This is a genomic window from Nonomuraea sp. NPDC049400 (genome assembly GCF_044466425.1).
Taxonomy (GTDB): Bacteria; Actinomycetota; Actinomycetes; order Streptosporangiales; family Streptosporangiaceae; genus Nonomuraea.
Genome location: NZ_JBITMP010000005.1, coordinates 56,320 through 167,481, shown reverse-complemented (window position 1 = coordinate 167,481; position 111,162 = coordinate 56,320). Strand labels below are relative to the sequence as shown.

Here is a 111,162-nt window from a genome sequence, read left to right as displayed (position 1 = left end):
CGTTGGCAAGCGGGCCGTCGTCACGGTAGGCGAGCAGGCGGGCGGTCTGGATGCGGCGGCGCTCCTCGTCGGGGTCCGGCGTGGGGGTGGCCATGGCCTGCGGTTGGGTGATCATACGAGCGACCTCATGAGGCGTCCGGTGAGGGTGTAGGCGGCGGCGACGGAGCCCCAGATCACCAAGGTGAGGAAGGTGATCCGGGCGTCGAAGAGGGCGGCGGTGATCGCGATGGCCGCGAACCGCTCGCCGATGGGGAACACGATCATCTTGCGCGCCCAGTGGACGGCACGGAACTTGCCGGCCTTGGTCCACATCTTGAGCAGGCCACGCAGGCCCTGGCTCCGCTCGACCTTGCGGCGGGTGAGCGCCTGGCGCAGCTCGCGGTCGTCGGGGGCGTCAAGCGGCAGCGTGGGCAGCTTGGCGGGCGGCTTGCGGCGGTTGGCGACGCCGAAGGAGAAGTCGAGCAGGTGGCGGGTCGACTGCAGGCCGAGCGCGGCCAGCGCCAGGATCCAGATCTCCTCGCCGTTGCCCGAGACCACCCAGCCGATGGCCAGGCCGGCGAAGACGACGTACTCCTTGAACCGGTCGAACGTGGCGTCCAGCCACGCCCCCAGCACGCCGAACTTGCGCGCGTAGCGGGCGACCTGCCCGTCCACGCAGTCGAAGACGAACGCGAAGTAGATCAGCACGCCGCCCAGCACCATCCACGGCCGGTCGCCGGTGGCGAAGCAGGCGGCGGCCGCCACGCCCAGCACGATCGAGATCAGCGTCACCTGGTTGGGCGTCAGGCCGCGCCTGGCCGCCCAGCGGGCGATGAAGCGGGAGTAGGTGGAGACGAAGTACGTGGTGAAGAAGCCGTCGGCGCCCTTGACCGCGTTGTTGAGCCTGGCCCGGTCCTCGTCCATGCCGGCCATCTCGGCGCCGGCCTCGTTGACCTCTTCCTGGGTGGTGACCCGGCGGTAGAACAGGTCGCGCCGGCCCCTGATGCCGACCGACACGCCGTTGCGCACCAGGCCGAACACGATGAGCTGCACCAGGTCGTCGTCCTCGCCGAACGTGGCGGCCATCGCGGCCAGCTCGCGGCAGGTCTGCGCCAGCACCGGCGCGTTGCGCGCGCTCACGTGCAGCGGGCCGAGCAGGATCGCGTTGGGCCTGGTCACGGCGTGGCTCGCGGTGCCCACCGACACAACGCGAGACTTGCCGACGCGCGAGCGCACAGGCAGCCCTTCGAGGCGGGTGAGGCCGATCTCGGGGTCGGCCTCGTCGATCGGGACGTGGTCCTCAGGGCCGTTGTCCTCCTGCTCCTCATCTGTCACCTCCGGACGCGGCTCCTTGGCGACGAGCGCCAGCGCACCGCGCTTGGCCTTGGTGATCTGGTAGATCAGCTCGTCGTGGACGACTGAGTTCTCCGGGATGATGAAGAGGTTCTCCGTCGCGGACTCCGCGACGTCGGCCAGTGCGCGCAGGGCGGCGGCCACGTCGCCTGACTCGATCGTGGCAAGCCGTGGATCCAGGGAAGTGAGCTGGCTGCGTAGTCGCTCGGCCACGGAGGGATTGCCGGGTATCGCGGCCAGCCTCAGGCCGGTCGGAGAGGTGTCGGGGCCGGGCGAGGCGCCCAGCAGGACCACGCGGGTCATGACTCCCTTTCGAGGCGGTATCGGGGGGTTGAACAACGGGTTATGCGGGGACAGGCGTCAAAGTCTAATGATGGTGACGTAAAGTCGCGTCATCAGAGCATGCCCGTAACATGGCTTCGATCCGGCCGTAAGATGTTCGAGTGAGTCTCTACCGTGACGAAGGCGTAGTTCTACGCACACAGAAGCTCGGTGAGGCCGACCGCATCGTCACCATCCTGGCAAAGCGCACCGGCAAGATCCGGGCCGTGGCGAAGGGCGTGCGCCGCACGACGTCCCGCTTCGGGGCCAGGCTGGAGCCGTTCACCCACGTCGACCTGCAGCTGCACACCGGGCGGACGCTCGACGTCGTCACGCAGGCGGAGACCATCAGGCCCTACGGCGAGGTGCTGGCCGCCGACTATCCCCGCTACACCGCGGGCAGCGCGATGCTGGAGACCGCCGACCGGCTGACGCACGGGGAGAAGGAGCCGGCGCTGCGGCAGTTCCTGCTGCTGGTGGGCGGGCTGCGCACGCTCGCCGACCGCGGCCACGAGGCCCGGCTGGTGCTGGACGCGTACTTCCTGCGCTCGCTGGCCGTGGCCGGCTACGCCCCCGCGCTCGACGCGTGCGCCAAGTGCCGGACGCCGGCGATCAGGGCGTTCGCCATCGTCGCCGGGGGAGTGGTGTGCGGGGCGTGCCGGCCGGCCGGTGCGGCCGTGCCCGCGGGAGAGACGATTGGGCTCATGACGGCGCTGCTGCGCGGCGACTGGGCCACCGCCGACGCCTCGGAGCCGCGCCATCGCAGCGAGTGCAGCGGGCTCGTGGCCGCATATCTGCAATGGCACCTCGAACACGGAATACGCTCTCTCCGACACGTCGAAAGGGAGCCTGTGTGAACGTACGACCTCCGACCCCGCATCCGTCGGGCGCGACACCGCCGCCGATCCCGCGCGACCTGGTGCCCCGGCACGTCGCCATCATCATGGACGGCAACGGCCGCTGGGCCAAGGCCCGCGGGCTGCCCCGCATCGAGGGGCACAAGGCGGGCGAGTCCTCGCTGTTCGACGTCATCGAGGGAGCGCTCGAGCTGGGCATTCCCTATCTGAGCGCGTTCGCGTTCTCCACGGAGAACTGGAAGCGCTCGCCCGACGAGGTCCGCTTCCTCATGGGGTTCAACCGTGACGTGATCCGGCGGCGGCGCGACGAGCTCAACGCCATGGGCGTGCGCGTGCGCTGGGCGGGCAGGCCAGGGCGGCTGTGGAAGAGCGTCATCTCGGAGCTGCAGACCGCCGAGGAGATGACGGTCGCCAACCGCAAGCTGACGTTGCAGTTCTGCGTCAACTACGGCGGGCAGGCCGAGATCGTCGACGCGGCGGTCAAGCTGGCCGAGGACATCGCGGCAGGGCGGGTCAAGCCGTCGAAGGTCAACGAGAAGGTGTTCGCGCGTTACCTGGACGAGCCCGAGATCCCCGAGGTGGACCTGTTCGTGCGCTCGTCGGGGGAGCAGCGCTTCTCCAACTACCTGCTGTGGCAGTCGGCCTACGCCGAGATGGTGTTCCTCGACCGGCTGTGGCCCGACTTCGACCGCCGGGACCTGTGGGAGGCGTGCGAGATCTTCGCCAAGCGCGACAGGCGGTACGGCGGGGCGATCCCCAACCCGGTCTGACCGCTCCCCGGGTCTTCCGGCCACATCACCACCTGCGGCGTCAGCCTGCGGGCGTATCCGCCTGGCCGCGTAACTATACGTGGGTATAGCCTGCTGTTCGTCGGAACAGTCAGCTGTACCCATGAATAGGAGCTGGTAGCCGATGGCTTCCGCACGCCGAGACGGCCTGGGGCGCGCCCTCGCGGGCACCGGCCACCTCGTTCGCCTGGCACTGCGCCGCGAACGGGGCATCGCGCCCTGGTGGATCCTCCTGATCGTGACCCTGGCCCTGGTGATGGTGTCCTACGTCAACAGGAACATGGGCACGTACGAGCTGAAGGTCACCTACACCGAGCTCGCCACCAGCAACGTCTTCCTGCGGGCGCTCGGCGGTGGCCTGCCCGAGCCGCGGCTGGAGGTGCTCGCGACGTGGCGCAGCGGCGGGTTCCTGTACGTGGCGAACGCGCTGGCGGCCGTGATGTCGATCATCCGGCACACCCGCAGGGAGGAGGACGCGGGCAGGATCGAGCTGGTCCGGTCGGGCGTGGTGAGCCGCCACGCCCCCCTGACAGCCGCCCTGCTGGTCGCGGGCGGGGTCAGCCTGGCCGCCGGCGTGCTGACCGCGGTCGTGCTGATCGGGATCGGGTTCCCGGTCGCGGGGTCCGTCGCGTACCTGGCCGCGATCACGGTCGCGGGCTGGGTGTTCGCGGCCGTCGCCGCGGTGGCCGCCCAGCTCGCGCGCAGCGCCCGCACGGCCACCGCGATCGGCCTGTCCGTGCTCGGCGCCGCCTACGTGATGCGCTACGCCGGCGACGCGACCGGGCAGCACTGGCTGAAGGCGCTGTCCCCGATCGGCTGGAGTCATCTGGTGCGGCCGTACCAGGACGAGCGGTGGTGGATGCTCGGGGTGCCGGTCGTGGCCGGCGCGATCCTGTACGCGGTCGCGTACCGGCTGCTCGACCGCCGCGACCTCGGCGCGGGCCTGCTGCCCGAGCGCCTGGGCCGGGAGTCGGCGCCGGAGCTGCGCGGCCCGATCAGCCTGGCCTGGCGGCTGCACCGCGGCCTGCTGGCGAAGTGGGCGGCCGGGGTCGCGTGCTTCGCCGCGGCCGGGGCCGGGCTCAGCCCGCTCACCGAGGACCTGCTCTCGCGGCCGAGCATCGTGGTGGAGAACATCATGCACGGCCTCGGCATCTCCGACGAGGGCAAGACGCTGGCCGCCTACTCGTGGTACCTGATCCTCATCATCTCGTACGCCGTCGCGCTCCACCCGGTGCTCATGACGCTGCGGCTGCGTTCGGAGGAGACCTCGGGCCGCGCCGAGACCGTGCAGTCCACCCCGATGACCCGCCTGCGCTGGGCGGCCGGTCACCTGGTCGTGACGGGGCTCGGCACGGCGGCGCTGATGGCCGTCGCCGGGCTCGTGTTCGGCACGCTGTACTCGCTGCTGGTCGGCGACCTCGTCACCGACCTGCCCCGTTTCCTGGCAGGGGCGCTGAGCACCGTGCCGGCGGCCTGGTGCGTGGGGGCGGTCTGCATGCTCGCGTACGGGCTGCTGCCGCGGGCCAGTGTGGCGATCTCCTGGATCGTCTGGCTCCTGACCGCCGCGCTCGGCAAGGTCGCCGGTCCCCTGTACGGGGTGTTCGACGGTGTCCCGCTGGAGCCGTTCCACTACATCCCGAACGCGATGATCGGGACGTCCTTCGACGCGCGCCCCACCCTCGCGCTGGTGGCCCTCACGGCGCTGCTGCTGGGCGGCGCCCTCGCGGCTCTGCGCCGCCGCGACTTCGGCTGAGTGGTCTAGCATGTCGTGCCTCTCGACAAGATCGGAGGGCGCATGGGTGGCCATTCCATCGAGGTGCGGTCCGACGTCGTGGTCAAGCGGTACCGGTCGTCGGGCCACGACGAGCCCGGACGCGAGTGGCGGGCCCTGCAGCTGCTCGACGAACACGATCCCGGCCTGGCTCCGGCGCCGGTGACCGCCGAGCTGGCGGCTGATCCCCCGACCGTGGTGATGTCCCGCCTGGACGGCGCGGCCGTGAGCGGGGAGATCACCGGCAAGCTCGTCGACGCCCTGGCCGAGGCCGTCACCGGCGTCCAGCAGGCGATCCCGCGGCGGGTGCTCGAGCGGGTGCCGCCGCGTGCCGGGCACCCGGTCGAGCTCCTCCGGCTCGTCCGCGAACGGGCGGCGGCGGCCGAGCCTGATCCGGCGATCGCCGAGGCGTTCCGCGCGGCCTCGGCCTGGGTGGCGCGGCCGGCCCTGGAGGAGCTGCTCGCGCGGCCGGGCACCCCCGGTGTTCGGCACCGGCGACGGGAACATCGCCAACTACCTGTGGGACGGCACGAAGGTCCGGGTCATCGACTTCGAGTACTCCGGCCGCAGCGATCGCGCGTTCGAGCTGGCCGAGGTCACCGAGCACATCGCGGTCTGGGAGAACGACCCGGCCGGGATGACCGCCGTGCTCGAGCGGCTCGAGCTGACCGCCGGGGAGGCCGCCCGGCTCACGGAGTGCCGCCGGCTGATGGCGCTGTTCTGGCTGTTGCGAGTCCGCAAGGAGATCCGGTCCGCGCAGGCGGACCGGATGCTGGCCCTGCTACAACCGGGATGAGCGACGCTCAGAGGGCGTCGGCGAGGCGGTCGACCTGGTCGGGGTCGCTGCCGTAGCAGTACAGCATGACCTCGTCGGCGCCGAGGTCCGCGTACTGGGCGATGGCCTGGCGGATCTCGCCGGGCGTGGTGAGCATCCCGGAGACCATCCGGTCGGCCGTGCCGGTGAACTCGTAATAGGCGCTCATGGCCGCACGGGCCTGGGCGACCACGTCCTCGGAGCCGAGCGCGACGTTGACCTGGGTGACGATGCGGGGCGCGCCGGAACGCCCCGCGTCCTTCCAGAACCGGTGCACGGTTTCGATGAGCCCGCCGGCCCAGGACGGCGGGGCGGCGGCGAGGAAGCCGTCTCCCCAGCGGGCCACCCGGGCGAGCGCGGCCGGCTGGAAGCCGCCGAAGAGCACCTCGGGCCCTCCAGGGCGGGCGGGGAGTGGCCCGATCGGGCCGGCTCCGTCGCCGTAGGGCTCGCCGGACCACAACCGGCGCATGACGGCCATCTGCTCATCGAGCCGGCGTCCCCGGGTGCGGAGGTCGGTGCCCGCGACCTGGTGGTCGTCCTCGCGGCCGCCGATGCCGATCCCGAGGACCAGCCGGCCGCCGGAGATCCGGTCGAGGGTCGCGGCCTGCTTGGCGAGCAGGGCGGGCTCGCGCAGCGGCGCGAGCAGGACTTCGGTCTGTACGCGTACGCGGGTGGTGGCTCCGGCGATGACCGCCAGGGCGACCAGCGGCTCGGGGTTGTCGTAGACCAGCCGGTCGAGGAGACCGAGGGTGGTGAAGGGGCCGGCATCAGCGCGGCGGGCCCAGTCGAGCAGTGCCGCGGGGTCGCTGATGGGCAGGCCGAGACCGACGTTCATGAAGTTCCTCCGTGAAGGGGCATGCGAAATCGATGCCGCCCCTCCAGGACCTCCACGACGGGGGAGGCAGGGCTCCCGTTCTGCGGCGCACTTCTGGGGAGCTCCTGATCAAGTAAGGCCCACCTTAAGGGGACGCAGCCACGCTGGGCAACTCAGCTGGTGGCGCCGATGTTCGGCGGTGTGTCGCGCGGGATCGGAGTGCCGTGGATGTCGCGATCGCCGTCATCGTGGATGGCGAGACCGGCGCCGATGGCCGGGGAATCGCTTTTCAGCCGGAATCCGAGCAGGTTTTCCGGATTGACGAATTCCGGGTCCGCGACCACGGGGTTGGCGTGGTGTGGCGGCACGGCGACGTTGTGGTAGAGGTTGTGGTCGTAGACGCCCACCGCGTCATTGATGGCCGAACCTTCTGCCCGCCCGGAGAAGATGTTGTTGGTGAAGGCGATCGGCGTGTGGTCACCGCGGCTGCCGACGATGACGTCGGCGGCGGGGCTGTGGATCACGTTGTTGTAGAACTTCACGTTCCTGATCGCGTTGGCGCAGCCGTTGGCGACGACGGGGATCTCGAAATCCCCCAGGAGCAGGTCCTTGTCGTTCTGGCTGATGTTGTACCGGACCGTCGCGCCATCGGTGTGCGAGCCGGGGATCGCGCAGAACAAAATGAACGGGCCGTCGTTGTCGTGGCTGTAGTTGTGCTGGTAGACGAGGCCGGAATTGCCCGAGTCGACGCTGAGCGCGAAGGACGGCGGAGTGGCGCAACCGCCCGTGATCTCGTTGCACTGCACGATGGGGCGGATCGAGTTGGACGCGAGAATTCCGGCACGGGATTCCGCCGTGCGCAGGCCGAATCCGTCGACCTTGTTGTTCTCCGTCAGCGAGTCCATGCCGTTCTGCACGAGGATCCCGTCACCGCCGAGCCCGCTGAGCTCGTTGCGGAAGATCCGCACATTGGTGATGGGTACGAAATGATTGGTGCCGGCCGAAAACAGTTCATGGCGATTCCACTGCGACAGCGTGCCGATGCCGATGTTGTCGACGTCGGACACGGTGCAGTGCGAGACCTGGATCCCGTCGAATCCGGTGGCCACCTCGGAGCCGGCGGCCTTGAACACGATGCCGCCGCTGTTCTCGAGGTCGGCCTTCAGCGCATCGGGGCCGGCCACGTCGTGGACCACCACATCGTCGACCACGTAATGCCGGCCGATGCCGTAGTCCTCCAGCAGAACGTAGATGCCCGCGCGCGCGGTCGCATCCCTGGGGCCGGGATTGGAGACGTCGAGCTCGCGGATCTCCCAGCCTTCCACGTTGTGCAGGAACACGGCGGCGCGGGCCCCGCCGCCGCTGATGGCGGGGCGGTCGCCGGTGCCGTAGGCGCCGATGACGATGGGGTTTCCGGCGGTGCCGGACCCTCGCGGCTTCAGCACGCCCTGATAGGTGCTCCCGCGGCGGAACAGGAGCGAGTCGCCCGGTTTGAAGACGACCGAGTTGACCTGCTCCAGGGTCCGCCACGCCGCATGCGAGGACAGGCCGGTGGCGGAATCGTCGCCTGAACGGGAATCCACGTAGTAGCGCAGGCCGGTGGCGGCCGGAGCGCTGGCTCGATGAGGTGGGCTCTGCACCATGAAGCTCACTCCAGAAACGGGGACAGCCCCCTGCGGGAGGGGGCTGTCATGGGGACGGTCAGCTGACACAGGGCCCTTGGTAGGCGCCGATGTTCGGCCCGCTGGCAGGCACCTGGGAGCCGAAGATGTCGCGGCCGCCGTTGTCGGCGATGGCAAGCCCGGCGCCGATGGCGGGCGAACCGCAGGCCAGCCGGTATCCGAGGATGCTGTCCAGGCCGGTCCCGCTTCCCGGATTGACGAAGTTCGGGTCCGCGGTCACGGGGTTGGTGTGGTGGGACGGCACTTCGACGTTGTAGTAGAGGTTGTTGTCGTAGATTCCGACCGAGTCGTGGATGACCGAGTTTCCTGCGCGGCCGAAGAAGATGTTGTTGGTGAATTGGATGGGGGTGTGGTCGCCGCGGCTGCCGGAGATGACGTTGGCGTTCGGGCTGTAGATCACGTTGTTGTAGAACTTCACGTTCGGGATGCCGACGTCGCAGCCGTTGGCGACGACGGGGATCTCGAAGGTGCCGAGGAGCAGGTCCTTGTCGTTCTGGCTGATGTTGTAGCGGACGACCGCGCCGTCGGCGTGCGAGCCGGTGAACGCGCAGAACAGCATGAACGGACCGTCGTTGTCGTGGCTGAAGTTGTACTGGTAGACGGTGTTGGAGTTGCCGGCGTCCACGCTGAACGCGAACGACGGCGGTGTGGCGGCGCCGCCCGTGACCTCGTTGTACTGCATGACCGGCCGGTCGGAGTTGAACGCGACGACTCCGGCGTGCGAAGCGCTCGCCCGCAGGCCGAACCCGTCGACCTTGTTCCATTCCGTCAGCGAGTCGACGCCGTTCATCACCAGGATGCCGTCGCCGCCCTGGTCGGAGACCAGATTCCAGGTGACGCGCACCTTGGTGTTCGGCACGAAGGTGTTGGTGCCCGCGGGATACAGTGCCCGCTTCGACCACTGGGAGACGATGCCGATGCCGACGTTGTCCGTCCCCGAGACGATGTTGCGGGTGATCTCGATCCCGTCGAACCCGGTGGCCACCTTGGAGCCGGCGGCCTTGAACACGATGCCGCCGCTGTTCTCGAGCTCGGGCTGCAGGCAGTCACAGCCGGGCACGTCGTGGACCTTCACACCGCTGATCTTGTAGTACTTGCCGATGCCGAAGTCCTCGAGCAGGACGTAGATGCCCGCCCGCGCGCTGCTGTCCCGGGTGGCCGGGTTGGAGATGTCGAGATCGCGGATCTCCCAGCCCTGCACGTTGTACAGGAACACGGCGGCGCGGGCACCGCCGCCGACGATGGCGGGACGGGCTCCCGTGCCGTAGGCGCCGATGACGATGGGGCTGGTGGCCGTGCCGGACCCCTGCGGCTTCAGCACGCCCTGACAGGTGGTCCCGCGGCGGAACAGGATCGAGTCGCCCGGCTTGAAGACGACCGAGTTGACCTTCGCCAGGGTCCGCCACGCCGTGCTCGTGGACAGGCCCGATGCGGAGTCGTTCCCGGAAGCGCAGTCGACGTAGTACCGGGTGCCGGCGGTGGTCGTCGTCGACGCTGCCGCCTGCGCGGGGGCACCGGCCATGACGAACGCGCTCATGACGGCGATGAGTAAGAGAATGTGGGCAGCGGGGCCACGGCTCCTCCGCACGATTTCCGACGTGTTATCCATGTGCTTTGCTCCAAGAAGGTATTGCTTGGGTCCAGGAAGGGACGTGGGAGCGAGTCTGAACCGACCGGCTCGACGGCCGCTCGATTAGGGCTGAACGGCCCATTCCTGGTGCCGCCAGGCGGCATCCGCGAAGGCCCATTCAAAACGCGCGCCAATGAGAAACTGCTCGACGAGCCGCTTCCTGTCGGTCTCCGAGCACTGAGCGCCCACCTCGTCGACCATGGCGAGGTAGGCGTTCACGTAGCCCTCGTAGTCCCCGCCGGGCGGATACTGCGCGACCCACGAGGCGTAGCGGGATCCGGGTTCGCAGCGCTCCCGCAGATCGTCGGAGACGAAGAGATGAAACCAGCTCATCGGCAGCAGACCGGCGATGCCGGCGGCGAACGAGATGGTGGGCGCGGCGAGCATGAAGGACGTGTAGGCGTGGATCACCGGGCGGGCCGCGGGACTGTCCTGACCGGCCAGGCGAAGCCCGGCGGCCAGGTCGGACAGTCCCGCGGCCAGCTTGGGCAGCGAGCCGAACGTGGCACTCGCCGCTGAGCAGAGCAGAGTGCCGTGCTCGTCCCGCTCGGCGAGCGCCGCGCACCGGGCCAGCGCCCGCGCATAGGTGGGAACGACGTAGCGGGCGTCCTGCTCGGCGAAGTACCACAGTGATGACGGCGGCAGCGTGCCCGCACGCAGGCCCGTCCAGAACGGATGGTCCTTGACCTTGGCCACCAGCGGTCGCGCGATCGCCGACAGTTCCGCCCGCATGGACATCAGCGCGCCGCCGCCGTCACGCTGAGCCCGCCGGCGACCCGGCCGAGGACCTCGGCCAGCACCTGCTCCGCGTCGGCCGCGCCGTCGCCCCGCCAGGCCACGAACGCGTCCGGCCGGACCAGGACGGCGCCGTCACGGGCGATGCCGAAGGTGGCGGCCCAGTCGTCGTCCTGCGGGACATAGTCGCCCTCCGCGCCCAGCCGTACCGCACGCAGCGGCACGTCAGTGTGCTCGGCGAGCTTGGCCGCCGCCTCGTGCCAGGCACCGCCGTCAGGACCGGTGAGCAACACGTACGAGTCCCAGAACAGGTCGATGGTGGACAGCCGCTCGCCGTCGCGCTCCAGCCAGACGTGCGGCGCCCGGGTGCCCGGCTCGCCGGTCAGCTCCAGCGGCGCGGTCAGCGTCGGCCTCGGCGTCTCGGTGACCACCGCCTGGGAGCGGTAGCGGTAGCCGAGCGTGATGATGATGTCGTCGACCATCTCGTTCCGGACGTCTTCCGTGGCGTACCCGTGCCTGATCCGGTTCCTGACCATGGCCTGCTGGGCCATGGCGGCGCCCACCGCGTGGCGCTCGTCGTGATAGGTGTCGAGCAGCTCGGGGCCCGCCCAGCCGTGCAGCGTGGCCGCCAGTTTCCAGGCCAGGTTGTGCGCGTCGTGGATGCCCGTGTTGGCGCCGAACCCGCCCGCGGGCGGGTGCACGTGGGCGGCGTCCCCGGCCAGGAACACCCGCCCGACCCGGAAGCGCTCCGCCACCAGTTGCGCGCCCTCCCACGGCACCTTCGCCATGATCTCGACGTGCATGTCCGGCTTGCCGGACGCGGTGCGGACGATCTCCACGCAGCGCTCATCGGTGAAGTCGGCCGGGGACTCGCCCTTGTCCGGGTGGTAGATGGGGGCGGCCAGCCAGGGATCGCGCCCGTGCAGCCGGGACAGCCCGGTCATCGTCCCGCCGGCGGTCGCATAACACAGGATGAACGGCCGGTCGGCCAGGATCTCCTCCAGCTCGGGCGCGCGGAAGTAGATGCTGAGCGCGTTGAACACGGTGCCGAGGCCGGTCCGGGAGACGCCGAGGATGTTGCGGACCGAGCTGCTCGCGCCGTCCGCACCCACGAGGTACTGCGCACGGACCGTCGTGACCGTTCCGCTCGCCACGTCCTCCACCTGGGCGGTCACGCCGTCGTCGTCCTGCTCGATCGCGCGCAGCCTGGTCGCGAAGCGCACCTGGCCGCCGTACTCGCGGGCCTTGTCCGCCAGCACCACCTCGTAGCGGTCCTGGCCGCAGCCCATGACCCGCTCCGGGCTGATGGCCACGCCGTCCAGCGACGGAGCCTCGAGCACCTCGGCGTCGGCGATCTCGGAGAAGGTGTTGACCCGCAGGATCCCGCCCTCGAAGAACGGGTGCGAGTCACCGATCTCCAGCGCCCGGACCTCCTTGCCCAGCCCCGCCGCCCGGAAGATCTCCATGGTGCGGGCCTGCAGGCCGGGCGCGCGAGGCAGCATGGAGGTCTCGCCACGCTTCTCGACGACCAGGGTCCTGATCCCGTGACGGCCCAGGAAGACCGCCGTGGACAGGCCGACCGGGCCGGCGCCCACGATCAGCACCGGCACGTTCTCGTCGTACATCAGATTCCTCCATCGACGTTGATCGTCTCGCCGTTCACGAACCGCGACAGGTCACTGGACAGGAAGGCGACGACTCCGGCTATGTCCGCGACGTCCCCGAGCCGGCCGAGGGGGATCATCTTCTGGTAGCGCTCGAGCACCGCGGGCGGCGTCGGCTCCTCGGTCTGGATCGGCCCCGGCGCCACCACGTTCACGCGGATCTGCCGCGGGCCCAGCTCCTTGGCGAGGGAACGGGTGAGCCCGACCAGGCCGGCCTTGGTGGCCGTGTAGTGGGCGCGCAGCGGGATGCCCACGGTGGCGACCCTGGAGCCCACGAAGATGACGGAAGCACCCTCGCTGAGCAGCGGCAGCGCGCGCTGCGTGACCAGGTACGGCCCGCCCAGGTTGTTGGTCACGACGCGCTGCCACTCCTCGAGCGGGAGCTCGGCGAACGGCACGTGGCTGATGACCCCCGCGTTGTGCACGACCACGTCAAGGGACCCGTACGCGGCGCGGCACTGCTCGACGAGGTCTTCGACGTCCGCCGGGTTGCTCACGTCCGCTCTGACCAGGTGGTGGTCGCCACCGGTCTCCTTGAGTTCGCGGGCCAGGCTCGTGACGGCCTCGCCCTCCGTGCGGTAGCACGTCACCACGTCGGCACCCGCGCGGGCGAGGCCGAGCACGACGCCCCGCCCTATGCCGCGCGAACCGCCGGTCACGAGGATCTTCTTTGCGGTCAGATTGAGCTCCATCGTCCATGGCTCCTGTGACATCTAGAGGAGGAGCGCCGCCGCCACGAGGTTGGCGATCAGCGCGGCCAGCGAGAGCACCACTCGCGCGGTGTTCCAGTTCTTCCAACGGACCCGCGGATCGCGTTCCGGCCAGTCGTTCGGTTGGCTCGCCGGGTCCAGCGCGGTCACGTATTTGTTGATCGGGACGTTCTTCACCAGGGAAATCGCCATAAGCACGGCCAGCAGTGCGGCGGCCAGCCAGAACAGGCCCGCCGCGGCCGCCCGCTCGCCGGAGCTCATCACCGCCAGGGCGATGTCCAGCCCGAACGCCAGCGCGTTCATGATGGGCAGGAACGGGTCGTAACGCGGCCACAAGAACTTGATCAGGTCCACATACCCCGCGTACGGCAGGCGGAGGGCGAAGGCCGCCAGCCCGATCGCGTTGCCGAGCATGACGCCGGTCGCGACCCCGTTCGCGAACAGCGCCAGCGCGAGGAGCGCCCCGGTCATCCCGCGCCCTGCGGGGCCGCCGCTGCTGCCTTCTCCACCAGCCCCTTGATCCGGTTCATCTGGATCGCGGTGTTGTGGTTCAGGTACGCGGTCATCCCGTCGTCGTCCGCCGGGGCCTGCGGCTTCATGTGGAAGTCCTGCACCCAGCGCATCCGCACACCCTCAGGGACCTCGCGGTACTCCCAGAAGATGTTCATGTACTCGAACGGGCCGGTCTCGACCCGGTGCGCGCGCACCTCCCGCTTGACGGGGTCGGGGGTGCGCTGGGAGACCCAGCTCCACACCGTGCCGTCCTCGTCGGGGTGCATGGTGAGGCGGAAGGTGATCGTCTCGCCGTCGCGCTCCAGGATCTCCGCGGCGGCGTACTCGCTGAACAGCTGGGGCCACGAGGCGACGTCGTTGGTCATCTCCCAGACCAGGTCCATGGGGGCCTCGATGACGATGGCGTTGTCCGTGTGTCCGGCCATGGCAGGATTCCTCCGTTCAGCTCGCCAGACGAACGTTGACGTAGTCGGCCAGGGCGCGGGGCGTGGGAAGCTGCTCCACCACGTCGTCGGGGATCACGACGCCGAGGTGGTTCTGGAGCTTGGCCGTCACCTCCAGCACCGCGAGCGAGTCGTAGCCGAGGTCGACGAACGGCACCTCGGAGATGTCGTCGCCGAGGTTCACGTTCTCGGCGGCGCCGGCGCACTCGATCATCGTGGCTTTGAGGTCCTCGACGGTGAAGGGAGTGGGAGTGGTCTGGGTCATCTGGTGCTCCGTTCGTTCGTGACGATGACTGCCGCGTTGAATCCGCCGTGGCCGCGGGCGACGACCATGGCGGTGCCGAGGTCCGCCTCGCGTGGCGCCCCGCGGACCAGGTCGATGTCGCACTCGGGGACCAGCTCGGTCACCCCGGTCGTGGGCGGGATGACGCCGTCGCGAATGGCCAGCAGGGCGCTCGCGAGGTCGAGGGCCGCGCCGCCCGCGTAGAGCCGCCCGGTCATGGTCTTCGGCGCCGTGACCGGCGGGCGGCCCGGGCCGAACACCGCGCGGATCGCCGCGGCCTCCTGCAGGTCGAGCTCCGGCACGCCGGCCGCGTCCGCGAAGATCACGTCGACGTCGCCGCCGGTCAGCCCGGCGTCGGCGAGAGCCAGCTCCATGGCCCGGCGCAGGCCGGGCTCGCGGCCCGAGCCAGGACGCGGATCGAAGGTCGAGGCGTAACCGGCGATCTCCCCGTAGACCCGCGCGCCCCGGGCCCGCGCGTCCTCGGCGTTCTCGACGATCAGCATCGCGCCGCCCTCGCCCGGCACGTAGCCGGACGCGCCGACCCCGAAGGGCAGGTACGCCGTGCCGGGATCGGTCGACTCGCTGAGCCGCCCGTTGCTGTACTGGGCGGTCAGGCCGTAGGGGCACAGGGAGGCGTCGGTTCCGCCGGTGACCACCAGCCGGGTGCCGTTCCTGACCAGCTGGCGTGCCTGGCCGGCCGCGTCCAGCCCGCCCGCCTGCTCGGCGCAGATGACCCCGCAGGGTCCGCGCATCCCGTGGCGGATGGAGATCTGGCCGGTCGTGGCCGCGTAGAACCACGCGATCGACTGGTACGCGCCGACCCAGGAGGGCCCCTTGGACCACAGCAGCTCGATCTCCCGCTGGCCGAACTCGGTCCCGCCGGAGGAGCTGGCGGTCACCACGGCCATGTCGTACTCGGGGATGGCCGAGGGGTCGGCGCCCGCGTCCTGCAGCGCCCAGGCTGCCGCGGCCAGCCCGAGGTGGGTGCCGTGGTCCGTCTGCGGGATGAGCCGGCTCGGGATGTGCTCGCCGGCGGTGAAGCCGCTCACCTGCCCGGCCAGCCGGACCGGGTAGCCGGAGGCGTCGAAGCGGCTGATCTCCCTGATGCCGCTCTGCCCCGCCAGCGTGGCCGCCCAGTACTCCTCGATGCCGAGCCCGTTCGGCGCCGCGATCCCGAGTCCGGTGACGACAGCCTGCCTGGTGGTTGTCTCGCTCATGCCGACCTCACGATGGCCATGGCGGTCTGGAAACCGCCGAACCCGCTGCCGACGCTGAGCACTCCGTCGATCGCGTGCTCCCGCGCCGTGAGCGGCACGTAATCGAGATCGCACTCGGGGTCCCGCGTGTGCAGGTTCGCCGTCGGCGGCACCACCTGGTGCTCGATGGCCAGCGCGCAGGCGGCCACCTCGATGGATCCGATGGCGCCGAGGGAGTGGCCGACCATGGACTTGATGGAGCTGACCGGCACCTCGTACGCACGCCGGCCGAGCGCGCGCTTGAAGGCCGCGGTCTCGTGCCTGTCGTTCTGCTTGGTCCCCGAGCCGTGCGCGTTGATGTAGTCGATGTCCGAGGCGTCCAGCCGCCCCATGTCCAGGGCGTTGCGGATCGCCTCGGCCATCTCGCGGCCGTCCGGTTTGAGCCCCGTCATGTGGTACGCGTTGCTGCGACTGGCGAATCCCGCTATTTCGGCATAAATGTGTGCGCCGCGCGCCAGGGCCGCCTCCCGCTCCTCCAGGACGAACACGGCGGCCCCCTCCCCGAGGACGAACCCGTCCCGGTGCGCGTCGAACGGACGCGACGCGTGGGCCGGATCGTCGTTGTTGGGAGAGGTCGCCTTGATCGCGTCGAAGCAGGCCGCGGTGATGGGCGAGATGGGCGCGTCGGTGGCGCCGGCGATCACCACGTCGGCACGGCCGGTCCAGATCTGCTGGGCGCCGTTGCCCACCGAGTCCAGCCCCGCCGTGCAGCCCGTGGAGATCAGGGAGACCGGCCCCTCGGCGCCCGCCGCCCAGGCGACCTCGCACGCGATGGTGCTCGGCGCCATGTATCCGTACAGGTGCCGCACCACGTAGTCGGGATCCACCAGCCAGCGCCGGCCGCCGTCGCTCAGCACGACGTACTCCTCTTCGAGGCCCATCGTGCACCCCACGGCGCTGCCGATGCTGACCCCGATGCGCTCCGGCGGCACCCCCTCGAGGCCGCTGTCGGCCAGCGCCTCCCTGGCGCACACCACGCCGAACTGCGCGGCCCGGTCCATCCGGCGGATCTCCGCCGGGCTCAGCCCCTCCGCGGCCGGGTCGAAGTCGGCCTCGGCTGCGACGCGGGAGCGGAAGCCGGACGCGTCGAACAACGAGATCGCACGGGTGGCGGTGCGGCCCTCGGACAGCAGATCCCAGAACGCCTTCGTTCCGATGCCGCCCGGGGCCACCACGCCGATCCCGGTGATGACGACGCGCCTGTCAGTGCGCATCAGTTCGGCCCTCCAACATCAGGTACCGCGTGCTCCGCCCCGGGGTTCGGCAGCGGCTCGGTGTCGACGTGGCCGAGCTCGGGCCGCGGCGCCAGCGGGCTCAGGTGGAAGACCGCGTACACCTCTTCCGCGCCGTCGTTCCAGACCCGGTGCGGCACACCCTTGGGCACCATCAGCCCTTCGCCGGCCTCCAGATCCAGCACCTGAGTGCCGATCCTGGCGGTGAGCCGGCCGCGCACCACGAAGAGGAACTCCTCGGAGTACGGGTGATAGTGCTCGGCCACGAACTCGCCGGGGACGAGCGTCAGCGTGCCCATGAACCCGGAGGTGGAGGCGACCGTCTTCGGGCTGAGCACCACCCGGATGTCACCTCCGCGGCGCCGGTTGGCGGCCACGTCGTCCGCGCGCACCTTGGCCACCACGGCGAGCTTCTCCGCTGCGTCACTCACCGTTCGCCTCCCAGACGTAGAAGGGGTTGGCCATGGCGTCCTTCGGTTCGCGCCAGTTCGGGTCGTAGGGCCGGATGTGCTGCGCCAGCCGCTGGTTGATGTCGTCATAGAGCGGGTGGCTGCGCGCCTTGTAGAGATTCGGCGTGATGTCGTCATCCGCCTCCACCAGGTGGAAGTAGAGGTCGTGGAAGCGGAAAAGCGTGCGTCGCGACACTCCGATCATCCGGGGCAGGTCCGTGGAGTCAGAGTCCCTGAAGATCTGAGCCACGTTGTCAGCCTCGGCCGGTTCCATGCGGGCGACGATCAATGTCCGATGCACCCGGAGCTCCTCTCGTTTTGATGCCCCATGGTTGACCCGATGGTTCTGGTCTCGGTCGAATCCCGCTCGAATCGGGTGGCGCGAGTCCATTTCGAGCCGCGGACCGCACAGTGGCGGCGGGATTTCAGAACCGTCGAAAGGTGACTGCTGTGAGCGGCGAGAACGAGCTGGCCTTCATCGGTCTTGGCGGCATGGGTGCCGGCATGGCGCTGTGCCTGCGCGAGGCCGGATTCCCGCTGGTGGTCCACAACCGCACGGCGGCCAAGACCGTGCCGCTGGCCGAGGCGGGGGCACGCGTCGCCGCCTCGGCCGGCGAGGCCGGCCGCGACGCCTCCATCGTCCTGCTCAGCCTCAGCGACGAGGCGGCGGTCGAGCAGGTCCTGTTCGGCGAGCTGTCCGGGCGGCTACGTCCGGGAGCGCTCGTGGTGGACACCTCGACCGTTTCGCCGGCCTACTCCGCGGACGCGTCCGAGCGGCTGGCCAGGACCGGCGCCCGCCGCGTCGAGGCGTGCGTGATCGGGAACCCGCCGATGGCCAGGGCGGGCCAGCTGCGGATCTTCACGGCCGGGCGGCAAGAGGACGTGGACGGCGCCCGCGAGGTCCTTGAGGCACTCGGCCAGGAGATGGTGCACGTCGGCCCGGCCGGCTCGGCCTGCGGGCTGAAACTCTCCTTCAACCTGCTCCTCGGCAACCAGATCGCCGCGCTGGCCGAGGCGGCGCAGCTGGCCGTCAGCGCCGGCGTCGACCGCGACCTGTTCTTCACGACCATCGCCAAGAGCGGGTTCAGCTCGCCGGCGCTGGCCTTCCGCGCGGAGCTGATGCGGACCCGCCGCTACGAGCCGCCGGCGTTCCGCAGCACGCTGATGGAGAAGGACCTGCGCCTGGCGGTGGCCGGTGCCGCCGCGCACGACCTGGAGCTGCCCGTCACGGCGGGGGTGGCCGAGCGGTTCGGCGCGGCGATCCGCGCCGGTGACGGCGACAAGGACGCCGCCGCCATCGCCGAGCTGCGCACCCCTGCCCGCTGAGCCGGGCTCAGCGGGCGGGGCTCAGATCGCGATTCCGCCGTGGACCTCGAAGACGCTGCCGGTGATGTACGAGGCCCGGTCGGATGCCAGGAACGCGACGAGATCGGCCACCTCTTCGGGGTGGCCGAACCGGCGCAGCGCGATCGCGTCCAGCAGCCGCTTGGTGGCCCGCTCGCTGAGCTGGTCGGTCATGTCCGTGGTGATGAGACCAGGCGCGACCACGTTGGCGCGCACCCCGTGCCCGCCGATCTCCTTGGCCAGCGCCCGGGTGAAGCCGATGATGGCCGCCTTCGACGCCGAGTACGTGGTCTGCGTCGCGTTGCCGTACACGCCGGCGACGGAGGACATGGTGATCAAGCAGCCCGACCGGCGCTTCATCATGCCGAAGACCGCGGCGCGGCACAGGTGGTGCACACCGCCGATGTTGGTCCGCAGCACCGCCTCCCAGTCGGCCTCCTCCACGAGCATGAGCGGCCCGTCCCTGGTGATGCCGGCCGACGTCACGACCGTGTCGATCGGGCCGAGCTCGGTTTCCACGCGGTCGACCCAGTCACGCATCGCCTGACCGCTGGCGACGTCCGCGCGGACCGGGAGCACCTGGCCGCCGAACTCCCTGGCCTCCTTGGCCACCGCCGCCGCGCTCTCCTCGGCGCTGTGGTAGCAGAAGCTGACATCGAATCCGTCCCGTGCCAGTCGCAGCACGATCGCCCGGCCGATGCCGCGCGAGCCGCCGCTGACGAGCGCGACCTGCCTGTCTGTGTGGCTCATTACCACAGAGTCGCACCGGGCCCGGAGGGACTGCTCGAGGCCGGCTCGAGAACCGTAGGCCCCGTGGCCTGCGCTCGCGCGGCCGGTCGAGCCCTGTTCCAGTCCGTCGCGAGCGCGACGGCAGAGCATCGGGCAAGACGTGCCTGAGCGGAGGTTGATCGTGGATCTTGAATTGGCCGGCAAGCGGGTCCTGGTGACCGGCGGCACGCACGGGATCGGCCGGGCGACCGTGCTGGCGTTCGCCCGGGCCGGAGCCCGCGTGGTCGCCTGCAACCGCAGCCCGGGAGAGGCGGCCGACGGCCTGGCCCGTGAACTGAAGGAACTGGGTGACGGCCACCGCGTGGTGCAGGCCGACGTGACCGAGCCCGATGGCGCGGCCACGCTCGCGGCCGTCTGCCAGGAGGCGCTCGGCGGTCTGGACGTGGTCGTGAACAACGTCGGCGTCGACGGTCGGGCCCGTTTCGCGGAGCTCACCGAGCAGGAGTGGGACCGCGTGATCACGGCGAATCTCACCAGCAGCTTCCTGGTGACCCGGGCCACGCTCGGGCTGCTCGCCGACCACGGCTCCGTCGTCTACATCGGGGCCTCGGCCGGCATGCGCGGGCGGCCGGAGAGCGCCCACTACTGCGCTTCCAAGACCGCGCTCTCCGGGCTCACCCGGTCGCTCGCCAGGGAGTTCGGCACCCGGGGCGTGCGGGTCAACACCGTGGCGCCCGGCGTGATCGTGAAGGGGCCGGATGACGGGCCGCCGCCCCCGGTCGCCGAGCTCATCAAGGCGGTGACGGCGCTCGGCCGTCTCGGCTCTCCCGAAGAGGTGGCGGCGGCCGTGCTCTTCCTGGCCAGCGACGTGTCCCGGTACATCACCGGGGTCACTCTGAACGTGGACGGAGGCGTCTGATGCCCTATGCCGCCATCACCTACAACGTCCGCCCCGGATTCGACGACGAGATCGCGGAGATCTTCGCCGACTTCCAGCGGGTGGACACTCCCATCCTGCGCGGCGCGACCGGCGACGAGGCCGGCCGGCTGCTCGGCACGGCCGTATTCCTCAAGGACGGCGTGCTGGTCCGAGTGATCCACTACGAGGGCGACTTCCGGGCTGTCGCCCGCCACATGGCCGGGCAGAAAGGCGTGCACATGATCGAGGAGAAGCTGGCGCCCTACCTCGTCGACCAGCGCGACACCTCGACGCCGGAGGCGTTCCAGGCGTACTTCCGCAACGCGCTCATGCGCTGCATCGTCCAGCTCTCCGTGGACACGCATCCCGCGGGCCGATGATGGAGCTGGGCATCGGGCTGCCGACGATGGTGTCGGGTATCGCCGGCAACGACCTTCTCACCTGGGCTCGGAGGGCCGAAGAGCTCGGTTTCTCGTCACTCGGGGCGCTCGACCGGCTGATGTACGACGGCTACGAGCCCCTGATCGCGCTGGCCGGAGCGGCCGGCGCGACGAGCCGGATCCGGCTGGCCACGACCATCCTGATCGCCGCCTACCGGGGCGACCGGGCGCTGCTCGCCAAGCAGCTGGCGAGCCTGGACCGGCTGTCCGGCGGACGGCTCGTGGTCGGCGCCGCCGCCGGCGGGCGGCAGGACGACTACGAGGCGTGCCGTACCCCTTATGCGGAGCGCGGCCGGCGGCTCGACGAGCTGCTCGCCGAGCTGCGCGGGTTCTGGAGCGGGGAGAGCGACGGGCCGGTCCCCGGGCCGCGCGCCGAGAAGGGCGGGCCGCCGCTGTTCGTGGGTGGCCACTCGCCCGCGGCCATGCGGCGCGCGGCCGCCTTCGGCGACGGCTGGATCGCCGGGGGCAGCTCGGCGTCCGCCTATGGCGAGCTGGTCGGCCGGGTCAGGCAGGCCTGGCAGGAGGCCGGACGGGCCGACCGGCCGCGCCTCATGGCGATCGCCTACGTGTCGCTGGGGCCGGACGGGCGCGAGCAGGCCGCGCACCACCTGCTGGACTACTACTCCTTCATGGGGTGGAAGGCCGAGATGGCGGTGCGGAGCGTGCTCACCGACGCGCACCAGCTGCGTGACTTCGTGGCCGGCTACGAAGCCGCCGGCTGCGACGAGCTGCTGCTGTTCCCGTGCGTCCAGGACCCGCGACAGGCGGATCTGATCGCCGACGCCGTCTGGAGGTGAGCTCACCATGCTGAACGTCCTGTCCGTGCTGGTGCTCCTCGGCAGCGGCACGGTGGCGGGCGTGCTGTTCGCGGTGGCCGTCAGCACCGTGCCGGCGCTGGCGGCGATGCCGCCGGACCGTTACGTCTACACGCACACGCTGCTCGGCCGGAACTGGGATCCGACCATGCCGCTCATCGTGCTGGGCACGACGCTGCTGGACATCGTCCTGGCCTTCTGGGCGCCGGGAGGGGTCGCCCTCGCGCTGGTCATCTGCGCGACGGTGTGCCTGGCCGGCGTCTCGTGGGTCTCGCACCTGCGCAACGTGCCGATCAACAAGCGGGTGCACCAGACCGATCCGGACGCCGTCCCGCCGGGGTGGGAGGATCCGCGGCCGGTGTGGCGGCGCTGGCATCTGCTGCGTACGTCGCTCGCGATGGTGGCGCTCGCCGCCAACAGTCTCGCGCTCACGTTGATCTTCTGACCGGTCGAGGCCCAAGGGATCTCCCTTGGGCCTCGACCTTTTTCAGGTGGCCCAGGAACGGGGCGAGCGGTAGCGGTGCCACTCCCGGCGCGGACGCCTGGTGGAGGGGGACGGCTCGGGCCGTGCGGCCTGAGCCGTGCTCAGCGTGGTGAGCGCGCAGACCAGCGCGCAGATCTCTTCGTCCGTCGGATGTCCCGACACGATGTGCAGTTCCATCACATCGGCGGGTTTCCGTGCTTGCGCTGCGGGCCCGCCGAATGCTTGGCCCGGAGCAGGGCGAGCGCTCGGATCAGGGTCCCCCTGGTCTCCCGCGGGTCGATGATGTCGTCCACGAGACCGCGCTCGGCCGCGTAGTACGGGTGCATGAGGACGTTGCGGTACTCCTCGACCCGCCTGGCCCGCTGCGCCGCCGGGTCGGCAGCCGCGGCGATCTCCCTGCGGAAGATGACGTTGGCCGCGCCCTCCGCGCCCATGACCGCGATCTCGTTCGTGGGCCACGCGAAGGACAGGTCCGCTCCGATGGAGCGGGAGTCCATCACGATGTACGCGCCGCCGTACGCCTTGCGCACGATCAGCTGGATCCGGGGCACGGTGGCCGCACAGTACGCGTACAGCAGCTTGGCCCCGTGGCGGATGATCCCCCCGTGCTCCTGGTCGGTGCCGGGCAGGAAGCCGGGCACGTCGACCAGGCTGACGAGCGGGATGTTGAACGCGTCGCAGAGCTGGATGAAGCGGGCTCCCTTCTCCGAGGCCTTGATGTCCAGGACGCCGGCGAGGTGACGCGGCTGGTTGGCGACGATACCGGTCACTTCGCCGTCGAACCTGGCCAGCCCGCAGATGATGTTGCCCGCCCAGCCCGCGTGGAACTCGAAGAACTCCCCGTCGTCGACGATCTCCTCGATGACGGCCGACATGTCGTACGGGATCGACGGCTCGGAAGGGACGAGATCGAGCAGGCTGTCGTTGCTCCGGTCCGGCGGATCGGTGGCGACGGTGGACGGCGGCAGTTCCTGGTTGTTGGACGGCAGCATGGACAGCAGGAAACGCACGTCCTCCAGGCACGAGATCTCGTCGGGATAGACGAAGCCCGCCACCCCGGAGACCGTCCCGTGCACGCGCGCGCCGCCGAGGCAGTCGGCGCTGATCTCCTCCCCGGTCACCGCCTTCACGACATCGGGGCCTGTGATGAACATCTGGGCGATGCCGTTGACCATGAACACGAAGTCGGTGAGCACGGGGGAGTACGCGGCGCCGCCGGCGCACGGCCCGAGCATCACGCTGATCTGCGGGATCACCCCGGACATGCGCACATTGCGCTGGAAGATGCCGCCGTAACCGGCGAGCGCCGTCACCCCCTCCTGGATGCGCGCGCCCGCGCCGTCGTTCAAGCTGATCAGCGGGACCCCGGCGGCCTCGGCCAAGTCCATCACCTTGTGGATCTTGGCTGCGTGCGCCTCCCCGAGTGCCCCGCCGAACATGCGGAAGTCGTGCGCGAAAACCATCACCCGGCGGCCGTGGACGCGTCCCCAGCCCGCCACCACACCATCGGTGTGCGGGCGGCGGTGCTGCATCCCGAAGTCGGTCGCCCGATGCCGGCGGAAGGCCTCGACCTCCACGAACGAGTCGGGGTCGAGCAGCACCTCCAGCCGTTCGCGTACGGTCAGTTTGCCCTTGGCGTGCTGTCTCGCCGTCGCCTCGGAGTCCGGCCCGCTCCTGATGTTCTCCTTGAGGAGGGCCAGCTCCGTGACGCGATCGCTCATCGTCTCACGCGGCAAGTCGGTCAACGGCGAATCAATGATCCCGGTGTCTTCCCGCTCCAGCATGCGTTCCCCTCACCTGTTGTCAGGTTCTGCAGAATCCAGAGGAACACAGGCGTTCCTGGCAGGGGCACCCCTACCGGACCACTAGAAGGCAAGAGACGCAGGTAGATCGCTTCGGCCGCCGATGTTGAGCTTGCGGTAGGTACGGGTCAGGTGCTGCTCGACCGTGCTGACGGTGAGGTACAGCTGGCCGGCGATCTCCCGGTTGGTGTGCCCGGCGGCCGCCAGCGCCGCGACCCGCCGCTCCGCCTCGCTCAGCACGGTCACCTCCCCGCCGGAATCCCGCGCCGCGGGGGTGTCGGCCTCCTCCGCCGCCGGGAGCGCGGTGTCGAACGCGGCGCCGCACTCGTTCGCCACCGTCCTGGCCCGCACCAGGATCATTCCGGCACGCCTGCGCTCGCCGAGCTTGCCGTACGCCTCCGCCAGGTCGAACAGCGACCGGGCCAGCTCGTAGTCGTCGCCGCTGGACTGCAGCAGGTCGACCGACCTCCTGAGCAGGTTGGGGCGGTGCCGCATCTCGCTGGTGGCGGCGAACAGGCGCATCGAGATGCCCTGGATGCGCATCGAGGAGGAGCCGAAGCGGACCAGCTGCTCCTCGATGAGGTGCCTGGCCTGCTCCGGATTGCCCAGCCGCAGGAGGGCGTCGGCGGCGTCGGTCCGCCAGGGGAACAGGTCCGGCGCGTTCAGGTCCCACGTGTCCATCAGCTCGCCGCAGCGCTGGAAGTCGTCGAGCGCCGAGGCGACGTCGCCGATGGCCAGGCTGTAGCGGCCCCTGGCGTACAGGTAGTGGAGGCCGTACCTGGTCTCGAACATGGCGTCGAGCATGGGCTGGTCGAGCAGGTCGTGTGCGGTGTCGTAGTGGCCCATCGCGGTGTGGGCGATGACGAGGCTGGCGAGCGGGCCCCCGACCGTGACGCCCCAGCCGCTGGCCGGCATGAGCTCCAGGCCGGCGCTCGCCTGGTGCACGGCCGTACGCAGGTCGCCCTGGCGGATCGCGATCTCGGCCCGGATCGCGGCGAGCCTGGCCAGCCGGCTCGGAGCCTGTCTGGCCGACGCCTCGGAGAGGAAGAGCTCGCACAGGGGCGCGGCCTGCTCGGGGCGCCCGCCGTAGGTGAGCGTGAGCAGCGCGCTCTCCACCGTGTCCATCGACATCTCGTCGAGGTGGCTCACGCGCAGGATCCGCTCGGCGGTCGCGATGGCCTCGGCCTGCGGGCCGTTGACGATCACCTCGGTGAGTGCGGCGGTGGACTCCAGCCGGTGGATGGCCGCCAGCGGGGCCAGGGTGGTGCGCGGCTGCGCCTCGCCCAGCGGGACCTTCATCGACGGGTACGTGGAGCGCAACCACGAGCCGGCGATGGCCAGCTCCATCGTGGTCTCCGGACCGTGGGCGGCATCGGACTCGGCCAGATGGTCGAACACCTCCTTGGCGTCGTCCAGCTTGCCGTGCCAGAGCAGTGCCTTGGCCAGCACCACCGCGTCGCTCCCGTCGAGCCAGCCACGCTGCATCGTCTCGAACAGGTCGGTCAGGCGCCTGGCCGGCGCCGCCGGATTGATCCGCCATTCGGCGCGCATGAGCAGGATGGCGAGCCGCGTGCGCTCCCGCTCGTCGCAGGCGGTGTGCCAGGCCAGCCGCAGATATTCGATGGCGGGCTTGACGCGCCCTTCCCGCAGCGCGCTCGCCGCCGCGTCGGTGAGCACGGGAACGACCCAGGCGGCATCGAGGGGACCGGCGTGGAGGAGGTGATCGGCGATCACCTCGGTGGGGGCGCCGTCGTCGTGGCGGAGCTCGGCGGCCCGGCGGTGCAGGTCCATGCTGTCCGCCGGATCCAGCTCCGCCAGCACCGCGAGCCGGGCCGCCTCGTGCAGGAAGCGGCCCGAGCCGAGCACACCGGACATGGCCAGGGAGCGCAGCGCCTTGTCGAGCCGCGTGCGCTCGATGCCGAGCAGCCGGTCGAGGGAGTCCGCCTGGCCGAGCACGGCCAGCCCGCGCGCCACGCCGAGCAACTCGGCCTCGCCGCGGTGCAGGCACTCCAGCACGGCCTGGCCGTACCTGTAGCCGGGCACGGGCCTGCCCTCGGAACGCTCCTCCAGCAGGGCCCGCAGCAGCAGCGGGTTGCCGGCGCTGTAGGTGTGCCAGTCCTCGGCGTACCGCTCGGCCTCCTCGGCCCCCACCTGGGCGGCGACCAGGGACAGCACGCCCGCGCGAGAGAGCGGGCGTAACTGGATCGTGTGGCAGCGGGGCCCGGAGAACAGCTGCGCGCACGAGAACGCGCCGGAACCCGACTCCCACACGGCGTCGGAGTGGCTGATGACCATCATGATCCGGGCGAGCCGCACTCGCCGGGACAGGTACGCCAGGCAGAGCAGGGACAGCCGGTCGGCGTGGTGGGCGTCGTCCACCACGATCACCAGCGGGTAGCGCTCGGACAGCTCGATGAGCACCGTGCAGAGCGCGTGCACGACCTGGGCATGGGGCTGGCCGAGGCGGTCGGAGCCGAGGTCCTGCTGCGCGCCCTCCCGCAGCAGGGCCATCGCCCTGGCGCGCTCCGCCTCCACCAGCGGCGCCTCGTGGATGAGCTGGCCCAGCACGCCCAGCGGCAGGTCCTGCTCCACTGGAGAGCCCGACGCGGCGATGGACAGCGCGCCGCGCTCGGCGGTCCCCTGAGCGAACGTGTCGAGCAGCCTGCTCTTGCCCGTGGCGACGGGACCGCCGACCACGGCGACACATCCTCGGCCCGAGAGTATGTTCGCGAGCAGGTCCTCCAAGCTAGTGAGCGCTTCGTCGCGCTCGATCAGGTCCATTTCCGATCTCCCCCTGGCAGGCACTCGTACAGTTCTCGTATCCGGTTCGGAGCGATCTCCGTGCCTTCGCCGTCTGCCTGCTGCTGGACGATCCGCGCGAACTCGATCTGCAGCCGGCGAGGCAGGCGCACCCCGTAGTGGGCCCGCATGACGTAGGCGACGCCGCCCTTGCCCGACTGGCTGTTGATCCGCACCACGGGCTCGTAGGAGCGGCCGACGTCCGCGGGATCGACCGGGAGGTACGGCACGGCCCAGGGCAGCTCGCGGGTGGTCGCGCCGGCCCGGTCGGCCTCGCGCTGGAGCGCGTCGAAGCCCTTGTTGATGGCGTCCTGGTGCGAGCCGGAGAAGGCGGTGTAGACCAGCTCACCGCCGTACGGATGGCGCGGGTGCACGGCCATGCCGTTGCACTCTTCCACCGTGCGGCGGATGGCGTCGATGTCGGAGAAGTCCACCCCCGGGTCGATCCCGTGGCTGAACAGATTCATGCCGAGCGTGACCAGGTCGACGTTGCCCGCCCGCTCCCCGTTGCCGAACAGGCAGCCCTCGATGCGCTGAGCCCCCGCGAGCAGCGCCAGCTCGGCCGAGGCGACCCCGGTGCCACGGTCGTTGTGCGGGTGGACGGACAGGCAGATGTGCTCGCGCCTGGACAGGTTGCGGCCGAACCACTCGATCTGGTCGGCGAAGACGTTCGGGGTCGTGCGCTCGACCGTGGTGGGCAGGTTGACGATGGTCTCCCGGCCGGGACCCGGCTGCCAGACGTCCATGACGGCCTCGCAGACCTCGAGGGCGAAGTCCGGTTCGGTGTCGTTGAAGAGCTCGGGCGAGTACTCGTAGCCGAGGTCGCAGTCGCTCAGCCACTTGTCCGCATATTTCAACAGAAGACGGGTGCCCTGGACGGCGAGGTCCTTGCACTCGTCCCTGGTCATGCCGAAGACCAGCCGCCGGAACATCGGTGAGGTGGCGTTGTAGAGGTGGATCGTGGCCCGCCGCGCACCGGCCAGGCTCTCCGTCGTCCTCCTGATGAGGTCGTCCCGAGCCTGGACGAGCACGGAGATCCGCACATCGTCGGGGATCAGGTCATGCTCGATGAGGTGACGGACGAACGCGTGGTCGTCCTGGCTGGCCACCGGGAAGCCGACTTCGATCTCCTTGTAGCCCATCCGCACCAGGAGGTCGAACATCTTGCGCTTGCGCGCCGGGTCCATGGGGCTGGCCAGCGACTGGTTGCCGTCGCGCAGGTCGGTCGACAACCAGCGTGGAGCGGAGGTGATGGTGTTGTCCGGCCATCGGCGGTCGGGGAGCGACATCGGTGTGGGAGCGCTGTAGCGCCGGACCGCCCTTGGAGTTGCGTTCAATGGCAGTCCCTCCTCTGGTGTCGAACGTTCGTCGGGACCGAAATATGTGGCCCCCTACCAATGCCCAGACTGAGGTATGCGGCTATTCGCCCGGCTTCGGGTGGCTATTTCCCCTGCGAGCTGCTCGTGCCGGAACCCCTAATCCCCCTGGTGAGGGGCCGCGGACCCTAGACATGGGTTGCGGGACTTTTGACGGGAAATGGCGGTCTTTATCGTAAAAATATGATCAGAGCCAGGAGGCGCCCCGGACGGCTTTGGGGGATAAGCGACCTGCATGTGTCCCATCCCCGGAATCGCCAGGTCATGGAGTCTCTCCGGCCTCAGTCCGACGACGACTGGCTGGTGGTCGCCGGCGACGTCGCCGAGCTGACCCCGGACATCGAGTGGGCGCTGACCTTCCTCAAGGAACGGTTCGCCACGGTCGTCTGGACACCGGGCAACCACGAGCTGTGGACGCTCGGCAGCGATCCCGTGCAGCTCCGCGGCGAGGAGCGTTACCGCTATCTCGTCGAGATGTGCCGGCGCATCGGCGTGATCACCCCGGAGGACCCCTACCCCGTCTGGACGGGCCCCGGCGGCCCCGCCACCATCGCTCCGCTCTTCTTGCTGTACGACTACAGCTTCCGGCCGCCCGAGGTCGCCCGGCAGGACGCGCTGGACTGGGCGAGGAAGGCCGGTGTCGTGTGCACGGATGAGTTCTATCTCCACTGCGATCCCTATCCGAGCAGGGACGCATGGTGCGGCGCCCGGGTGGAGCAGACCGAGCGCAGGCTGGCCGAGCGCGACCCCGACATCCCGACGGTGCTGGTCAGCCACTACCCGCTGATCCGGGAACCCGCGCTGGTGCTGCGCCATCCGGAGTTCGCCATGTGGTGCGGAACGGAGCGGACCCACGACTGGCACCGCCGCTTCGCCGTTCAGTGCGCTGTCTATAGTCATTTGCACATTCCGAGAACCAGCTGGAGCGACGGGGTGCGTTTCGAGGAGGTCTCCCTCGGCTACCCGCGCGAATGGCTCCAGTGGACCAGGTCCGACACCGTGCTCAGATCGGTGCTCCCCGCGGAGGAACCGGCATGATCGAGTCCATCCTGCCCCCGTACGTCGTGTCTTCCGACACCACCGAGGACGAGCTGGAAGGGAGGCTGTTCCCGGAGGAGGAGGCGATGATCAGCAAGGCGGTGGGCAAGCGGCGCAAGGAGTTCACCACCGCCCGGATCTGCGCCAGGCGGGCCATCCGCATGCTCGGCCGGCAGCCGACGCCGATCCTGTCCGGGCAGAGCGGGGAGCCGCTGTGGCCTCGGGGGCTCATCGGAAGCGTCACCCACTGCAAGGGCTACCGCGGTGTGGTGGTCGCCACGCAGGTCGAGGCGGCCGCCATCGGCATCGACGCCGAGCCCAACAAGCAGCTGCCGCTGGGCGTGCTCGAGGCGATCGCGCTGCCCCAGGAGGAGCGGATGGTGCGCGAGCTGCGCGAGCAGCGGCCCGAAGTCTGCTGGGACCGGTTGCTGTTCTGCACCAAGGAGTCGGTCTACAAGGCGTGGTTCCCCTTGGCGCGCCGGTGGCTGGGCTTCCACGACGTGGTGGTCGACATCCGTCCCGGTGGCGCGTTCGAGGCGCGGCTGCAGGTGCCAGGACCGCTGCTGAACCGGCACCGGCTGACCGGTTTCTCCGGGCGCTGGCTGGCCGGGGACGGGCTCATCCTGACCGCGATCGTGATGCCGTCCTCCATCTACACCCCGGCGCGCAAGGGTTTGATGGCCGTGGTCACCTGATCGATCGGCGGCCCGCACACGAACGCCCGGCTGGGAGGACCAGCCGGGCGTCATGGCGTTCTCATGGGCCTAAGCGGCCTTGACGACCTCGTCCCACTCGATGTGGTAGTCGTACTGCTTCATCATGAACTTGCTGTTGGCCGTCAGCTTCATGACGATCGGCATGAACGCGTCCCTGATCGCCGCGCCCATGGGGCTGGGGGCCTTGTTGTTGTTGATGCTGCTGGCCACCTTGATGATGAGATCGACGCGCGGGCGGCGAAGCTTCTCGAAGGCGGCGAACGCCTGCTTCGGGGTGGGCAGGTCGCGCAGGCACTGGGCCAGGACCACGCCGTCCTCGATGGACAGCGAGGCGCCCTGCCCGGAGGTGGGAGTGGGGGCGTGGGCGGCGTCGCCGATGATGACCATGCGGTCGTTGTGCCAGGTCCGCAGGTTGGGCACGGAACGGGTGGGCGTCGCGCGCAGGTTCTCGGGGTTGCGGGTGGCCTTGATGAGGTCGACCGCGGGGCCGGAGTCGTGCTGGAAGTAGCTGATGAGCTTGCGCTGCCAGCCCGGTCCGTCGGTGGCGTCGAGCTCGCCCTTCTTGGGCTCGTTGGGGTGCGGAAGGCTCGCGTACCACCAGACCTCGCGGCTGGGCAGAACGGCGTAGCCGAAGAAGGCCCGCTTGCCGAACATCATGCTGTAGCTGCACGACTCGGTGTCGACCCCGACTCCGTCGGTGTAGCCGCCGAGGTTGATCAGGCCGGTGTAGTGCGGGGCGGGCGCCGCGGGGTCGATGACCTTGCGTACGGTGGAGTCGATGCCGTCGGCGCCGATGATGATGTCGCCGGTGGCCTCGGTGCCGTCCGCGAAGATCGCCCGCACGCCGTCGGCGGTCTGCTCGGCCTCGACCAGGCGCTTGCCACCCTCGATGCGGATGCCCCGCTCGACGGCCTCGTTCTGCAGGATGCGGTAGAGGTCGGCACGGCGGATGGTGTGGCTCGTGGTGCCGTCCGGCAGACGGGCGCCGGTGTTGGTGCCGCCCAGGTTCTTCCCGGCGCTGTTGCGCAGGGTGATCTTCGGAGTGGGGAATCCGGCGGCCAAGATGTCCTTGCCGGCGCCGATCGTACGCAGTGCGTCGATGCCGTTGGTGGCAACGGTGAGGAACACGCCGACGTCGTCGGCGGGGGTGGCGTACGCCTCGTAGACCACCGCTTCAATGCCGGCCTTCTGTAAGGCCATGGCGGCCGCGGGCCCCGCGACGCCGCCACCGATGACCAGCGCTTTCCGAACCGAAGTCATGTCTGGCTCCCTAGGGTTTCCTGCCATGCCCGCATGTAGGCCGGCTGCTTGAATGACTCGATGAGCTCAGCGACGAACTGACGCTCGGCTTCCAGCAGGGCGAGCCGGAAGTCGTCGTCGATCAAGAACACCCACAGCACCCCGTCGTTGCCGGCGCTGTGCCTGCTCTTACGGATCTGCTCGGCTTGGTTGTTGAGGCGCTCCAGCCGCTGCGTGAGCAGCCGGACCGACTCGGCGGGCGGCAGGACGCTCATGAGCGACAAGGCCACCCCGAACTGGGGATAGTCGTTGACCGGTTGGGCGACCAGGTCGCTCAGCCAGTCGAACAGCTCGTGCCTGCCCTTCTCGGTGAGGGCGTAGACGGTGCGCTCGGGCCGCAACGTGTCACGCACTGTCTCCTGGGAGGCGATGAAGCCTGCCTTCGTCAGTTGCTTGACGACCATGTAGAGCGAGCCCTGGTTGTACTTGATGGATTGGTCGGTGTCGTGTCCTTTGAGGCGCCGTCCGATTTCATAGGGGTGCATGGGCTCGACCATCAGCTCTGCAAGCACCGCCAACGCCAGCGGGTTGGTCACCTTGCGCTGCTTCATCACTGTCCCATCCACACTCCCTTTGTTCCTTACTCAGGATGCACTAGTCAGCCCTATATAGTCAACACCAACTATGTGACACCAACTATTCCGACGCTCCACCCGATCTCCCCGGTTCTAACCGGGCGCGCTCGTAGCTGCCTCGAAGGCAGGCTCCAGCGGCCGTCTAGCCCCGGCGCCTAGCGTTTCGCCACCGGCTCAACCCCAAGCGTTCGGGAGGCTCGACGATGGCAATAGGCAGCGCGCTGGTCATCGGGGGCGGCATCGCCGGTCCGGTGCTGGCGCTGGCGCTGCGCAAGGCGGGCATCGAGGCGACCGTCTACGAGGCGTACGCCGGTCCCGCCGAGGGAGTCGGGAGCGTGCTGACGATCGCGCCGAACGGCTTCGCCGCCCTGGGCATCACCGGCGCGGACGCCACGGTGCGCAAGGTCGGCCAGCCGACCAGGCGCATGGTCGTCGCGAACGGCCGCGGGAAGCGGCTGGGCGAGCTGCCCGGACTGCCGGGACTCGAAGCCAGCCAGACCATGTGGCGCAGCGACCTCTACGGCCCGCTGCACGACCACGCCACGGCGAACGGCGTCAGCATCATGTACGGCAAGCGCCTCGTCGGCGCCGAAGAGACACCGGCGGGCGTCACGGCCAGGTTCGCCGACGGCAGCACCGCGAGCGGGGACATCCTGATCGGCGCCGACGGGATCCGCTCCACGGTCCGCACCCTCATCGACCCCGATGCTCCCGGCCCTCGGCACGTTCCGCTGCTGAACTTCGACGGCTTGGCCGACCACGCGGTCCCCGCCCATACGGACGAGCTCTGGATGGCCTTCGGCCGGCGGGCGTTCCTCGGATACTGGCTGCAGCCCGACGGCAGGACCGGATGGTTCGCCAACCTCCCCCACGCGGAGCCGATGACCGCCGCCCAGGCCCGTCAGGTGCCGGCGGCCGAGTGGCTGCGGCGCCTGGCCGAGGTCTACGCCGGCGACGTGCCCGCCCGCGACCTGATCCGGCACACCAGCCCTGACCGCCTGATCGTCCTGGGCACGGTCGAGATCATGCCGAGCGTGCCGCGCTGGCACCGGGGCCGGATGGTGCTCGTCGGCGACGCCGTGCACGCGCCCTCGCCCAGCTCGGGCCAGGGCGCCTCGCTGGCGATCGAGAGCGCGGTCCAGCTGGCCCGTTGCCTTCGCGACCTGCCCGACCCCGAGAGCGCCTTCGCCGCGTACGAGCGCCTGCGCCGCCCCAGGGTCGAGCGGGTCATCACACAGGCCTCGAGAACCAACGGCAGCAAGTTGCTCGGACCGGTGACCGGCGGGCTGATGAGCATGCTCCTGCCCCTGGCGCTGAGAACGGTCCTGCGACCGGAGCGGACGTTCGGCTACCAGCACCGCCACCGGATCGACTGGGACGAGCCGGTCGCTTCGGACGCCGCGCCGCTGACCGGCGCCAGGACGAGATGAGGTGTGGCATGGCCGGTCGGAGGAGTTACGACTTCATGTACCGCGTCGGGGCGCCCTGGGAGACCAGCGAGCCTCGACCGGAGCTCGCGCAGTTGCTGGCCGGCGGCGAGATCTCGGGTCCCGGCCGCGCGCTGGACCTCGGCTGCGGCGACGGCACGCAGACGGTCTTCCTGGCCCGGCACGGGTTCGAGACGACCGGGGTGGACTTCTCTCCCGCGGCGCTGGCCAAGGCGCGCGGCGCGGCCAGAGCCGCGGGCGTGGAGGTGGACCTCGTCCGGGCTGACTTCACCGCGCCGCAGGTGGACGGCGTGGCCGGGCCGTTCGACCTGATCGTGGACTACGGGTCGCTCGACGACGTGGCCCCCGCGAAACGGGCGGCGGTCGCGGCGCACGTGGCCGAGTGGACGCGCCCGGGCGGGCTCGTCCTCATGTGGTGCTTCTACAACGACATCCCCTGGTGGAAATGGACGCGCATGCGATATCCCGGCCGGCTCCGGCCGGGAGAGGAACGGGAGCTGTATGAGGAGACTTTCACGATCCGCCGGCTCGCTGCCCCGGTCGCCGGCAGCGGCTCAGCCTGCTTCTTGCTGCGTCGTCGCCCTTGACCGGTGTACGAGCGACCTTCAACCAGAGGACGGAAGGATCCAGTCATGCGCGAATCAACCCAGGTTCTGATCATCGGGGGCGGCCCTGCCGGCTCGACCGCGGCCGGATTACTGGCCCGCGAGGGCTTCCAGGTGACCCTTCTGGAACGCGACCGTTTCCCCCGCTACCACATCGGCGAGTCGATCCTGCCCTCCTGCCGCCCGATCTTCGAACTGCTGGGGGTCTGGGACAAGGTGGAGGCCCACGGCTTCCAGCCCAAGGGCGGCGCCTTCTTCGCCTGGGGCCCCGAGGAGTGGGAGGTGAAGTTCAGCAACATGGGCGACGAGACGCCCAACGCGTGGCAGGTCATCCGCAGCGAGTTCGACCAGCTCCTGCTCGATCACGCCCGCGAGCTCGGTGTCGAGGTGCACGAGGGGGTGAGCGTGCGGGACATCGAGTTCGACGGCGACCGCGCGGTCGCGGCCACCTGGTACGAGACCAAGGACCCCAGCCGGACGGGACGCATCGAGTTCGGCCACGTCATCGACGCTTCTGGCCGCGGCGGCATCCTGGCCACCCGGCATCTCAAGAGCCGCCGGATGCACGAGGTGTTCAAGAACGTCGCGGCGTGGACGTACTGGAAGAACGCCAAGCCGCTCAGCAAGGGGCCCAAGGGCGCCATCGCGGTGTGCTCCATCGAGGACGGCTGGTTCTGGGCCATCCCGCTGCACGACGGGACGTTGAGCGTCGGCCTGGTCACCGGGCGCGACCTGTTCAGAGACAGCCGCAACCGGCTGAACGGCGACATCCAGGCGGTCTACGACGAGGCGCTGGCCAAGTGCCCGACCGTGCTCGCCATGCTGGAGGGCGCCGAGCAGGTTGGCGGGATGAAGGTCGAGCAGGACTACTCCTATGTCACCGAGACCTTCGCCGGTCCCGGTTACCTGCTGGCCGGTGACGCCGCCTGCTTCCTCGACCCGCTGCTGTCCACCGGCGTGCACCTGGCCACCTACAGCGCGATGCTCGCCGCCGCGAGCCTGTCGAGCGTGCTGCGCGGGGAGGTCGAGGAGGAGGACGCCGGGCGTTTCTACTCCCACGTCTACCAGCACGCCTACCAGCGGCTGCTCGTGCTGGTCTCGGTGTTCTACGAGAGCTACCGGGGCAAGGAGCACCACTTCTACAACGCGCAGCGGCTGACCTCCGGCGAGCGGGACCACCTGGAGGTGCAGGCCGCCTTCGACCGCATCATCACCGGAATCGCCGACCTCAACGACGCGGAGCAGGCGTACAAGCTGGTCCAGGCACACCTGCAGGGGGCCGAGAGCGGCGATCCCAACCCGCTGAACAACCTCAACCGGGTCCACGAGATCAAGCAGTCGCCGATGGACCCGGCCAACGCCGTCGGCGGGCTGTATCTGGTCACCCAGCCCCGGCTCGGGTTGCGTTCGAGCCAGCCCGCGGAGGAGCTCGACGCCGTCGGCTGAGCAGACACCACGAGAACCGGCCCCCACCTCCCGGGTGGGGGCCGGTTCTGTGTGAAACCGTCAGCGGGAGTCGGCCGCCTTGCGGAGCCCCCGCAGCGTCGTCGCCGGGTCGGCCAGTACGGGCAGCGCCGCGAGCATCCCCGTGACGCCTACCGACTCCAGCACCTTCAGCTGCTCGGCCACCTCCGGGACGGTCCCCGCCACGCCGGTGAGCGAGAGGGCGAAGTCGGTGAGTCCCAGCTCCTCCAGCAGCTGCGCGTTCTTGCCGCCGTGCACGAAGTCCCACACGTCGTAGCGGCGCTCCATCTCCTCCACCGCGTCCAGCAGGGCGGGGGGAACGAGCTTGCGCATGTGCTTGGCCTTCAGGCGCAGGGCGACGTCGGAGGCCAGCGCCGCGGCGATCTCGGAGATCGCCTCCTCGCGGGTGTCGCGGATGGACATGAAGCTGAAGCCCCAGATCTCGATCGCGTCGGGGTCGCGGCCCGCCTGCTCGGCGCCGGCCCGGATCATGGCGATCTTCCGCTCCACGTGCTCTGCCGACATCCCGACCGTGGTGATCACACCGTCGGCCGTCTCGCCCGCCAGGCGCAGGCTCTGCGGGTAGTCCGCGGCCACGTGGATCGGCATGGGATGCACCCGGGTGAGCGCCTCGGTGGTGAAGCCGTCGACCTCCGCCGTCCCGCCGTTGAGGATCTCCCGTACGGCCCGCACATAGTCGAACAGCTGCCGCGGCGAGCCCACGGGGGAGCGGCCGACCACGCGCCTGGTGCTGCCGCCGTTGCCCAGGGAGAGATGGACCCGGCCGCCCGTCAGCTCGTGCAGGGTGGAGATCGCCGTGGCGGTGGCGACCGGGTGGCGCAGAAACGGCGTGGTCACCATGGTCGTCAGCGTCGCGTTCTTGCTCTCCTGCGCCGCCACGGCCAGCGACACGAACAACTCGTAGGCCCGGGCCGGAGTGTCACCGACCCCGATGACGTCATATCCGAGCTCGTCGGTGAGGCGAACCACATCGCGAAATACGGCGAGGTCGTCCGTCCACTCGATGATCGCGCCCAGCTTCATGGCATACCTTTCGACGTTCGGCTCGGAAGCCGAAAATAGCCACGCGAACTCGACGCGTCGTCGAACGCGCCGGACAGGCGTATCGACCCAGGCTCGACCGCGCCCCCAGTGACCGCTCGGAGACTTGTGCACGCCGGTAGCCAGGCAAAGCACAGAGGAGCGTTCATGGATATCGGAGTCTGCCTTCCGACTACCATTCCCGGCGCTGACGGCAGCCAGCTGATCGAGTTCGCGCGCCGCGCCGAGCGCCTCGGATTCAGCAGCCTGACGGTGGTCGATCGGATGGTCTACGACAACTACGACGGCATCGTCACGCTTTCCGCCGCGGCGGCCGTGACCGAGCGGATCAAGCTCGTGACGGCGATCCTGCTGGCCGCCTACCGGCCGAGCGCCGTTGAGCTGGCCAAGCAGCTCGCCAGCCTGGACCGCCTGTCCGGGGGCCGCCTCATCGTCGGCGTCTCCGCCGGAATGCGCGAGGACGACTACGTCGCGACGGGGACCGACTACCACACTCGCGGCAGGCGGCTGGACGCGATGATCGAGGAGCTCAGGGAGGTCTGGAAGGGCGAAGGCCCGGTTCCGGGCGTCGGTCCCCGCCCCGTCAACGGGGACATCCCGTTCTGGGCCGGCGGGCACTCGCCCGCGGGCCTGCGCAGGGCGGCGAAGTACGGCATCGGCTGGATCTCGCCCGGCGGCCCGCCGCACAAGTTCCCCGAGCTGGTGGCCAAGTTCAAGGAGCTCTGGGACGAGGAGGGCCGCACGGGCACGCCGAGAATGGGCACCAACTGCTACGTGTCCCTCGGCCCCGACGGCAAGGAGCGGGCCACCGAGCACATGCTCAGCTACTACGCCTACATGGGCACCATGGCCGAGCATCTCGCGAAGGGCGCCATCACGGACGAGAGCGTGCTCAAGGACGCGGCGGCCGCCTACGCGGCCAACGGCTGCGACGAGCTGCTGATCCTGTCCTGCACGGCCGATCCGGACCACCTCGACCGGATCGCCGACGTGGTGCTGTGATGCCGCTACGGATCGTCATCATCGGCGGCGGCATCGGCGGGCTCTGTCTCGCCCAGGGGCTGAAGCAGGCGGGTGTCGAGGACATTCACGTCTACGAACGGGACGCCTCGCCCCGCGGGCGGATGCAGGGCTACCGGCTGCGGATCAGCCCGGAAGGGGAGAGCGCGCTGCGGGACTGCCTGCCTCGCCGCGCGCAGGACCTGCTCGCCGCGACCGCGAACCTGCGCCACGAGCAGGGCCTGGCCGCTTACGACGAGCAGCTGAACCCGCAGTGGGCCCCCGAGTTCGGCGACGCCCGCGGCGACGCGCCTGACAAGATCGACGCGGTCGACCGCATGACGCTGCGGCGCGTGCTGCTCGCGGGCCTGGACGGGGTGGTGCACTTCGGCAAGCGCTTCACCGCTTTCGAGCAGGTGGGCGACGAGGTCGTGGCGCACTTCGCCGACGGCCACTCGGTCACCGGCGACGTGCTGGTGGCGGCCGACGGCGCCCACTCGCAGGTGCGCAAGCAGCTGCGGCCGGATTACCGGCCCCTCGACCTCGGTGTCCGCGCGATCCTCTCCCGTACGCCAAGGGCCGCCGCCATCAAGGCCGGCCTGCCGGAGGTGCTGCGCGACCGGTTCGTCAACGTCACCGGGGCGAACGGGCTCCGGCTCGCGCTGATGCCCATGGTCTTCCGCAACATGCCGCGCGAGGCGGCCGAGCGGTTGTGGCCGGGGGTGGAGTTCGACCAGGCCGAGGACTACTACATGTCGGTCTTCAGCGTGCACCGCGACGTGCTCGCACTGCCCGACAGCGTGTTCCTCGCGATGACCGGCGAGGAGCTGCGCGAGCTGGTGCTCGAGCGGACCGCCGGCTGGCATCCGGACCTGCGCGGCGTGTTCGCGCACGCCGAGCCGGCCGAGACCTACCCGCTGACGCTGAGGGCGACGGTGCCCGTCGATCCCTGGGGCGAGGGGAAGGTCATCCCCCTCGGGGACGCCGTGCACACGATGCCGCCGACCGGCGGCGTCGGGGCGAACACCGCGCTGCGCGACGCGAGCGCCCTCAGCCGGGGCCTCGCGGCCGTGGCGCGGGGCGAGGTGTCGCTGGCGGACGCGGTGGCCGCCTATCAGGCCGAAATGGTGCGATACGCGACCGAAGCGATTGAGATGTCGCTGAAGATCGCCAAATGGTCCATGCGGAAGATCGATGTCGAGCCAGAATCCTAGGGAGATGCGTACGTGACGACTACAGCCGTGGACACCAGCAAGCCGTCCGGGATCATCCGGCTGGCCAATTCCTTCTGTGACGCGAAAGCGCTGATGACGGCCGTGGAGCTCGGCCTGTTCACCGAGCTGCACGGTGTCGAGGCCTCCGCCGAGGAGATCCGCGAGCGCCTCGGCCTGCACGGCCGCGGCCTGTCCGACTGGCTCGACCTGTTGGTCGAGCTGAACCTGCTGGAGCACGAGGACGGCCGCTACCGCAACAGCGCGGGCGCCGACCAGTATCTGGTGCGTGGCTCGGAGCCCTACATCGGCGGGTTCATCGAGAGGTCCAATCGCAACCTCTACCCGGCCTGGGGCAGGCTCTCCGAGGCGTTGCGCACCGGAGAGTCGCAGACCGGCAGCCACTTCGACGAGGTGGTCGAGAACCCGAAGATCCTGGGCCAGTTCATCAACTCGATGGACGCGCTGACGCGCACGCTCGGCCCGCAGCTGATCGAGGCCTACGAGGGCTGGGGCGACTACAGCTCCGTGCTGGACGTCGGCGGTTGCCGTGGCGCTCTGGTCTCGCAGATCGTCAAGGCGCACTCGCACCTCGCCGGCGCGGTGTTCGACCTGCCGCAGATGGCGCCCTTCGCCGCGGAGCTCGCCGCCGCGCAGGGGCTGACGGGCAGGGTGACCTTCCACGGGGGCAGCTTCTTCAACGACCCGATGCCCAGTGCCGACATCGTGGTCATGGGGCACGTTCTGCACGACTGGTCGGCTGAGCAGCGGAAGTTCCTGGTGGAGAAGGCTTACAAGTCCGTCAACCCCGGGGGCGTGCTCGTGGTCTACGACCGCATGCTCGACCGCAAGTCCAGCCGGATCGAGAACCTGGTGATCAGCCTGGACATGCTGCTGGTGACCGACGGAGGGTCGGAATACACGGTGGGCGAGCTCCGCAGCCACGCGGAGTCGGCCGGGTTCGCGTCGGTCGAGGTGCGCCTGCTCGGCGACGACGACACGCTCGTGATCGCCCGCAAGGCGAGCTGAACTCCTGCCGCAAGGCCGAGGCCGGTGACGGATCAACCGTCACCGGCCTTCGGCGTTGCGGAACTGCAGGGATCTCAGTGGAGGACTGTGGACGCCGCCGGCTCGCCGGTCTCGGCCGGCCGGACGATGCCCGCCGCGATCCGGTCACGCCGGTAGGCCACCGCGAGACCGAAGCCCGTGACGATCACGGCGATGACCAGGTAATAGAGGGAGTCGGGGACGACCGCGGTCACCCGTACCACCTGGCTGGCCAGGCCGGCGCCCAGCGCGGAGAACAGCCACCACAGACCGATCATCCGGGCGCGGAAGGCCGGGGGAGCGACCTCGAAGGCGGCGCTGATGCCGACCGCCGCGATGATCAGCTCGCCGAGGGCGTGCAGCAGGTAGACCGAGACCAGCCACAGGGGTGAGACCTTCTCACCGGACGCGGCCAGCCAGGCGGCGCCCGCCATGATCAGGAAGCTGAACCCGACGATGGCGAGTCCCACCGAGAACTTCACCGCCACGTTGACGTGCTGCCCATGGCGCTTGAAGTACCGCGCCAGCAGCGGCGCGGCCAGCAGGATGAACAGCGGCGTCGCGGACTGGAGCCAGCTGGCCGGCAGCACGAAGCCGAAGACCTCGCGGTCGGTGGACTGCTGGGCGAAGAGGTTCAGGATCGAGCCGTCCTGCCCGGCGACCAGCCAGAACAGCGCCGAGCCGAACAGCGGCCACAGGAAGACGGTCAGGCGCCGCCGGTCGGCCGCCGTGAGGTCGGGGTGGCGGCGGAGCAGCCAGAACGACACGAACGGCACCACGATGATGCATAGGCCGCAGATGGCGATGGTCAGCCCCAGCGGCACCAGCCCCACCGCCGCCGCCAGCAGGAAGACCGCGGGGATCGCCGCGCGCACGCCGAATCGCCGCAGCTCCGGACTGCTCACCCGGTTGACGGTGAGGGCGCCGGCGGTGTCGAAGTGGCGGCTGCCGCGCCAGTAGGTCAGCGCGCAGATGACGGAGGTCACCCCGGTCGCGGCGAAGCCGGCGTGCCAGTCGACCCGCTCGCCCAGGTAGCCGGTCACCAGCGGGGCCAGCAGCGCGCTGACCTGGATGCCCACGTAGAAGACGGAGATCGCCGCCTCGCGCTCGCTGCGTACGCGTTCGTAGTGCAGGTTGAGCATGGTGGTGAGGTTGGGCTTGTAGATCGCCGTGCCCATCGCCACCAGCAGCAGGCCGACGCCGGTCACCGCGGTCGTGGGTGCGGCGAGCACGAAGTAGCCCGCCGACACGATGACGGCGCCGTACAGCGTGGCGGCGTGCGGGCCGAGGATCCGGTCGCCCACCCAGCCGCCGAGCAGGGACAGCATGAAGGTCAGGCCGAGGTAGACCCCGACCAGCGCCGCGGAGTCGGTGGGCGCGAGCCCGAGGCCCCCGTCGGCGGCGGGTGCGCTGAAGTACAGGACCAGGATGGCGAGCATGCCGTAGAAGCCGAAGCGCTCCCACAGGTCGCTCATGAAGAGCGTGACGAACGAACGTTTGGACCAGGATGGGGATGTCATGCTCCGAGCGTCCGCTCGGAGGATCGAGCCAGACTCAAGGACGACCTGAGCTGTGGCACACGACCAGGGTCTCGTTGTGGTCGAGCGGCTGGTGGCTCACGGAGGCGAAGCCCGCGGACGAGGCGAGTTCGACGAGCTCGTCGATGGCGTACTCCTCGCCCTCCTCGGTGACCAGGGCCATCACCAGGCTCGTCACCAGGTTGTCCACGGTCGGGTGCGCGGCGTCGATCATCCGGTCGTGCACCAGGAGCACGCCGCCGGGGTTGACGGCCTCGAAGGCGGCGCGCACCAACTGCTCCCGGCGCTCACGCGACCAGTTGTGCAGGATGTGCCCGAGGATCAGCACGTCGGCACGGGGCAGCGGGTCGGCGAAGAAGTCCCCGGAGTGGAACCGGGCCCGCCCGGTCGTGCCCAGTTCGGCCATGTGCTCGTCGAACAGCGGCTCCATCTGCGGCAGGTCGAACACGTGCCCGGTCAGGCCCGGGTGGGCCTGGAGGAGCTGCCCCACCAGGTCGCCCCGGCACCCGCCGACGTCCAGGACGCTCCGGTGGGCCGGCCAGTCGACGGCCTTGAGGATTCCCGGCACGAGCGGTTGCAGGGCGCCGTCCATCATGCGGGTGTACCGCCGCAGCTCCGCGGGGTCGTTCAGCATGGCGGCGAAACCGTCGGCGGCCGATCGAGGCAGGCCGCTGCGCAGCGTCTCGGTCAGCTCGCCCCAGAGCGGATAGAGGTTCGCCTTGGCCCCGAGGAGCGCGCCGCCGACGTAGCCGGGCCTGCCCTCGACGAGGTGGAGCTCCGCGACGTCGGCGTTGCGGTAACGGCCGTCCTCCTCCCGGAGCAGGCCGAGCGCGACGAGCAGCCGGAGGAGGTCGCGCAACCCGCGGCCGTGCAGGCCCAGCAGGCGGCGGATGTCGGGCTCGGTGGCCGGGCCGTCGCACAGCACGGTGAACAGGTTGAGCTCCACTGCGGTGAGCAGCGCCTGGGCCTCACAGAATGCGTTGCCGAGCCGGAGAATGTCGTGCACGGAGCCGGGTGCGCTGCGCGTCATCGGCCGGCCTCCTTCCATCCATAGCGCTCTGACGTCACCGAGACCATGGCGCAGCGCCGTGGAACCTCACTCGAAGACAGGTCCTCGAGCCGCTCGCGAACCGCGTTTCGCACAGTGAGACCTCCCCTACCGAAACGGGTGAGTGCGATGCATGTGAGCGCGACGAAGGACACGTGCGCGGTGGCCAGCCTGTGCGTCTACGGCGTCCCCGAGGTCTTCGACCAGGACGAGGACGGCCTGGTCGAGGTGCTCGACCAGAACCCGTCCGCCGAGCTGCACGACGCCGTACGGCACGCGGCCCGCGGCTGCCCGACCCGGTCGATCCGCATCCGGGAGACGGCCGGCTAGGCCCCCGTCGAATGCTCGGTCGAGTGGTCGTCGAGGTCGGCTGGACTCGGCGGTCACATGCTGGGGCGAAGCTTGCGGACCAACCGAAGGAGATGTGGATGTGCGGTATCGCCGGCTGGGCGGACTTCGGACGAGACCTGACGCCCGAGCGGGCGACGTTGCAGGCGATGACGGACGCGCTGGCCAAACGAGGCGTTGACGACCGGGGCCTGTGGCTGCGTGGCCATGTCGGGCTCGGGCACACACGTACGGCGATCATCGATGTGGCCGGTGGTGCGCAGCCGCTCGCCGTCGAGGAGGACGGCAGCACCGTCGCCGTGATCGTCTACAACGGCGAGGTCTACAACTTCAAGCAACTGCGGACGGAGCTGCGGGCCAGAGGGCACGAGTTCCGCACGCGCAGCGACACCGAGGTGGTCCTGCGCTCCTACCTGGAGTGGGGGAGCGACTGCGCCAAGCGCCTCGAGGGCATCTTCGCCTTCGCGATCTGGGATGTGCGCCGGGAGGAGCTGTTCCTGGTCCGCGACCGCCTCGGCGTCAAGCCCCTCTTCTACACCAGGCTGCCGGACGGGATCCTGTTCGGTTCCGAGCCCAAGGCGCTGCTGGCCAACCCGCTGGTACGGCCCGCCGTGACGCTCGACGGGCTGCGCGAGCTCTTCGCCACCGCCAAGACCCCGGGCCGGGCCGTCTTCCGCGACATGCAGGCCGTGCTGCCGGGGCACTCGCTGACCGTCGGCCGCGACGGCGTGGTGGAGCGGACGTACTGGGCGCTGGAGGCACGGCCCCACGACGACGACATCAAGGAGACCATCGGCCACGTCCGCGAGCTGCTCGAGGACATCGTCCTGCGCGAGCTGGAGGCGGACGTCCCGCTGTGCACGGCGCTGTCCGGCGGCCTGGACTCCAGCGCCATCACCGCGATCGCCGCCAAATGGCGGTGGAAGCTCGACGGCGAGCGGGTGCGCACGTTCGTGACCACGTTCGACGCATATGCCCAGAACTTCCGGCCGGACGACGTCCGGTTCTCGCCGGACGAGCCCTACGCGGCCGAGATGGCGCGGCACATCAGCTCCGACCACATCAGGATCATGCTGAACACGAGCGACCTGATGGACCCGCGGACCCGGCTGGAGGTGCTGCTGGCCCAGGACATGCCGACGACGCTGGGCGACATGGACACCTCCAACTACCTCACCTCCCGTGAGATCAAGACGCATTCCACGGTGGCGCTGGCGGGGGAGGTGGCCGACGAGATCTTCGGCGGCTACAACTGGATGTACGTCCCCGAGCTGCTGAACGCCGGCACCTTCCCCTGGACGGCCAACGAGCTGCGCCAGCCGGGCTCGCCCCGCGGCCAGGGCAGGGGCCTGTTCGACCAGGGCCTGATGCGCAAGCTCGACATGGAGACCTTCTACGCCGACGGCTACAGCCAGGCGCTGGCGGAGGTGCCGCATCAGGAGGGAGGGGACGCCGAGGAGCGGCAGATGCGCTCGGTCGGTTACGTCACCCTGACCCGCTGGCTGCCCATGCTGCTCGACCGGGACGACCGCCTGTCCATGGCGCACGGTCTCGAGCTGCGCGTGCCGTACGCCGACCACCGGCTGGTCGAGTACATGTACAACACGCCGTGGAGCTTCAAGACCTTCGACGGCAGGGAGAAGAGCATCCTGCGCGCCGCCGTACGCGATCTCGTGCCCGGCTCCGTGCTGGACCGAAAGAAGAGCCCGTGGCCGGTCACGCAGGATCCGGCCTACACGCGGATGCTGCACGGCGAGCTGACCGAGCTGATCAACGATCCATCGTCGCCTGCCCTCCCGCTGCTCGACGTCGACGCGATCCGGCAGACGATCGAGCAGCCGTCCGATCGCGCCAACGAGTGGATCAGCAGGATGCACATCGAGATGACGTTGCAGTTCAACACCTGGATGAGGCAGTACAACGTAGAGCTGGAGATCTGAGGATGGACTTCGCCGACGTGCTGCGCAAGCGCCAGATGATGCGCAGCTACAAAGATCAGCCCGTGGTCGACGAGGTGTTGCAGCGCATCCTGCAGGCGTTGCGGCGGGCGCCCAGCGCGGGTTTCAGCCAGGGGCACCGGCTCGTCGTCGTCACCGATCCCAAGCTCCGGCAGCAGGCCGCCGACATCGCCGAGGGCCGCTACGTCGACCTGGGCTTTCCCCGGTGGATCGCGTCGGCGCCGGTGCACATCTACCTGTGTACGCGGGAGCAGTCGTACCACGAGCGTTACGGGGGCGCGGAGGAGGTCAGGCCCGGCTACACCGAGATTCCCTGGCCCGTGCCGTTCTGGTGGTTCGACTGCGGCGCGCTGTTCATGCTGCTGCAACTGGCCGCGCTCAACGAGGGGCTCGCGACCGGCTTCTTCAGCTCCGTCTACACCGATGAGCTGGCCGACCTGGCGGAAGTGGCCGGCCTACCGGACGACCTCGCCCTGGCCGGCGTGATCACCGTCGGCCACCCGGACCACGACCGCGTGCTGCCCGTGCCGCCCAACGCCGCGACCCGCCTGCCCAACGACCAGCTCATCGAATGGCGGGTGTGACTGGTGAAACCGCGCATCGTCGTCCTCGGGGGCGGCATCGCCGGCCTGGCGGTCTCCATCGGCCTGGTACGGCACGGCTATCCGGTCACGCTGATCGAGCGGGACCCGCCGCCTCCCGCCAACCCCGAGCTGGACCCCTTCCTGGCGTGGAAGCGCCGTGGTGTGCCGCAGTTCCGCCTGCCGCACGGCTTCTCCGCCCGGGCGCGCACGCTGCTTGCGGCGCACGCGCCCGAGGTCCTCGACCAGCTCAGGGCCGACGGCATCGAGGAGGTCAACGTCTTCAAGACGTTCATCCCGCCGGAGCTCTGGGAGCCCTCCGACGAGGAGTTCACCGTCGTGTGGGCCCGCCGGTCCGCCTTCGAGCTCGCGCTGCGGCGCTGTGCCGAGGCCGAGCCCGGCATCACCTTCCTCTGCCCCGAGGTCGTGGACGGGTTGCGCTTCGCGCCGGGAGAGCCGGGGCCGCCGCGGGTCACCGGGGTCCGCCTGGCCGACGGCCGCGAGCTGGCGGCGGATCTGGTGCTCGACTGCGGTGGCGGTCGCTCACGGGTCTCCCGGTGGCTGGCCGCCGCCGGCGTTCACGTCCAGACCGACACCCAGGACTGCCAGACCGTCTACTTCAGCCGGTACTACCGTTTCACGCCCGGCTGCGCCCTGCCGAAGAACGCCATGCTCGTCCGGGGCGAGCTCGAAAGCCTCATGTACATCGGCTTCCCGGGAGACCACGACACGTTCGGCCTCTGCCTCGAGGTCCATCCCAGCGAGAACCTGCAGCCGCTGCGCAACACGTGGACCTGGGAGGCCGCCGCGCGCAGCATCCCGGCACTGGCGCCGTGGATCGACCCGGCCAACGCCACCCCGCTGGCGGGCGTCCAGATCATGGGCGGGCACCACAACGTCCGCCGGCGCTTCGTCGTCGACGGGCGGCCGGTCGTGACGGGACTGCTGCCCGTCGGGGACGCGCTGTGCACCACCAACCCCGCCTACGGCTGGGGGGCGTCGATGGCGCTCACTTATGCCTTCGCCGCCGCGGAGGCGGTCGCCGCACATGACCGCGATCCGGTGGCCATGGCGCTCGCGTACGACGCCGCCACCGCCGCCGAGGCCGACGCCGTCTATCGGGAGTCGGCGGCGATGGACCGGGCCCGCATCTACCGGATCACCGGTCAGGACGTGCCCGAGCACGATCGGGCCGAGATGGAGCGGCAGCGGCTCATCGCCGAGGGCGTGGCCGCGGGGGTGCTGTCCGACGTGGAGCTCTCCCGGGCCTTCTGCCGCCGGATCAACCTGACGGGGCCCGCCGAGGCCGTGATCAACAATCCCGAGATCGTCCTGCGGGCCGAGGACAACCTGCGCCAGCTCCAGGCCGCGCCCCCCGCCGAGCGGGGGCCGGGCAGGGCGGAACTGCGGGAGATCGTCCTGGCGGCCGACGCTCGCGGCGGCGGGGTCGGAGAGGGGGAGCCGGCGCGGCTCGAAAGCTCGCCCGCCTGACCGCGTAAAAGGTGGCCGCACCGCGTACGCACGCGGTGCGGCCACCTTTTTCTGACCGGTTATGCCGAGTAGGCCGCGGTGACCTCGTAGATGCCGAACGGCCGGCCGCCGGGCGCCCGCTGGTGGCGGCGGAGCGGAGCCGTCGTGTCGCGGTGCCCCACGCCCTCCTCCCAGCGGCGGAACGCGGCGAGGCTCTCCCACTCGCTCATCACGACGAACGCCGCGGGGTCGTCGGCGGCACGCAGCAGCTCGTTGCCGAGCAGGCCGGGCGTGCCCGACAGGGCGCTGCTGATCTGGTGGTAGGCCGCCTCGACGGCGTCCGGCTCCTCGGACGGCGCGGCGGCGTAGATCAGCACCCTGGCGCGTGCGGTGGGCATCAGCGCTTTCCCCCCATCGCGTACACGACCTGCATGGTCGTCATCGTCCCGCCGGAGCGGAACGGGTGGAGCTTGGTGCGGTGCTCGAGATGCCCGGGGCTGTGCTCGAACTCGCGGAAGCGCGGCTCGTCGGCCCAGTCGCTCATGATGTAGTAGACGCCTTCCTCCTCCTCGCTCTTGGCGAGCCACTGGCCGAGGTTGGCGGGGTGGTCGGTGACGGCCTTGCCGACCTGGTACCACGTCCGCTCGAACTCCTCCTCCATGCCGGAGTGGATGTTCATGCGCAGCAGGACACGGAAGACGGGCTGAGACTGTGACATGAGATGACCTCAATCCTCGGGTTGGAGAAACTCGCGGTTCAACCGTTCACGTGCGTAGAGCCGGGTGAGTCTGTGCATTCCGTAGCGGATGCTGCCGGCGTCGTCCGCCCGGACGTCGAGCAGGTGGCAGCCGGCGAGGCGGGTCAGGCGCGCCTCCACCGCGTCGGTGGCGTTGCCGAGCAGGCCGGCGGCGGTCACGGCGGTGAAGTCCTGCGCGGGCAGCAGGCTGAGGAGGCGGAGCGTGCTGCGGTCGTGCGGGTCGAGCCGGAAATAGGCGTGGTCATAGTCCGCGCGTACGTCGAATTCGGCGAACCGCAGCTGGTCGAGGGGCGCCGGGGACGACTCCAGCAGCGCCGCCATCTTCTCCAGCGACCAGACCCTGGCGGCGGCGAGACGGGAGCCGACGCATCGCAGTGCCCGGGGCAGCCGCCCGCACAGCTCGGCGATCTTCTCGGCGTACTCCGGCTCGGCGGCCACCCGGTCGGCCCCGATGATGCGGCTGAGCAGCTGCGTGCCCTCTGACAGGCTCATGACGCCGAGCTCGACGTTGGTCACGCCCGGCATGCTCTGCAGCCCCTCGCGGCTGGTGACGATCACGACGCAATGGGGCGTCGCGGGCAGCAGGGGGGTCACCTGGGCGGCCTCGCTGGCGTTGTCGAGGACGACCAGGATTCGCCGGTTGTTGCTCCAGGTGCGGAAGAGGTTGCTCCGCTCCTCGAGCGTCGGCGGGATCTGCTGGTCCGGCACGCCTACCGAGCGCAGGAAGCCGGCGAGCACGTCGCCCGGCGCCGCGGGGGTGGCCGAGGCGCCGTGGAGGTCGGTGAAGAGCTGGCCGTCCGGGAACTGGGCCCGATGCAGGTGCGCGGCGTGCAGCGCCAGGGTCGTCTTCCCCACGCCGCCCATCCCGGTGATCGAGATCGTCCTGGCCGCGGTGCTGCCGGGCTGAGGCGCGGCGAAGACCTGGGCCAGCCGGGCGAGCTCCGCCACGCGTCCCGTGAAATCGGATATGTCGGGCGGCAGCTGCGCGGGAACGGTCAGCGCGGCCGGCGGCTGGGTGGTGCCCTGTGGCCGGGCGGGGGCGGTCCCGGCCGGTTTGGGGCCGTCGGTGCTCAGCAGCGACTGGTGGAGGCGCTGCAGGGCGGCGGACGGTTCCAGCCCGAGCTCGTCGATCAGCACCTTGCGCAGCTGCCGATAGACCTCCAGCGCCTCGTACCGGCGCCCGGACCGGTTCAGTGCCGTCATGAGGTCGCCGTAGAAACGCTCGTGCAGGGGATAGCTGTGCACGAGCGTCTTCAGCTCGCTGATGAGCTCGCGATAGCGGCCGAGGCGCATGTCGGCCTCGATGTGCAGCTCCAGGGCCCGCAGCCGGTTCTCCTCCAGGCGGGTCACATGGGCGGAGAGGATCTCCCCCGTGGTGACACCGAGGAGTGCCTGGCCACGCCACACGCCCAGCGCCTCGGACAGCAGCTCCCCGGCGCGCTGCGCGTCGCCGCTCTCCAGCGTCAGACGGCCCTCACGCGTCGCCTTTTCAAAGATGCCGACATCGACGCTTTCGTCAGGGACCTCCAGCAGATAACCGCACTGCTGCGTGTGCAAACGGGCCAGTCCGGACGGGTCGAGGACTTCTTTCCTGAGTTTGTAGATGTAGGTCTGCAGGGTGGTCATCGCGCTCTCGGGCGGATGATCTCCCCATAACTCGTCGATGAATTCACTGATTTGCACGATCTGGCCCTTGCGGACCAGCAGAAACGCCAGGACCTGGCGGACCTTGGGTGCTGTGGGAGTGATGTCCCTGCCCTCGTGTATAACCGCGAGCGGGCCGAGTATGCGGAAGCTCATTGTGCCCTTCAATCTGCGCACGGCATGTTGAGGGAATCAACGTTGATTCCGGCGGAATTCGGACGTCCGGCATCAATTCCACTCGAAGGCTAATTTTTGAGCTTCTTTGCTACAACCCCTAGGGTTGCGGGTCGCGGCCTACTCGTGAGTACTAGGGGTGATCCGGCACAGCACGGCGCCGGACGAGACGCTCTCTCCCGGGGTCGCGGACAGGCCGGCGACCACACCTGCTTTGTGGGCGGTGACGGGCTGCTCCATCTTCATCGCCTCGATGACCAGGACGGTCTCGCCCTCCTCGACGGTGTCGCCGTCGGCCGCGAAGACCTTGACGACGGTCCCCTGCATCGAGCTGACCAGCGCGTCGCTGTCGGCGGCGGCCAGCTTCGACGCCTTGGCGGGGGCGCGGCGGGGGGCCGCCGCCGGCGCGCCGCCGTTCGCCGGAGCGCCGTTGACCAGGGCGGGAGGCAGCACGACCTCGAGGCGGCGGCCGTCCACCTCGACGCTGACGCGCTCACGCGGAGCGGCCTCCGCCGGGGCGTCGGGCTGCGGGTGCGGCTCGATGGGGGTGGCGAACTCGGTCTCGATCCACCGGGTGTGCACCGCGAACGGCTCGCCCGTGAAGGCGGGCTCCTCCACCGCGGCGCGGTGGAAGGGCAGGAGCGTGGGCAGCCCCGCGATCTCGAACTCGGCCAGCGCCCGCCGGGCACGCCGCAGCGCCTGTTCCCGATCGCCGCCGGTCACGATCAGCTTGGCGATCAGCGAGTCGAACTCCCTCGGCACGTCCTGGCCTGAGGTGTACCCGGAGTCCAGCCGCACGCCCGGTCCGCTCGGCGGCTGGAAGTCCGCGATCGTGCCGGGGGCGGGCAGGAATCCGCGCCCGGCGTCCTCGGCGTTGATGCGGAACTCGATCGAGTGGCCGCGCGGCTCCGGGTCGTCGTAGCCGAGGGGCTCGCCCTGCGCGATGCGGAACATCTCGCGCACCAGGTCGATGCCCGTCACCTCCTCGGTGACCGGGTGCTCGACCTGCAGCCGGGTGTTGACCTCGAGGAAGGAGACGACGCCGTCCAGGCCGATGAGGAACTCGCAGGTGCCCGCACCGACATAGCCCGCCTCGCGCAGGATCGCCTTGGAGCTGGTGTGGAGCTGCTCACGCTGCTCGACGGTCAGGAACGGGGCCGGCGCCTCCTCGACGAGCTTCTGGTGACGCCGCTGCAGCGAGCAGTCCCTGGTCGACACCACCACGACCGTGCCGTGCGCGTCGGCCAGGCACTGGGTCTCCACGTGGCGTGGCCGCTCCAGGTACCGCTCCACGAAGCATTCGCCGCGGCCGAAGGCGGCGACCGCCTCGCGTACCGCCGACTCGTACGCCTCCGGGATCTCCGCCGTCGTGCAGGCGACCTTCAGCCCCCGGCCGCCTCCGCCGTACGCCGCCTTGATCGCGATCGGCAGCCCGTGCTCGGCGGCGAAGGCCAGCACCTCCTCCACCCCGGCGACCGGCTCGCCGGTGCCGGCCACCATCGGCGCGCCGACCTTCTGCGCGATGTGCCGTGCGGCGACCTTGTCGCCCAGCGCCCTGATCGCGGCGGGCGGCGGGCCGATCCAGGTGAGCCCCGCCTCGAGGACCGCCTCGGCGAAGTCGGCGTTCTCGGCGAGGAACCCGTAGCCGGGATGGACGGCGTCCGCGCCGGAACGGGCGGCGACGGCCAGCACCTTGTCGATGGCCAGGTACGTCTCTGCCGGGCTGGTCCCGCCGAGCGCGTACGCCTCCTCTGCGAGCTTGACGTGGAGGGCGTTCAGGTCCTGCTCGGAGTAGATGGCGACGCTGGTCAGGCCCACGTCCTTGCAGGCTCTGACGATCCGCACCGCGATCTCGCCACGGTTGGCGACCAGGACCTTGGAGATGGCGCTCATGACGTCCTCGCCAGAGTCCGGCCGAGCACGCCGCGGAGCGTCGCCTCGGGGTCCGTGCCCGGCGAGGGCCCGCACCAGGCCACGTAGCCGTCGGGCCGCACGAGGACCGCGCCGTCCCGGCCCACGCCGTAGCGCTCCTCCCAGGTGCCGTCCACGTCGACCAGCTCCCTGCCGACGCGATAGGCCCGCAAGGGGACGCCCGAGGAGGCGGCGCACTTGTCCGCCGCCTCCGTCCACCCGGCGCCGTCAGCCCCCGTGAGCAGGACGAACGCATCGTGGAACAGGTCGTGCACCGTGATCCGCCGGCCCTCGTGACGCAGCCACAGGTGCGGCGCGCGGGCGCCGGGAACGGCTCGTGGCACCACCTGGTCGCCGTAGACCGAGTCGTGCCCGTAGCGCTGGCCGAGGGCGCACACCAGGTCGTCGACGTCGTCCTCGTACGGCTGGTCGGAGAACCTGGCCTGCTGCCGCCGTACGGTGATGTCCGCCAGCGTCCGCGCCACCGGCCTGCGCTCGGCCTCGTAGGTGTCGAGCAGGCTCTCTCCCGCCCACCCGTTGAGCACCCCGGCGAGCTTCCAGGCCAGGTTGTGCGCGTCCTGGACGGCGGCGTTCGCCCCCATCGCACCCGCGGGCGACCAGACGTGCGCGGAGTCGCCGGCCAGGAAGACCCGGCCGTCGCGGTAACGGTCCGCGACCCCCACGGCCTCCTCCCAGCAGGCGATGTCCAGGACCGTGACGGGGATGTCCCGGCCGATGACCGTTCTGGCCACCTTCTCGCAGCGCGCCGGGGTGAAGTCGGCGGCGGACTCCTTGGCGGGGTCGTAGGTGAAGCTGATCGCCCACTGGCCGGGGACCGCGGTGGTGAGGAACGAGCCGAAGCCGATCTCGGCGTTGACCACGATCCAGAGCATGGCCCGCTGGGGCAGGAGTTCGGCCAGATCGGCCTCGACGATGAAGGTGACCCAGTTCTGGGTGACTCCAGGCCCCGTGTGGTCGATGCCCAGCCGGCGCCTGATGGCGCCGCGGAAGCCGTCGGCAGCCACCAGATAGTCCGAGCGAATGGTGCGGCGCTGCCCGCTGACCCGGTCCTCGGTCACCGCCGTGACACCCTCGGCGTCCACCTCGACCGAGAGGCACTGCGTGTTGAACCGGATGTCGGCTCCCAGGCCACGAGCGGCCTCGATCAGGATCGGCTCCACGCTGCGCTGGTCGGCCATGACGTACTCGCCGGCGGTCAGCTCGGGAAAGGTCCGCGGCGAATCGTCGTCCAGCAGCCAGGTCCACTCGCTCGCCAGGCTCTCGCACCGGACGACACCCGACTCGGTGTCGAAGGGCGCGCCGGCCGCCGCGATGCGCGAGGCCAGGCCCAAGGGGCGGTAGAGCTCCATGGTCCGCTGGTTGATCCCGCGTGCGCGGCCCTGGATGGACACGCCCGACTGCTTGTCGACCAGCACCGGGCGCACGCCGTGCCCCGACAGGAACAGTGCCGAGGCCAGGCCCGCGTATCCGCCACCGACGATGAGGACCGGGGCGTTCTCGTCAGGCGTCGTCATCAATGGTCTCCTTCTCCGGCTGCATCGGTGCGCTTGCCGGAGGGTTCCACGGCAGGCTCAAGCCTCGCTCGGGTCGCGGGCGGCTTCGAGTCTCATCCGAGTACGGCGGTGCATGCTGCCTGCCGTACAGACCGGGATTTCCTTGGGAGGACAGGATGCCCTTCACGGCGATCGTCTATGACATCAAGAGCGGCTACGAGGACCAGGTGGCGGAGGTCTTCTCCGGCTTCCAGCGGCCGAAGTCGGCGGTGGTGCCGGGGGCCGGCGGCGAGCAGGCCGGGCGGATCCTGGCCACGGCGGTGTTCATCAGGGACAACCTGCTGGTCCGGTTCATCGAGTTCGAAGGCGACCTCGACGCCGTGGCGCGGCACATGGCCGTCCAGCCGGGCGTTCAGGAGGTCGAGCGCAAGCTCAAGCCGTACCTCAACTCTCCTCGCGACACCGCCACCCCCGAGGGGTTCGTCCGCACGTTCAAGAGCAGCATGCTGCGCTCCGTCACCCAGCTCGCCGTGCCGCGGTGAGTCGAGGGCGCCTCCAGCACTGCTCGAGGCATCGACCACCGCCCCGTGGTGCCCTGGGCGCATGCGGATAATCTTCACGACCTGGGCGTGGCCGTCCCACTTGTACGCGATGGTGCCGCTCGCGTGGGCCTGCCGGGCCGCCGGGCATGACGTGCTGGTGGCGAGCCAGCCGGAGCTCACCGGCGCGATCCTGCGTACCGGCCTGCCGGCGGCGCCGGTCGGCCGGGACGTGGACGCGGTGGCGACCTTCCACGACATCGTGTTCCCGCCGCCGTCGGCGCAGCGGCCGGCCGGTGGCGGGCCGCGGGTCTTCGGCCTGCTGGCCGAGCTGGCGGAGGCGATGACGGACGATCTCATCGCGCTGGCCGGGCGGTGGCGCGCGAACCTCATCGTGTTCGAGCCCACCGCCTTCGCGGGACCGCTGGCCGCCGCCGCGCTGGGCATCCCGGCCGTGCGGCACCTGTTCGGCACCGACCTGATGAGCGTCGTGGGGCGGTTCCTTCCGGACGCGCTCGCCCCGCTCAGCGCGAAGCTGGGGCTGGACGCCGTCGATCCGTTCGGCGTGGCGACCGTGGACCCGTGCCCCGCCGGGCTGCAGGTTCCCGTCGGCTCCCGCCGGCTGCCGATGCGCTATCTCCCGCACAACGGTCCCGGCAGTCTGCCCGCGGGGCTGCCCGAGCCGTCCGGCCGTCCGCGCGTGTGCGTCACCTGGGGCACCACGCCGAGCCGGGTGGCTCCGGAGCTCTTCCTTGCGGGGGAGGTGGCCAGGGCGATCGGCGACCTCGACGTGGAGGTGGTGGTCGCGGTCACGCCGGAGCAGCGGCCGCTGCTCGGCGAGCTGCCGCCCGGCACGTACGTCACCGAGGGAACGCCGCTGGATCTCCTGCTGCCGGCCTGCGATTTCGTCGTGGCCCACGGCGGCGCGGGCACCCTGCTGACCGGGCTGGCGCACGGGCTGCCGCAGCTGCACCTGCCGCGGCTGCCCGATCACCAGCGCCACTCCGGGCGGCTGGCCGAGACAGGCGCCGGCCTGGTGCTCCCGGCGCCGGACGCGGAGCCGAAGGCCATCAGAGAGCACCTCACGGAGTTGCTGGCGAACCCGGACTTCCGAGTCGCCGCGCGGCGGCTGCAGGCCGAGATGTCCGGCCAGCCGTCCCCGGCTCAGGTCGTGAACGCTCTTGAAAGCCTCCTCGTCGAGCCGGGCGCGAGCCGCCCTCAACCGTCTGCGGTGACTGTCGAACAATGAGATCCACCCCGAAATTCGCGCACGAGTCATTCGCTCGGCGACACCGTGGCGGGATGCTGCTCGAAAGGCATGGCATCGATCTCTACCCGCATCCCTTTCTCGGCTTCACCCTCCCTCCCGGGCACCGTTCGCCCATGCTGAACACCGATGAGGAGGGGTTCCGCCTCTCCGACTCACCGTTCGGCACGGTGGACACCACCTCGTGGCTCGCCGCGGGCGGTGGCGGGATCATGCTGGGCAACTCGGTGGCCGTCGGTCTCGCGGCGACCTCCGACCGCAACTCGCCCGCTTCGCATCTGGCCTTCATCTCCGGGACCCGGCAGCTCAACCTGGGCCTGTGCGCGGCGGTCTCGCTCCAGGAACTGGTCGCCGCCACCCCGTTCCTGCACGCCGCGTCCACCGTGGTGATCATCGGCGGGGGCTCCGACTTCGTCAATCTCGTGGGCTCGCTCGACCCGGGCGGGCTGTTCGGCGCCGTCTCCTACGAGCGCACCTTCGCCGAGCTCGCCGAGATCCCGCTGTTCGACCTGGCCACCCTCGCCGCCGGCGAGGCGGTCCCCGATCTCGAGTCCCGCCGCCTCAAGCGCGGCAAGCCCGCCGCCTGGGACCTCGCCGAGACCGTGCCGCGGATGGAGGCGGCCGCCCGCAGGCGGCTCGAGCATCTCGCGTTCCTCGCGCGGGCGACGGGCGGTCGTACCCGGATCCTGTTCTGCCTGCAGCCGTTCGTGACCTCGCGCACGAGAGATCTCAGCCCCGAGGAGAAGGCACGGTTCGACTTCGACGCCCCCGTGTTCGGCATCCTGCACAGCGCCATCGAGAAGAACTGGGACGCCTACGCCCGCCTGTTCGCCAAGGGCTGCGCCGATCTGGCGATCTCCTTCCTGAACCTGTCCGCCGACTTGTTCGAGGGCGACGCGTTCGCGGACATCGTGCACTTCACCGATGACGGCAACCGGCAAGCCGCGGAAATGATCCACCGGGCGCTCGAGGGCGCCGCCTAAACCGAGAGGAAACATGATGTCCCACGTGGCGATCCAGGCTGAGCGGCTCCAGCAGATCCGTGACATCCTCGTCGACGTCCTGGAGATCGAGCCTGACGAGCTGACGTACACCAGCGACTTCGTCAACCAGCACGGCGCCGACTCGTTGCTGGCCATCGACATCATCGCCAGCATCGAGCGGTCCATGGGCGTGCGCATCCCGAGCGAGGCCCTTCCCGAGATGGTCAACCTGGGGGCCGTGGTGGAGCTCGTTCTCCGTTACGAGGACACCGATGCCTGAAACGGCGTCGCGCCGGGTCGTGGTCACCGGGCTCGGAGCGGTGAGCAGTCTCGGAACCGGGGCCCGCGCCTTCGCGGACGCCATCAGAGCGGGGCAGAACGGCGTGTCGCCCATCCGGAGTTTCGACGCCAGCGGGTTCCCGCACACCTACGCCGGCGAGGTCCACGACTTCGACCCCCGTCAGGTGCTGCGCAGGCTGCGCGCCGAGGAGTGGGGCAGCAGCAGCCTGCTCGCCGCCTCCGCCGCCCGGCTGGCGCTGACCGACGCCGAGATCGATCCCGCTCAGGTCTCGGCCGCGCGTGCGGGCTCGGCGATCGGGACGACGTTCGGCGAGTCGGTGGTGATCGAGAAACTGGTGAGCCAGTGGGTCGACGAAGGGCTCAAGGACATCGACCCGGTCCTCGCCCGCCGGGCGCCGGCCAATCGCATCGCCGCCGCGGTCAACGCCGAGCTCGCCCTCACCGGGGAGGCCCACACGATCGCCACGGCCTGCTCGGCGAGCAATTACACGCTTGGTTATGCCTATGACCTGGTGCGTACCGGTGAGGCGGACTTCATGATCAGCGGCGGGGCCGACTCGGTCAACCGCTGGGAGCACGCCGGCTTCTACCGGCTCGGAGCGCTGGCCGAGTCGGTGTGCCGGCCCTTCGACACGCACCGCTCGGGGATCCTGACCGCGGAAGGCGGGGTCGCGCTGTTCCTCGAGCCGCTGGAGGGGGCTCTCGCCCGGGGCGCCCGCATCTATGCGGAAGTGCTCGGATACGGCGTCAACTGCGATGCCAAGCACCCGGTGGCGCCCGACCCCACCAGCATCGCGGAGTGCATCCGGGCCGCGCACCGCAACGCCGGGGTACGCGCTGACGAGATCGACTACATCTGCGCGCACGGCACGGGAACCCCGACCAACGACGCCACGGAGGTGAAGGCGGTGCGGGAGGTGTTCGGCGACAAGCTGCCGCCGATCAGCTCGATCAAATCCATGATCGGCCACACGATGGGCGCCGCCAGCGGCTTCGGCGCGCTGATCTGCTGCATGGCGCTGCATGACGGGTTCCTGCCGCCCACGGCCAACGTGACGGAGATCGATCCGGCGCTGGGGCCCGGGGTGGACTGCGTCCCCGGGACGGGCCGTCCGGCCTCGCCGCGGATCGTGCAGAACCACGGCTTCGCCTTCGGCGGGAACAATGCGATCACCATTCTGGGGAGGGTCGCGTGACGACGTCGGCGCCACTCGTGATCACCGGTTGCGGCGTGGTCTCGCCTTCGGGCATCGGCCTGGAGGCGCTCACCGCTCCGCGGAACGGGACCGGGCAGGCGGAGCCTCCCGAAGGGGAGTTTCCGCCCATCCCGCTGGCGGTGATTCCCGATCTCAGGGTCGAGGATTATCTGGGCAAAAAGGGAATCAGAACCCTCGACCGGACCACGCGGCTCGCCCTGGTGGCGAGCAACCGGGCGCTGGCGACGCTGGACACCGCTCTGAGCGACGAGGACCGCGCGCGAACCGGCGTGGTGATCGGGACCAGCACCGGCAGCATCCGCAGTTCCTCCGAGTTCTCCCGCGAGACGCTGGTGCGTGAGAAGCCCTACCTGGTGCAGGCCACGCTGTTCCCGCCGTCGGTGATGAACTTCTGCGCGAGCCAGATCGCCATCTGGAACTCGCTGCGCGGCGTGAACGCCACGATCGCCGACGGCCGCGTGTCGGGCCTGGGCGCGGTCAGCTACGCCAGGAACGCGATCATCCAGGGCCACATCGAGCGTGCGCTGGTCGGTGCGGTGGAGGAGCTGTGTCCCCAGTCCGCATGGGCCTGGCACCTGTCCGGCGCGCTGGCGCCGGACGCCGCGGTGGGGGAGGGGGCGGCGGTGTTCGTCATGGAGACCGCCGAAGGCGCCGCCGCCGCTGGCCGCGCGCCGCTGGCCGAGGTGCTCGCCTGCGAGGTCGGCACCCTGGGCATGTCCGACGTACGGCAGGGCCTGGCCACCTGCATCGGCCGGGCACTGCAGCGCAGCGGCGTGCCCGGCGCGGCGGTCACCACGGTCTCCTTGAGCGCGTCGGCCCTGCGCGGGCTGAGAGCGGCCGAGGAGGCCGGCGTCCGCAGCGCCCTGGGCGGGTCGCTGCCCGCGCAGCTCAGGACGGCGGGCCTGCTCGGCGAGAGCTTCAGCGCCACTGCCGCGCTGCAGCTGGCGGACGTGCTCGCGGCCTGGCGCGCCGATTCCGTCGCCGCCGGTGCGGTGGCGCTGGTCGTCGTCACCGGCGACGACGGGAACGTCGGCTGCCTGGTGCTGCGCCGCCCGCCCGGCCAGGCCGACGCCTGAAAGAGACGGCCCGGAGAGCGTGCTCACTCACGCTCTCCGGGCCGGTTCCATGTTCTCAGGAGACCGTGTTCTCAGGAGACCGTCCGAAGCGCGCGCTCGCGCTCCCCGGGCTGGTCGGCCACGCGGTTCATCGCCAGGCGCAGCAGCGGCGGCGCCATCAGGGACGTGATGACGGCGACCAGGATGAGGATGGTGTAACTCGCGGTGTTCAGCACTCCGAGCCGTAGGCCCACCATCGCGACGATCACCTCGATCACGCCCCTGGCGTTCATCCCCGCCCCCAGCGCGAGAGCCTCCCAGCCCGTGAGACGGCTGCTCAGCGCGCCGATGAAGGCGCCGACGAACTTGCCGGCGATCGCGATCACCACCACCAGGAGAGCGGCCAGCAGGATCGTGGAGTCGCCGAGCGCCGTCAGATCCATGCGCAGTCCCGCCGTGGCGAAGAAGATCGGGGCCAGGACGGCCAGCACGACCGTGCGCAGCGGCGCGAGGAGGCTCAGGTCGAAGCCGGGCGCCTGGCCGATGAGAATGCCCAGGACGAAGGCGCCGAAGACGGCCTCCAGCCCGAGGGCGTGAGTGGCGGCGGCGCCGCCCAGGAGCAGGACCACCGCGGCGGCCAGCGCCGGCCCCGGCGAACCCGACCTGGTGACCGGCCGCAGGAGCACCCCGACGGCCGTCCGCCCGACCGTGACGACGATCAGGACGAAGACCGCCAGGGCGACCAGGGACTGGACGATGCTGCCCGCGCGCAGGCCGGTGGTCGCCATGGCGGAGACCACCGACAACATCAGCCAGCCGAAGACGTCGTCGATCGTGCCCGCGGCCAGGGTGAGCTGGCCGACCTCACGGTGGAGCAGGTTCATGTCCATCAGCGTCTTGGCGATCACCGGGATGGCGCTGACGCACAGCGCGACGCCGAGGAACAGGGCGAAGACCGTCCTGTCGCCCTGCGCGGCCACGAGCGATCCGGGCAGCAGCAGCCCCACCCCGACGCCGCAGAGCAGCGGTACCACGAGTCCGGCGACGCTGACCCTGACGGCTGTCGTGCCCTTGCGTTTGATCAGGTCGAGGTCCAGATGCATGCCGGTGATGCCGACCAGCAGCAGGACCCCGATCTGGCCGACCGCGTCGAGCAGGTGGAACTGGGCGGCGTCCCTGGGCAGCAACCAGTCCGACACCTCCGGCGCGACGTGGCCCAGCAGGGAGGGGCCGAGCAGGACGCCGGTGCCCAGTTCTCCCACGAGCGCGGGCATGCCGAGCCGGGTGGCGAGCCTGCCGAGCACCAGGGCGACCAGCAGGAGCAGCCCGACCTGGAGCAGGAAGATCAGGAGACTGTCCGCCGCGATGGGCGGCACCGGATTGGTGACGTGCATGCTCAGCCCCTCAGCGCCCGCCGGCGGTGTGCACGACTTCGCCGTTGATGTTGCCGTTCGCCTCGGAGCACAGGAAGACGATGAGGCGCGCGACGTCGTCCGCCGTGCTCAGGCGCCCGCTCGGGGTCTCCTGCACGGCCCGCTCCAGGAGCACGGGGTCCACTGCCTCCAGGCTCTCCGTCAGCGTGCCGCCGGGCGCGACCACGTTCGCGAGCACTCCGTCGCGCGTCCACATCAGCCCGCGGACGAACCCGTGCAGCGCCGCCTTGGCCGCGCTGTAGAGCTCGGAACCGGGATTCCCGTGGGTCGCGGTGACCGAGGAGAGCAGCACGATCCGGCCCCATCCCCGCTCCCGCATGCCGCCCAGCGCCTGGCGGACGGTCCACAGGTGGCCTTCGACGTTCTCGCGGAACAGCCCGAGCCAGTGGTCCATGGGGAAGTCCTGGTAGGGCGGGATGTCCTCCGGATTGATCCACACCCACGACTGCGCGTTGGCCACGACGACGTCGACCCCGCCCCAGCGCTCCTCGACGGCCGACACGGCCTGCCGGATGGAGTCGGGATCGGCCAGGTCGTACGGCAAGGCGCACGCGCGGTCCTCGCCGCCCAGCTCCTCCACCACGCGCTTGGCCGCGGCATCGGAGGTGTGATACGTGATGGCGACCCGCGCCTGCTCCGCGGCGAAGACGCGGGCGGTGGCCAGGCCGATGCCCCGCGTGGCGCCGGTGATCAGTACCCGCTTGTCCGCCAAGCCAAGATCCATGTGACGTCCTTACATCGGCGTTCGGAACCACAAATCTGCGGCAGCGGGCTCGAGAACGGCTTGGCACCGCCTGGTGCCGGGCTCCAGAGGGCTTCTAGGGCGGGTCTCTACTTTCCGGAGCGGAGTTCACGACGCGACAGGGGAAGGCCGATGCTGCACGAAGAGCTCATGGAGATCAGGGACCCGGTGTTACGGAAGGTGCAGGACCATCCGTTCTGGTCCGGCCTTCGCGACGGCTCGCTGCCCGGCGAAGCCCTTGCCTATTTCGTCCAGCAGGACACCGGTCACCTGCTGCCCGCCTACGCCCGGGCGCTGGCGAGATGCGCCGCGGCGGCTCCGGACGACGCCGACGCGTTCCTGCTCGGCCAGTCCGTGGCCGGCACGCTCGAGGCCAAGGACCGCCTGCGCCAGGCCTACACCGGGCTGGCAGGAGAGCTCGGCCTGCCGCAGCTCGGCGAGCAGATCCCGGTGGATCCGGCCACGCACGCGCACGCCTCGTTCTTCGCGGCGGCCACCGCGCGCTCGTTCTACGCCGGGATCGGCGCGTTGCTGCCCATGGTGTGGTTCAACGCCGAGGTGTCGGACAACCTGAAGCTCAACGCGGCGCCCGGCTCGCGCTATCTGCCGTGGATCGAGGTCTACCACCCGGGAGAGGACTACGGGTACGCCGTGCAGGCGTTCCTGGACATGATCGACCGGGCCGGCGAGAGCTGCTCGGCCGCGGAGCGTCGGCTCATCGTCGAGCAGTTCTCCACCAGCATCCGTTACGAATGGGCCTTCGCGGAATGCTGCCTGCGGCAGCCCTCCTGGCCGGTTTGAGGAGAAAGGTCGCCGAATGACTACGGAAACCGCAATTCCCTACCCCTTCGCGTGGACACCGCCCATGGAGGTGCCCGAGGGGCTGCGTGGCCTGCGGAGCAAGGCTCTCGTCGAGGTCAGGCTGCCCAGCGGTGACACGGCGGTGATGGTGACGCGCTACAAGGATGTCAGGAAGCTCTTCGCCGACGAGCGGCTGAGCAAGAACATCGCCAGGCCCGGTGTCGCGCGGATCTCCGCGGACAACGAGCTGTTCGTCGACCCCGAGATCGACGCCGACCCGCCGGACCACACCAGGATGCGCAGCCTGGTGACCAAGGCGTTCACGGCACGCCGGATCGAGCGGCTGCGGCCCTATGCGCAGGCGACCGTGGACCAGCTGCTGGACGAGATGGAAGCCGGGCCCAATCCGGTCGACCTCAACGAGGCCGTCGCCTTTCCGCTCCCGATCCTGGTGATCTGCAAGCTGCTTGGCATCCCGCCGGAGGACAGAAACAGGTTCCGCCGGCTGGTGGACGGCTTCCTCTCGGTGACCAAGCTGCCCGCCGACGAGGTCGAGGAGTGCCGGAAGGGCCTGTGGGGCTATCTCGTCGAGCTGATCGCCGCCAAGCGGGAAGACTTGGGCGACGACCTGATCAGCGCCCTGATCAAGGTACGCGACGAGGACGACAACCGCCTGTCCGAGCACGAGCTGCACTTCTGGACCCAGAGCCTGCTCATCGCCGGCTACGTCACCACCGCCAGCCAGATCGGTACCGGGACCGCGGTGCTGCTCCACCGGCAGGACCTGGTCAAGGAGATCCGGGCCGACTACTCGCTGGTGCCGTCGGCGGTGGAGGAGCTGCTGCGTACGCAGATCATGGGCTCGTCCATCGGGACCCTGCGCTACGCGCTGACGGACATCCCGCTGTCCGACGGCACGGTGATCAAGGAAGGCTCCAGCGTCCTGCTGTCCGAGGAGTCGGCCAACATGGACGAGACCGTGTTCAACGACCCCTTCACGCTGGACATCCGGCGTAGGGAGAACCACCACATGACGTTCGGCGCGGGCATCCACTACTGCGTCGGCGCGGCGCTGGCCCGGATGGAACTCCAGGTGGCGACCGAGACCCTGCTGAGGCGGTTCCCGAACCTCCGCCTCGCGGTGCCCTCGGAGGATCTGCCCCGGGGACTGGGCGGGTTCATGGAGGGCTTCAGCGAGATTCCGGTCACGTGGTGACCGGGCAGCGCACCGCCCTCGTCACCGGGGCCAACCGGGGGATCGGCCGGGCCGTCGCCGCCGAACTGCACCGCAGGGGCCTGCGGGTGGTGGTGACCGCGCGGGACCCCGAGACGGCCCTCGCCACCGCCGCCGACATCGGTCCCGGCGCCTGCCCGCACGTCCTCGACGTCACCGATCCCACCGGCGTCATGCTGCTGCGCAAGGAGCTCGAGCACGTCGACGTGCTGGTGTGCAACGCCGGAGTGCTGCTCGACGCGCGCACCGACCCGCTCACCGCACCGCTCGACCTCGTCGATCGGACACTGCGGGTGAACCTGCTCGGCTCGTGGCGGCTGGCCCAGGCCTTCGTCCCGGCCATGATCCGCCGTGGCTGGGGCCGCGTGGTGTTGATCTCCAGCGGCACCACCGCCGAGTTCGGCGGCGCCCTCTTCGCCGGCGCACCCGGCTATTCGATCTCGAAAAGCGCCTTGAACGGGCTCACCACGATGCTGGCCGCCCAATGCGAGGGCACCGGGGTGCTGGTGAACGCGGTCAACCCGGGACGCGTGTGCACCGACATGATGCCCACCGGCCACATCACGCCGGAACAGGCCGCCCGGTTCATCGCCGACGTGGCGACCCTGCCGGCCGGCGGGCCGAACGGCAGCTTCCTCACCGAGAAACGCAGTCAGGCTTAAGGAGACAGCATGGAATTCGACCTGTCCGGCAAGACGGCCGTGGTCACCGGGGCCGGCGCCGGGATCGGGCTGGCGGTCACGCAGAAACTGGTCTCGGCAGGCGCTGAAGTCTTCGGCGGGGCGCGTACCGTCACCTCGGACCTGCTCGCCACGACGCCGCACACCCTCGAAGTCGACCTGCTCACCAAGCAGGGCCCGCAGTCGCTGATCGACGCGGCACTCGCCAAGTTCGGCGGCATCGACATCCTCGTCAACAACGTGGGCGGCGGCGTGAAACTCGCCTCGGGCTTCCTGGACATCGACGACGACGTCTGGCAGCACACGTTCGAACTCAATGTCCTCACCACGATCCGGGCGACCCGGGCGGCGCTGCCCAGCCTGATCGAGCGGAACGGCGCGGTCATCAACATCGGCTCGATGAACTCGAGCATGGTGGACCCGCGGCTCGGCCACTACTCGGCCGCCAAGGCCGCGCTCACCAACATCGGCAAGTCGCTGTCCGCGGAGTTCAGCTCACGTGGCGTCCGGGTCAACACCATCTCGCCCGGGCCGGTCCGTACCCGGCTGTGGACGAACCCCGAGATCGCGCGGCGCGCGGGGATGACCCCGGAGGAGTTCCTCGCCGCCGTGCCCAAGATGACGGGGCTCTCCACGGGGGAGCTGATCGACCCTGATGAGATCGCGACCCTGGTCGTCATGTTCGCCTCCGGCAAGGTCCGCAGCATCACGGGCGCGGAAGTCATGATCGACGCCGGCATGGCTCCTCCGGCTCACTACAATCGCCCCTCCTGAGGGGCCACGCACGAGGCCGGCTCGCCGCCACGCGGCAAGCCGGCCTTGATGGTGCGATGGCAGGGGAGGGCAGTGGCCCTCAGCAGGCGTCGCCGGCCAGGCGGCGGCGCTCCTCCGGGAGCAGGCCGCCCCAGATGCCGTGGTTCACCTGCAGCCGTACGGCGACGGCCAGGCACTGCTGGGCCACCGGGCAATCGCGGCAGATCGCCTTGGCGCGGTGGGCGGCGCTGTGGCCGGCGTCGTGGAAGAACAGATCGGGGTCGCTCTGCGCGCACCCGGCCCTGGTCGTCCAGTGCTCGGCGACCTGCGAGCGCTCCAGCCGCGTGAGGGCGTCGTCGCCGGGGTGGGCCGGAAGGGTGAACGTCTTCATGTCTGCCCCCTCGTTTCTCCCAGCGTGCACGCCGCGGCTCGACGCGTGTTCGATGTCCGCTGGACCGGCGGGAAACGGCGTCCAGACAAGGTCGAGCAGGGCAAGTGACAATCCATCACCTGCACGACGCCGAAGGAGGGTGAAGGGCGTGTTAGCTCGGCTTGCCAGAGGGCTCATCAAGTTCATCTGGGACGGCCTGGTGGGTGTTGGGCGCTTCTCCGGAATGGCTCCTTTCCTGGTGATCCCCCCGGACAACCCGCCTCCTTCTCTCCCGGAGGGACATCCGGAACAGCTCATCCCCGATGTGCCGCCGACCCCGGAGGAGGCGCGCCTCTGGAAAGAGCTGAACCGGCCCTGACCGCGGCGCTCACCAGCCCAGGTCGGCGCGCACCTGCTCCACGACCACCGGATCCATCTCCGCGGCCAGCGTCAACGCCTCCGCAAGTGCCTGCTCCGCCGTCGCCTGGTCTCCGGTGGCGGCGTGGGCCCCGCTGAGCTGGGTGAGCACCCGGACCTCGTACAGCGGAGCGTGGATCTTCCGGCAGAGCGCCAGCGCCTGGTCCAGATAGTGGATGGCCTTGTCCGGCTCCCCGCGGGCGGAGGCGAGCTCGCCCTGCCCGGTGAACCCCTTGACCTCGGCCAGCCGCGACCGGGCGCTGCCCGCCAGATCGATGCACCGGTCGAGCGCGGTGGCCGCCTCGGAGAACTCGCCGCGGCGCAGCCGCGCGAGCGCCAGCTGGTGCAGCGTGTACGCCTCTCCGATGGCATCGTCCATCGCCTGCACCATCGTCAGCGACGACTGGAGCACGTCGACGGCGCGGGAGAGCTCGCCCGCGTGAATGTAGGCGTCGCCGAGCCAGCACAGCACCTGAGCCTCGACCCGCTTGCTCCCGGCCGTGCGGCTGAGCCGGAGCGACTCGTCGAGCAGCCGCTTGGCCTCGGCGGGGTCGCGTAGCTCCAGCCGCGTCCTGGCCAGGCTGTGCAGGACGAACGCGGCGGCGGCCAGGTCCCCGTTGGCGTGGAAGATCTTCAGTGCCCGGCGGTAACCGGCCTCGGCGGCGGTGAGCCGGCCGTACATCCGGTCCAGGAACGCGAGGTCGCGGATGGCCAGCGCCTCTCCCTGGTCGTTCCCCTCGGTCCTGAACATGTCGGCGGCCGACTCGAAGTCGCGCCGGGCGTCGTCGAAGCGCTGCTCGGCGCTGTGCAGCGAGCCGAGCGAGTAGAGCATCGTCGCCTGGCCGCGTACGTCCCCGGCCCGGCGGGCGGCCTCCAGGGCGACCTCGTGGGTCTGCCGCCAGTCGTCGTAGTAGATGCGCGCCTCGAACAGCGTCACCGAGGTGATCGCCAGGTCCCAGCACAGCTCGACGAGCCCGGCGCGGGCGGCCTGCCGGATCGCGGCCACCAGCGTCGCGCGTTCGCGCTCGAACCACTGCATCGGGACCCCGATGATCGTTTCCATCTGCTCGGGCGGGGCCGGCCAGGACGGCGCGGCGCCGCGCACCTTGACGTAGTCGCCGCCGTACTCCAGGCTGTGCGCCTGCTGGGCGAGGGCGAGCAGGGCGCTGAGCACCCGGGTCAGCTCGTTCTTGCGCTCCACCGCGGACTCTTCCGCCACCACCCGCTCCCGCGCGAACACGCGGGTCAGCTCGTGCAGGTGATACTGGGCGTGCCCGTCCTCCGCGCCGGACATCTTGATCAACTGGGCGTCGGACAGGTCGTCGAGCAGGTCCTCGGCCTCGCTGAGCGGCGCGTTGAGCAGTGCGGCCGCGGTCCAGCCGGAGTAGTGGGTGAAGTCGAGGATGGCCAGCCGCCGGAGCAGGCGGCGGGCCGGTTCGCTCATGCTCTCGTACGTCAGGGCAAGGCTGGCCCGGATCCCCATTTCGCCGTACCTGAGCTCGTCGAGCCGCCGTGCCTCGTCGGCGAGCCGCTCCACCAGGTGGCCGATGCTCCAGTTGGGGCGGGCGGCGAGCCGGGCGCCGGCGATGCGCAGGGCCAGCGGGAGGTGGCCGCAGAGCTGCGCCAGGGCCGCGGCGGGCTCCGGATCGGACTGGATGCGGTCACTGCCGGCGATGCGCTTGAGCAGGTTGATCGACTGTTGCGACTCGAACGTCTCGATCTCGACGGACATGGCGCCGGGCAGTCCCACCAGGCGGCTGCGGCTGGTGACCATGACGGCGCAGTCCGGGTAGCCCGGCACCAGCGGGAGGACCTGGCTCTCGCTGCCGGCGTCGTCGAGCACGATCAGCATGCGCCGGTTGGACAGCATGGTGCGGTAGACCTCGGCCCGCTCTTCCAGGCCGTCGGGTATCTCCGTGCCCGGCAGCCCGAGGGCGCGGAGGAAGCGTTCGAGCACCTGCTTGGGATGGACCGTGGGCGATGCGGCGCCGTGCAGGTCGGCGAAGAGCTGGCCGTCGGGGAACCTGTCGGCGATGGCGTGCGAGGTGTGCACGGCGATGGCGGACTTGCCCACCCCTGGCTTGCCGTAGATGACCACGACCGGTACGGCGAGCTGGGCGTGGTCCGAGGTCAGCAGCTGTCGTATCGTCTCCACCTGCTGCCGGCGGCCGGTGAAGTCGGCGATGTCGCTGGGTAATAATCGCGGCGTGCCCGAGGGGACGGCGGGCGGGGATTCGCGTGCGGGTGCGGGCGGGGCCGGGGCGTTGAGGCTCTCGTGCGAGGTGAGGATCGCCTGGTGCAACTGGCGGAGCTCCTCATTGGGCTCCAGGCCCAACTCCTCGATCATGGTCTCTCGTGTGTGCTGATAGACCCGTAACGCCTCGGCCTGCCGTCCGGAGCGGTACAGCGCGGTCATGAGCTGGCCGCGTAAGCGCTCGCGGAGGGGGTGTCGCTCGACGAGCTCGGTGATCTCGGCCACCAGCTCGCGATGCCGGCCGAGCTCGAGTTCGAGCTCGATGCATTCCTCGTTGACGGTGATCTGCCGCTCGGTGAACCTGGTCACCGCCGAGCGGACCAGCCGGCTCTCGATGCCTTCCAGCGGCCCGGTGCACAGGGTGAGCGCCTCGCGGTAGCCGCGTACGGCGTTGTCGACTTGCCCGGCGTCACGCGCGCGCCGTGCTTCGACGGTGAGCCGGCGGAATCGCTGGGCGTCGATCTCGTGGTCGTCGCAGCGGAAGATGTATCCCTGCGACTCGGTGGTGATGATGTGGGGGTACCCGTACGACGCGAACAGGCGCCGCAGGGACGAGATGCAGATCTGGATCTGCGCCCGCGACGTGGCCGGCGGGTCGTCGCCGTAGATCGCCTCCATGAGCCGGCGGACCGAGACGACGCGCCCCGCCTCGAGCAGGAGCACGGCGAGAACGGTCTGCTGCCGAGGGCTGCCGAGGTCCAGCCGCTTCCCCTCAATCGTGATCTCCAAAGGGCCGAGGATCCGAATCTCCACCCCGTGTCTCCCGTTCAGCCCGGTGATGGCGTACGAGCAGCCGACATCACTGGTACGCCCATCACCGCCATCCGCGCAGGATAGGCCCCCTGACCGGCTGCGATAGAGGCCCGATGGATTGCCCCTTACTCGCGGAGTGTACAGCGCGGTGCATTTGGAAGCCAGATAAAATCTATTTCTTCGTGATCTGTTCGCGACGAGGTCGCCTCTCATGCCGCAGCGGTACTCCATTGTCCTGATCCTGTGTGCACACGTGAAAGAGAAAACGGCCGCCCCTATGTCTTCGGCCTGACGAGAAGGTCAGACCAAGGGGCGGCCGCTAGGGCTTGTGCCGGGGAGCGCCGGGTCAGTCCCAGGGGGTGCCATCCCCGTGCATGGAGCCTAGATTTGCCGACAGTGCGACCGAGGCGCCGGCGGGAAGGGCGCCGGCCCAAAGGATTCCCGCGGAGAGGGCCGCGGACAGAGCGAGCGCGATGATGCTTTTCGAGATACGACGCCACATCATGTTTTACCTCGCGTTAACAATTGGGGCGCCTGCCGCCGCCCGGCGGGCTGCCTGTTGATCCGAAGCTATGAGCGCCCTCCATCCATTCATTATCCGTTCCCTTCTCGGGCGGCATCCTCCCAGGTCAGGGCGGAGATAGAGGGGGGTGGACCGGTCGGCGGCCGATGAATAGGGCCCCGCTGTCCCGCGACCTCGCGTTACCTCCGCGCACGGGCTCCCGGATCGCCCCCTGGCCGCCGCTGATACCACGAAGCGGAAGAAAAGGGAAGACCGTCCTGCCGGTGCTCGAACATTCGCTGACCGATTATATTTCCGGTATATCTCCGGAGTTGCGGGCGTCCTTGACTGCGAACATCACCACGCGGATCCCGGGTTGAATCGCCGCATATCCCGTCGGGGCGAGTTGTGCGAAATGCGGCCACGCAGGTTATGGCGGCAACCGCCGGCTGTCATGAGCGAGCCGCTTTCTGAGTTCCGGCCGCGCTCGCCAGGATAGCGTTATCACCAGGATTTCCCGCCGGCCCAGGACCGGCTTTCCTGCGAGAATCGGGAGCTGTTTTCCTCCCCGGGTCGCCCGCGCGAAAACCGGGGGTGCCCGGCCGGCCGCCGGTGACGGTTCTCGAGGAAATCGAAGTCCATTTTCCGGAGACCGGTCGGGGCGGGCGCGTGTTCGTGTGCGGCTCGCCGGAGAGTGTCCCGTGTCCGGCCACGCTACGATCAACGTGCCGGTGCGGAGGGTGGAGCTGATCCAACGCACGAGTGGAGCCCGGCCGGCCCGCCATGCGCCGTGATTGACCAAGGTAATGCCACGTTTCCCCTGTTCATCCGCACAGTGCTCGTAACTGCCCGATGCCGCCGCAAAGGGCTCGTCATGGCTCAAACGCGCATGGTTATCGAGCCGGCCGGACGATAACCGCGAGGCTCCGAACTCGGCTTGCTGTATTCATCGGAGCTGTTCCACGAGGCGACGCCTGACTTGTCACGTGAGGTTTGCGCGTGGTCGCGCGACGTGTTAGACCCCGAGCCGGGAGGGAAATGGTTCTCAGCTTCCCGGTCGCCGTGGAGCGCGCCATGCCCTGCGCCCAGGCGGGCCGGATCTAATGGACGGTCCGCAAGCCGCCGAGAAGGCGCCTGCCGGTCCATCCGCACAACGACCGCGGCACTGGCACGGCGCCGGTGGAGCGGCCCCTACCGAGCCGGGTAAGAAGGGCTCCAGTTCGGCAACGGTGAACCGGCCGGCAACGTGTGCCAGATCACTCTTACGCCGGTCTTGTTGACACTCGGACTTGACCTTGGTAATGAGTCTCCGACATCCGCTAAATCCGGCGTGCCATCGAATTACCGGTGCATCGGCGCCACTCTCGCGGGCAGAGATCTCGCGCGTGCCCCGGTCTCCGGCTCGCACCAGGACGCGATCAAGGACGGCGTCGGGCCCTGGCGCGCGAGGCGACCGGGCGGGAACGATCCCCGGATCCGCGGGACGCCCCCGGTGTGGATCATGCTCCGGACGTCTTCGCACGGCCGCACGCCGCGATGGCCAAGCAGGCGAATAGCAGCTGGAAGGCGCAAGGATAGAAAGCGTCGGAATGGTGAAGACATGAATATCTCTGCGCAGGTGCTCGACGGAGTGTACGGCCGGCCGGCGTCGGGCCTGCGAGTACGTTTGGAGCAGTCGGTTGACGGCTTGTGGGACGACATCGGGAGGGCTGAGACCGACGGCGACGGAAACGTCAGCAAGTGGGCCGAGTCGACGCTGTCTCGCGGGCTGTATCGCGTGGTCTTCGACAGTGACTACTATTTCTCCGGCCTCGGCATCGAGGCGATCTATCCGGAGATCGTGGTCGTGTTCCGCATCCGCGACGAGTCCGGCGTCTGCCAGATTTTGATCATGCTGTCTCCGAGCACGTACTCCGCGTACTTCGGCACCAGGAGTTGAACGCCGGAGGCCCGCGCGCTAGGCGCGGCGCCGGGCGCGGTAGGCGGCCACGTGCATGCGGTTGCCGCACGTCCGGCTGTCGCAGTACACCCGGGACCGGTTGCGGGACTCGTCGACGAACACGCGGTCGCAGTCGGGGGCCGAGCAGGTGCGCAGACGCTCGACCTCGCCTTCCACCAGCAAATGGGCCAGAGCCACCCCGCAGTCGGCCGCCACGTGCTCGGCCAGCGTCGCGTCGGCGGCGAAATAGTGCATGTGGAGCGGGTGGCCGTCGTGCTCCGTCATGCGGGGCGTGATCCGGGTCTCCGACAGCAGGGCGTTCAGCGTGCGGACCGCCGTGGGCTGGTCCGGAGCGGTGAAGACGCGGTGGAACGCCTCGCGCACCATCCGCACCTGGCCAAGATCGCGGGGGGTCAGCTTGGTGACGCCGCTGATCTGGCGCGACTCCACGAATGCCTGCAATTCGGCCAGGCCGGGCAAGCCCTCGTCGCCGCCTGTGGACGGTGAGGTGTTGACCAGCTCGACAACGGTGGCCAAAGAATGCACCATGTCATGGCCAAACGGCATGTTGACTCCTGTCCGCGCCGGGTTCTAGCGTTGTCGCACTGTATCTCCTACATGGGCGTCCGGGGGTCTCCATGAGTGCACATCGCCGTATCGTGCTGATCGCGATCGCCGGTGCACTGATCATTTCCACCTCCGGCCCCTTAGTGCGGCTCTCAGATGTATCGCCTGCCACGTCCGCGCTGTTCCGCTGTGCGTACGCCGTGCCGCCCATGCTCGTGCTGGCCTGGCTGGAACGGCGCAGGCTCGGGCCGCTGCCGGTCAAGGGGCTCGTGCTCGCCTGGCTCGCGGGGGTGGTGTTCGCGCTCGACCTGCTCTTCTGGCACCACGCGATCGAATACGTGGGCGCGGGACTCGCCACCGTGCTGGGGAACCTGCAGGTGTTCATCGTGGCCTTCGCGGCGTGGGCGGTGTTCCGGGAGCGGCCGTCCACACGCCTGATGATCGCCACGCCGGTGGTGTTCGCCGGGGTGGTGCTCATCTCCGGGATATTCGACAGCGGCGCCTACGGGAGCGATCCGGTCATGGGGGTGTGGGCGGGGATCGCCACGTCGGTCTCCTACGCGGCGTTTCTGCTGCTGATGAAGGCCGGGCCCGCGCGGGCGGCGGGGCCGCTGGCACACGCCACCGTGGTCGCCACCGTGGTCATCGCCGCGCTCAGTCCGCTGTTCGGGGGCGCCGACTTCGTGCCCAGCTGGCCGGCGCACGGGTGGCTGCTGCTGCTCGCGCTGGGGCCGCAGGTGCTGGGCTGGTCGCTGATCACGTTCTCGCTGCCGCGCCAGCCCGCCGCGCTCACCGCGCTGCTGTTGCTCATCCAGCCCATGACCACCGTGGCGCTGTCGGCGGTGGCGCTCGGCGAACGGCCGTCCGTCCTGCAGCTCGCCGGGTGCCTGGTGATCGTCCTTGGCGTTCTGTACGGCTCCGTCAGCCGTTCCCGGGCCCGCGAGGTCCACGACGAGGAGCTGTCGAAGGTCGCGTGAAGCGGGCTCAGACCACCTTGGCCGGAGCCGAGGAGCAGGAGGCGCAGGTGCCGAAGACCTCCACCGTGTGGGTGATCTCGGTGAAGCCGTGCTCGCTCCCCACGGCCTCCGCCCACCGCTCGACCGCGGGACCGGCCACCTCCACCGTGTGGCCGCAGCGACGGCAGACCAGGTGGTGGTGATGGACCTCGCTGGCGCACGCGCGGTAGACCGACTCGCCCTCGTCGGTGCGCAGCACGTCGACCTGGCCGCCGTCGGCCAGCGCCTGCAGGGCGCGGTAGACGGTGGTCAGGCCTATCTTGGCGCCGTGCAGACGCATCTCGGCATAGACGTCCTGAGCGCTGCGGAAGCCCTCGCTCTTGCGGAGGGTGTCGTGCACGGCATCGCGCCTCGTCGTCATGCGGCCTCCTCCATGCGCATCTTCGCTCGCTCGCTCACTGTCGACTCCTGGGTACGGCCTCGCCGTACGAATCTACCGACACCGAGCGCCAGGACGAAGCCGGCGAGGGCGAGAAGCACGATCGCGGCCCCCGGAGGCACCTTGGCCGAGTAGGTGGAGGCCAGCAGGCCGCCCACCGAGGCGAGCACCCCGAACAGCATGGCCAGCCCCATCGTGGTGCGGAACCCCCGCGTGAGCTGCTGGCTCGTGGCCACTGGGATCACCATCAGCGCGCTGACCAGCAGCAGGCCGACCACGCGCATGGCGATCACGACGGTCAGCGCGGCCGTGACCGCGATCAGCAGGCTGAGGAAGCGCACCGGCAGGCCGCTCGCCCTGGCCATCTCCTCGTCCTGGCAGAGCACGAACAGCTCCCTGCCGAAGATCACGACCACCGCGATCACGGCGACGGCCAGCGCGGCGATGACCCAGATGTCCTGGGGTGTCACGCTGGCGATGGCGCCGAACAGGTACGAGTTCAGCTTGGCGTTGCTGCCGCCGGGCGCGATGCCCATGAGCATGACACCGCCCGCGATCCCGCCGTAGAACAGCAGGGCGAGCGCCACGTCGCCGCTCGTCCGCCCCCGGGCCCTGACCAGCTCGATGGCCACCGCCCCGACCACCGCGACGATCACGGCCGTGAGCACCGGCGCCGTGCCCGTCAGGAAGCCCAGGGCCACGCCGGTCAGCGCCACGTGGCCGATGCCGTCGCCCAGCAGCGCCAGCCTGCGCTGCACGATGAACGTCCCCACGGCGGGCGCGCACAGGCCCACCAGCAGCGCGGCGACCAGGGCGAGCTGGAAGAGCTGCTCCTGGAGAAGATCCATGATCATGATACGTCCCCCTGCCACCCCGTCAGCGGTCCCACCGCAGGAGCGGCCGCGTGCGGGTGCTGGTGCTCGTGGCCCGGCCTGGCGCACTCGCCCTCCGGGCGCGGCGGGCGGCCGTCGTGCGCGACGCGGCCCTCGCGGATCACCACGCCGCGCGTGATGATCGGCTCCAGCGGCCCCAGCTCGTGCGCGACCAGCACCACCGTCTTGCCGTCCCGCACCAGCCCGGACAGCGTGTCGGCCAGCAACTGCTGCGTCTCGGCGTCCACGCCCGCCGTCGGCTCGTCCATCACGTACGTGTCCGGCTCCCCAGCCAGCGCCCGGGCGATGAGCACCCGCTGCTGCTGCCCGCCGGACAGCGACTGGACGGGGTCGTTCGCGCGGTCGGCCAGCCTGACCGCCTCCAGCGCGTCGGCCACGGCGGACCTGTCGGCTGAGCTGGTCCTGCGGAGCCGGCTCTGCCTGGCGATGCGGCCCGAGGCCACGACCTCCCGCACGGTGGCGGGCACGCCGCCGCCGACGTGCAGCCGCTGCGGCACGTAGCCGATGCGCCACCAGTCGCGGAACTTGCCGGGCGGGGCGCCGTACACCAGCGTCGAGCCGCCGGACAGCGGCGTGAGGCCGAGCAGCGCGCGGACCAGCGTCGACTTGCCCGAGCCGTTGGCGCCCAGAAGGGCCACGACCTCCCCAGGACAGACAGTCAGGTCGATCCCCCGAAGGACGGGCTTGCCATCGAAGGAGACCCGGCCGTCGGTCATTGCGAAGGCCGTTTCGCTCATGCCGTACACCCCAGTGCTGTTTGTAGGGTTTTGAGGTTATCGCGCATGGCGGACAGGTAGTCGCCGGAGGGCTTGCTCTCCAGCGGGTCGAGCACGGCCGTCTTGGCGCCGACCTCGTTCGCGAGCACCTCGGCCACCTTGGGGCTGACCAGGGACTCCGTGAAGATCGTGGTCACGCCCTCGGACTTGGCGAGCTTGGCCACCTCGGAGATGCGCGCGGGCGACGGCTCGCTCTCCGGGTCGAGCGTGATGCCGACCTGCTTGAGCCCGTAACGGTCCGCCAGGTAGCCGAACGCCTCGTGCGCGGTGACCAGCGTCTTGGTCTTGCACGTGCTGAGGCCCTTGGCGAGCTCCTGGTCGAGCGCCCCGAGCGCGCTCGCCGTCTTGGCGGCGCGATCCTTGTACCCCTGCGCGTGCGCCGGGTCGGCGGCGGCCAGGCGCTCGCCGAGCTTGGTGGCGACGGTGGCCAGGCGGGACGGGTCGAGCCAGAGGTGCGGATCGTAGGAGACCTCGTGGCCGTGCTCCTCCTCGCCACCCTCCTCTTCGTGTGCTCCCGCCGGAAGTGTCTTGACGGCCGTCGCGGCGTCGAAGCTCTTGTCCGCGTCCACCGCGTCGTCCACGGCCGGCTGGACGCCCTTGATGTAGACGGTGAGCGCGGCTTTCTGCAGCTCGCTCACCTGCTGGATGCCCAGCTCCAGGTCGTGCGGCTCCACGCCGGGCGCGGTCAGCCCGCTCACGTGCGCGTCGGATCCCCCCACTTGCTCGGTCAGCCACTGGAGCGGGTAGAACGCGGCGACCACCTCGGGCTTGCCGTCCGCGGCGGCTGTCTCAGCGGAGCCTGAGCCGCAGGCGGCAGTGGTGAGGAGGGCGGCTCCGGCCAGCAAACCAGCAGCGTACGACCGGGAAAATCCTGACATCATGTGAGTCAGTATGCGCCAAAATGAAAATGGTTGTCAAAATCCCCTGCATCTGAGCGCAGGATGCCGGACGGCGGCTGGGGGCCAGGGGCGCCGTACGGCATCCCGCCATCACCCCGGCGGGCGTGCGCCGGCTGAGCCGTTGCCGACGCCCGAGGTGACGTGTTGATGGCCTCCACTCCGTGGAGGCGGCTCGGTCGCTGGGGAGCCGTCGCCTTCCCTCGTCACTCCGGTCGCTACGCTCCCTGCGTTCCTCAGTCCAGGCGACGGCGCTCCCTCGCACAAGCGCCGCTCGCCCGTGTAGACGTTCATCGAGTCGCCGCGCAGGAACCCGATGAGCGTCAGCCCCTCCTCCGCGGCCAGTTCGACCGCGAGCGACGACGGCGCCGAGACCGCGGCGAGCGCCGGGACCCCGCCCATGACCGCCTTCTGCACCAGCTCGAACGAGGCCCGCCCGGACACCATCAGCACGGTGCCCCGCAGCGGGAGCCGGCCGTCGCGCAGCGCCCAGCCGAGCAGCTTGTCCACCGCGTTGTGCCGGCCCACGTCCTCGCGCACGCACAGCGGCTCGCCGTCGGCCGTGAACAGGCCGGCCGCGTGCAGGCCCCCGGTTCGGTCGAACACCCGCTGGGCCGCGCGCAGCCGGTCCGGAAGGGTGACGACGACGGACTGCGCCAGCTCGACCGGGTCGTCGCCGGCGCTCCAGCGAGCCACTGTGCGCACCGCCTCCAGCGACGCCTTGCCGCAGACACCGCAGGAGGACGTGGTGTAGAAGTTGCGCGGCGCGGGCGCCTCGAGGCCGGGCGCCAGCCGCACGTCGAGCACGTTGTAGGTGTTCCCGCCGTCCACCGTCCCGCCCGCGCAGTAGCGGATGGTGGCGATGTCGTCCGCCGAGCCCACGGCCCCCTCGCTGACCAGGAACCCGGCGGCCAGGTCGAAGTCGTCGCCGGGGGTGCGCATGGTGACCGTCAGCGGCGTCCCGTCGAGGCGGATCTCCAGCGGCTCCTCGGCGGCCAGCGAGTCGATCCGGCGCGTGCGGGCCGTGTCCTTCACGCGCAGGATCCGCCTCTTGACGGCGACCCTAGACATAGCCGTACCCGAAGCGGCCCTTGACGCACAGGTTGCCCTTGGTCACCGGGTTGTCGTGCGGCGAGGTCACCTTGACGATCTTGTTGTCCTGCACGTGCAGGGTCAGGTTGCAGCCGACCCCGCAGTAGCTGCAGATCGTGGTGGTCTCCGTCTGCCTGGACTCGTCCCAGGTGCCCTCGGCCCGCATGTCGAACTCGGTCTTGAACGACAGCGCGCCCGTCGGGCACACCTCGACGCAGTTGCCGCAGTAGACGCAGGCCGAGTCGGTGAGCGGGGCGTCGAACTCCGTGGAGATCGTCGCGTCGAAGCCCCGGCCCGCGACGCCGATGGCGAAGGTGTTCTGCCACTGGTCGCCGCAGGCGTCCACGCACTTGTAGCAGAGGATGCACTTGCTGTAGTCGCGTACGTAGAGGTCGTTGTCCACCTTGGCGGGCTGCTCCACCGTGGCCGCCTCGTCGCCGAACCGTGAGGGGTCGGCGCCGTACTCCTCGACCCACTCGGCGGCACGAGGGGTGGTCGACATGTCCACGGAGGAGCCGAGCAGCTCCAGCACCACCTTGCGGCTCTGCCTGGCGCGCTCGGTGCCGGTGCCGACCTTCATGCCCGGCTCGGCCTTCCTGGAGCAGGCGGGCGCGAGCGTCCTGGCGCCCTCCACCTCCACGACGCAGACGCGGCAGGCGTTCTTCGGGGTCAGCGTGTCGCCGTAGCAGAGGATCGGGACGTCCTTCCCCGCCGCCTGGCAGGCGTCGAGGATCGTCGAGCCCTCCGGCACGCGTACGTCCTCGCCGTCGATCTGCACGTCGATGAGCCGCCGGGGCGGCTGGAGCGGGATCATCTGAACACCCCCAGGCGGTCGATGGCGGATTCGACGGCGTTCCAGGCGGTCTGTCCCAGGCCGCAGATGGAGGCGTCGCGCATGGTCTGGCCGACCTCGCGCAGCAGCACGAGATCGTCGTCGGAGACCCGGCGCGACAGGCGGTGCAGGGCCTCCTCCTGCCGTACGGTGCCCACCCGGCAGGGCACGCACTGGCCGCAGGACTCGTCGCGGAAGAACTCCGCGATGCGCAGCAGCAGCCGTTTCATGTCCACGGTGTCGTCGATGACGAGCACCACGCCGGAGCCGAGCGTGGCCCCCGCGTTCCTGGTGCCCTCGAAGGTGAGCGGGATGTCCAGGTCGGTGACGAACGCGCCGGCTGCGCCCCCGAGCAGGACCGCCCTGGTCGTGCCGGTGGTCCCGGCCAGCTCCACCAGTTCGCGCAAGGTGGCGCCGAACGTCAGCTCGTACACGCCGGGCCGCTCGACCGCGCCCGAGACGCAGAACAGCTTGGGCTCGGCCGCCGCGTACGCCTGGGCGCCGCGCTCCAGGATCGGCAGCACGTTGACCAGCGTCTCGACGTTGTTGACCACGGTCGGCTTGCCGAACAGCCCCTTCTCCACGGGGAACGGCGGCTTGCTGCGCGGCTCGCCGCGCTTGCCCTCGATGGAGTTGAAGATCGCGGTCTCCTCGCCGCAGATGTACGCGCCCGCGCCTCTTCGCAGCTCGATGTCGAACGACAGCCCCTTGCCCAGGATGTCGTCGCCGAGCAGCCCCCGGGCGCGGGCGGTCGCGATGGCGTGCTGGAGCCGCGCGGTCGCTCGGGGGTACTCGCCCCTGATGTAGAGGTAGCCCTTGGCACAGCCGGTGGCGTAGCCGGCGATCGTCATGGCCTCCACCAGCGCGTACGGGTCGCCCTCCATGATGACCCGGTCCTTGAACGTGCCCGGCTCGCTCTCGTCGGCGTTGCACACCAGGTAGTGCGGGTGGTCGGGCTGCCGCGCGGTGGCGTCCCACTTGCGGCCGGTCGGGAACGCGGCGCCACCCCTGCCGACCAGCCCCGACTCCAGCACCTCACGGATCACTCCGGCGGGGCCCAGCTCGAACGCCCGCCTGAGCGCGCTGTAGCCGCCGGCCGCGCGGTAGTCGTCCAGGCTACCGGGATCGGTCGTGCCGACCCTCCTGAGCAGGACCAGCCCGTCCTGGCCGGCCTGCGGCACGGCGTCCCGCACCGGGGCATCGCCGGCCACGTCGAGGCTGGGGGTGCGGCCGTTGGGGCTCGGTGCGGCGGCGATCGTGTCGGCGTGCGCGGGGGCGTACACCTGGCCCTTAGGGGGTGTGCCCGCCTCGAGGGCGAGCGCGGCGGGGGCGCGTTCGCACAGGCCCAGGCAGGGGCTCTCGTGCCACGACCGGCCCTGCGGGCCGAGCGCCTCCTCGACCCGCCTGCGCACGCCCTCCGCGCCCTTCGCCTGGCAGGCCAGGTCGGTGCAGACGTGCAGCACCCGCTTCGGGCGCGGCTCCATGGAGAACAGCGAGTAGAACGTGGCCACCCCGTACGCCTCCGCGGGCGGCACGGTGAGGCGGCGGCAGATGTACTCGAGCGCGCCCTCGCTGATCCACCCGACCCGGTCGTTGACCGCGTGCAGGGCGGGCAGCAACAGGTCGCGCTGCGACTCGGCGCGGGCGGCCACCCGCAGGTCGGTCTCGGTCCTCGAGCCGCCCTCCCATGCGGTGGCGGGCGGCCCGAGCAGGGCGTCGACCGCCGCGCGCTCCTCCTCGGACGGCTCGGCGCCGCGGAACCTCAGATCCATCTGATCACCCGGCTTTCACGAGCTTCTCGACGCGTACGGCTGCCGCCTTGAACTCGGCCGTGCCCGCGATCGGGCAGGTGGCCTCGATGGTCAGGGCATTGGTGTCCACCTCGTCCGGGAAGTGGAAGGTCATGAACACCAGCCCGGGCCGCAGGGCGGGGTCGATGAACACCGGCGCGACCACCGACCCGCGCCGCGAGCTGATCCGCACCTCCTCGCCCGCGACGACGCCGAGCCGTTCGGCGTCCTCCGGGCACAGCTCCACCGTCTCGCCGCGGCGCAGGGGAGAGGCGAACCCGGAGGACTGCACGCCCGTGTTGTACGAGTCGAGCCGCCGCCCGGTCGTCAGCCGCAGCGGATATTCCTCGTCCAGCAGGTCCACCGGCGGAGAGTGGCGCAGCACCGCGAACGGCGCCGGCACGCCCCGCTTGACCGGGTCGCTCTCCCACAGCCTGCCGTGCAGGTAGGGCGGCTCCAGCGAGTCCTCCGACGGGCAGGGCCACTGGATGCCCTGCAGGTCGGCGAGCCGCTGGTACGTCATGCCCTTGTGCTGGGGCGACATGGCGCGCAGCTCGTTCCAGACCTCCTCTGCGCCGTCGTAGTGCCAGTCGTGGCCCAGCCTGCGGGCGATCTCGCACATGATCCAGATGTCGTCGCGCGCCTCGCCCGGCGGTTCCACGGCCTTGCGCACCCGCTGGACCCGGCGCTCGCTGTTGGTGAACGTGCCGTCCGCCTCGCACCAGGCGGCGCTGGCGGGCAGCACGACGTCGGCCATCTGGGCGGTCTTGGTGAGGAAGATGTCCTGCACGACCAGGTGGTCCAGCATGGACAGGCGCTTGATGCAGGCCAGCGAGTCGGCCTCGGACTGCACGGGGTTCTCACCGATGAGGTAGCAGGTGGTCACCTCGCCCTCCGCCATCGCCTCCAGCATCTGGGTGAGGTTGAGGCCGTACTGTGGCTGGATCTCCCTGCCCCACGCGCTCTCGAAGCGCGCCCTGATGTTCGGGTCGAGAATGTCCTGGAAGCCGGGCAGGCGGTTGGGGATGGCGCCCATGTCGCCGCCGCCCTGCACGTTGTTCTGGCCGCGCAGCGGCGACAGGCCCGAGCCGTAGCGCCCGACGTGGCCGGTGAGCAGGGCCAGGTTGATGAGGGCCCGTACGTTGTCCGTCGCGTTGTGGTGCTCGGTGATGCCGAGCGTCCAGCACAGCTGGGCGCGGTCGGCGCGGGCGTAGGCGTGGGCCAGCTCGCGGATGGCGCCGGCGGGCACGCCGGTGACCTGCTCGGCGGCGGTCAGCGTCCACGGCTCTACCGACTCCTTGAACTCCTCGAAGCCGGCCGTGGCGCGCTCGATGAACGCCTCGTTGTGCAGCCCGGCGTGGATGATCTCCCTGGCCACCGCGTGGGCGAGGGGGATGTCGGTGCCCACGTTGAGCCCCAGCCACAGGTCGGCCCACTGGGCGGTGCCGGTGCGGCGCGGGTCCACCGCGAACATGCGCGCGCCGTTGCGAATGCCCTTCAGTACGTGCTGGAAGAAGATGGGATGGGCGTTGCGCGCCGCCGACCCCCACATCACGATCACATCGGTGTCCTCCACCTCCTGGTAGGAGGAGGTGCCGCCACCGCTGCCGAACACCGCCGACAGCCCCGCCACGCTCGGCGCGTGGCAGGTGCGGTTGCAGGAGTCCACGTTGTTGGTGCCGATCACCACACGGGTGAACTTCTGCCCGACGTAGTTCATCTCATTGGTGGAGCGGGCGCACGACAGCATGGCGAAGCTGTCGGGGCCGTGCCTGGCGATATTGCGGCGGAAACCCTCCGCCGCCCGCTCGAGCGCCTCTTCCCAGGTCGCTCTGCGCAGCACGCCGTTCTCGCGCACCAGTGGATGGGTCAGGCGGTCATAGCTCATGATCCCTCCATTCTGTATACAGACTACGGTATTCCCGCTTAGCCTGCGCGGACAAGGTTCGCGTTGAGCAGGTCGCTCACCGCGTGGATCGCGCGCAGCGTCGGCACCTCGGCGCCGGTGAGGTCGGCCAGCTCGACCACCGCCGCCAGCAGCACGTCCAGCTCCAGCGGCTTGCCCTTCTCCAGGTCCTGGAGCGTGGAGGTCTTGTGCTCGCCTGCCTTCTCCGCGCCCCGCAGGCGGCGCTCGATCGAGATCCCCGGATCGCAGCCGACCCTCCTGGCCACCTCGACGGTCTCCCGCATCATGGCCACGACCAGTTCCCTGGCGCCGTCGTGGCGGCAGATCCCGGCCATCGTGGCCCTGGCAAGCGCGCTGATGGGGTTGAAGGCGATGTTGCCCATGAGCTTGATCCAGACGTCGCGCCGCAGGTCGCGCTCCACCGGGCACTTCAGCCCGCCCGCGATCGCGGCCTCGCTGAAGGCGGCGCACCGCTCGGTCAGCCGGCCGTCCGGCTCGCCGATGGAGAAGCGGGTGCCTTCGAGGTGGCGGATCACGCCGGGCCGCTCGATCTCGGTGGCGGCGTACACGACGCAGCCGACGGCGCGGTGCAGGGGCAGCGCGGTCGTGACCGCGCCGCCCGGGTCGACGCTCTCGATGCGGTAGCCCTCGTAGGGGCCCTTGAGCCCGTGGAAGTACCACCACGGGATGCCGTTCTGCGCGGCGATGATGCTCGTGGACCCGTGCAGGAGCGGCTTGATCATGGGGCCGGCGGAGGCGTAGCTGTTCGCCTTGAGGCCCAGGAAGACGTGGTCCACCGGGCCTATTTCGGCGGGGTCGTCGGTGGCATGGGGGTGGGCGGTGAAGTCGCCCCTGGGGGTGAGCACCCGCACACCGGCGCGGCGTATCGCCTGAAGGTGCTCGCCTCTCGCGATGAGGTGCACCTCGACTTCCGCCCGGTGGAGGGCGGCCCCCACGTATGCGCCGATGGCGCCGGCGCCAAGAACAGCGACCTTCAAAGCTGCGCTCCGTTCTCGCGTCGGATTTGCATTCGGTATACAGTATGGAAAAACGCGGGTCAAGGAGCGTGCCCATGACCGTTTCGCAGGTGGAGGCGACGACCTGGTCCGCCGCGCGCGCCCTCGCGGCGGCGTCCACGGTCTCGCTGGAGCCCACTTTGGTGCCGTTGTCCGACGCGCTCGGCTGCCGCCTCGCCGCGCCGTTGACGGCGCTGGTGGCGGTGCCGGGGGTGGACGTCGCGGCAATGGACGGCTACGCGGTGGCCGGTGCCGGTCCGTGGCGCGTGATGGGATGCGTGCTGGCCGGTGGTGCGCGCTACGGACCCGAGCTCCGGCCGGGCGAGGCGGTGGAGATCGCCACCGGCGCGCCGACCCCCGCGGGTGCGTCGGCGGTGCTGCCCTACGAGCACGCGACGGAAGTGCCGCCTCCCGGACCTGCGGCTGAGGTGTCGCTTGCCGGGCCGGCGGCGGTGCCCCGGGCGCGGGTGGAGGCGGAGCCGGGGTGGGTGGATGGCGCCGTGGAGGCGGGGCGGCACATCCGGCGGCGCGGCGAGGACATCGCCGAGGGTGCGGTGGTGCTCGGCGCGGGCGCGGTGGTGACCCCGGTGGCACTGGGCCTGGCCGCCGCGCTGGGCCATGACCGACTCCTGGTACGCCCGAAGCCGCGCGTGGCGGTGCTGGTGACGGGTGACGAGGTCGTGCACGAGGGCCGCCCCGCGCCGGGCCGGGTGCGCGATGCCATCGGCCCGTTCCTGCCGGGGCTGGTGGCGTGGGCCGGAGGCCGGGTGGCGAGCACGGACCGGCTGCCCGACGGCGAGCACGCGCTGCGCACCACACTCGCCGCGCTGGCAGCGAAAGCGCCGCCTGCCACGCCCGCACCGCATGCTCGCGCCACGCCAGAGGAGGCGGCGCCGCATGCTCACGCCACGCGCGAGGAACTGGCACCGCTCGGAGAGGCGGGGGCGTCGGGGCTGGGCGTTGACGTGGTCGTCGTGTGCGGCGCGTCGTCCAAGGGCCCTGCCGACCACCTCAGGGCCGTGCTCGGCGACCTCGGCGCCGACGTGCTCATCGACGGCGTCGCCGTGCGGCCCGGGCACCCGCAGCTCCTGGCCCGGCTGCCGGAAGGGCCGCTGGTCGTGGGCCTGCCGGGGAACCCGTTCGCAGCCCTCGGTGCGGCCCTCACGCTGCTCGTCCCCATTCTGCGCGAACTGGCCGGAACCCCGGCCCGCACGGAGACGTCGGCGCTGGCCGGAGCCGTGCGGGCACACGACAGGGACACCCGGCTGGTGCCGGTCAGGAGGTCCAGCCGGGGCGCGGTGCCGGTGGGGCACGATCGGCCGGGCTCGTTGTGGGGAGCGGCGCTGGCCGACGCGCTGGCCGTCGTCCCCCCGCGGTGGGCCGGTGAGCAGGTCGAGCTGATCGAGTTGCCTCCTGGGGGCTAGACAGGCCGATCGGGAGGGAGTAACCATTGCGGTCATACGGTATGCAGTATGCGGAAGACAGCGCCAGGAAAGGTGGCATGATGTCGGAAACGATCTCTGGCGGTCATCTCGTAGCCAAGGCACTCAAGGCCGAGGGCGTGGATGTGATCTACACGCTCTGCGGCGGCCACATCATCGATATCTATGACGGCTGCGTCGATGAGGGCATCGAGGTCATCGACGTACGCCACGAGCAGGTAGCCGCGCACGCGGCGGACGGGTACGCGCGCATCACCGGCAAGCCCGGCTGCGCGGTGGTCACCGCGGGACCGGGCACGACCGACGCGGTCACCGGCGTGGCCAACGCCTTCCGCGCGGAGAGCCCCATGTTGCTCATCGGCGGCCAGGGAGCGCTGAGCCAGCACAAGATGGGCTCGCTGCAGGACCTGCCGCACGTGGACATGATGACCCCGATCACCAAGTTCGCCGCCACGGTGCCCAGCACGGAACGGGTGGCCGACATCGTGTCGATGGCCTTCCGCGAGTGCTACCACGGCGCTCCCGGGCCGTCGTTCCTGGAGATCCCGCGTGACGTGCTCGACGCGAAGGTCCCACTGGAGAAGGCCCGCATCCCCAAGGCCGGGCACTACCGGGCCTCCACACGCCAGCAGGGCGACCCGGAGGCGATCGAGCGGCTGGCGGACCTGCTGGCGCACGCCGAGAAGCCGTGCATCCTGCTCGGGAGCCAGGTGTGGACGTGCCGGGCGACCGACGCCGCGATCGACTTCGTGCGGGCCCTGAACGTGCCGGCGTACATGAACGGCTCCGGCCGCGGCACGCTCCCGCCGGGCGACCAGCACCACTTCCAGCTCAGCCGCAGGTACGCCTTCACCAACGCCGACCTGATCATCATCGTCGGCACCCCGTTCGACTTCAGGATGGGCTACGGCAAGCGCCTCTCGCCGACCGCCACCGTGGTCCAGATCGACCTCGACTACCGCACTGTCGGGAAAAATCGGGACATCGACCTGGGGATCGTGGGCGACGCGGGCCTCATCCTCGCGGCGGCGACCCAGGCCGCCAGCGGCCGCGTCGAGAACGCGGCCGCCAAGCGCAAGGAGTGGATGGACGAGCTGCGCGCGGTCGAGACCCAGGCGTACGAGAAGCGCCTGCCCCGCCAGCTCTCCGGCGCCCAGCCCATCGACCCCTACCGCCTGGTCCACGAGATCAACGAGTTCCTGACCGAGGACACCATCTACATCGGCGACGGCGGCGACATCGTCACCTTCTCGGGCCAGGTCGTCCAGCCGAAGTCGCCCGGCCACTGGATGGACCCGGGCCCGCTCGGCACGCTCGGCGTCGGCATGGCCTTCGCGATGGCCGCCAAGCAGGCGCGGCGCGACAAGGAGGTGCTCTGCCTGTTCGGCGACGGCGCCTTCAGCCTGACCGGGTGGGACTTCGAGACCATGGTCCGCTTCGACCTGCCGTTCATCGGGGTCATCGGCAACAACTCGTCCATGAACCAGATCAGGTACGGCCAGGCCGCAAAGTACGGCGAGGACCGCGCCCGCGTCGGCAACACCCTCGGCGACATCCGCTACGGCGACTTCGCCAAGCTGCTCGGCGGCCACGGCGAGGAGGTGCGCGACCCGGCCGAGATCCGCCCCGCGCTGGAGCGGGCCAGGGAGTCGGGCAAGCCCTCGCTGATCAACGTGTGGGTCGATCCGGAGGTCTACGCCCCCGGAACCATGAACCAGACAATGTACAAGTAGGGGATACACCAACATGAAGGCTCTCGAAGGTGTCCGCGTCCTCGACATGACCCATGTCCAGTCGGGCCCGTCCTGCACCCAGCTGCTCGCCTGGCTGGGCGCGGACGTGGTCAAGCTGGAGGCCCCGACCGGCGACATCACCCGGCAGCAGCTCCGCGACCTGCCGGGCGTCGACAGCCTCTACTTCACGATGCTCAACTGCAACAAGCGCAGCATCACCCTCAACATGAAGAGCGAGCGCGGCAAGGAGATCTTCACCGAGCTGGTGAAGAGCGCCGACATCCTGGTGGAGAACTTCGGCCCGGGCGCGGTCGACCGCATGGGCTTCACCTGGGAGCGCCTCCAGGAGCTCAACCCGCGCCTGATCTACGCCTCGATCAAGGGCTTCGGCACCGGCAGGTACGCCAGGTTCAAGGCGTACGAGGTGATCGCCCAGGCCATGGGCGGCTCGATGAGCACCACCGGCTTCGAGGAGGGTCCGCCGCTGGCCACCGGGGCGCAGATCGGCGACTCGGGCACCGGCATCCACACGGTGGCCGGCATCCTGGCCGCCCTCTACCAGCGTCAGCAGACCGGACGCGGGCAGCGCGTGCAGGTGGCCATGCAGCACGCCGTGCTGAACCTGTGCCGCGTCAAGCTCCGCGACCAGCAGCGGCTGGCGCACGGCCCGCTGCGCGAGTACCCGAACAAGACCTTCGGCGACGAGGTGCCCCGCTCGGGCAACGCCAGCGGCGGCGGCCAGCCCGGCTGGGCGGTGCGTTGCGCGCCCGGCGGCCCGAACGACTACATCTACGTCATCGTGCAGCCGATCGGCTGGAAGCCGATCTCGAACATCATCGGCCGCCCCGAGCTGGCCGAGGACCCCGAGTGGGCGACGCCTGAGGCACGGCTGCCGAAGCTGGACAAGATGTTCCAGCTCATCGAGGAGTGGACGATCCGCCACGACAAGTGGACGGTCCTCGACCGGCTCAACGCCGAGAACATCCCCTGCGGGCCGATCCTGTCCACCAAGGAGCTGGCCGAGGACGAGAGCCTGCGCGAGGAGGGCATCGTCGTCACGGTCGAGCACCCGGAGCGCGGCGAGTTCGTGACCGTCGGCAGCCCGCTGCAGCTGTCGGACTCCCCGGTGGACGTCCGCACCCCGCCCCTGCTCGGCGAGCACAACCAGGAGATCTACGGCGAGCTCGGCGTCAGCGCGGACGAGCTGGTCGAATTGAAGACGAATGGAGTCATCTAGTGGAGCGGCGAGTAGGGCCCGACAGCGGCAGCCTCCAGCGTGACCAGGGAGGGCCCGTAGGGAGCGCGACCATGGGCGCTGTCAGCGAAGTCATCGAGAAGGCGCTCGCCGAGGGCCGCACAGCCCTGACGGCTCCTGAGGGGCGCAAGCTGTGCGAGGAGTACGGCATCGCCACCCCGGGCGAGGGCCTGGCCACCTCAGCCGACGAGGCGGTGGCCATCGCCGAGCGCATCGGGCTTCCGGTCGTGCTGAAGATCGTCTCGCCCGACATCCTGCACAAGACCGACGCCGGCGGCGTGCTGGTCGGGCTCAGGACCGCGGCGGAGGTCCGGGCGGGCTACGACACGATCCTGGCCAACGCCCGCGCCTACAACCCCGACGCCAAGGTCGACGGCATCCAGGTGCAGCAGCTTGTCGGCGGCGGCCACGAGGTCATCGTCGGCGCCGTCACCGACCCCACCTTCGGCAAGGTCATCGCCTTCGGACTGGGTGGCGTCCTGGTCGAGGTGCTCAAGGACGTGACCTTCCGGCTTGCCCCGGTCTCGGGTGAAGCCGCCCTTGGGATGCTGGACGACATCAGGGCGGCGGAGGTGCTCCGTGGCGCCCGTGGCGCGGAGCCCGCCAACCGGGAGGCGCTCGCGGAGCTGATCGAGCGCGTCGGCAGGCTGGTCTCCGACTTCCCCGAGATCGTGGAGGTGGACCTCAACCCGGTCTTCGCGGACGCGAACGGCGCGGTCGCCGCCGACGTGCGCGTCCTCATCGGCGACAAGCCCGCCGAGGTCAGCCGGCTGCCGCGCGAGGAGATCCTCCGCCAGATGACGCGGATCTTCAAGCCGCGCTCGGTCGCCGTGATCGGCGCCTCGGCCGAGACCGGCAAGATCGGCAACTCGGTCATGCGCAACCTCATCAACGGCGGCTACCAGGGTCAGATCTTCCCGATCAACCCCAAGGCCGACGAGATCATGGGGCTGACCGCGTACAAGAGCATCTCGGACGTCCCGGGGGACGTGGACGTGGCCGTGTTCGCGATCCCCGCCAAGTTCGTGGCGCCCGCGCTGGAGGAGGTGGGGCAGAAGGGGGTGGCGGGCGCCGTCATGATCCCGTCGGGGTTCGCCGAGACGGGGAACGTCGAGGGCCAGCAGGAGATCGTGGAGATCGCGCGCAGGCACGGCGTGCGCATGCTGGGGCCCAACATCTACGGCTACTACTACACGCCGGAGAACCTCTGCGCGACGTTCTGCACCCCGTACGACGTCAAGGGCAGCGTGGCGCTGACCTCGCAGAGCGGCGGCATCGGCATGGCCATCCTGGGCTTCAGCCGGACCACCAAGATGGGCGTCTCGGCCATCGTCGGCGTCGGCAACAAGGCCGACGTGGACGAGGACGACCTGCTGACCTTCTTCGAGCAGGACGACAACACCAAGGCCGTGGCCATGCACCTGGAGGACCTCAAGGACGGGCGCGGCTTCGTCGAGGCCGCGCGCAGGGTCGTCAAGCAGAAGCCGGTCATCGTGCTCAAGGCCGGCCGCACCGCGATGGGCGCGCGGGCGGCGGGCTCGCACACGGGCGCGCTGGCGGGCGACGACAAGGTGTACGACGACATCCTGCGGCAGGCCGGGGTGGTGCGGGCGCCGGGGCTGAACGACATGCTGGAGTACGCCCGCGCGCTGCCGATCCTGCCCGCGCCCAAGGGCGAGAACGTCGTCATCATCACCGGGGCGGGCGGCTCCGGCGTGCTGCTCTCGGACGCCGTCGTGGACGCCGGGCTGACGCTCATGGACATCCCGCCCGACCTGGACGCGGCGTTCCGCGCCTACATCCCGCCGTTCGGCGCGGCGGGCAACCCCATCGACATCACCGGCGGCGAACCGCCCTCCACGTATGAGAACACGGTCCGCCTGGGCCTGGCCGACGAGCGCATCCACGCGCTGGTCCTGGGCTACTGGCACACGATCGTGACGCCGCCGATGGTCTTCGCCGAACTCGTCGCCCGGGTGGTGGCGGAGGAGCGGGCGAAGGGCAATGTCAAGCCGGTCGTGGCGTCGCTCGCCGGCGACACCGAGGTCGAGGAGGCCAGCGAGTACCTGTTCGAGCACGGCGTGGTCGCGTACCCGTACACAACGGAAAAGCCCGTGGCGGTCCTCGGTGCGAAGTACCGCTGGGCCAGGGCGGCTGGACTGCTGAGCTAAGAGCCGAGCGAAGCAGAGCGAAGGAGCTCGGGGCGAGAGAGCGAGGAACGAGCCAACGAGTCCCGAAGCGGTCGCGGCCAGAAGCGCAGCCACAGGCGAGGGGGCTAATCGGGGCGCACGAGAAAGAACAACCCCCCAGGAGGTCCGTAGGTGGACACATCGAAAACACCACCGGCGACGGCCACGCCGCCGGTCGAGGACGAACGAGTATGGAAAGCGGGCCGGCTTGAGCCGATGCCCATCAGGAAGCTGCCCGACGCGCCTCCGTCGGTGCACATTCTCGGGCCGACGGTCTTCCTCGTCGCGCTGGGCGTGGGCATGGGCGAGTCGTACATGTGGCCCAGGCTGGTGCTGCTGTTCGGGCCCGAGATCAGGTGGCTGTTCCTCATCGGCGTCACGCTGCAGGCCGTGGTGATGCTGGAGATGGCGCGGTACGCCATGGCCACGGGGGAGAGCATCTTCTCCGGCGCGGCCAGGGTGTTCAAGCCGATCATGTGGTTCTTCTTCGTCGTGGCCATCGCCGTCTACATCTGGCCTGGACACCTGTCGGCGGGAGCGGCGGCGTTCGAGGAGATCACCGGCATCCCGTGGGTGGTGACCGCGATCGCCGGGCTCATCCTGGTCGGGGTGGTGTTCAGCCTGGCCAAGGTGATCTACAACGTGCTGGAGAACGTGCTGTCGCTGCTGATCGGCGCGCTCGTGCTCGGCACGGCGGTGGTCGCGGCCATGGTCGGGTCCTGGGGCGACGTGGTCTCCACGATCACCGGCATGTTCTCCTTCGGCTACTTGCCGCCGGAGGCCATGTCGGCGGCCTGGTTCCCCGTCATCGTGGGCGCGTGCGCCTTCGCGGGGCCGTCCGGCATGCAGCAGATGTGGTACACGCTGCACCTGCGTGACTCAGGGGCCGGCATGGGCGCGCACATCCCGCAGGTCCGCGGGCTGCGGCACGCGGGCGAGGAAGAGGAGATGCCCGCGCGCGGCTTCATGTTCGACACCGAGGACCCGGCCGAGATGGCCAAGTGGAAGGGCTGGCGGCGCTGGGTCACGTTCGACGCCCTGCTGCTGTTCTGGGGCATCACCATGCTGGTGACGATCTCGTTCACGGTGATCGCGCAGTCGGCCGTGCGGCAGAACCCGGGCGTGCGCGCGGTCATCCAGGGCGACGACCGCGAGGTCGCGCTCACCGCGATGGCCAATGCCGTCTCGTCGGCGGGCAGCTCGGTGCTCGGCGGCGTGTTCCTCGGGTTCATCGCGCTGATCGGGCTGAACGCGACCCTGGGGCTGTTCGACTCCTTCTCCCGGGGCCAGGCGGACATGACGTACAACTTCATCCCCGGGGCGAAGAAGCTGGGCATGTCACGCCTGTACGGGATCTTCCTCTGGGGCGTGATCATCTTCGGCATCCTGATCCTGCTGTTCGGGCCGGCTGACGGGCCGAGCGGGATCCTGGACACGCTGGCGTTCCTGTCGACGTTCGCGATGGGGGCGTACTGCGTGACGCTGCTCCTGGTGAACAACCGCATGCTGCCCAAGCCGATCAGGCCCAGGTGGTGGACGAACGTGATCATCGGGTGCGGCGCGGTGTTCTATCTCGGGATGCTGTTCTACAGCCTGTTCGCCTACGGCGTGGTCGTGGGCTGATGGGGGGACGGCACAGCATCGAGCTCGCCCTGCCAGGGGCGTCGATCGGAGCCGTCGCCGGAGCCATGGCCGGTGGGCTGACCCTGCTCGCGGGGCAGCCCGCCGGGATGGCCGCGCTGTCGGCCCTGTCCCTCGCCGTACCGCTCGCCCTCTTCGGCGGCCTGTACGGCGTGCTGCTCGGCCACGGCGTGTTCCGCCCGGGGACCTTCGGGATCGTCGGCCTGTACTGGGTGGCGGCCTTCCCCGTGTCCCGGCTCGCGCAGGAGAGCCTGGTCGGTGTCGGTCTGGGCGACGGCGTGCTGCCGTTCCTGGCGTACCAGGCGATGGTGAGCCTCGGCTTCGCGATCGGCTTCGTCTGGCTGCACGAGCGGATCATGCCGCACTGGCTGATGCGCCGCGCCGGCGCGAACCCGCTCGCCAAGGCGCTGCTCGGGCTCTACGTACGGCACGCTGGGATGTTGCGCGCACGAAGGGAGCAGCGGCGGTGAACCTGCCGTCTGGATCTGGCTGGCCACGATCGGCGGGTTCGCGCTCGTGGTCGCGGTGGACTTCTGGATCGTCGCGAGGAAGGCCCCTTGGTGCGCGAGCGTGCCTTTGAGCGTAACTTCTTGCACTCTCTCGATCACTGTGGGTATGGTTCGAGTGATCGAACGGGAAGGCGATAGCCAAGCCCATCGGGAGATCGTGTCCTTGTCGGTACAGCAAGGCCGCTGGAACGGCGGTGACAGCGCGTGGAGACTCGGGGTTACCCGGGTCGGTGAAGCGCGAACCCCCGCACTTGAGGGTGACGGGAAGAATCTCCACTGTTAACCGGTGGAGAGGAGTTCAAACCGCGTGGAAGCTGATCGGGCACGAGGACGAGGAGGCGGAGTTCTCCGATTCTCGAGGCTCTGCACCACGACGGCGTGTCGTGGGCGCCGGAGATCCCGATCCTGGTGTCTCTCGGTGTCATCGTCGGCACCCTCGCCGTCACCACGGTGCTGAGCCTGATCAAGTCGGCTCGCGACGCCAGGGCCGCCGCCTCGCAGGAGGTGGAGCCCGAGCCTGTGGAGCGCTGATCACGCCGCGGTGGGGGCCCGCCCCCTGCCGCGGCTCAGTGCCGTGGGCAGTCGCGTACGTCGTGCTCCGCCGCGGCCCACTCTCGCAGGTAGCGGTCCGCGTCGTCGGCGGAGTAGTGCTTCTTGAGCGCCGTGCTCAGGCCCAGGCCGATCGCTCGGCCGTCCGCTGCCTGACCCGGGGGATCAACGAGGAGAAAGCGGATGAACGCCTTCATGGGTCATACACCTCCTGACTCTCTGGCTCCACCCTCTACCCGAGGTGTTTCGGAGCATGTGCCCTTCTGTGAACGTCAGATCAACCGAGCTGCCGCGGGCGGCGCCGGCGTACCGGCTTGGGCGCCGGCTCGACCGGCTCCTTCTCGCGCTGCGCCAGGTAGGAGGCGCGGGTGTGCTCGGTGTGCTCGCGCATGATCTTCGCCGCGCGGCGCTCGTCGCCCGCCTCGATCGCGTCGATCAGCGAGGTGTGCTCCTCCCACGAGTCCATGCCGCGCTGGCGGGCCACCGGCGTGTGGTACCACCGCACCCGCCTGGCCACCTGGCTGGCCAGCTCCGAGAGGACCTTGTTGCCCGACAGGGCGGTCACCAGGGCGTGCAGCTCGGAGTTGGTCGCCACGGCCGCCTCGACGTCGTCGGACTCCACCGCCGCGATGCCCCGCGCGCACAGGGTGCGCAGCCGCTGCACGCCGTCCTCGCCCGCGTGCTTGGCGGCCAGCCTGGCGGACTCGGTCTCCAGCAGCGTGCGGACGGCCAGCAGCTGGTCGGCCTCCTCCAGGGTCGGGACGTGCACGAACGCGCCCTGCCCCGGGAACAGGTCCACCCAGCCCTCACCGCTGAGTTGCTGCAACGCCTCGCGGACCGGCTGCCTGGAGACTCCCAGCAGCTCGGCCAGCTCGCTCTCGACCAGGTGCTGTCCTGGCTTGAGCTGCCCGGAGACGATGAGCTCTTGGATAGCCTCGATAACGCTCTCCCTGAGCGTGGCAGGGCGGGGAATCTTGGCGGCCGCCGCCTGACCGGCCTGATCCGACAGCAACATGTCTCGTCTCCAGGGCTGCGCTAAAGTCTTTCGTCGACTGCCTACAGCATACCGTTCAGGGGTCGTCCCTGACGGTGAGTCTCATCACAGGAACTTCCTTGCGGATGGCATGTTCGGCGCCGCCGCCACGCCGCGCATCCCGCTCTCGCCGCACTCCGGCTGAGGTCCCTTCGGGAGGGGAGTGGGGCGGGGCGATGGGACCGCCATCTCGGGCCGTGCGCCACTACGGGCGGTGCGCCACCTCGGCACCGTGCTGCGGTGCGCCGCTGTGTCGCCGTGCGCCGCCTCGTTGCCATGCGCCGCCGGGTGCATCCAGGCTCGCCTCGCGTCCCAGCGCCGCCAGTGCCCACTGCGGGCGGCACCGTGGAAAGGGCGCGCGCTGGCGGCGGCGAGGCGTCACAGAGGGTGTCATAGGGGGATGGTGGCGGGCAGCCCCGGGATGCGGAGGCGGGGGGTGGCCAGGGCGGGTAGCGCGGCGATCGCGGTGGCCACGCCCAGCGCCGTCACGGGGCTGCTCAGGGCGACCAGCGCCAGCGCGACGGCCGCGACTCCGGCCAGGGCCTTGGCGCTGTAGACGACGGCGTGGATCTCGCCTGCCCGCTCGACGCCGAAGAACTCCCGCACCAGGCTGGCGAGCAGCGGATAGAACGCCCCGCCCCCGAGCCCGGCGGCCACGACCCCCGACCACAACAGCGGTCCGCTGCCCGGCGTGGCGTGCTGGACGGCGGCGGCGAGGAGGAGTTGGCCGACGGTGAGCGCCGTCAGCACGGCGGCCAGCACGCGCCGCGCCCGAACAGCTCCGAGCAGCGCATCGCCACCGACCGGCTGGCCCCGTTCAGCGCCACCAGGACCGCGACCGCACCCCACGAGCCCGTTCCCGCGACAACGATCACGTCGAAGACCGACACCGCGCCCGCGCATGTCAGGATCAGGGCCAGCGCGGGCAGGGTCCGCGTGCGCAGCGCCTGAGTCAGCCCGAACTGCTTGGCCGCCTCCGGGGTCGTGCGCAACCTCGCCGCGTCCAGCGCGTGCGAGCGCGGGTCGACGTCGTCGGGCCACCACAGCGCAGGAGCCAGCCGCAGGTGCCGCGCCGACGCACCGATCACCGCCACGGCGACGGCGGCGACGACCAGGAACGCGGTGGCCGTCGCGTCGGGGGCGATCCCGGCCCACACCAGCACGGGCACCGCCCCGTACCCGAAGGCGCCGGTGATCAGGCCGACCCGGGCGGCGGGCCGCTCCGGATACCAGGAGGAGACGACCTCGCCGCAGATCCCGTAGACCAGGCCCGCCCCCAGCCCGCCGAGCAGCGCGTAGCCCACGAGAGCGATGAGGCCCAGGTCGCTCAGCGCCGCCGTGGCCAGGCCGAGGGCGCTCAGTACGGCTCCGGCGGCCAGGCAGACGCGGACGCCGAGCCGGCCTCGCCGTACCAGGCGGAGGGCCGGAAGGGCGCCCGCGGCCTGGCAGGCGATCCACACGGTCAGCAGGGTGAGGCCGGTGGCCTCCTTGGCGAGGAGGGCGGCGTAGCCGTACTGGAGCGGGCTGATCGCCGCCATGGCGCCCCAGGCCAGCCAGAACATGCGCGTACGGTCGGCGGGGACGGGTCCGGGAAGGTACGAACGCCCGCGCCAGTCTCGAACTGCATTCTCCATACTGTATGGAATATCCAGTAGACGAGCGCTTGTCGAGACCCTAGACGAGGGATTTTCCATACGGTATACCGTCTACAAAGGAGGCTCGAATGGACCTGTACGAGTACCAGGCGAAGGAGCTCTTCGGGCGCCACGGGATCCCGGTCCCACCAGGCAGGATCGCGACCACCCCAGCCGAGGCCCGCGAGATCGCGGCCGAGCTGAACGCGCCCGTCGTCATCAAGGCCCAGGTGAAGACCGGCGGACGCGGCAAGGCGGGCGGGATCAGGCCCGCGGCGGGTCCGGTCACCGCCGAGGCGGAGGCCGAGCGCGTCATCGGGATGGACATCAAGGGGCACGTCGCGCGCAGCGTGCTGGTCGAGGCCGCGACCGTGCCGTTCGAGGAGTACTACGCGGCCTTTCTGGTGGATCGGGCCGAGGGCGGGTTCCTGGCGATGGTGTCCGGTCAGGGCGGCATGGAGATCGAGGAGCTTGCGGCCAGCGACCCAGACGCGCTGGTGAAGCTGCCGATCGACCCCGTGACAGGCGTGGACGCGGACACCGCGCGGCTGCTGGCGGCCAAGGCGGGCCTGCCCGACCAGGCAGCCGAGGTGCTGGAGAAGCTGTGGCGGGTCCTGGTCGCGGAGGACGCCCTGCTGGTCGAGGTGAACCCGCTGATCTGCACCACCGACCAGCGGATCCTGGCCCTCGACGGCAAGGTCACCCTGGACGGCAACGCCGCGTTCCGGCACTCCTGGGAGTACGCCGAGCAGTCCGGCAGCCTGGAGGACCGCGCCCGGGCCAAGGGCTTGAACTACGTCAAACTGGACGGCTCCGTCGGCGTGATCGGCAACGGCGCCGGGCTGGTCATGAGCACGCTCGACGTGGTCGCCGGGGCCGGGGCCGCCCCCGCGAACTTCCTGGACATCGGCGGCGGCGCGTCCGCCCAGGTCATGGCCGACGGGCTGGAGATCATCCTGGCCGACCCCGACGTGCGTTCGGTGCTGGTCAACGTCTTCGGCGGCATCACGGCCTGCGACGCGGTGGCCAGCGGCATCGTCACCGCACTCGGGCTCCTCGGCGAGCGCGGCCTCGGCAGGCCCATCGTCGTACGGCTGGACGGCAACAACGCCGAGGTGGGCCGGCGCATCCTCAGCGACGCCAGGCATCCGGCGGTCCGGCAGGTCTCCACCATGGACGGCGCCGCCGAGATGGCGGCCAGACTCGCGGCAGGTGCGTGATGGCGATCTTTCTGACCAAGGACAGCCGGGTGCTGGTGCAGGGCATGACCGGCGCGGAGGGCACCAGGCACACGGCCCGCATGCTGGCCGCGGGCACCGACGTCGTGGCCGGGGTGACGCCCGGCAAGGGCGGGCGGTCCGTGGACTTCGGCGAGCGCACGGTGCCCGTGTTCGGCTCGGTGCCGGAGGCGATGGAGGAGACCGGGGCCGACGTGTCGGTGGTGTTCGTGCCGCCGCGGTTCACCGGCTCTGCCGTGGAGGAGGCCGTCGCGGCGGGCATGCCGCTGTGCGTGGTCATCACCGAGGGGGTGCCGGTCCACGACACGGTACGGTTCCGCGCCCTGGCGAACGGCCGCACCAGGATCGTCGGGCCCAACTGCCCCGGCCTGATCAGCCCGGGCCAGTCCTCGGCCGGGATCATCCCCGCCGACATCACCTCGGCCGGGCGCATCGGGCTGGTGTCGAAGTCGGGCACGCTGACGTACCAGCTCATGTACGAGCTGCGCGACCTCGGCTTCTCCACCGCCGTCGGCATCGGCGGCGACCCCGTCGTCGGGACCACCCACATCGACTGCCTCCAGGCGTTCCAGGACGACCCGGGCACGGACGCCATCGTCATGATCGGCGAGATCGGCGGCGACGCCGAGGAGCGGGCCGCCGCCTACATCGCCGCGAACGTCACCAAGCCCGTGGTCGCCTACGTGGCCGGGTTCACCGCGCCGGAGGGCAAGACCATGGGGCACGCGGGCGCGATCGTGTCCGGCTCGTCCGGCACCGCCCAGGCCAAGAAGGAGGCCCTGGAGGCGGCCGGGGTCCGCGTCGGCCGCACCCCGTCGGAGACCGCCCGCCTGATGCGTTCGGCGTTGGGCGCGCTATGAGGTTCGACGTCAATCTCTCCATCCTCTTCACCGACCTGCCGCTGCTGGAACGGCCCGCCGCGGCGGCCAAGGCCGGATTCGACGCGGTCGAGCTGTGGTGGCCGTTCGGCACGCCGGACCCGGGAAGCGCGGAGCTGGCGGCGCTGCGGCAGGCGATCGAGGAGGCCGGGGTGCGCCTCGTCGGCCTCAACTTCGACGCGGGGGACATGGCGGCCGGCGAACGCGGCCTGCCGGCCAGGCTGGACGGCTCCGCCAGGTTCCAGGCCAACATCGATGTGGCGGTCCAGCTGGCGGGCGAGCTGGGCTGCGGCGTGCTCAACGCCCTGTACGGCAACGAGCCGGGCACCGACAGGGCTCTGGCCGTGGCCAACCTGCGCAGGGCGGCCGACGCGGCGGCGAGCATCGGCGCGACCGTGGTCGTCGAAGCCCTCAACTCCCACGAGAACCCGAAATATCCGATCACCTCGTCGCGGGCGGCGTTCGAGCTGATCGACGAGGTGGACCGCGAGAACGTGGCCTTCCTGGCCGACCTCTACCACCTGCACCGGGTGGGCGAGGACGTCCTGGAGCTCATCGACCGGCACAGCGCCAGGTTCGGCCACGTGCAGATCGCCGACGACCCCGGCAGGGGACACCCCGGCAGCGGGCGCATGCCGTACGACGAGATCTTCGCCCGGCTGGCGGCGGCGGGATATAGCGGCCACATCGGCCTGGAGTACCGGCACGAGGGGCCGGGCGCGTTCGACTGGAGGCACGCATGAACATCGGGTTCGTCGGCTTGGGGATCATGGGCAGCCCGATGGCGGCCAACCTCCTCAAAGCCGGACATGTCGTGACCGGGTATGACGTGAGTGCCGAGCGGGTCGAGCAGCTCGTGGCCCTGGGCGGCAAGGGCGCGTCCAGCGTGGTCGAGGCGGTCGGCGGCGCGGAGGCGGTGATCACGATGCTGCCCGACTCGCCGCAGGTGGAGGAGGTCGCGCCGCAGGTCGTCGAGTACGGCCGGCCGGACCTCCTCTACATCGACATGAGCACCGTCAAGCCGGAGACCTCCCGCCAGGTCGCCAGGCAAGCCGCGGCCGTCGGCGTACGGGCACTGGACGCCCCGGTCAGCGGCGGCGAGCGCGGCGCGGTGGACGGCACTCTGTCGATCATGGTGGGCGGCGAGGCGGAGCACTTCCAGGCGGCCCGGCCGGTGCTGGGAGTGCTCGGCACGACGGTCGTGCACGTCGGCCCGGCCGGCGCCGGACAGACCGTCAAGGCGGCCAACCAGCTCGTCGTCGGCGGCATCTACGGGCTCGTGTCGGAGGCCATCGTGCTGCTCGAAGCCTCGGGCGTGGACCCCGGCGCCGGCCTCGACGTGCTCGCGGGCGGCCTGGCGGGCTCCAGGATCCTGGAGCTCAAGCGACACACCATGGTCAAGCGGGAGTTCGCCCCCGGGTTCCGGATCGACCTGCACCACAAGGACATGGGCATCGCCGTCGCCGCGGCCCGCGAGGCCGGCGTCAGCCTGCCGCTCACCGGGCAGGTCGCCCAGCTCATGGCCGCGGCCAGGGCGCAGGGCCACGGCTCGCTCGACCACTCCGCCCTGCTCAAGGTCGTGGAAAGGCTCAACGGATGACTCGCATCCCGTGCATGGAGGCCGTGGTCGCGGTGCTGGAGTCGGAGGGGGTGGACACCGTCTTCGGCATCCCGGGCGCGGCCATCCTGCCGCTCTACGCCGCGCTCCAGCGCAGCTCGATCAGGCACATCACCGTACGCCACGAGGAGGGCGGCACCCACGCGGCCGACGGCTGGGCCAGGGTGACCGGGAACGTCGGCGTCTGCGTCGGCACCTCCGGCCCCGCCGGCACGAACATGATCACCGGCCTCTACACCGCACTCGCCGACTCGATCCCGATGATCTGCGTCACCGGGCAGGCGGTGAGCTCCAAGCTGCACCAGGAGGCGTTCCAGGCGGTCGACATCGTGGAGATCGCCCGCCCGGTGACCAAGTGGGCGGTGCAGCTCAAGGAGCCCGCGCAGGCGCCGTGGGTGTTCAGGGAGGCGTTCAGGATCGCCCGCTCGGGACGGCCGGGGCCGGTGCTCATCGACCTGCCGCTCGACGTGCAGCGCGGGACCTGCCGGTACGACCGGGAGCTGGACGCCCCGCTGCCCGTCGAGGAGCCAGGACCGCTGCCCAGGGCCGTGCGCAAGGCCATGGACCTGCTGACCGGGGCCAGGCGGCCGATCATCCTGGCGGGCGGCGGCGTGATCATCGCCGAGGCGTGCGACGAACTGCGTGCGCTGGCCGAGCACCTCCAGGTGCCCGTGCAGGTGACGCTCATGGGCAAGGGCGCCTTCCCCGAGGACCACCCCCTGTTCGCGGGCATGGCGGGCATCCAGACCCAGACAAGGTGGGGCAACGCCGCCTTCCTGGACAGCGACCTGGTCCTCGCCGTGGGCGCCCGCTTCGGTGACCGGCACACCGGCGACCTCGACGTCTACCGCAAAGGGCGCACGTTCGTGCACGTGGACATCGAGCCCACGCAGATCGGCCGGGTCTTCGAGCCCGATCTGGGGATCGTCGGCCACGCCCGCCCCGTGCTGGCGGAGCTGCTGGCCGAGGCGCGCCGCCGTACGGCGCCGAAGGAGCCAGGCAAGTGGGTACGGAGGATCGCCGACCTGCGCCGGACCATGACCCGCCGCGACGACTTCGACGACGTGCCGATCAAGCCGCCACGGGTGTTCAGGGAGATCAACGAGTATTTCGGCAGGGACACCACCTTCGTCACCGCCATCGGGCTCTACCAGATCTGGTCCGGCCAGTTCCAGACGACCTACCTGCCGCGCCGCTACCTGGTCTGCGGCCAGGCAGGGCCGCTGGGCTGGGAGGTGCCCGCGGCCATGGGCGTCAAGTGCGCCCATCCCGAGCGCCAGGTCGTGGCGGTGGTGGGCGACTACTCCTTCCAGTTCCTCATGGAGGAGGTCGCGGTGGCCGCCCAGTACCGCGTCCCGTTCGTCATCGTCATGATCAACAACGAGTACCTGGGGCTCATCCGGCAGGCCGAGCTCCCGTACGGCATGAACTACGCCGTGGACCTGCACTACGGGGAAGGCGGCATCGACCATGTCAAGGCCATGGAGGCGTTCGGCTGCCCGGCGCGGCGGGTGGAGCTGCCGGGCGACATCCGCGACGCCCTCGCCTGGGCGACGGCGGAGTCGGCGCGGGAACGCCTGCCGGTGCTGGTGGAGGTGATGGTGGAGCGCGAGGCCAACGCCGCCATGGGGCCCTCGCTTGAGGCGATCAAGGAGTTCGAGCCGCTGCCCGAGCTCATCACCGCCGACTGGTCCGACTGAGGAGGGGCACATGCGACTCAAGCCGGGTACGGCCTGGCGGGACGCCTACGACAGGTGCTGTTCCGCGGCCCCCGAGGCCTTCCACGACGACCGGGTGCTGAACCACTGGGGCGGCATCTGGCACCGCGACGGGCGCCCCGTGCCCGGCTTCTCGCCGCTGGACGGCACCGCCATCGCGGGCCTGCCCAGGCTCGACCGGGCGGGCGCGGGACGCGCGGTGGCGGGCGCGGCAGAGGAGCACCGGAGGTGGCGGCACGTGCCGCTCGCCGAGCGCAAGGCCATGGTGTCCGCCGCGGTGGAATCCATGGCAGCGCACCGCGATCTGCTGGCCCTGCTGCTGGTCTGGGAGATCGGCAAGCCGTGGAAGACGGCCTGCGCGGACGTGGACCGCTGCCTGGACGGCGTGCGCTGGTACGTCGCCGAGATCGACCGCATGGTCGCCGGGCGCACGCCGCTGCCCGGGCCCGTCAGCAACATCGCTAGCTGGAACTACCCGATGAGCGTGCTCATGCACGCCATGCTCGTGCAGGCGCTGGCCGGCAACGCGGTGATCGCCAAGACGCCCACGGACGGCGGGCTGTGCTGCCTCACGCTCGCCTGCGCGCTGGCCGTACGGGAAGGGCTGCCGTTCACGCTGGTCAGCGGGGGAGGGGCGGAGCTGTCGCCGGTGCTCGCCGGCGGGCGCTCGCTGGGCTGCGTGTCGTTCGTGGGCGGCAGGGACGCGGGGGCGAAGGTGGCGACCTCGCTGGCCGACCTCGGGCGCAGGCACGTGCTGGAGCAGGAGGGGCTCAACTGCTGGGGGGTGTGGGAGTACGGCGACTGGGACCTGCTCGCCCGGCAGATCCGGGCGTCGTTCGACTACGGCAAGCAGCGGTGCACCGCCTATCCGCGGTTCGTGGTGCAGCGGTCGTTGTTCCACGAGTTCCTGAGGGCGTACCTGGCGGCGGTGGGGTCTCTGCGGTTCGGACATCCGCTCGCGGTGGACTCGCCCGGCGACCCGCTGCCCGAGCTGGACTTCGGGCCGCTGATCAACGCCTCGAAGGCCAAAGAGCTGGCCGACCAGGTGGACGAGGCGGTGGCCAGGGGCGGGGTGCCGGTGCACCGGGCGCCGCTCGACGCCGGACATTTCCTGCCGGGGCAGGATATTTCGGCCTATTTCGCGCCGACGGCGCTGCTCAACCCGCCCCGCTCGTCGCCGCTCTTCCACGCCGAGCCGTTCGGGCCGGTGGACACGTTCGTGCTGGTGGACACGGAGGCGGAGCTGCTGGCCGCGATGAACGCCAGCAACGGCGCCCTGGTGGCGACGCTCTCCTGTGACGAGGAGGAGACGTTCCGGCGGCTGGCGCCGGAGGTGCGGGCGTTCAAGGTGGGCCACAACCGCCCGCGCTCGCGGGGAGACCGGGAGGAGCTGTTCGGCGGGCTCGGAGCGTCCTGGCGCGGCGCGTTCGTCGGCGGCGAGCTACTCGTACGGGCCGCCACCACGGGCCCGGAGGGCGAGCGCCTGCCGGGCAACTTCCCGCACTACACGCTGCTGCCCTAGCGGACTCCTCAGAACGCGCCGAAGCGGGTCGCCACCACCAGGGCGAGAAAGATCAGCACGGCGACCCGCAGCAGTCTCCCGCCGACCCCGAGCGACGGCCATGACAGGTACGCCAGCCACCCCACGAACGCCAGCACCACCAGCGTGGCCACCCCGCCGAGCCAGTTGCTCACGGCGAACCCGGTCAGCAGCAGGATCACCAGAATCGCGGGCGCCACCCACCGGGGCACCTGCGTGAACAGATATGTCATCGGCACGGCGCTGCGCTGCTCGACGGCCTTGCGCAGGCCGGTCGCGCCCGGCGTGAAGAACTGCTCGCCCTTGGGAAGCGGGCGCTTGCTGTCAGGGGCCACCCCCAGAGCCTACGGCAGTCGGCGTGTCGGCCCGCCGTAACGCGTTTAATCTGGTCGGGTGCTCGCCGTGATCCGATACACCGTTCCAGAGTCCCAGTCCCAAGATTTCGTCAAACAAGGCCAAACCATCCTCGAGACGCTCGCCGCCCAGCCGGGCTACCGGCACGGCAGGCTGGCCCGTTCGGTCGACGAGCCCAACCTGTGGGCGCTCGTCACGGAATGGGAGGGCGCCGGCTTCTACCGCAGGGCTTTGTCGGCTGCGAGGATGGCTATGTACCCGCTGATGATCCTCATGGTCAACGAACCAAGCGCCTTCGAGGACGTCTACACACAAGACGGGGCGTAACGATTAGTGGCGCGCGAGAGGGTGCGTGCGTCCCCTAAGCTGGGATCTCACGAATTTCACCTCGCCGACCTCCAGCCGGAAAGAGAATCAACCAAAATGGCACGACGCACCGACGTCATGGACACCATCGTCAGCCTCGCCAAACGCCGCGGGCTCGTATACCCGTCGAGCGAGATCTACGGCGGACTGCGCGCGTCGTGGGACTACGGTCCGCTGGGTGTCGAGCTCAAGAACAACGTCAAGCGGCAGTGGTGGCTGTCGATGGTCCAGTCGCGCGACGACGTGGTGGGCCTCGACTCCTGCGTCATCCTGGCGCCCGAGGTGTGGCGGGCCAGCGGCCACGTCGAGACCTTCACCGACCCGCTGACCGAGTGTCTGTCCTGCCACAAGCGCTTCCGCGCCGACCACCTCATCGAGGCGTACGAGGAGAAGAACGGCAAGTCGCCCGAGGGCGGTCTGGCCGACATCACCTGCCCCAACTGCGGCAACAAGGGCACCTTCACCGAGCCCAGGCAGTTCAGCGGCCTGCTCAAGACCTACCTCGGCCCGGTCGAGGACGAGTCGGGGCTGGCCTACCTGCGGCCCGAGACCGCGCAGGGCATCTTCATCAACTACCTCAACGTGCAGCAGTCGGCGCGCAAGAAGATCCCGTTCGGCATCGGCCAGGTCGGCAAGTCGTTCCGCAACGAGATCACGCCGGGCAACTTCATCTTCCGCACCCGCGAGTTCGAGCAGATGGAGATGGAGTTCTTCGTCAAGCCGGGCACGGACGAGGAGTGGCACCAATACTGGATCGACGAGCGCTTCCGCTGGTACTCCGACCTCGGCATCAGCAAGGACAACCTGCGCCTCTACGAGCACCCGAAAGAGAAGCTGTCCCACTACAGCAAGCGCACGGTGGACATCGAATACCGCTTCAACTTCGTCGGCTCTGAGTGGGGTGAGCTCGAGGGCATCGCCAACCGCACCGACTTCGACCTCAGCTCCCACTCCAAGGCGTCCGGCACCGACCTCAGCTTCTTCGAGCAGGACACGGGCGAGCGCTACGTCCCCTACGTCATCGAGCCGGCGGCCGGTGTCGACCGGGCGACGCTGACGTTCCTGCTCGACGCCTACAGCGAGGACGAGGCGCCCAATGCCAAGGGCGTCATGGAGAAGCGCACGGTCATGCGGCTCGACCACCGGCTCGCGCCGGTCAAGGCCGCGGTGCTGCCGCTCTCCCGCAACGCCGACCTGTCGCCGAAGGCCCGCGACCTGGCCGCGCAGCTGCGCCGCCGGTGGAACGTGGAGTTCGACGACGCGGGCGCCATCGGCCGCCGCTACCGCCGCCAGGACGAGATCGGCACGCCGTTCTGCATCACGGTCGACTTCGACACGCTCGAGGACCAGGCGGTCACCATCCGGGAGCGCGACTCGATGGCCCAGGAGCGCATCTCCATCGACGGTGTCGAGGCCTACCTGCGCCAGCACCTGAACGACTGAGCCCGTCGTCACGAAGGCCGTCCGCCCCACTCCGGCGGGCGGCCTTTCGTGTTGCGGGTTGATCCAGTTGAAGAGGCGGGAGTTTTCGATGGGACGAAGGTTTCCAATGCTGCTGGGGTTGCTGGGCTTGGCCCTGGTCGCCCTGGCGCTGGGACTCTTTCTCGGCCGATGCGACAGCTTCGGACTCTTCCCGCTCGCAGTGGCCGGATACATCGCGGGCACGGCCCTTCTCGGCGGAGCTGTCATCCTCCGCTACAGGCCCGGCGTGGTGATGTCGGTGTTGGCCCTCATCGGCGTTGCGGCGATCGCCTTCCTCGTTGGCGTTCTGGCGTTCTTCAACGCCTTCGCCCGCTGTTTCGAGTTCTGATCACAAGTGATCGAAGCGCAGTGACCATGAGTGTCAGGCCTCCTGTCTACCCCGCGCTGCCGGGATCCGCTAGAGCCGACTAACACAAGACCGATGCCGATGAGCGGGTCCACACCCCAGGCGATGAGCGGCTCCATACCTCAGGACGGCACGACAAACGCCCACCGCAGCCAAGATCCGGCCGGATCATGGCTCTTCACGCCGGGCCGGGTCGACCTCGGTAACGGCCGTCTTCCCGTCCAGCTCCCAACCCTTCCCGTACGCCGCCGCGAAGGCATCCTCGCCCAGCGCGGCCCGTCCCCGGCGGGTGAGTTCGCGAACCTGCCGATCGGTGCGCACTCGCGGTGGCCTGGCTGCGCCTGGTCGCATGACCGTGCCTCGCGAGCCGAGGCCGGGGTGCCGGTGCACGCGCCGAGCGGGTTCTGCTGGTCGAGTGGAACCTAGCGTGGCACCTTCCTGCGGTGTACGGCCATCGCCGCCCCGAGGGCGAGGGCGGCATATCCGCAGGTCACGGTCAAACCTGCCCATGGCGGGAGCAGGTAGTAGCCTCCGAGCAGTGACAGGCCCACGTCCACATGCGCGAACGTGGGGACGCTCTGCGTGATCGCGAACCCGGCCGCAGGGGTGATCGTCAGCAGCCACGGCGCCAAACCTGCGGTCGCCAGCAGGTAGGGCACGACGACCAGCGCGATGGCCAGCCCGATGGCGACGACGGCCCGCTTGACCAGCGCGGCGAGGCCCAGAGCCAGTACGGCGGCGGTCGCGGTCAGCGCCGCGTAGCCGACGATCACCCGCAGCTCGGTACCCAGAGTGATCGGCTGAATCGGGTTCTGATTGGCACGCAACATCGCCAGGCCGACGGGGACCACGACCCCGGAGGCCACCAGCCCCGCCACGAACGCGACCGCGCCGACCACCACGGCCTTGGCCGCCAACCGCCCCGCCGGATGCGGCTCGGCCGGCGGACCGGTGCCGATCAGCCCGCGCCGGTGTTCCGCGGTGAAGAACGTGACCGCCACCACGAGCACCAGGATCAGCCCCACGGCCCCGCCGATCAGCGTGAGGTCGGCGCGCAGACCGCCCTCCACCGTGGCGGGCCCGATGTCACCGCCCCCGGTCACGATGAACTTGTCGCCGGACTCGACGACACCGCCAGGGTGATGCGGGGTCTTGCCGTCGGACTCCATGGCGACACCGACATCGTCACGCCGCCACGAACCGTTCGCGCCCTGCAGCATGATCTGGTCGAAGGTGGCGGTGGCCTGGGCGAAGGCTTTCGCCATCTCCCACAGAGCGCCTGGTGAGGTGACGAACAGCCCGATCTCGACCGTCTCCGGCAGGCCGGTCAGCTTGACCGTGCTGACCTCGGTCCACGTCTTGCCGTCGTCTGACTCGTAGCCGGTGACGGTCTCGCCCGACCTGGTCAGCCGCAGCCACTGCGGGCCGTTGTGAGGACCGCCGGGCACGTCGTGGGTGAAGTTGTGCTGCATCCGCACGCCATGAGCTCCGGTGAGCATGATGGCGGCGTACGGTGTGCCCTGCTTGAGACTCTGCCTGACGAGGAGCCCGGCCTTCGCCCACGGCACCACCCCCTCCTTGACGTTGCGCACCCCGGGTACGGCGTCCGGCAGCCGGATCTGCCCAGTCATATCCGACACGCGGGCGGTGATGCTGCCGTTCCCCTTGAGCGGCTGGTGCACGAAGTAGTACTTGTCGCTCACCGCCGTGCCATCGGGTCCCACCAGAGGCGCGGGGCAGGGGCCCTCCCCCTCGCCGGTCACGCAGGTGCTGCGGGCACCCCCGGCGACCAGCAGTCCGAGCGACACGGTGACCAGCACGGAGGCCGCCATGGCGAGCACCCGGCCCCGCGCGGTACGGAACTTGGCCCACTCCGTGCGCAGCAACGCGGAGAAGCCGGTCCGTCGGCTGGATCGGTGCGGCGTGAATGAACTCATGCCGACGGTTGTACGCGGCACCCGGTTCCAGCCGGGTCGCAGCGGCTGCGACCCGGCTGCGACCGGGGTTCTGGCATCGTTTGAGTCATGGCACCTCGCTCCGGAGGCCGGTTCGGCCGCCCCGCCCGCACGACGACCGGCGGTGAGTGGCGGTGAGGGTCCTCGTCGTCGAGGACTTCGAGGTCCTCGCCCGCTCCATCGGAACCGGGCTGCGCCGCGAGGGCATGGCCGTCGACGTCGTCCTGGACGGAACCGCCGCCCTCGACCGCCTGGCCGCCACCCGCTACGACGTGGTGATCCTCGACCGCGACCTGCCCGGCGTCCACGGGGACGAGATCTGCCGGCGACTCGCCCACGGCCGCTGTCAGACCCGCGTCCTGATGCTCACCGCCTCCGGCACGATCGAGGACCGCGTCGACGGGCTCAGCCTCGGCGCCGACGACTACCTGCCCAAGCCGTTCGCGTTCGCCGAACTGGTCGCCCGCGTCCGTGCCCTGGCCCGCCGCGCCACCCCGCCGCTGCCGCCCACCCTGGCATGCGGGGACATCACCCTCGATCCGGCTCGCCGTACCGCGTTCCGGGCCGGCCGGCGCCTGGAGCTGAGCCCCAGGGAGTTCGCCCTGCTCGAGTGCCTGCTCGCCGTGCCCGGCCTGGTCATCTCCGCCGAAGAACTGCTCGAACGCGTCTGGGACGAGGCCGCCGACCCCTTCAGCAGCGCCGTCAAGCACACCATGCACCGGTTGCGGGCCAAGCTCGGCGACCCGCCCGTGATCGAGACCATCCGCGAAGGCGGCTACCGCATCGGACCGTCATGACCTCCCAGCAGCTTGCCAGAAGGTCCTTGCAGAAGCGGCTCGCGCTCGCCTACGCGGCCGGCTTCTACTCCGCCGGGGTCTTCGTGCTCGTCCTCGTCGCCGTCCCGCTCGCCAGCATCGACGCGGCCATACCCAAGGGCCCGCCCTCAGCGAGCGCGATCACTGAAACCGGGCCCGGGATCGGCCTGCCCCAGCTCCTCGTCGGCTCTGCCGCCGCCCTGGTCGTTCTGGTCCCCGTCGCCCTGGCTCTCGGCTGGTACGTCGCCGGCCGGTTCCTGCAGCCGCTGCGCGCCATCATCGCCACCGCCAAAATCATCTCCGCGGGAAACCTCCACCGGCGCCTGGACCTCGGCGAGCCCGCGGACGAGCTGACCGAGCTCGGCCACACCCTCGACGACCTGTTCGCCCGCCTCGAGACCTCCTTCGACGCCCAACGCCACTTCGTCGCCAACGCCTCCCACGAGTTGCGCACCCCTCTGGCCGGCCTGCGTACCCTCCTCGAAGTCGCCCTCGCCGCCCCCGACGCCGACGCCGACACCCTGCGCTCAGCCTGCCAGGAGGCCCTCGCTCTGGGCGGACACCAGGAGCGGCTCGTCCAGGCACTGCTCGCTCTGGCCACCAGCGAGCGCGGCGTCACCCGCTGGGACCCTCTCGACCTCGCCCACGTCGTCGAAGGAGTGCTCGTCTCGCGCCGCGGCCAAGCAACCCAGAAAGGCATTGACCTAGCCGAACACCTGACGCCCGCGGTGACGGCCGGGGACCCGAGACTGATCGAAAGCCTCGTCGCCAACCTCATCGACAACGCCATCCGCCACAACCACGCAGACGGCCACGTAGAGATCACCACGCAGACCTCCGGCACGCAGGCGGCCCTTACGGTCACCAACAGCGGGCCGGTCATCCCCGGCAACCAGATCCAGCGCCTCTTCCACCCCTTCCAGAAGCTGGCGCCCGAACGTCACGGCCGCCGCGACGGCTACGGCCTCGGCCTCGCCATCGTCAATGCCGTCACCCAAGCTCACCACGCCACCCTCACCACCACCGCACGCCCAGAAGGCGGCCTGTCCATCACGGTGCGGTTCGCGCACGGATCTCACCCGAACCATTGAAACCGCCCCGCGTCGGCGGCGACGACGGTCCGGACGGTGTCGAGGTCCATGCCGATGCCCTGTGACCACAACCGTTCGTTGTGGCCGACGGCTCTGCAGTTGTTTGATCCCCTGGTACAGCGCGCGCTTTGATGCTTGCGATCGCGGATCGGTTGTGCGAGTGAGTGGCGAGGGGCGTCGGGCATGAGGAGCGGGCACCGGTTGGGGCGGCAGTTCGGGTGGCTCTGGGGAGCGTACGGGACCAGCGCGCTCGGTACGTGGCTCGCCTTCGGCGCGTTCCCACTGATCGCCATCCAGGTGTTGCACGCCGGACCGGCCGAGGTCGCCGCGCTCTCCTGCGTGGGGGCCGTGGTGGGCGCTGCCGTGGCGGTGCCGCTCGGCCCGTGGGTGGAGTTCCGCCGAAAGCGGCCGATGCTGATCGCGATGGACCTGGTGCGGTTCGCGGCGCTGCTGACGATCCCCACCGCGTTCGCGCTCGGCGTGCTCACCTTCCTTCAGCTGCTGCTGGTCTCGGTCGTCGTCGCGGCGGCCGACATCACCTTCCGCGCCGCCTCCGGCGCGTACCTGAAGACGTTGCTGCAGGCCGAGGACCTGCTGGTCGCCAACGCCCGATTCGAGTCCACGGCCTGGACGACCACGATCATCGGACCGCCGCTGGGCGGCGCGGCGATCGGGCTCCTTGGTCCGGTGGCGACGGTGGTGGCCGACGCGGTCAGCTACCTGCTCTCGGCCCTGGGCATCAGCGCGATGGGCGGGCGCGAGCCGCGGCCCCGGCGCCGGGAGGTCGCGCGCATGCGGGCCGGGGACCTGCTCGTCGGTTGGCGGTACATCCTCGCCGACGCGACGCTGCGCCGGCTCTTGTTCAACACCGCTTTGGTCAACGGCCTGATGATGGCCACCGGGCCGCTGCTGGCCGTCCTGATGCTCGGCCAACTCGGGTTCGCACCGTGGCAGTACGGCCTCGCCTTCGCCGCGCCCGCGATCGGTGGGCTGCTCGGTGCGCGGCTGGCCCGACCGCTCGTCACCCGGTTCGGGCAGCACCAGGTCCTGGTCGTGGCCGGGGCGCTGCGCGCGCTCTGGTCCGTCGGCCTGGCCTTCCTGGGGCCGGGCACCGGAGGACTGCTGCTGGTGATGGGCGTCGAGCTTGGGCTCATCTTCTGCTGCGGGGTCTTCAACACCGTCTGCGCCACTTACCGCCTCGAGCGCACCCCGACCGACCGGGTCGCCCGCGTGCTGTCCGCCTGGGCGGTGACGACCAAGGCCTCGACCGCGCTCCTGACGGCCGTCTGGGGCGTGCTTGGCAGCCTGCTGGGCCCGCGTACGGCCATCGCCCTGGCAGGCGTGCTCCTGCTGGCGACCCCGCTGCTGATTCCCCGCCGCCCGGCCGCCGAATCGGCGGGCTCGATGCCACGACCGCCCGCTTGTGCTCGTGCACCACGAGGGTGACCTAGGACGTCGATCGTCAGCCTGCGACCAGGTCCATACGGAGGAACTCGGTGATGCGGAGCAGCCTCGGTGGGCGTGCCACGTCATCAGAGAGAGCCTGGAACGCCTCGTCTTCCCCCACGAGGCGTGGGGCGGCGAGCTCAACCGCCCTCCCGTCGACCCGGAGCCGCGCACCGTCGGCTGCCAGGACGTTCTGCACCCAGTCCGAACGCGATCCATACACCAGAACGAACAGGTAGCCGCCGTCGACAGGATACGCATCGAGAGGCGTGTGGTACGTCACGCCAGAGCTGCGACCGACGTGAGTCAGCACCGGCCACTTCCCGCTCGCGAGCGCGCGAGGGTTGAACACTCGCTTGTTCACGTGTCCCCACCACAGCGGCATCGGCATCGGGATCTCCTTCTCTCGCCCCGGCGGGGCGCGTCGCAGGTCGGACGTTCGCCGAGCTCCCAGCTGATGCGACCGGGAGGGCTTACACACGTAAGGTGGCTTACGCCTGTAAGGCTGACTTACACTCGTAAGATTGTCAAGTGCCAACATGCTGGAGCTGTCGTGTCACCGCCACCACAACCGCTTAGCAGAGGTCTCGTGCTGGAAGCCGCGATCCGGGTCGCGGATCGCGGCGGCGTGGAAGCGATCACGATGCGACGGGTGGCGCAGGAGCTGGGCGTGGAGGCGATGTCGCTCTACCACCACGTACCGAACAAGGACGCGATCCTCGACGGTGTGGTCGACGTGGTGTTCGCGGCGATCAAGCTACCCAGTGCCAAGTGCGACGATTGGCGCGACGCGATCCGTGCACGCGCCTCTTCCGCGCGTGCGGTCCTGTCACAGCACAGCTGGGCTCTCGGCCTCATGGACTCCCGTCGCAACCCGGGTCCGGCGACGCTACGCCACCACGACGCCGTCCTCGGCGTCCTCCGGGAGGCGGGATTCACGCTGCCGATGGCCGCGCACGCTGTCTCGCTCATCGACAGCTACATCGCCGGGTTCGTCCTCCAGGAGGCGAGCCTGCCGGTGATGACGCCGGACGATGTCGAGGAAGTTGCCGGCGGCATCCTCGAGCATCTGCTGGTGGACGAGTTGCCGTACCTCAGAGAGATGATCGTGGACCACGCCCTGCGGCCGGGCTACGACCACGCGAGCGAGTTCGGCTACGGCCTGGACCTGATTCTGGATGCGCTCGAAGCTCGCCGGGGGTAGAGCCCTGCTACCGCTAGGTGAGACTCACCATGCCCTCTCCGGAAATGCTCGCAGCGGGGGACTGGTGGCGCGAGAGTCACGGCGGATCGCCGCACGCCTGCCCGTCGTACGGACCGAACGCTTCCGCAGAAGCTGCCGGCTCTGGAGCACCTCGAGCTGTGGCCCGGCAACGAGTTCCACGGCGGGCCGGCCGTTGACGATCTCGTGCCGATCCTGTCGGGGGCGCGGTGGCCGCGGCTGCGGCACGTAGGCCTGCGTAACTGGAGCAAACGCCAGCCATGCATACAGACGGCCGCCCCGTGCGGGGGTGGCCGTTCTTCATACGGGTGGGGCTCAGGCACCTACCACGAGGTCGGAAGCGGGGTCCACAGCCGGTCGGCGGGCATCACGAAAAGCCTGTCGTCATGTCTGAAGGACTGCTGGCCGAGGTTGAGCAGGACCCCGCCCACGAAGGCACTACCAAGCCGGTCTCTGAGCAGGCGGAGGCCACGGAAGTCGGCTTCCTCGATCGAGGATTTCGCCTTGACCTCGACACCGATGACCTCCCCTTCGCCCGACTCGATGACCAGGTCCACCTCTCGCTGATCACGGGTGCGGAAGTGGCCGAACTCCACCACGGAATCAGCCCAACCCGCTTGCTTGATCAACTCGTTGACCACAAATGTCTCGACCACCCTGCCGAACTCGGTCAGTGTCGCGGGGTCACGTCGATCGAGCTTGCGCTGACTGATGCCAAGCAGGTACGCGGCAAGTCCGCTGTCAATCAGGTGGATCTTCGGTGATCTACTTACCTTGCTGCTCAAGGTTCGGCCGTAGGAGTCGAGCCGATGCGCGAGGAATACTGACTCCAGCAGCGTGATGTAGTCGCCGACCAGACGCTGATCGAGCCCCACATGCTGGGCGATGTCCGCGGCGTTGACGACGCTCGCTGTGCGCGCCGCGAGATGACGCAGGATGAGCGGCAGAACGTGACGCTGTCTGACCTTCCTGATCTCCAGCACATCCCGGTCGATCACCATGTCAACGAAGTCCCTGAACCAGTGACCGCGTTCGGCGTTCGGCATGCCCAACACCATCGGGAACCCGCCAGTGAGAATCATCCGCTCGTAATCGGCGCGCGTGGTCCTCGAGGGGATCGCCGTCACCAAGCTGCCGGGGTCGGCGAACATCGCGTCGAGGAACGCCTCCTTGTGTCCCGTGAGCTCACCCTGCGACAACGGCCACACGGTCATGATGTGCGCGCGCCCCGTGAGCGCCTGCCCAAGCCGCGGAAGTGCGCTGTAGCGGGTTGAGCCGGTGAGGATGTATCGGCCGGGCCGCAGGTCGACGTTGAGCTCTGCCTTGATGGCGGAGAGGATCTCTGGCACGTGCTGGAACTCGTCGATGCAGACTGGCTCCAGCGGACCGGCGACGAAATGTGTCGGATCTTCGGCGACCTGCCGGCGTACGGGTGGGCTGTCCAGATCGATGACCGGGACCTGATGCTTGCGGGCGCACGTGTTGAGCAGCGTGCTTTTGCCGATCGTCCGAGGGCCGGTGAGGACGATGACCGGGCGTGTGGCAAGCCGCTGCCGGATCACATCGATCAGATGTCGCGGGATGAGTGCATCGTGATCCACTGGCCGCCCTCGCTAATGTGATGATCGTCCAGGCAAAAATATCAGAACTGTCCCCATCCTTGGGCGGGAATCGTCCAACGGAAAATGTCGGAACTGTCCATCCTGGTCCCGGAGGAGGTTGGCCTTCTTCGGGTTGATGATCTGATCGGGACGTTCCCGTGAGCCTGTCTCATGCCTTGCGCATGCTCGCTACTCTCGGCCACGGTGTCAGGAAGGACGAGGCGAAAGCCGCGGCTTCGAGCTCGGACCCGAAGTCCGGATGGCTTGACAGCCTAGGTGACAGACTCAGTTCACCGCCCTGCGCTACTTCGCGCTGGACGGCGCCGACCACGCCAGCCACAAGCAGCAGAGCATGATCAGCCGCTACATCATCTGGAGGAACAAGCACACCGCCGACGAACGGCTACGTCACGTGGTCAACAGGGCGAACGTTGCCTGACGCGGCATTGGCATGGCGATGCCTATCGCCAAACAGGAAGGATGCTCAGTCCCAGCGGGCCCGCGCCTTTCCCAGCGCCCGTCCTTCCCGATTCGACTGCCACTGTGGTTTCCTATGCGATCTTCCGTTGGTCTCTTTGCCTTTGAGTTGTGGCTTCACGGCATACGGACCACCCTTGCGGAACGCCGGTCCACGGCCGGGGGAGCGCGAGGGGGCAGGCAGGCCCCCTGGCTCGGGGATCGGGGCGGAGCCCCGAT

Annotated in this window: 106 protein-coding genes and 2 pseudogenes (1 of these 108 only partly in view); 54 read left to right on the top strand and 54 right to left on the bottom strand. The window is 70.1% G+C overall.

From position 1 onward, the window contains the following. Both ACIBVN_RS08875 and ACIBVN_RS08870 read right to left on the bottom strand, forming a co-directional pair. Positions 1–115, bottom strand: the 5' portion of a protein-coding gene (locus ACIBVN_RS08875) for a DUF5941 domain-containing protein (protein WP_397134206.1). 605 nt of this gene lie to the left of the window's left edge; the window shows 115 of its 720 coding nt (coding positions 1–115); the start codon lies at positions 113–115; its stop codon lies off the left edge, out of view. Next, positions 112–1,635 carry a CDP-alcohol phosphatidyltransferase family protein gene (locus ACIBVN_RS08870; protein ID WP_397134204.1) on the bottom strand — a complete coding sequence of 508 codons (1,524 nt, stop codon included), beginning with the start codon at positions 1,633–1,635 and terminating at the stop codon, positions 112–114. The genes ACIBVN_RS08875 and ACIBVN_RS08870 overlap by 4 nt, the downstream gene beginning before the upstream one ends. Positions 1,636–1,775: 140 nt before the next feature. Here ACIBVN_RS08870 and recO point away from each other — a divergent pair, with 140 nt between their 5' ends. The 4 genes from recO to ACIBVN_RS08850 all read left to right on the top strand — a co-directional run bounded on the left by recO (position 1,776) and on the right by ACIBVN_RS08850 (position 5,865). Next, on the top strand, positions 1,776–2,510 hold the full coding sequence (gene recO, locus ACIBVN_RS08865) for a DNA repair protein RecO (RefSeq protein WP_397134202.1): 735 nt from the start codon (positions 1,776–1,778) through the stop codon (positions 2,508–2,510). Beyond that, a complete protein-coding gene (locus ACIBVN_RS08860; RefSeq protein ID WP_397134200.1) occupies positions 2,507–3,280 on the top strand; it encodes an isoprenyl transferase in 774 nt (257 codons plus the stop codon). The genes recO and ACIBVN_RS08860 overlap by 4 nt, the downstream gene beginning before the upstream one ends. A 142-nt stretch (positions 3,281–3,422) precedes the next feature. Continuing rightward, positions 3,423–5,051 carry an ABC transporter permease gene (locus tag ACIBVN_RS08855; RefSeq protein ID WP_397134198.1) on the top strand — a complete coding sequence of 543 codons (1,629 nt, stop codon included), beginning with the start codon at positions 3,423–3,425 and terminating at the stop codon, positions 5,049–5,051. A gap of 346 nt (positions 5,052–5,397) precedes the next feature. After that, the gene (locus ACIBVN_RS08850; RefSeq protein WP_397134196.1) at positions 5,398–5,865 is read left to right on the top strand and encodes a phosphotransferase family protein; all 468 of its coding nucleotides are present in this window, start codon (positions 5,398–5,400) and stop codon (positions 5,863–5,865) included. A 7-nt stretch (positions 5,866–5,872) separates the two neighbouring features. Here ACIBVN_RS08850 and ACIBVN_RS08845 read toward each other — a convergent pair whose 3' ends face one another. The 13 genes from ACIBVN_RS08845 to ACIBVN_RS08785 all read right to left on the bottom strand — a co-directional run bounded on the left by ACIBVN_RS08845 (position 5,873) and on the right by ACIBVN_RS08785 (position 17,595). Then, a complete protein-coding gene (locus tag ACIBVN_RS08845) occupies positions 5,873–6,718 on the bottom strand; it encodes an LLM class flavin-dependent oxidoreductase (RefSeq protein ID WP_397134194.1) in 846 nt (281 codons plus the stop codon). A gap of 152 nt (positions 6,719–6,870) precedes the next feature. Continuing rightward, entirely contained in the window at positions 6,871–8,340 is a 1,470-nt protein-coding gene (locus ACIBVN_RS08840) for a hypothetical protein (protein WP_397134192.1), read from the bottom strand. A gap of 58 nt (positions 8,341–8,398) precedes the next feature. Next, positions 8,399–9,916, bottom strand: a complete 1,518-nt coding sequence (locus ACIBVN_RS08835) for a hypothetical protein (RefSeq protein ID WP_397134190.1) — start codon at positions 9,914–9,916, stop codon at positions 8,399–8,401. A 156-nt stretch (positions 9,917–10,072) separates the two neighbouring features. Continuing rightward, on the bottom strand, positions 10,073–10,741 hold the full coding sequence (locus ACIBVN_RS08830; protein WP_397134188.1) for a TenA family protein: 669 nt from the start codon (positions 10,739–10,741) through the stop codon (positions 10,073–10,075). A gap of 5 nt (positions 10,742–10,746) precedes the next feature. Then, the gene (locus ACIBVN_RS08825; protein ID WP_397134186.1) at positions 10,747–12,369 is read right to left on the bottom strand and encodes an FAD-dependent monooxygenase; all 1,623 of its coding nucleotides are present in this window, start codon (positions 12,367–12,369) and stop codon (positions 10,747–10,749) included. Next, a complete protein-coding gene (locus tag ACIBVN_RS08820; RefSeq protein WP_397134184.1) occupies positions 12,369–13,100 on the bottom strand; it encodes an SDR family NAD(P)-dependent oxidoreductase in 732 nt (243 codons plus the stop codon). Before ACIBVN_RS08820 ends, ACIBVN_RS08825 begins: the two co-directional genes overlap by 1 nt. Positions 13,101–13,121: 21 nt before the next feature. Continuing rightward, positions 13,122–13,589, bottom strand: a complete 468-nt coding sequence (locus ACIBVN_RS08815) for an anthrone oxygenase family protein (protein ID WP_397134182.1) — start codon at positions 13,587–13,589, stop codon at positions 13,122–13,124. After that, positions 13,586–14,056: an SRPBCC family protein gene (locus ACIBVN_RS08810; protein ID WP_349455524.1), complete on the bottom strand. Its 471-nt coding sequence runs from the start codon at positions 14,054–14,056 to the stop codon at positions 13,586–13,588. Before ACIBVN_RS08810 ends, ACIBVN_RS08815 begins: the two co-directional genes overlap by 4 nt. A 16-nt stretch (positions 14,057–14,072) precedes the next feature. Further along, positions 14,073–14,339 carry an acyl carrier protein gene (locus ACIBVN_RS08805; RefSeq protein WP_397134179.1) on the bottom strand — a complete coding sequence of 89 codons (267 nt, stop codon included), beginning with the start codon at positions 14,337–14,339 and terminating at the stop codon, positions 14,073–14,075. After that, the gene (locus tag ACIBVN_RS08800) at positions 14,336–15,574 is read right to left on the bottom strand and encodes a ketosynthase chain-length factor (RefSeq protein WP_397134177.1); all 1,239 of its coding nucleotides are present in this window, start codon (positions 15,572–15,574) and stop codon (positions 14,336–14,338) included. The genes ACIBVN_RS08805 and ACIBVN_RS08800 overlap by 4 nt, the downstream gene beginning before the upstream one ends. Beyond that, positions 15,571–16,827 (bottom strand): beta-ketoacyl-[acyl-carrier-protein] synthase family protein, encoded by a 1,257-nt coding sequence (locus tag ACIBVN_RS08795; protein ID WP_397134175.1) that lies wholly within the window; start codon positions 16,825–16,827, stop codon positions 15,571–15,573. Before ACIBVN_RS08795 ends, ACIBVN_RS08800 begins: the two co-directional genes overlap by 4 nt. Further along, a complete protein-coding gene (locus ACIBVN_RS08790; protein ID WP_349455520.1) occupies positions 16,827–17,276 on the bottom strand; it encodes a cupin domain-containing protein in 450 nt (149 codons plus the stop codon). Before ACIBVN_RS08790 ends, ACIBVN_RS08795 begins: the two co-directional genes overlap by 1 nt. After that, positions 17,269–17,595 (bottom strand): TcmI family type II polyketide cyclase, encoded by a 327-nt coding sequence (locus ACIBVN_RS08785; RefSeq protein ID WP_397134173.1) that lies wholly within the window; start codon positions 17,593–17,595, stop codon positions 17,269–17,271. Before ACIBVN_RS08785 ends, ACIBVN_RS08790 begins: the two co-directional genes overlap by 8 nt. Positions 17,596–17,744: 149 nt before the next feature. On the opposite strand from ACIBVN_RS08785, the gene ACIBVN_RS08780 reads away from it, so the two are divergent. Continuing rightward, entirely contained in the window at positions 17,745–18,620 is an 876-nt protein-coding gene (locus ACIBVN_RS08780) for an NAD(P)-dependent oxidoreductase (RefSeq protein ID WP_397134171.1), read from the top strand. 21 nt (positions 18,621–18,641) lie between these two features. On the opposite strand, the gene fabG is transcribed toward ACIBVN_RS08780, so the two are convergent. Then, the gene (gene fabG, locus ACIBVN_RS08775; protein ID WP_397134169.1) at positions 18,642–19,388 is read right to left on the bottom strand and encodes a 3-oxoacyl-ACP reductase FabG; all 747 of its coding nucleotides are present in this window, start codon (positions 19,386–19,388) and stop codon (positions 18,642–18,644) included. A 160-nt stretch (positions 19,389–19,548) separates the two neighbouring features. Here fabG and ACIBVN_RS08770 point away from each other — a divergent pair, with 160 nt between their 5' ends. From ACIBVN_RS08770 to ACIBVN_RS08755, 4 genes are read left to right on the top strand one after another with little or no spacing between them, the layout of a single operon-like run. Further along, entirely contained in the window at positions 19,549–20,286 is a 738-nt protein-coding gene (locus tag ACIBVN_RS08770) for an SDR family NAD(P)-dependent oxidoreductase (RefSeq protein WP_397134167.1), read from the top strand. Then, entirely contained in the window at positions 20,286–20,666 is a 381-nt protein-coding gene (locus tag ACIBVN_RS08765; RefSeq protein WP_397134165.1) for a SchA/CurD-like domain-containing protein, read from the top strand. Before ACIBVN_RS08770 ends, ACIBVN_RS08765 begins: the two co-directional genes overlap by 1 nt. Beyond that, positions 20,663–21,523, top strand: coding sequence for an LLM class flavin-dependent oxidoreductase (locus ACIBVN_RS08760; RefSeq protein ID WP_397134163.1), 861 nt, complete (start codon positions 20,663–20,665; stop codon positions 21,521–21,523). Before ACIBVN_RS08765 ends, ACIBVN_RS08760 begins: the two co-directional genes overlap by 4 nt. Before the next feature lie 7 nt (positions 21,524–21,530). Beyond that, the gene (locus ACIBVN_RS08755; RefSeq protein WP_397134161.1) at positions 21,531–21,986 is read left to right on the top strand and encodes a DUF1772 domain-containing protein; all 456 of its coding nucleotides are present in this window, start codon (positions 21,531–21,533) and stop codon (positions 21,984–21,986) included. A gap of 42 nt (positions 21,987–22,028) precedes the next feature. Here the strand turns inward: ACIBVN_RS08755 and ACIBVN_RS08750 are convergent, their stop codons facing one another. From ACIBVN_RS08750 to ACIBVN_RS08735, 4 genes and pseudogenes are all read right to left on the bottom strand, one after another. Beyond that, the gene (locus tag ACIBVN_RS08750) at positions 22,029–22,202 is read right to left on the bottom strand and encodes an acyl-CoA carboxylase subunit epsilon (RefSeq protein ID WP_397134621.1); all 174 of its coding nucleotides are present in this window, start codon (positions 22,200–22,202) and stop codon (positions 22,029–22,031) included. Further along, positions 22,202–23,809 carry an acyl-CoA carboxylase subunit beta gene (locus ACIBVN_RS08745; protein WP_397134159.1) on the bottom strand — a complete coding sequence of 536 codons (1,608 nt, stop codon included), beginning with the start codon at positions 23,807–23,809 and terminating at the stop codon, positions 22,202–22,204. Before ACIBVN_RS08745 ends, ACIBVN_RS08750 begins: the two co-directional genes overlap by 1 nt. Before the next feature lie 81 nt (positions 23,810–23,890). Next, on the bottom strand, positions 23,891–26,608 hold the full coding sequence (locus tag ACIBVN_RS08740) for an AAA family ATPase (RefSeq protein ID WP_397134157.1): 2,718 nt from the start codon (positions 26,606–26,608) through the stop codon (positions 23,891–23,893). Positions 26,609–26,634: 26 nt separating this feature from the next. Then, a pseudogene (locus ACIBVN_RS08735) lies at positions 26,635–27,969 on the bottom strand (2-isopropylmalate synthase); the annotation flags it as partial. A 216-nt stretch (positions 27,970–28,185) separates the two neighbouring features. On the opposite strand from ACIBVN_RS08735, the gene ACIBVN_RS08730 reads away from it, so the two are divergent. Then, complete coding sequence (locus ACIBVN_RS08730; protein ID WP_397134155.1) at positions 28,186–29,040, top strand: metallophosphoesterase family protein; 855 nt, start codon at positions 28,186–28,188, stop codon at positions 29,038–29,040. After that, entirely contained in the window at positions 29,037–29,735 is a 699-nt protein-coding gene (locus ACIBVN_RS08725; protein ID WP_397134153.1) for a 4'-phosphopantetheinyl transferase, read from the top strand. Before ACIBVN_RS08730 ends, ACIBVN_RS08725 begins: the two co-directional genes overlap by 4 nt. A 69-nt stretch (positions 29,736–29,804) precedes the next feature. Here ACIBVN_RS08725 and ACIBVN_RS08720 read toward each other — a convergent pair whose 3' ends face one another. Further along, positions 29,805–31,016 carry an FAD-dependent monooxygenase gene (locus ACIBVN_RS08720; protein ID WP_397134151.1) on the bottom strand — a complete coding sequence of 404 codons (1,212 nt, stop codon included), beginning with the start codon at positions 31,014–31,016 and terminating at the stop codon, positions 29,805–29,807. Continuing rightward, positions 31,013–31,606, bottom strand: coding sequence for a PadR family transcriptional regulator (locus tag ACIBVN_RS08715; protein WP_349455507.1), 594 nt, complete (start codon positions 31,604–31,606; stop codon positions 31,013–31,015). Before ACIBVN_RS08715 ends, ACIBVN_RS08720 begins: the two co-directional genes overlap by 4 nt. Before the next feature lie 227 nt (positions 31,607–31,833). Here ACIBVN_RS08715 and ACIBVN_RS08710 point away from each other — a divergent pair, with 227 nt between their 5' ends. The 3 genes from ACIBVN_RS08710 to ACIBVN_RS08700 are packed head-to-tail and all read left to right on the top strand — an operon-like array spanning position 31,834 to position 35,129. Beyond that, on the top strand, positions 31,834–33,060 hold the full coding sequence (locus ACIBVN_RS08710) for an FAD-dependent monooxygenase (protein ID WP_397134149.1): 1,227 nt from the start codon (positions 31,834–31,836) through the stop codon (positions 33,058–33,060). Positions 33,061–33,095: 35 nt separating this feature from the next. After that, positions 33,096–33,665: a class I SAM-dependent methyltransferase gene (locus ACIBVN_RS08705; RefSeq protein WP_397134147.1), complete on the top strand. Its 570-nt coding sequence runs from the start codon at positions 33,096–33,098 to the stop codon at positions 33,663–33,665. A gap of 45 nt (positions 33,666–33,710) precedes the next feature. Next, entirely contained in the window at positions 33,711–35,129 is a 1,419-nt protein-coding gene (locus ACIBVN_RS08700) for an NAD(P)/FAD-dependent oxidoreductase (protein ID WP_397134145.1), read from the top strand. Between the two features lie 60 nt (positions 35,130–35,189). Here the strand turns inward: ACIBVN_RS08700 and ACIBVN_RS08695 are convergent, their stop codons facing one another. After that, entirely contained in the window at positions 35,190–36,191 is a 1,002-nt protein-coding gene (locus ACIBVN_RS08695) for an LLM class flavin-dependent oxidoreductase (RefSeq protein ID WP_397134143.1), read from the bottom strand. 165 nt (positions 36,192–36,356) lie between these two features. Here ACIBVN_RS08695 and ACIBVN_RS08690 point away from each other — a divergent pair, with 165 nt between their 5' ends. Genes ACIBVN_RS08690 through ACIBVN_RS08680 form a run of 3 tightly spaced genes read left to right on the top strand, consistent with a single transcriptional unit; the run spans position 36,357 to position 39,448 of the window. After that, positions 36,357–37,211, top strand: coding sequence for an LLM class flavin-dependent oxidoreductase (locus tag ACIBVN_RS08690; protein WP_397134141.1), 855 nt, complete (start codon positions 36,357–36,359; stop codon positions 37,209–37,211). Further along, positions 37,211–38,422, top strand: a complete 1,212-nt coding sequence (locus tag ACIBVN_RS08685; RefSeq protein WP_397134139.1) for an FAD-dependent oxidoreductase — start codon at positions 37,211–37,213, stop codon at positions 38,420–38,422. The genes ACIBVN_RS08690 and ACIBVN_RS08685 overlap by 1 nt, the downstream gene beginning before the upstream one ends. Positions 38,423–38,434: 12 nt before the next feature. Then, positions 38,435–39,448, top strand: a complete 1,014-nt coding sequence (locus tag ACIBVN_RS08680; protein WP_397134137.1) for a methyltransferase — start codon at positions 38,435–38,437, stop codon at positions 39,446–39,448. A 74-nt stretch (positions 39,449–39,522) separates the two neighbouring features. Here ACIBVN_RS08680 and ACIBVN_RS08675 read toward each other — a convergent pair whose 3' ends face one another. Continuing rightward, complete coding sequence (locus ACIBVN_RS08675) at positions 39,523–40,986, bottom strand: peptide MFS transporter (RefSeq protein WP_397134135.1); 1,464 nt, start codon at positions 40,984–40,986, stop codon at positions 39,523–39,525. A gap of 34 nt (positions 40,987–41,020) precedes the next feature. Next, complete coding sequence (locus ACIBVN_RS08670) at positions 41,021–42,034, bottom strand: methyltransferase (RefSeq protein WP_397134133.1); 1,014 nt, start codon at positions 42,032–42,034, stop codon at positions 41,021–41,023. A 147-nt stretch (positions 42,035–42,181) separates the two neighbouring features. Here ACIBVN_RS08670 and ACIBVN_RS08665 point away from each other — a divergent pair, with 147 nt between their 5' ends. The 4 genes from ACIBVN_RS08665 to ACIBVN_RS08650 all read left to right on the top strand — a co-directional run bounded on the left by ACIBVN_RS08665 (position 42,182) and on the right by ACIBVN_RS08650 (position 46,430). Continuing rightward, the gene (locus ACIBVN_RS08665; protein ID WP_349455494.1) at positions 42,182–42,382 is read left to right on the top strand and encodes a ferredoxin; all 201 of its coding nucleotides are present in this window, start codon (positions 42,182–42,184) and stop codon (positions 42,380–42,382) included. Positions 42,383–42,480: 98 nt separating this feature from the next. Then, on the top strand, positions 42,481–44,340 hold the full coding sequence (gene asnB / locus ACIBVN_RS08660) for an asparagine synthase (glutamine-hydrolyzing) (RefSeq protein WP_397134131.1): 1,860 nt from the start codon (positions 42,481–42,483) through the stop codon (positions 44,338–44,340). A 2-nt stretch (positions 44,341–44,342) separates the two neighbouring features. Further along, entirely contained in the window at positions 44,343–44,942 is a 600-nt protein-coding gene (locus ACIBVN_RS08655) for a nitroreductase family protein (protein ID WP_397134129.1), read from the top strand. A gap of 3 nt (positions 44,943–44,945) precedes the next feature. Next, positions 44,946–46,430, top strand: a complete 1,485-nt coding sequence (locus ACIBVN_RS08650; RefSeq protein ID WP_397134127.1) for an FAD-dependent oxidoreductase — start codon at positions 44,946–44,948, stop codon at positions 46,428–46,430. 59 nt (positions 46,431–46,489) lie between these two features. Here the strand turns inward: ACIBVN_RS08650 and ACIBVN_RS08645 are convergent, their stop codons facing one another. From ACIBVN_RS08645 to ACIBVN_RS08625, 5 genes are all read right to left on the bottom strand, one after another. After that, positions 46,490–46,807: an antibiotic biosynthesis monooxygenase family protein gene (locus ACIBVN_RS08645; protein WP_397134125.1), complete on the bottom strand. Its 318-nt coding sequence runs from the start codon at positions 46,805–46,807 to the stop codon at positions 46,490–46,492. Beyond that, complete coding sequence (locus tag ACIBVN_RS08640; RefSeq protein ID WP_349455486.1) at positions 46,807–47,127, bottom strand: antibiotic biosynthesis monooxygenase family protein; 321 nt, start codon at positions 47,125–47,127, stop codon at positions 46,807–46,809. The genes ACIBVN_RS08645 and ACIBVN_RS08640 overlap by 1 nt, the downstream gene beginning before the upstream one ends. A gap of 9 nt (positions 47,128–47,136) precedes the next feature. Next, the gene (locus ACIBVN_RS08635) at positions 47,137–48,966 is read right to left on the bottom strand and encodes a BTAD domain-containing putative transcriptional regulator (RefSeq protein WP_397134122.1); all 1,830 of its coding nucleotides are present in this window, start codon (positions 48,964–48,966) and stop codon (positions 47,137–47,139) included. 138 nt (positions 48,967–49,104) lie between these two features. Beyond that, on the bottom strand, positions 49,105–50,868 hold the full coding sequence (locus tag ACIBVN_RS08630) for an acetyl/propionyl/methylcrotonyl-CoA carboxylase subunit alpha (protein ID WP_397134619.1): 1,764 nt from the start codon (positions 50,866–50,868) through the stop codon (positions 49,105–49,107). Between the two features lie 5 nt (positions 50,869–50,873). Beyond that, positions 50,874–52,430 carry an FAD-dependent monooxygenase gene (locus tag ACIBVN_RS08625; RefSeq protein WP_397134120.1) on the bottom strand — a complete coding sequence of 519 codons (1,557 nt, stop codon included), beginning with the start codon at positions 52,428–52,430 and terminating at the stop codon, positions 50,874–50,876. 155 nt (positions 52,431–52,585) lie between these two features. Between ACIBVN_RS08625 and ACIBVN_RS08620 the strand changes: the two genes are divergently transcribed. From ACIBVN_RS08620 to ACIBVN_RS08595, 6 genes are all read left to right on the top strand, one after another. Further along, entirely contained in the window at positions 52,586–52,951 is a 366-nt protein-coding gene (locus tag ACIBVN_RS08620) for a SchA/CurD-like domain-containing protein (protein WP_397134118.1), read from the top strand. 61 nt (positions 52,952–53,012) lie between these two features. Next, a complete protein-coding gene (locus tag ACIBVN_RS08615) occupies positions 53,013–54,197 on the top strand; it encodes a nucleotide disphospho-sugar-binding domain-containing protein (RefSeq protein WP_397134116.1) in 1,185 nt (394 codons plus the stop codon). Between the two features lie 134 nt (positions 54,198–54,331). Next, positions 54,332–55,198, top strand: a complete 867-nt coding sequence (locus ACIBVN_RS08610) for a hypothetical protein (protein ID WP_397134114.1) — start codon at positions 54,332–54,334, stop codon at positions 55,196–55,198. A gap of 25 nt (positions 55,199–55,223) precedes the next feature. After that, the gene (locus ACIBVN_RS08605) at positions 55,224–55,478 is read left to right on the top strand and encodes an acyl carrier protein (protein WP_349455480.1); all 255 of its coding nucleotides are present in this window, start codon (positions 55,224–55,226) and stop codon (positions 55,476–55,478) included. Then, positions 55,471–56,694: a beta-ketoacyl-[acyl-carrier-protein] synthase family protein gene (locus ACIBVN_RS08600; protein ID WP_397134112.1), complete on the top strand. Its 1,224-nt coding sequence runs from the start codon at positions 55,471–55,473 to the stop codon at positions 56,692–56,694. The genes ACIBVN_RS08605 and ACIBVN_RS08600 overlap by 8 nt, the downstream gene beginning before the upstream one ends. Further along, positions 56,691–57,791 carry a beta-ketoacyl synthase N-terminal-like domain-containing protein gene (locus tag ACIBVN_RS08595; protein WP_397134110.1) on the top strand — a complete coding sequence of 367 codons (1,101 nt, stop codon included), beginning with the start codon at positions 56,691–56,693 and terminating at the stop codon, positions 57,789–57,791. The genes ACIBVN_RS08600 and ACIBVN_RS08595 overlap by 4 nt, the downstream gene beginning before the upstream one ends. A gap of 71 nt (positions 57,792–57,862) precedes the next feature. On the opposite strand, the gene ACIBVN_RS08590 is transcribed toward ACIBVN_RS08595, so the two are convergent. Continuing rightward, positions 57,863–59,164 carry a cation:proton antiporter gene (locus ACIBVN_RS08590; protein ID WP_397134108.1) on the bottom strand — a complete coding sequence of 434 codons (1,302 nt, stop codon included), beginning with the start codon at positions 59,162–59,164 and terminating at the stop codon, positions 57,863–57,865. A 10-nt stretch (positions 59,165–59,174) separates the two neighbouring features. Next, positions 59,175–59,927 (bottom strand): SDR family NAD(P)-dependent oxidoreductase, encoded by a 753-nt coding sequence (locus tag ACIBVN_RS08585; RefSeq protein ID WP_397134106.1) that lies wholly within the window; start codon positions 59,925–59,927, stop codon positions 59,175–59,177. Between the two features lie 150 nt (positions 59,928–60,077). On the opposite strand from ACIBVN_RS08585, the gene ACIBVN_RS08580 reads away from it, so the two are divergent. From ACIBVN_RS08580 to ACIBVN_RS08565, 4 genes are read left to right on the top strand one after another with little or no spacing between them, the layout of a single operon-like run. Beyond that, positions 60,078–60,746 (top strand): TenA family protein, encoded by a 669-nt coding sequence (locus ACIBVN_RS08580; protein WP_397134104.1) that lies wholly within the window; start codon positions 60,078–60,080, stop codon positions 60,744–60,746. Positions 60,747–60,762: 16 nt separating this feature from the next. After that, positions 60,763–61,962 carry a cytochrome P450 gene (locus ACIBVN_RS08575; RefSeq protein ID WP_397134102.1) on the top strand — a complete coding sequence of 400 codons (1,200 nt, stop codon included), beginning with the start codon at positions 60,763–60,765 and terminating at the stop codon, positions 61,960–61,962. Then, on the top strand, positions 61,959–62,642 hold the full coding sequence (locus ACIBVN_RS08570) for an SDR family NAD(P)-dependent oxidoreductase (protein ID WP_397134100.1): 684 nt from the start codon (positions 61,959–61,961) through the stop codon (positions 62,640–62,642). Before ACIBVN_RS08575 ends, ACIBVN_RS08570 begins: the two co-directional genes overlap by 4 nt. A 9-nt stretch (positions 62,643–62,651) precedes the next feature. Next, positions 62,652–63,434, top strand: a complete 783-nt coding sequence (locus ACIBVN_RS08565; protein WP_397134098.1) for an SDR family NAD(P)-dependent oxidoreductase — start codon at positions 62,652–62,654, stop codon at positions 63,432–63,434. 79 nt (positions 63,435–63,513) lie between these two features. On the opposite strand, the gene ACIBVN_RS08560 is transcribed toward ACIBVN_RS08565, so the two are convergent. Continuing rightward, a complete protein-coding gene (locus ACIBVN_RS08560) occupies positions 63,514–63,804 on the bottom strand; it encodes a WhiB family transcriptional regulator (RefSeq protein WP_397134096.1) in 291 nt (96 codons plus the stop codon). Between the two features lie 148 nt (positions 63,805–63,952). Here ACIBVN_RS08560 and ACIBVN_RS08555 point away from each other — a divergent pair, with 148 nt between their 5' ends. Further along, entirely contained in the window at positions 63,953–64,162 is a 210-nt protein-coding gene (locus tag ACIBVN_RS08555; protein WP_397134094.1) for a DUF6059 family protein, read from the top strand. Positions 64,163–64,171: 9 nt separating this feature from the next. Here the strand turns inward: ACIBVN_RS08555 and ACIBVN_RS08550 are convergent, their stop codons facing one another. Then, positions 64,172–67,183: a BTAD domain-containing putative transcriptional regulator gene (locus tag ACIBVN_RS08550; protein ID WP_397134092.1), complete on the bottom strand. Its 3,012-nt coding sequence runs from the start codon at positions 67,181–67,183 to the stop codon at positions 64,172–64,174. A gap of 2,126 nt (positions 67,184–69,309) precedes the next feature. Between ACIBVN_RS08550 and ACIBVN_RS08545 the strand changes: the two genes are divergently transcribed. After that, positions 69,310–69,648, top strand: a complete 339-nt coding sequence (locus tag ACIBVN_RS08545) for a hydroxyisourate hydrolase (protein WP_397134090.1) — start codon at positions 69,310–69,312, stop codon at positions 69,646–69,648. A gap of 18 nt (positions 69,649–69,666) precedes the next feature. On the opposite strand, the gene ACIBVN_RS08540 is transcribed toward ACIBVN_RS08545, so the two are convergent. Beyond that, positions 69,667–70,194: a CGNR zinc finger domain-containing protein gene (locus ACIBVN_RS08540; protein WP_349455532.1), complete on the bottom strand. Its 528-nt coding sequence runs from the start codon at positions 70,192–70,194 to the stop codon at positions 69,667–69,669. 92 nt (positions 70,195–70,286) lie between these two features. Here ACIBVN_RS08540 and ACIBVN_RS08535 point away from each other — a divergent pair, with 92 nt between their 5' ends. Continuing rightward, entirely contained in the window at positions 70,287–71,192 is a 906-nt protein-coding gene (locus ACIBVN_RS08535; protein WP_397134088.1) for a DMT family transporter, read from the top strand. Positions 71,193–71,199: 7 nt separating this feature from the next. On the opposite strand, the gene ACIBVN_RS08530 is transcribed toward ACIBVN_RS08535, so the two are convergent. From ACIBVN_RS08530 to ACIBVN_RS08490, 9 genes are all read right to left on the bottom strand, one after another. Then, positions 71,200–71,592 carry a Fur family transcriptional regulator gene (locus tag ACIBVN_RS08530; protein WP_397134086.1) on the bottom strand — a complete coding sequence of 131 codons (393 nt, stop codon included), beginning with the start codon at positions 71,590–71,592 and terminating at the stop codon, positions 71,200–71,202. Beyond that, positions 71,589–72,461, bottom strand: a complete 873-nt coding sequence (locus ACIBVN_RS08525; protein ID WP_397134617.1) for a metal ABC transporter permease — start codon at positions 72,459–72,461, stop codon at positions 71,589–71,591. Before ACIBVN_RS08525 ends, ACIBVN_RS08530 begins: the two co-directional genes overlap by 4 nt. Continuing rightward, positions 72,461–73,240, bottom strand: coding sequence for a metal ABC transporter ATP-binding protein (locus tag ACIBVN_RS08520; RefSeq protein ID WP_397134084.1), 780 nt, complete (start codon positions 73,238–73,240; stop codon positions 72,461–72,463). Before ACIBVN_RS08520 ends, ACIBVN_RS08525 begins: the two co-directional genes overlap by 1 nt. Next, positions 73,237–74,160, bottom strand: a complete 924-nt coding sequence (locus ACIBVN_RS08515) for a metal ABC transporter substrate-binding protein (protein WP_397134082.1) — start codon at positions 74,158–74,160, stop codon at positions 73,237–73,239. Before ACIBVN_RS08515 ends, ACIBVN_RS08520 begins: the two co-directional genes overlap by 4 nt. Positions 74,161–74,268: 108 nt before the next feature. After that, the gene (fdhD, locus tag ACIBVN_RS08510) at positions 74,269–75,246 is read right to left on the bottom strand and encodes a formate dehydrogenase accessory sulfurtransferase FdhD (RefSeq protein WP_397134080.1); all 978 of its coding nucleotides are present in this window, start codon (positions 75,244–75,246) and stop codon (positions 74,269–74,271) included. Then, positions 75,239–76,081 carry a 2Fe-2S iron-sulfur cluster-binding protein gene (locus ACIBVN_RS08505; RefSeq protein WP_397134078.1) on the bottom strand — a complete coding sequence of 281 codons (843 nt, stop codon included), beginning with the start codon at positions 76,079–76,081 and terminating at the stop codon, positions 75,239–75,241. Before ACIBVN_RS08505 ends, fdhD begins: the two co-directional genes overlap by 8 nt. Further along, positions 76,078–77,871 carry an NAD(P)H-dependent oxidoreductase subunit E gene (locus tag ACIBVN_RS08500; RefSeq protein ID WP_397134076.1) on the bottom strand — a complete coding sequence of 598 codons (1,794 nt, stop codon included), beginning with the start codon at positions 77,869–77,871 and terminating at the stop codon, positions 76,078–76,080. Before ACIBVN_RS08500 ends, ACIBVN_RS08505 begins: the two co-directional genes overlap by 4 nt. 4 nt (positions 77,872–77,875) lie before the next feature. Beyond that, entirely contained in the window at positions 77,876–79,777 is a 1,902-nt protein-coding gene (locus tag ACIBVN_RS08495; protein ID WP_397134074.1) for a molybdopterin oxidoreductase family protein, read from the bottom strand. Between the two features lie 38 nt (positions 79,778–79,815). After that, complete coding sequence (locus ACIBVN_RS08490; RefSeq protein WP_397134072.1) at positions 79,816–80,793, bottom strand: 2-dehydropantoate 2-reductase; 978 nt, start codon at positions 80,791–80,793, stop codon at positions 79,816–79,818. A gap of 74 nt (positions 80,794–80,867) precedes the next feature. Here ACIBVN_RS08490 and ACIBVN_RS08485 point away from each other — a divergent pair, with 74 nt between their 5' ends. The 7 genes from ACIBVN_RS08485 (at position 80,868) to ACIBVN_RS08455 (ending at position 90,111) form a co-directional block, all read left to right on the top strand. Then, complete coding sequence (locus ACIBVN_RS08485; RefSeq protein WP_397134070.1) at positions 80,868–82,235, top strand: molybdopterin molybdotransferase MoeA; 1,368 nt, start codon at positions 80,868–80,870, stop codon at positions 82,233–82,235. 77 nt (positions 82,236–82,312) lie between these two features. Next, positions 82,313–83,986 carry a thiamine pyrophosphate-binding protein gene (locus tag ACIBVN_RS08480; protein ID WP_397134068.1) on the top strand — a complete coding sequence of 558 codons (1,674 nt, stop codon included), beginning with the start codon at positions 82,313–82,315 and terminating at the stop codon, positions 83,984–83,986. A gap of 13 nt (positions 83,987–83,999) precedes the next feature. Continuing rightward, positions 84,000–85,223, top strand: coding sequence for a formyl-CoA transferase (frc, locus tag ACIBVN_RS08475; protein ID WP_397134066.1), 1,224 nt, complete (start codon positions 84,000–84,002; stop codon positions 85,221–85,223). 71 nt (positions 85,224–85,294) lie between these two features. After that, positions 85,295–87,412, top strand: a complete 2,118-nt coding sequence (locus ACIBVN_RS08470) for an acetate--CoA ligase family protein (protein WP_397134064.1) — start codon at positions 85,295–85,297, stop codon at positions 87,410–87,412. A gap of 150 nt (positions 87,413–87,562) precedes the next feature. Further along, entirely contained in the window at positions 87,563–89,053 is a 1,491-nt protein-coding gene (locus ACIBVN_RS08465; protein WP_397134062.1) for an Nramp family divalent metal transporter, read from the top strand. Beyond that, positions 89,053–89,541 carry a hypothetical protein gene (locus tag ACIBVN_RS08460; protein WP_397134060.1) on the top strand — a complete coding sequence of 163 codons (489 nt, stop codon included), beginning with the start codon at positions 89,053–89,055 and terminating at the stop codon, positions 89,539–89,541. The genes ACIBVN_RS08465 and ACIBVN_RS08460 overlap by 1 nt, the downstream gene beginning before the upstream one ends. A 417-nt stretch (positions 89,542–89,958) precedes the next feature. Further along, the gene (locus ACIBVN_RS08455; RefSeq protein ID WP_397134058.1) at positions 89,959–90,111 is read left to right on the top strand and encodes a hypothetical protein; all 153 of its coding nucleotides are present in this window, start codon (positions 89,959–89,961) and stop codon (positions 90,109–90,111) included. Between the two features lie 35 nt (positions 90,112–90,146). On the opposite strand, the gene ACIBVN_RS08450 is transcribed toward ACIBVN_RS08455, so the two are convergent. The 4 genes from ACIBVN_RS08450 to ACIBVN_RS08435 all read right to left on the bottom strand — a co-directional run bounded on the left by ACIBVN_RS08450 (position 90,147) and on the right by ACIBVN_RS08435 (position 92,724). Beyond that, positions 90,147–90,326 carry a hypothetical protein gene (locus ACIBVN_RS08450; protein ID WP_397134056.1) on the bottom strand — a complete coding sequence of 60 codons (180 nt, stop codon included), beginning with the start codon at positions 90,324–90,326 and terminating at the stop codon, positions 90,147–90,149. An 80-nt stretch (positions 90,327–90,406) separates the two neighbouring features. Continuing rightward, positions 90,407–91,144: a GntR family transcriptional regulator gene (locus ACIBVN_RS08445; RefSeq protein WP_397134054.1), complete on the bottom strand. Its 738-nt coding sequence runs from the start codon at positions 91,142–91,144 to the stop codon at positions 90,407–90,409. Between the two features lie 408 nt (positions 91,145–91,552). Further along, positions 91,553–91,924: a hypothetical protein gene (locus tag ACIBVN_RS08440; RefSeq protein ID WP_397134052.1), complete on the bottom strand. Its 372-nt coding sequence runs from the start codon at positions 91,922–91,924 to the stop codon at positions 91,553–91,555. Next, positions 91,906–92,724 (bottom strand): hypothetical protein, encoded by an 819-nt coding sequence (locus ACIBVN_RS08435; protein ID WP_397134050.1) that lies wholly within the window; start codon positions 92,722–92,724, stop codon positions 91,906–91,908. Before ACIBVN_RS08435 ends, ACIBVN_RS08440 begins: the two co-directional genes overlap by 19 nt. Positions 92,725–92,885: 161 nt before the next feature. On the opposite strand from ACIBVN_RS08435, the gene sucC reads away from it, so the two are divergent. The 6 genes from sucC to ACIBVN_RS08405 are packed head-to-tail and all read left to right on the top strand — an operon-like array spanning position 92,886 to position 99,770. Next, positions 92,886–94,016 carry an ADP-forming succinate--CoA ligase subunit beta gene (gene sucC, locus ACIBVN_RS08430; RefSeq protein WP_397134048.1) on the top strand — a complete coding sequence of 377 codons (1,131 nt, stop codon included), beginning with the start codon at positions 92,886–92,888 and terminating at the stop codon, positions 94,014–94,016. Beyond that, positions 94,016–94,894 carry a succinate--CoA ligase subunit alpha gene (gene sucD / locus ACIBVN_RS08425; protein ID WP_397134046.1) on the top strand — a complete coding sequence of 293 codons (879 nt, stop codon included), beginning with the start codon at positions 94,016–94,018 and terminating at the stop codon, positions 94,892–94,894. The genes sucC and sucD overlap by 1 nt, the downstream gene beginning before the upstream one ends. Then, entirely contained in the window at positions 94,891–95,655 is a 765-nt protein-coding gene (locus ACIBVN_RS08420) for a hydroxypyruvate isomerase family protein (RefSeq protein WP_397134044.1), read from the top strand. Before sucD ends, ACIBVN_RS08420 begins: the two co-directional genes overlap by 4 nt. Next, complete coding sequence (locus tag ACIBVN_RS08415) at positions 95,652–96,512, top strand: 2-hydroxy-3-oxopropionate reductase (RefSeq protein ID WP_397134042.1); 861 nt, start codon at positions 95,652–95,654, stop codon at positions 96,510–96,512. Before ACIBVN_RS08420 ends, ACIBVN_RS08415 begins: the two co-directional genes overlap by 4 nt. Further along, complete coding sequence (gene gcl / locus ACIBVN_RS08410) at positions 96,509–98,230, top strand: glyoxylate carboligase (RefSeq protein ID WP_397134040.1); 1,722 nt, start codon at positions 96,509–96,511, stop codon at positions 98,228–98,230. The genes ACIBVN_RS08415 and gcl overlap by 4 nt, the downstream gene beginning before the upstream one ends. Positions 98,231–98,240: 10 nt before the next feature. Further along, positions 98,241–99,770: an aldehyde dehydrogenase family protein gene (locus tag ACIBVN_RS08405; RefSeq protein ID WP_397134038.1), complete on the top strand. Its 1,530-nt coding sequence runs from the start codon at positions 98,241–98,243 to the stop codon at positions 99,768–99,770. A gap of 8 nt (positions 99,771–99,778) precedes the next feature. Here ACIBVN_RS08405 and ACIBVN_RS08400 read toward each other — a convergent pair whose 3' ends face one another. Further along, on the bottom strand, positions 99,779–100,123 hold the full coding sequence (locus tag ACIBVN_RS08400; RefSeq protein ID WP_397134036.1) for a DUF6703 family protein: 345 nt from the start codon (positions 100,121–100,123) through the stop codon (positions 99,779–99,781). Between the two features lie 67 nt (positions 100,124–100,190). On the opposite strand from ACIBVN_RS08400, the gene ACIBVN_RS08395 reads away from it, so the two are divergent. From ACIBVN_RS08395 to ACIBVN_RS08385, 3 genes are all read left to right on the top strand, one after another. Further along, the gene (locus ACIBVN_RS08395; RefSeq protein ID WP_397134034.1) at positions 100,191–100,469 is read left to right on the top strand and encodes an antibiotic biosynthesis monooxygenase family protein; all 279 of its coding nucleotides are present in this window, start codon (positions 100,191–100,193) and stop codon (positions 100,467–100,469) included. Positions 100,470–100,565: 96 nt separating this feature from the next. Continuing rightward, positions 100,566–101,951 carry a glycine--tRNA ligase gene (locus ACIBVN_RS08390; RefSeq protein WP_397134032.1) on the top strand — a complete coding sequence of 462 codons (1,386 nt, stop codon included), beginning with the start codon at positions 100,566–100,568 and terminating at the stop codon, positions 101,949–101,951. 106 nt (positions 101,952–102,057) lie between these two features. Continuing rightward, on the top strand, positions 102,058–102,318 hold the full coding sequence (locus ACIBVN_RS08385; RefSeq protein ID WP_397134030.1) for a hypothetical protein: 261 nt from the start codon (positions 102,058–102,060) through the stop codon (positions 102,316–102,318). 186 nt (positions 102,319–102,504) lie between these two features. Here the strand turns inward: ACIBVN_RS08385 and ACIBVN_RS08380 are convergent, their stop codons facing one another. Both ACIBVN_RS08380 and ACIBVN_RS08375 read right to left on the bottom strand, forming a co-directional pair. Further along, on the bottom strand, positions 102,505–102,657 hold the full coding sequence (locus ACIBVN_RS08380) for a hypothetical protein (protein ID WP_397134028.1): 153 nt from the start codon (positions 102,655–102,657) through the stop codon (positions 102,505–102,507). 101 nt (positions 102,658–102,758) lie between these two features. Next, the gene (locus tag ACIBVN_RS08375) at positions 102,759–104,273 is read right to left on the bottom strand and encodes a hypothetical protein (protein ID WP_397134026.1); all 1,515 of its coding nucleotides are present in this window, start codon (positions 104,271–104,273) and stop codon (positions 102,759–102,761) included. Between the two features lie 152 nt (positions 104,274–104,425). Between ACIBVN_RS08375 and ACIBVN_RS08370 the strand changes: the two genes are divergently transcribed. From ACIBVN_RS08370 to ACIBVN_RS08360, 3 genes are all read left to right on the top strand, one after another. Then, on the top strand, positions 104,426–105,088 hold the full coding sequence (locus ACIBVN_RS08370) for a response regulator transcription factor (protein WP_397134024.1): 663 nt from the start codon (positions 104,426–104,428) through the stop codon (positions 105,086–105,088). Beyond that, the gene (locus tag ACIBVN_RS08365; RefSeq protein ID WP_397134022.1) at positions 105,085–106,197 is read left to right on the top strand and encodes a sensor histidine kinase; all 1,113 of its coding nucleotides are present in this window, start codon (positions 105,085–105,087) and stop codon (positions 106,195–106,197) included. Before ACIBVN_RS08370 ends, ACIBVN_RS08365 begins: the two co-directional genes overlap by 4 nt. A gap of 183 nt (positions 106,198–106,380) precedes the next feature. Next, on the top strand, positions 106,381–107,643 hold the full coding sequence (locus ACIBVN_RS08360) for an MFS transporter (protein WP_397134020.1): 1,263 nt from the start codon (positions 106,381–106,383) through the stop codon (positions 107,641–107,643). Between the two features lie 16 nt (positions 107,644–107,659). On the opposite strand, the gene ACIBVN_RS08355 is transcribed toward ACIBVN_RS08360, so the two are convergent. Continuing rightward, positions 107,660–108,034 (bottom strand): nitroreductase family deazaflavin-dependent oxidoreductase, encoded by a 375-nt coding sequence (locus ACIBVN_RS08355; RefSeq protein WP_397134018.1) that lies wholly within the window; start codon positions 108,032–108,034, stop codon positions 107,660–107,662. 198 nt (positions 108,035–108,232) lie between these two features. Between ACIBVN_RS08355 and ACIBVN_RS08350 the strand changes: the two genes are divergently transcribed. Beyond that, positions 108,233–108,847 (top strand): TetR/AcrR family transcriptional regulator, encoded by a 615-nt coding sequence (locus ACIBVN_RS08350; RefSeq protein ID WP_397134016.1) that lies wholly within the window; start codon positions 108,233–108,235, stop codon positions 108,845–108,847. Between the two features lie 341 nt (positions 108,848–109,188). On the opposite strand, the gene ACIBVN_RS08345 is transcribed toward ACIBVN_RS08350, so the two are convergent. Both ACIBVN_RS08345 and ACIBVN_RS08340 read right to left on the bottom strand, forming a co-directional pair. Then, the gene (locus ACIBVN_RS08345) at positions 109,189–110,016 is read right to left on the bottom strand and encodes an ATP-binding protein (protein WP_397134615.1); all 828 of its coding nucleotides are present in this window, start codon (positions 110,014–110,016) and stop codon (positions 109,189–109,191) included. A 90-nt stretch (positions 110,017–110,106) separates the two neighbouring features. Continuing rightward, positions 110,107–110,427 (bottom strand): annotated as a pseudogene (locus tag ACIBVN_RS08340) (AAA family ATPase); the annotation flags it as partial. Between the last annotated feature and the right edge of the window lie 735 nt (positions 110,428–111,162).

Bases quoted from the DNA above. Each gene is read 5' to 3' on its own strand.
- ACIBVN_RS08870 (WP_397134204.1), bottom strand. From the start codon at position 1,635: ATGACCCGCGTGGTCCTGCTGGGCGCCTCGCCCGGCCCCGACACCTCT.
- ACIBVN_RS08855 (WP_397134198.1), top strand. From the start codon at position 3,423: ATGGCTTCCGCACGCCGAGACGGCCTGGGGCGCGCCCTCGCGGGCACC.
- ACIBVN_RS08845 (WP_397134194.1), bottom strand. From the start codon at position 6,718: ATGAACGTCGGTCTCGGCCTGCCCATCAGCGACCCCGCGGCACTGCTC.
- ACIBVN_RS08840 (WP_397134192.1), bottom strand. From the start codon at position 8,340: ATGGTGCAGAGCCCACCTCATCGAGCCAGCGCTCCGGCCGCCACCGGC.
- ACIBVN_RS08835 (WP_397134190.1), bottom strand. From the start codon at position 9,916: ATGAGCGCGTTCGTCATGGCCGGTGCCCCCGCGCAGGCGGCAGCGTCG.
- ACIBVN_RS08830 (WP_397134188.1), bottom strand. From the start codon at position 10,741: ATGCGGGCGGAACTGTCGGCGATCGCGCGACCGCTGGTGGCCAAGGTC.
- ACIBVN_RS08825 (WP_397134186.1), bottom strand. From the start codon at position 12,369: ATGTACGACGAGAACGTGCCGGTGCTGATCGTGGGCGCCGGCCCGGTC.
- ACIBVN_RS08820 (WP_397134184.1), bottom strand. From the start codon at position 13,100: ATGGAGCTCAATCTGACCGCAAAGAAGATCCTCGTGACCGGCGGTTCG.
- ACIBVN_RS08815 (WP_397134182.1), bottom strand. From the start codon at position 13,589: ATGACCGGGGCGCTCCTCGCGCTGGCGCTGTTCGCGAACGGGGTCGCG.
- ACIBVN_RS08810 (WP_349455524.1), bottom strand. From the start codon at position 14,056: ATGGCCGGACACACGGACAACGCCATCGTCATCGAGGCCCCCATGGAC.
- ACIBVN_RS08805 (WP_397134179.1), bottom strand. From the start codon at position 14,339: ATGACCCAGACCACTCCCACTCCCTTCACCGTCGAGGACCTCAAAGCC.
- ACIBVN_RS08800 (WP_397134177.1), bottom strand. From the start codon at position 15,574: ATGAGCGAGACAACCACCAGGCAGGCTGTCGTCACCGGACTCGGGATC.
- ACIBVN_RS08795 (WP_397134175.1), bottom strand. From the start codon at position 16,827: ATGCGCACTGACAGGCGCGTCGTCATCACCGGGATCGGCGTGGTGGCC.
- fabG (WP_397134169.1), bottom strand. From the start codon at position 19,388: ATGAGCCACACAGACAGGCAGGTCGCGCTCGTCAGCGGCGGCTCGCGC.
- ACIBVN_RS08765 (WP_397134165.1), top strand. From the start codon at position 20,286: ATGCCCTATGCCGCCATCACCTACAACGTCCGCCCCGGATTCGACGAC.
- ACIBVN_RS08760 (WP_397134163.1), top strand. From the start codon at position 20,663: ATGATGGAGCTGGGCATCGGGCTGCCGACGATGGTGTCGGGTATCGCC.
- ACIBVN_RS08755 (WP_397134161.1), top strand. From the start codon at position 21,531: ATGCTGAACGTCCTGTCCGTGCTGGTGCTCCTCGGCAGCGGCACGGTG.
- ACIBVN_RS08750 (WP_397134621.1), bottom strand. From the start codon at position 22,202: ATGGAACTGCACATCGTGTCGGGACATCCGACGGACGAAGAGATCTGC.
- ACIBVN_RS08745 (WP_397134159.1), bottom strand. From the start codon at position 23,809: ATGCTGGAGCGGGAAGACACCGGGATCATTGATTCGCCGTTGACCGAC.
- ACIBVN_RS08740 (WP_397134157.1), bottom strand. From the start codon at position 26,608: ATGGACCTGATCGAGCGCGACGAAGCGCTCACTAGCTTGGAGGACCTG.
- ACIBVN_RS08730 (WP_397134155.1), top strand. From the start codon at position 28,186: ATGATCAGAGCCAGGAGGCGCCCCGGACGGCTTTGGGGGATAAGCGAC.
- ACIBVN_RS08725 (WP_397134153.1), top strand. From the start codon at position 29,037: ATGATCGAGTCCATCCTGCCCCCGTACGTCGTGTCTTCCGACACCACC.
- ACIBVN_RS08720 (WP_397134151.1), bottom strand. From the start codon at position 31,016: ATGACTTCGGTTCGGAAAGCGCTGGTCATCGGTGGCGGCGTCGCGGGG.
- ACIBVN_RS08715 (WP_349455507.1), bottom strand. From the start codon at position 31,606: ATGAAGCAGCGCAAGGTGACCAACCCGCTGGCGTTGGCGGTGCTTGCA.
- ACIBVN_RS08710 (WP_397134149.1), top strand. From the start codon at position 31,834: ATGGCAATAGGCAGCGCGCTGGTCATCGGGGGCGGCATCGCCGGTCCG.
- ACIBVN_RS08705 (WP_397134147.1), top strand. From the start codon at position 33,096: ATGTACCGCGTCGGGGCGCCCTGGGAGACCAGCGAGCCTCGACCGGAG.
- ACIBVN_RS08700 (WP_397134145.1), top strand. From the start codon at position 33,711: ATGCGCGAATCAACCCAGGTTCTGATCATCGGGGGCGGCCCTGCCGGC.
- ACIBVN_RS08695 (WP_397134143.1), bottom strand. From the start codon at position 36,191: ATGAAGCTGGGCGCGATCATCGAGTGGACGGACGACCTCGCCGTATTT.
- ACIBVN_RS08690 (WP_397134141.1), top strand. From the start codon at position 36,357: ATGGATATCGGAGTCTGCCTTCCGACTACCATTCCCGGCGCTGACGGC.
- ACIBVN_RS08685 (WP_397134139.1), top strand. From the start codon at position 37,211: ATGCCGCTACGGATCGTCATCATCGGCGGCGGCATCGGCGGGCTCTGT.
- ACIBVN_RS08675 (WP_397134135.1), bottom strand. From the start codon at position 40,986: ATGACATCCCCATCCTGGTCCAAACGTTCGTTCGTCACGCTCTTCATG.
- ACIBVN_RS08670 (WP_397134133.1), bottom strand. From the start codon at position 42,034: ATGACGCGCAGCGCACCCGGCTCCGTGCACGACATTCTCCGGCTCGGC.
- ACIBVN_RS08665 (WP_349455494.1), top strand. From the start codon at position 42,182: ATGCATGTGAGCGCGACGAAGGACACGTGCGCGGTGGCCAGCCTGTGC.
- asnB (WP_397134131.1), top strand. From the start codon at position 42,481: ATGTGCGGTATCGCCGGCTGGGCGGACTTCGGACGAGACCTGACGCCC.
- ACIBVN_RS08655 (WP_397134129.1), top strand. From the start codon at position 44,343: ATGGACTTCGCCGACGTGCTGCGCAAGCGCCAGATGATGCGCAGCTAC.
- ACIBVN_RS08645 (WP_397134125.1), bottom strand. From the start codon at position 46,807: ATGCCCACCGCACGCGCCAGGGTGCTGATCTACGCCGCCGCGCCGTCC.
- ACIBVN_RS08640 (WP_349455486.1), bottom strand. From the start codon at position 47,127: ATGTCACAGTCTCAGCCCGTCTTCCGTGTCCTGCTGCGCATGAACATC.
- ACIBVN_RS08635 (WP_397134122.1), bottom strand. From the start codon at position 48,966: ATGAGCTTCCGCATACTCGGCCCGCTCGCGGTTATACACGAGGGCAGG.
- ACIBVN_RS08625 (WP_397134120.1), bottom strand. From the start codon at position 52,430: ATGACGACGCCTGACGAGAACGCCCCGGTCCTCATCGTCGGTGGCGGA.
- ACIBVN_RS08620 (WP_397134118.1), top strand. From the start codon at position 52,586: ATGCCCTTCACGGCGATCGTCTATGACATCAAGAGCGGCTACGAGGAC.
- ACIBVN_RS08615 (WP_397134116.1), top strand. From the start codon at position 53,013: ATGCGGATAATCTTCACGACCTGGGCGTGGCCGTCCCACTTGTACGCG.
- ACIBVN_RS08610 (WP_397134114.1), top strand. From the start codon at position 54,332: ATGCTGAACACCGATGAGGAGGGGTTCCGCCTCTCCGACTCACCGTTC.
- ACIBVN_RS08600 (WP_397134112.1), top strand. From the start codon at position 55,471: ATGCCTGAAACGGCGTCGCGCCGGGTCGTGGTCACCGGGCTCGGAGCG.
- ACIBVN_RS08590 (WP_397134108.1), bottom strand. From the start codon at position 59,164: ATGCACGTCACCAATCCGGTGCCGCCCATCGCGGCGGACAGTCTCCTG.
- ACIBVN_RS08585 (WP_397134106.1), bottom strand. From the start codon at position 59,927: ATGGATCTTGGCTTGGCGGACAAGCGGGTACTGATCACCGGCGCCACG.
- ACIBVN_RS08580 (WP_397134104.1), top strand. From the start codon at position 60,078: ATGCTGCACGAAGAGCTCATGGAGATCAGGGACCCGGTGTTACGGAAG.
- ACIBVN_RS08575 (WP_397134102.1), top strand. From the start codon at position 60,763: ATGACTACGGAAACCGCAATTCCCTACCCCTTCGCGTGGACACCGCCC.
- ACIBVN_RS08565 (WP_397134098.1), top strand. From the start codon at position 62,652: ATGGAATTCGACCTGTCCGGCAAGACGGCCGTGGTCACCGGGGCCGGC.
- ACIBVN_RS08560 (WP_397134096.1), bottom strand. From the start codon at position 63,804: ATGAAGACGTTCACCCTTCCGGCCCACCCCGGCGACGACGCCCTCACG.
- ACIBVN_RS08545 (WP_397134090.1), top strand. From the start codon at position 69,310: ATGAATATCTCTGCGCAGGTGCTCGACGGAGTGTACGGCCGGCCGGCG.
- ACIBVN_RS08535 (WP_397134088.1), top strand. From the start codon at position 70,287: ATGAGTGCACATCGCCGTATCGTGCTGATCGCGATCGCCGGTGCACTG.
- ACIBVN_RS08530 (WP_397134086.1), bottom strand. From the start codon at position 71,592: ATGACGACGAGGCGCGATGCCGTGCACGACACCCTCCGCAAGAGCGAG.
- ACIBVN_RS08520 (WP_397134084.1), bottom strand. From the start codon at position 73,240: ATGAGCGAAACGGCCTTCGCAATGACCGACGGCCGGGTCTCCTTCGAT.
- ACIBVN_RS08515 (WP_397134082.1), bottom strand. From the start codon at position 74,160: ATGATGTCAGGATTTTCCCGGTCGTACGCTGCTGGTTTGCTGGCCGGA.
- fdhD (WP_397134080.1), bottom strand. From the start codon at position 75,246: ATGTCTAGGGTCGCCGTCAAGAGGCGGATCCTGCGCGTGAAGGACACG.
- ACIBVN_RS08505 (WP_397134078.1), bottom strand. From the start codon at position 76,081: ATGATCCCGCTCCAGCCGCCCCGGCGGCTCATCGACGTGCAGATCGAC.
- ACIBVN_RS08500 (WP_397134076.1), bottom strand. From the start codon at position 77,871: ATGGATCTGAGGTTCCGCGGCGCCGAGCCGTCCGAGGAGGAGCGCGCG.
- ACIBVN_RS08495 (WP_397134074.1), bottom strand. From the start codon at position 79,777: ATGAGCTATGACCGCCTGACCCATCCACTGGTGCGCGAGAACGGCGTG.
- ACIBVN_RS08485 (WP_397134070.1), top strand. From the start codon at position 80,868: ATGACCGTTTCGCAGGTGGAGGCGACGACCTGGTCCGCCGCGCGCGCC.
- ACIBVN_RS08480 (WP_397134068.1), top strand. From the start codon at position 82,313: ATGATGTCGGAAACGATCTCTGGCGGTCATCTCGTAGCCAAGGCACTC.
- frc (WP_397134066.1), top strand. From the start codon at position 84,000: ATGAAGGCTCTCGAAGGTGTCCGCGTCCTCGACATGACCCATGTCCAG.
- ACIBVN_RS08470 (WP_397134064.1), top strand. From the start codon at position 85,295: ATGGGCGCTGTCAGCGAAGTCATCGAGAAGGCGCTCGCCGAGGGCCGC.
- ACIBVN_RS08460 (WP_397134060.1), top strand. From the start codon at position 89,053: ATGGGGGGACGGCACAGCATCGAGCTCGCCCTGCCAGGGGCGTCGATC.
- ACIBVN_RS08450 (WP_397134056.1), bottom strand. From the start codon at position 90,326: ATGAAGGCGTTCATCCGCTTTCTCCTCGTTGATCCCCCGGGTCAGGCA.
- ACIBVN_RS08445 (WP_397134054.1), bottom strand. From the start codon at position 91,144: ATGTTGCTGTCGGATCAGGCCGGTCAGGCGGCGGCCGCCAAGATTCCC.
- ACIBVN_RS08435 (WP_397134050.1), bottom strand. From the start codon at position 92,724: ATGTTCTGGCTGGCCTGGGGCGCCATGGCGGCGATCAGCCCGCTCCAG.
- sucC (WP_397134048.1), top strand. From the start codon at position 92,886: ATGGACCTGTACGAGTACCAGGCGAAGGAGCTCTTCGGGCGCCACGGG.
- sucD (WP_397134046.1), top strand. From the start codon at position 94,016: ATGGCGATCTTTCTGACCAAGGACAGCCGGGTGCTGGTGCAGGGCATG.
- ACIBVN_RS08420 (WP_397134044.1), top strand. From the start codon at position 94,891: ATGAGGTTCGACGTCAATCTCTCCATCCTCTTCACCGACCTGCCGCTG.
- ACIBVN_RS08415 (WP_397134042.1), top strand. From the start codon at position 95,652: ATGAACATCGGGTTCGTCGGCTTGGGGATCATGGGCAGCCCGATGGCG.
- gcl (WP_397134040.1), top strand. From the start codon at position 96,509: ATGACTCGCATCCCGTGCATGGAGGCCGTGGTCGCGGTGCTGGAGTCG.
- ACIBVN_RS08405 (WP_397134038.1), top strand. From the start codon at position 98,241: ATGCGACTCAAGCCGGGTACGGCCTGGCGGGACGCCTACGACAGGTGC.
- ACIBVN_RS08390 (WP_397134032.1), top strand. From the start codon at position 100,566: ATGGCACGACGCACCGACGTCATGGACACCATCGTCAGCCTCGCCAAA.
- ACIBVN_RS08385 (WP_397134030.1), top strand. From the start codon at position 102,058: ATGCTGCTGGGGTTGCTGGGCTTGGCCCTGGTCGCCCTGGCGCTGGGA.
- ACIBVN_RS08375 (WP_397134026.1), bottom strand. From the start codon at position 104,273: ATGAGTTCATTCACGCCGCACCGATCCAGCCGACGGACCGGCTTCTCC.
- ACIBVN_RS08365 (WP_397134022.1), top strand. From the start codon at position 105,085: ATGACCTCCCAGCAGCTTGCCAGAAGGTCCTTGCAGAAGCGGCTCGCG.
- ACIBVN_RS08360 (WP_397134020.1), top strand. From the start codon at position 106,381: ATGAGGAGCGGGCACCGGTTGGGGCGGCAGTTCGGGTGGCTCTGGGGA.
- ACIBVN_RS08355 (WP_397134018.1), bottom strand. From the start codon at position 108,034: ATGCCGATGCCGCTGTGGTGGGGACACGTGAACAAGCGAGTGTTCAAC.
- ACIBVN_RS08345 (WP_397134615.1), bottom strand. From the start codon at position 110,016: ATGTTCGCCGACCCCGGCAGCTTGGTGACGGCGATCCCCTCGAGGACC.